We start from the raw sequence: 115,343 nt of genomic DNA on the forward strand, positions 1-115,343 counted from the left end.
TGAGAAGCAAGGTAACGTGGTTTCTATTGGTAAAATTGCTGATATTTACGCCTACTGCGGCATCACTCATAAAGTCAAAGCGACAGGCATCCCGGCTTTATTTGATGCAACACTAGAACAAATCAAACAAGCGAAAGATAACACCATCGTCTTCACTAACTTCGTTGATTTTGATTCCGCTTATGGTCATCGCCGTGATGTAGCGGGCTACGCTGCGGCACTGGAGTACTTTGACAAGCGTCTGCCACAAGTGCTTGAGTTAATGGAAGAGGACGATGTACTTATTCTTACAGCGGACCACGGTTGCGATCCAACTTGGCCGGGTACGGATCATACGCGCGAGCACATTCCAGTCTTGATTTATGGGCATAAAGTGGCCCCCGGTTCATTGGGCCGCCGTGAGACGTTTGCTGATATTGGTCAGTCACTGGCGCACTATTTCGGTACGTCTGCGATGGATTACGGCACCAATTTCTTACAGTAAGCGTAGCGATTCATTTTTTGAGGATGAATAGAGAGATCACTCTCTATTCTTTGGTCAATTTAGATAAAGGATACTTTTAATAGCAACTCCACATATTAATGCTGAAATGGGTGCATTTGCAGACGTCGTTTTAATGCCGGGTGACCCACTTCGCGCAAAATACATCGCAGAAACTTTCCTTGATGATGTGGTTCAAGTGTGTGATGTCCGTAACATGTTTGGTTATACAGGGACGTACAAAGGTCGTAAAATTTCGGTAATGGGCCATGGCATGGGGATCCCTTCATGCTCAATTTACGTGACGGAACTTATCAAAGATTTTGGCGTGAAAAAAGTGATCCGTGTCGGAAGCTGTGGTGCGGTCAGCGACGATATCAAAGTGCGTGATGTTGTGATTGGTATGGGGGCTTGTACCGATTCCAAAGTTAACCGCATCCGTTTTAAAGACCACGACTTTGCTGCGATTGCCGATTACAAAATGGTTAAAGCCGCAGAAGAAGCGGCTACGGCGCGTGGTATTAACGTGAAAGTGGGTAACTTGTTCTCCGCAGAGCTTTTCTACACGCCAGATCCAGAGATGTTCGATGTGATGGATAAATACGGCATTGTTGGTGTAGAAATGGAAGCGGCAGGAATCTACGGCGTAGCGGCGGAATATGGCGCAAAAGCACTGACGATTTGCACTGTGTCTGATCACATCAAAACTGGCGAGCAAACGACTTCAGAAGAGCGTCAAAACACTTTCAATGAAATGATTGAAATTGCGTTAGATTCAGTATTGATTGGCGACGCTCAATAATCTTCTTTTATAAAAAACCTCAGTGTCGCAACTGAGGTTTTTTTTATTTACAAAGCCTGCTAAGTCATATCATCCACATTCTGTAGCAGCAGGTTCTCACCACCACTCTTCGGTTTTCGACGCAGTAGTAGCAGTGTGAGCAATACACCGCTGACAAAGCTGGTTAGCAGCATGAGATACATGTAGCGATCACTTTTACGATAGTGGTGATCTGAAATCGCCGTGACGCGGCCAGTTTCAAAAGTAATGCGGATAAAACCAATGATACTGCTTTCATGATAGACAGGCTCAACCAGTTGCTGACGGCCAATGCTGGCCGTGCGCAGTGGTGTATCCAATCCTAATACTTCGCGTACGCTTAACGCGTTATCGCTGGCGGCTAATTTGACCCCTTCGGAATCATAAATGGTGGCATCAAACACCAGTTTGTCTTGAGCTAACTGGTTGGTGAGGGCTAGCAGGCGCTCTTGATCTTGCTCTGATATCATGCTGCCCGCAGATAATGATGCCTGTGAAATCAAAACCTTAGTTAATGTTTCTAGTTGGTTGGCCTGAATTCGTTCGTTACCTTTACTGATCACAACGCTGTTTTTTACGGTAAAGAAGAACATGCCTGCTAATAAAATGACGGTAAGCACACGAATTGCGACGCGAAATGAAAATAAAGAGCCGTCCATAACCCACCTGATTGGATAAATAAAAACTTTACTCATATTGAGACTTGCGTTTTTAAATTGCAATAGGGTAACGTCAGGGGCATACACCCATTTATTGATACTCGAGCATTGAATCGAGTTGGTCCCATTTTGCTTGTGGTGCGTTTAAGCAGGCTGAAGGAAAAGGATTGATTAAGGAATGATAAACATGGATGCCCTCAAAACATTGCCGATCAAAAGGCACACAACGCTGCTCAACCGCTTGCCTGAAACTCGTTTCTCTTCACAATTTGACAAAGCAAAAGCAAGTTGGATTGTTTTTGCACCTTATCTCTCCACTCAACATTTTGATGATATTGACTTTTTTACCGGTTACTACAACGCTGTCCTCGATATGTGGAAAGTGGGGCATTATGAAGTGGCGTTGATGTCAGGTGAGCTGACAACAGAGCACGAGAAAATTTTACAAGGGCTCGAAATTGATTATGCCCGTTTGTGTGAAGTACCAGACCTTTCTAAACCGGGTTTGATTGTGATGGATATGGACTCCACGGCGATTCAAATTGAATGTATTGATGAGATAGCTAAGTTAGCGGGTGTCGGAGAGGAGGTGGCCGAAGTCACTGAGCGAGCGATGCAAGGTGAATTGGATTTTGAGCAAAGCTTGCGTCAGCGGGTTGGAAAGCTTGCTGGTGCCGATGAGTCGATTCTTGAAGCGGTTCGCTCTACATTACCCATGATGTCCGATTTACGTGAACTGGTGGCGACACTGCATGCATTGGGGTGGAAAACGGCGATTGCATCCGGTGGCTTTACCTATTTTTCAGATTATTTAAAAAGCGAACTGCAACTTGATCATGCGCAATCCAATACGTTGGAAATTGTTGATGGCAAGCTTACTGGTCAAGTGCTAGGTGATGTCGTTTCGGCACAAACCAAAGCCGATATTTTGGTTGAGTTAGCACAACGTTATGAGATTGAATTGCACAATACTGTCGCGGTTGGCGATGGGGCGAATGATTTAGTTATGATGGCTGCCGCGGGGTTAGGCGTTGCTTATCATGCTAAACCTAAAGTTGAAGAAAAAGCACAAGCGGCGGTCCGTTTTGCAGGCCTTGGTGGCGTGCTCTGTATTCTCTCTGCCTCATTGGTGAAGCAGCAAAAACTCAGTTGGAAAGTGAAACCTTAAGTAAAGCTCAACCGCAAGAGATAAGAGAGTGATCGATGCCCACTCTCTCTTTTACAAAAGTCAGTCGCTTTTACAAGGTCAGCTCTAAGCGGATCAATACTTCTTCTGTAATATCGATCACCTCTCCATAACCAATGATTGAGGTGATCTCTTTTTCTAGCGTACGAGCGTGATGAAGACTAATTTGTGCCAACTCATTAAGATCACTGCGCAGCAGCGTAGTGATTGGGTCAAAGACGGGTGCACTGCAAATCCTCAAGATGTAAATTTCCCCCATGTGCTGCGCTTTTTGAATGAAATCAATACGCTCTTTAGTGTTTTCAAAATCACTTAATAATTTCGATTGGATTGATTGAATACGCGTGCCAAATTTGATTGCCGCAATATAAACGTCGTGATATTGCGGTATCGCTCCTTCAATGCGCCGCATCGGTTTAGCCAGTAGAGTATTGGTGTGACCTTTGAATATTGGCTCTAACGTGATGCGATTTTCTTGGCCTAATTTAGCCAGTAACACAAGATGAGGCGGCAAGGGATAATTCACGCCAATCACTTTAGGGCGTAAATTTGCACCGTGTTTATCAACGAAAATCGGCGAACTTATCATCTTATCAAGCAAAATGTTGTGCAACCCTTCCAGCAAGTTATGACTTGGTAGCACTTCTTCTTTCTGTAACAACTTATCTTGATTGTTTTCAATAATGCTATTGAAAAAAGCGATTGTTTTGATGGTATGTATATTTTCTTCTATCACCAATTGTAGACGCCGACCTTCGGGCCCAATACGAATGACATTATAGGGAAGGCTATGCAGTGGCAGCTTTTTGTCGTAAAGCTGTAATTCGTGGTAATTGATGGTGACGTTATCGCCTGCTTTCACGGGCAGTGGTGTATCCACAATAATACTTAAACCACGTTTGGATAAATCAATCGTGTGGCCAGTTGCATTTACCCCAGATCCTGAAGTGATAGTCAGCGGTGTCTTGAATTGGTAACGAGGCTCTTTTCTACGCGAGCGAGCATCAAAATAAATGCCTGTAGGTTGACCAATGATCTGCCTTGGATGACGAAATTTATTGAGTTCGCTATTGGGTAAATTGGGTTTGTCAGTCAATAGGTAATCTTTTGCCGAATCCTCATCGCCAATTTCTTGTAAAACGCCACAGTGCGTTAAGTGGCTTGAGCGATCTGACAATTCATGGGCATGAACCGCAAGTTCTTGACGCTCTTCATCCGAGAGTTCAAAGACAAATAAGCGAAACGCTTTCCAACTTTGTCGACGAGCGCCAACATGCCAAAACATTTTTCTTTGTTCACGGTTAGCCTCTGGCATCATCATTGAAAAAAAGAGCGTTTTTTCCTGATGTTCATGCTTGAAAGCATAAAGCACATTATTGCTACCCCGCATCCCCGGCTTGGTTAACTGTTCCATCCGCTCTTTATTGAATAACGAACCGAGTGCTTGTTGATTACGCTCGTCGTGCCAGTATTGCCAGATCGGTTGGTTATTTTCAGTCAGCAGTACTAACTTCAACTCACTGCCACTAAAAAACACTGGTAAGTTACAGGTGTGTTTTAAATAGGTGTGCTCGTAACCACGGGTTCGAGCTCGGATGAGTTTATCTTGGTTATCGTGGCGTGCTTTTTGAGTGTTATTTTGCAGCGATTCAGTAATCACTTTTTCGATGATGTTAGTGTCGGAAAGTTTTAGTGTACGCAGAAATTTCACGGCATCGTTATCGTAAGACTCATCAATACCTAAAATACGATATTCAATGGCGTGGTGCAGTCCAACCACTTCTGACGTTTTGTTGAGTTCGGAAAAATAGACTTTGATCACCTCACCGAGCTTGTAGTTAAAAGCGGCGGGAACTTTAAATTTTGCACCCGAAACGGATAGATCAACACTGAGGCCATTGACCAGCTGTTTACTAGGTAGGTGAATTTCAACTTGTGAGGTGACTTTTAAGCGATTTTCTTGACGCTTGAGATCATAACCAAGCTTAATTGGCTCAGCCTCAAAAAACGTACTGCCACCACCGTCTTTTTGTGGGTTTTGGGCACCACGTTGTTGCATCACACGGAAGTTGTTTGGCGTATTGTTTAATGCTTCCCATACACCTTCCGTGTACGCACCAAATTTTTTGACCCCTTTGTGATACGCGTTAAAGGCCACATCGTCGAACCAATGTTTGCGGCCATCTAATTCATATTCTCGGCATTCCCCTTGTACCCGACCTCGTAAGTCAATACTTTTAACACAAGGAGCCATGATGCGATTGAGCTCCATTTTGACCAGTAATTTTGCCGACGGTGATTCATCTTCTGTCATTTGTGAAAGAAGGTATTCAAAATCAGGTAAACGGTAAGCTGGGATCAAACGCTCTGCGATTGATAGAATTTCAGATTGCTGCATACTTTTCTGTTAGAGTGTCCGTCTCAAAGATTAATCGGCATCGTTATCATAATCTTTAGTTATCTGTTGCGAAGGTTCAACCTTTATTTAAACGTAAATCAACCTATATCACTTCATGATTACTTAACAGTTTAATCTTTAAGCTTGAAAAGTATAGGTTACCAACAAGAAACAGGAATTGTTGAGGAAGCATGGCAAAAGCAAAACGCGCCTATGTATGTAATGATTGCGGCGCAGATTTTCCGCGTTGGCAAGGTCAATGTAGTGCTTGTGGTGCATGGAATACTATCACCGAAGTACGCTTGGCAGCATCGCCGCAGGTTGCACGTAATGAGCGACTAGGTGGTTACGCTGGGGCGGTAACGGAATCACAAGTCCAAGTGCTGTCGGATATTAATCTGCAGGAAGTCCCACGGTTTTCTAGCGGCTTTAAAGAGTTGGACCGTGTATTGGGTGGTGGTGTCGTACCCGGCGCGGCGATTTTAATCGGTGGTAACCCTGGCGCTGGGAAATCGACTTTATTGCTGCAAACCATGTGTCAGCTCGCAGCGTCAATGCCTGCTTTGTATGTCACGGGTGAAGAATCGCTTCAGCAAGTCGCGATGCGAGCCTCTCGTCTTGGTTTACCTAAAGATAAGCTTAAAATGCTGTCGGAAACCAATGTAGATCGCATTTGCCAAATCGCTGAAAAAGAGCAGCCCCGCATCATGGTCATAGACTCAATTCAAGTGATGCATGTGGCTGACGTCCAATCCTCTCCCGGTACGGTGGCACAAGTGCGCGAGTCTGCGACAACGCTCACACGCTACGCTAAGCAAAACAACGTTGCCGTATTTTTAGTCGGACACGTTACTAAAGACGGTTCTTTGGCTGGTCCAAAAGTGCTAGAGCATATTATTGACTGCTCGGTATTGCTCGACGGAGGGACTGATAGTCGTTTTCGTACATTACGCAGTCACAAGAACCGATTTGGTGCGGTCAATGAACTCGGCGTTTTTGCCATGACGGGACAGGGCTTGCGTGAAGTGAGTAATCCTTCTGCCATTTTCCTTTCGCGAGGCGAAGAAGATACTTCGGGCAGTTCGGTGATGGTCGTATGGGAAGGAACGCGTCCACTGCTAGTGGAGATCCAAGCACTGGTTGACTATTCACAATTAGCAAACCCAAGGCGAGTCGCCGTTGGGCTTGAGCAAAATCGCTTATCTTTATTATTGGCTGTGCTTCACAAGCACGGTGGCTTACAAATGTCCGATCAAGATGTGTTTGTTAATGTGGTTGGTGGCGTTAAAGTGACGGAAACAAGCGCCGACTTAGCACTTCTCATGGCACTGCTTTCAAGCTTCAGAGATAAACCACTTGCTAAAGATGTTGTCGTGTTTGGCGAAGTCGGTTTGGCGGGAGAAATTCGCCCAGTACCTAGTGGTCAAGAGCGATTAAATGAAGCATTTAAACATGGTTTTAAGAAAGCAATTATTCCGATGGCGAATATGCCTAAAGGTGGAATACCTGGCATGCAATTGCACGGTGTGAAGAAATTATCTGAAGCAATTGAAGCATTTGATGAGTTATAAATCTTAATTAAACTCGCCTCTTTTACGGTTATGACCTATATTTCACCGACAGTTCGTAACCGTACTATATTTTTTTTCAAGCAAGCGTATGCAAGGGTATCAGTCTTGACAGATTGTGATATACTCTGCGCGCACTTTATACCTTATTAACAGAGTAAGACAATGGCAGATTTATCAAAATACAGAAACATTGGTATTTTCGCGCACGTTGATGCCGGTAAAACCACTACCACTGAGCGTATTCTTAAGCTTACTGGTAAAATCCACCGTACAGGTGAAGTACACGATGGCGCTTCTACCATGGATTTCATGGATCAAGAAGCTGAACGCGGTATCACAATTCAATCAGCAGCGACGACTTGTTTCTGGAAAGATCACCGTTTTAACGTTATCGATACTCCTGGGCACGTTGACTTCACAGTTGAAGTTTACCGTTCTCTGAAAGTTCTTGATGGCGGTGTTGGTGTATTCTGTGGTTCTGGCGGTGTTGAACCTCAGTCAGAAACTAACTGGCGTTACGCGAACGATTCAGAAGTAGCTCGTCTGATCTTCGTAAACAAACTAGACCGTATGGGTGCAGACTTCTTCCGCGTTGTAGGACAAGTGAAGAAAGTTCTTGGCGCAAACCCACTTGTTATGACTCTTCCAATTGGTCGTGAAGACGAATTCGTTGGCGTTGTTGACGTATTAAACCGTCAAGCTTACGTTTGGGATGATTCAGGTCAGCCAGAAAACTACGAAATCAAAGAAATTCCAGCAGACATGGTAGAGCAAGTTGAAGAATACCGTGAAATGCTAATCGAAACTGCAGTAGAGCAAGACGACGAGCTAATGATGGCTTATATGGAAGGCGAAGAGCCAACTATTGAGCAACTAAAAGCTTGTATCCGTAAGGGTACTCGTGAATTAGCGTTCTTCCCTACATTCTGTGGTTCAGCATTCAAAAACAAAGGCATGCAACTTCTACTAGATGCCGTTGTTGATTATCTTCCAGCTCCAGCTGAAGTTGTACCTCAAGATCTGACTGATCCTGAAACAGGTGAGCCTACTGGTAAAGTTGCAACAGTTTCTGTTGACGAACCATTCCGCGCACTTGCATTCAAGATCATGGATGACCGTTTTGGTGCCCTAACGTTTATCCGTATTTATTCTGGTAAACTGAAGAAAGGTGACACCATTCTTAACAGTGCTACTGGTAAGACTGAGCGTATTGGCCGTATGGTTGAGATGCACGCGAACGATCGTAACGAACTTGATTCCGCTCAAGCGGGTGATATCATCGCTATCGTTGGTATGAAAAACGTGAAAACTGGTCACACTCTATGTGATCCTAAACACGAATGTACTCTTGAGCCAATGATTTTCCCAACGCCTGTAATCTCTATCGCTGTTGCTCCTAAAGACAAAGGCGGTTCTGAGAAGTTAGGTATTGCGCTAGGTAAAATGGTTTCAGAAGATCCATCATTCCAAGTTGAGTCTGATGAAGAAACTGGCGAAACCATCCTAAAAGGTATGGGTGAACTTCACCTAGATATCAAAGTTGATATCCTTAAGCGTACACACGGCATTGATCTTATCGTTGGTGCTCCTCAAGTTGCTTACCGTGAAACTATCACCAAAGCAATTGAAGACAGCTATACGCATAAGAAACAGTCTGGTGGTTCTGGTCAGTTCGGTAAGATCGACTACCGTATCAAACCAGGTGAGCCAAATTCAGGTTTCACGTTCAAATCAGTAGTTGTTGGTGGTAACGTACCTAAAGAATTCTGGCCTGCTGTAGAGAAAGGCTTTAAGTCTATGATGGACCAAGGTGTTCTTGCTGGGTTCCCTGTACTAGACGTTGAAGTTGAACTGTTCGACGGTGGCTTCCACGCAGTTGACTCATCTGCAATCGCATTTGAAATCGCAGCGAAAGGTGCATTCCGTCAATCTATGCCTAAAGCTGGCGCTCAACTTCTAGAGCCAATTATGCACGTTGACGTGTTTACTCCAGAAGATCACGTTGGTGATGTTATCGGTGACCTTAACCGTCGTCGTGGCATGATTAAAGATCAAGAAGCTGGCGTAACAGGTGTACGTATTAAAGCGAACGTTCCTCTATCTGAAATGTTTGGTTATATCGGTCACCTACGTACAATGACATCTGGTCGTGGTCAGTTCTCTATGGAGTTCTCACACTACGCTGCATGTCCTGCAAACGTTGCAGAGCAAGTTATTGCTGACGTTAAAGCACGTAAAGAAGCAGATAAGAAGTAATTCTTAAAAGCTAAGCTGAACGTAAAAAGCCCCACCAGTGAAAGCTGGTGGGGCTTTTTTATGTAACAACGAAATAGAAAAGGGCATAAAAACCGATAAAAGCAGAACCGATAAAAGTGGAAACTGCCGGGTGAAGGTAGTTTATACCACTCAATTCATATCGTTTAGTTAGCCCTTAAGGTTGATATAGATTTCTTCAACTTTAATACGTGCCCATTCAGTTTTACGTAAAAACTTCAAGCTTGATTTAATACTCGGATCCTTTTTAAAGCAGTTAATATTGACCATATAGCTGAGCTCTTCCCAGCCATAGTATTCAACGAGCTCCGTGAGTAGTTTTTCTAAAGTGACCCCATGCAGCGGGTTATTATCTTGTGTCATGATCCAATTATTCAATGGCGTTATTTAAGCTAAGTATAGCAGGCACAGGAGTTAAATTAGGACAAAATATTAGGCAATATAGGAGGTTGTTAGTGTGAAAACTTGGTGTATTGGCAGGTTAGAGGTTAAGTCCAACCTGCTCCATTAGAATGGATTACTCTTCCCAAACAACCAGTTGTCCTTTTGGCCAATTGTGCCCCATTTCATGATATTTCTGTTCTAATACATGCCGCTTGATTTTTAAGGTAGGAGTGAGGACACCATTTTCAATTGACCATGGCTCCTTTATCATTAGCACGCCTTTGATTTGCTCATGCGATTCCAATTCCTCATTCATCCGCTTAATGACTTTTTGAGTAGTACGCTCATAACGAACGCGATCAAAATGAGGGAAATTATGTGGAACAACTAGCAAAATAGGGGCGGGAAGCCCTAAGCCAATCAGACACATCATCTCGACTCGAGTGTATTCGAACAGTTTATTTTCGATAGGTACGGGAGCCACAAACTTGCCTTTGGCTGTTTTAAAGGTATCCTTTTTGCGCCCTTGAATGGTGAGATAACCTTCAGCATCAATAAAACCGATATCGCCAGTATGTAGCCATCCTTCTTTATCAAATGACTCTTGAGTTGCAATGTCATTTTTATAATAGCCAGAAAATAGTCCTTGGCCACGCACCATAATCTCATGATCATTATTAGCGATTTTAAGTTCGATTCCTGGGCCTGCTCGTCCAACCGACCCCAATTTGTCGGCTCTAAACGGGTAGTTCAGGGTGCTATAAGCAAAAGATTCTGTCATGCCCCAAGCTTCGGTAATGTTCAGCCCAATTTGGTGATACCACTCTAATAACGCCGGTGATACGGGAGCCGAGCCACAACCAAGCACACGTGCTTGATCAAGCCCTAAGCCATCAGCAAGTTTCTTCTTAATCAGCGTGCTTACAAAAGGGATCTTTAGCAGAAAATTGAGCTTTTTCTGCGGTAATTTGTCTTGAATGCGTTGCTGAAATAGAGTCCATAACCTTGGTACTGAGATAAAGAGTGTCGGGCGCTGCATTTTGACATCTTCAATAAAGGTGTCTAATGATTCAGGGAAAGCCGTTTGTACCCCACCCATGATGGAAGAGCCAAAAATATAAACACGTTCAGTAATATGAGCCAAAGGGAGGTAGGAAAATAAACGGTCGTTTTCTTGAATGCCAATGTGGTTTATAAGCTGCTGAGCTGACCAGCTAAATGCACCGTAGGTCAGCATAGCCCCTTTCGGCAAGCCCGACGTACCCGATGTATACACTAAAGACATCAACTTATTGTCATGATGTACAGGGCGTTCTGTGCTTGGCGGATAGTGCTCAATCAATTTTGTAAACAGGTGATCGCAAGTGGGAGCAGAATCATAGGGTAGCGCAATACTGATGATATCTGGCAAATGGCTCAATACTTGTTGGGTGGCTTGGCCGTTATCGAGTTTACCCACAATGACTATTTTTGTTTCGCTATGGGTGAGGCAGTATTCGATGGTATCGGCGCCAGCTGTTGGAAAAATGGGAACACTGACAAAGTCGCCGAGCATCATTGCGAGATCACACACAAACCATTCAGCGCAGTTTTTGGAAATGAGTGCAATTTTATCTTGGGGTTTTGCCCCTAGCGCTTGTAGCGCCGAGGCGAGCCTGAGTGCTTTGTCGGCCACTTCAGCATAGGTGTATTCAACAAATTTTCGGTTAATAATTTGTCTTAAATAAACTTGGTTGGGGCGTTCCGCTGCCCATTTCAAGATCATTTCATTCGGTGGTGGGAGAGCACAAGTTGCTTTGCTTAACTCGTTAGGCTGAATCATTCTCTAACTCCATGTTATTGGCAAAAATATTATTATTCTTATGTTAATGTTTTGTTAACCTTAGCATGGTGGAATGGTTAGGTAAAAGAAGATTGTAGTTACTAAACGTTAAAGTTGAGCGCTGGATTCACTTTCTTATTTTGACACTATTAACTCAGAGTGACGTTTATTTCTGTTCAGTTGAATCTATCCTTCGGGTCGATTTCTGGGTGAATATCAATCACATGTTTTAAGTAATCTTGATGATAGCGAAGGGTATTGACACAGTGTTTATCAAGCTTGCCGCTCACGACCATTTTTTCCAGTTCGAGAAGGGCAAAAGGAACAGACCAAGCTTGTTTGTATGGACGATGGCTTGTTAAGGCATCAAAGACGTTGGCAACAGCAATAATGCGTGCCGATATCGGGATATTGTCTTGCATTAGGCCGTAAGGATAGCCACTGCCATCCAAAAACTCATGATGATAAGCGACGATCTCTTTTAATATGGATATGCAAGGGTGATCAGGTGTACCTATGTCATCAATAATTTGATTAATGATTTCAATCCCTTTTTCTATGTGGCTATACAGTTGAGCGCGCTCTGGTTTATCTAATGTATTTGGGTTAAGTAATAAGCTTGTCGGTAGGGCAAGTTTGCCTATGTCGTGATAGCGCGAAAACTGGATAATGTTATCAATGGTTTCATCATCCAGTTGATAAATGTCAGCAACCTCAGTAGCGATGACTTTGGCATAACAGCTAATACGTTCTTTATGCTCTTTCGATTCCAGTTGATGCTCTGGGGAGCGCGCTTGAGTCAAATTTACAGTCTCTAAAATAGTGTGGACTAAATCGTATTCAGAGCAAACTGCAAAGCGAATCATCTCAATAAAAGGTTCTACATTCTGCCTTACCTGTTCGGTAAACAAATGGCTTTGACACGAGTTGAGGAAAATAAAGCCAATAAATGCTTGCTGGTGGTAAGTCGGAATCGCCAGTGATGAACAATAACCTTGCTCAATTAGCCAGCGAGTATGAGGATAGTCTGGCTTCAATTGGATTGGGATATTTTCAACGCTACGACTCTGGCCGTTTTGTGCGCATTGCTTAAGGACTGGAAGCTCAGCAAGTGGAAACTCGTAATGTATAAGCTCGCCCCCGTGAAAGGTGCTGTCGGCGTAGGTTTTCAAATTGTCATGGTGATGGTCGTATAGCGCAAAAGAGATACGGTCAATCTCTGGGACTTTGACTTGCATTCGTTGGTGTATGTTAGCCAGTTGCTTATTGAGTGGACCAACATGTGGAAAATAGGCGTGCTCGCAACCTTTGCTATGCGTATCCATCGCGTGTTCCTCTGCGCTACAGGGTCTCCAAGGTTGAAATGGAGAAGCTCTTCTAATTGATAAGTTTAGAACAGATAAGCGATGCGTGCGTGAAATTTAACTAAAAAATGGGTTATATAACCAAGCAATATGAGGTGGTACTGGAAAGCCGTTGGATGACGCAGGGTCACTAGATAAATACGGCTATTTGACGCCATTTTTAGTCACAAGGCGTATGGCCAATTTCAGTTTAATCCAAGTGCAATACCACTGAGCATAAAGAATATAACCAGCCAGACAATAGGCAGTTTGAGCTGTTTTAGTAGGTAAAAACCGGTCAGAACGATCGCCATATCTAGATGATTGCTGACCGAGCTTGTAAATACAGGGTGATATAAGGCTGAGAGCAGCAAACCAACGACGGCGGCGTTAACACCGTTGATTGCTCCTGATACTGATCGATAGTTTGCTAAGGCTTGCCAATTTTTAAGCACGCCGAGCAGTAACAAAAAACCCGGCAAAAAGACGGCAATGGTCGCCAGCGTTGCGCCTAAGATTGGCGCTTGTGGTAGTAGAGCGTAGCCAATGTAAGTGGCGAAGGTAAACATTGGACCAGGAACCGCTTGTGCTGCGGCATATCCTGTTAAAAACAGATCCGGCTCAAGCGCGTCGCCAACCAAATTTTGCAGTAATGGAAGTACGACATGCCCACCGCCAAACACTAAGCTACCCGCTTGATAAAAGTGGTTAAATAGAGCGATTTCAGGCATTAAGTGGGCGGCAAAAGGTAAACCGACCAGTAAGCCAATAAAGAGAGTGAAAGGGACGAAAGCGGGGACAAATGAACGTTCAGTGGCTAAATCTTGACTAGGGAGCCATTTCACTCCGATCAGCGCTGCCCCAATGAGAACTCCAATTTGCGTTCCAATACTGGGTGCAACAATCAGCATCACAGCGGTGGCAACACACAACCCAACAGTTAAGCGATTCTTACAGAAGTTTTTATACATTCCCCATGTGGCATCCGCGACAACCACAACGGCTAGCAGTTTTAAGCCGTGAATCACGTTTTGAAATAAGGGGGTTTGTAGTAATTGGCTGCTGGCGATGGCAAGGGCAACCATGATCAAAACCGAAGGGAGTGTAAAACCAGCAAAAGCGGCGCATCCACCCAATAAGCCACCACGATGGTATCCTAGTGCAAACCCAACTTGGCTTGAACCTGGCCCTGGCAAAAACTGACTTAAGGCAACGATCTGTGCGTATTCTTTATCTTCAATCCATTTTAATTTTTCAACGAATGTATTGCGGAAATAACCAATGTGAGCGGCTGGCCCACCAAAGCTTATCCACCCAAGCAGAAAAAAAGTTTTGAAAATAGTAAACATGTGCATAAGCACTCTTAAATAGACGTTGTTTCGCTACTTTAAAAGGATGTTTGAGCAGATTCAAATTTAATCCTTAACCATTTGTAAACCGCTGAGAAATGATAAACAGACTGGTATGGGTTAACTGAGTTTAAACTTAGTCCAAACCTTAGATCGCCAACGCCTAAACATGATGATGCCTCTAAACCATTCATCCACCGAAATGGCCACCCATGCACCCATAACTCCCCATCCCCAATGTAAGCCAAATAAGTAAGTTAAACCTGCGCCAAAAGTCCACATGCTTAATATGCCCATCAGCACTGGAAAGCGAATGTCTCCTGCGCCTTTGAGTGCGGCAATAAAAATTAGGTTAAACGTGCGCCCGGCTTCCATTGCAATGGAGCCAGCAATTAACCCTGCGACCAAGGCCGTTATCTCAGGATCAGAAGTGAAGAGGGCGATGATGTCAGCGCGCAGTAGATAAATTGAGATCGTCAATGTGCTGGAGACGAGAAAGCCAACCACAAAATATTGTTGTACTTTAGTCAGAATCTCATCCACCCAACCTTTACCAATGTAGTAGCTAGTTTGAATTTACCCGGCTTGCCCAAGAGCCACTGAGAATGCAAAGGCGAGACGGGCAATATTTTGCGCATAAGTAAACGCGGCCAATGAAGCCGTGCCCATTTTTACAACGAAAAAAATCACCGTCAGTTGCATCATGTTATAGGAAAGAATCTCTCCCGCATTCATCATGCCGATCTTGATGATCTTCTGGTATAGCGGCTTCGGGATGATTTTCCACTCTTTCACCGGTAGTGATATGTGGTAGTACTTAACGGTGTAGTACAGCAAAATAGTGCTGACAATTTGGCTGAACACTGTTGATATCGCAACCCCTTGTACACCGTAGACGGGCAGTCCAAAGGGTTGAAAAATAGCAATATAGTTACCGATGATATTCAATAATCCGGCAAATAAATTAATGAACATCGGCGCTTTGGAGTAGCCGTTACTGCGCAAAATCGTCGCCAGTACAATGCCGATGGTAACGTTTACTGTAAAGCTGCCACTGATAACCAGATATTCATAGCCATATTGTGCAACCTGCGCTTCTAGGCCGTAGGCATTCATGACTGAATTAGCGCTCAAATAAGCTGCTAAACTGAGCGATGAGCCAATGATTAATCCAAGCAGTAAACTGGCCACCCCAACATGTGCCGATTCACTTTGGCGGCCAGAGCCATTGTATTGTCCAATCAGGATCCCTGTACCACTGCTGACCATCATTGAGACAATCAGCAAGAAAAAATTGATTTGAGTGATAACCCCAACCGCTGATACAGCCTTGTCTGAATAACTACTCAGCATAAATACATCACTGGTGTTAATCGCCGTCCGTAATAAAATCTCAATAAAGATCGGCCAAGTCAAAGTGACGATATTCATTCGGTTATTCAGTTCTACACGGCTTTGGGGCATGGGCTAAAACTCAGCAAGGTAAGTCGAACTAGAGAAGATGATGGTGCAAGGTGGTGGGCTGCAAAATATCTCACTAGAGCCTACCTGTGCGTATTGTATACGTAATTTAAATAAAATCAGTTAAGTGAAGGGAATTGTTTTAGAGTTTTTGTGGAAACGTTTACATTGTGGTGTTTTGATCACAGATTGAAAGCGAGTAAGGCTGTTAGACTTTTTCCAGAGTGATAATCAGCTTAATTTTTATCTGGCGTGATGTGCTGGACTATCAAATAGCATAATTGAGTAAGCAATATGTCGAATGTTGAATTTAACCCAGTGGATCATCCACATCGTCGCTACAACCCACTCACGGGGCAGTGGATTTTAGTCTCACCACATCGCGCTAAACGCCCTTGGAGCGGGGCTGATGAAAAGCCAGCGGTAGATGAACTGCCAAGTTATGATGAGAAGTGTTTTCTTTGTCCGACAAACGCGCGCATCTCAGGTGATGTCAATCCAGATTACCAAGGTACATACGTATTCAACAACGACTTCGCAGCACTGATAGTGGATTCGCCAGATGCACCGGAGTCCGATAGCCCTCTATTCAAAACTCAAGGTGTGCGTGGTTTGAGCCGAGTGATTTGTTTCTCTCCAGATCACAGCAAAACTCTGCCAGAGTTATCCGTGGGCAACATTCGCAGCGTGATTGATACGTGGAACGATCAACTCGAAGAGTTAGGTAAAGAGTACGTTTGGGTGCAAGTATTTGAGAACAAAGGTGAAACCATGGGGTGTTCCCAGCCTCACCCACATGGCCAAATCTGGGCTAATAGCTTCTTACCCAATGAAATTGAACGCAAGGAGCACAACCTAAAAGCGTATTACCAACAACAGGGTAGTAACCTGCTGATGGATTATGTGCAAGCTGAGCTGAAAGATGGCTCACGCATTGTGCTGGAAACAGAGCATTGGGTGGCTGTTGTGCCTTACTGGGCTGCATGGCCATTTGAAACAATGTTGCTGCCAAAAACGCATATCCGTCGCATGAGTGAGTTGAGTGATGCGCAACGTGACGATCTCGCCGTTGCGATCCAAAAACTGACCAGCCGTTACGACAACCTGTTCCAATGTTCTTTCCCTTATTCTATGGGCTGGCATTACGCGCCTTTCTTTGAAGAGGGTACGAACATTGACCATTGGCAACTGCATGCACTGTTCTACCCACCACTGCTGCGCAGTGCCTCGATTCGTAAGTTTATGGTGGGTTATGAAATGTTGGCTGAAAGCCAACGAGATTTAACCGCAGAACAAGCGGCGCAGCGTCTGCGCGAGCTAAGTGATATTCACTACAAAGAGCAGTAACGTCATCTGTGAAGTTGTAGCCTTGTTGCTGCGTAAACGCACCCAAAGAACATAGGTAATCTATGTTCTTTGGCTGAATTTACTTATCACCTCGCTGCGCCTCCAACGACTTTGGCTTAACAAAGTTTTTTCATAGCGCTAAGTGGTTAATGAGAAATGAAAACCAGTTTATGAGTTTAGGAATGCAAATGTTTGATTTAATCCAAAATGTGAAAGCGTCTTTTGAGCAAGTGTTGGGCTACGCGCCTAGTCATATCATCCAAGCACCAGGCCGTGTAAATTTGATTGGTGAGCACACCGACTATAACGACGGTTTTGTGCTCCCCTGCGCAATTAACTATCAAACCGTGGTAGCGGCTGCCAAGCGTGAAGATAATTTAGTCCGCATCGTATCTGTTGATTATGGCAATGCACTTGATGAGTTTGACCTCACCCAAGAGATTACTTTCCAACAAGACAAAATGTGGGCGAACTACATTCGCGGCGTGGTGAAATGTTTGCTTGCGCGTGGGTACTCGTTTACCGGGGCGGATATTACTGTCAGCGGTAATGTTCCACAGGGAGCGGGGCTTAGCTCTTCGGCTGCGCTTGAGGTCGTGATCGGTCAAACTTTTAAAGAACTTTATCAACTGGATATTTCTCAAGCGGAAATCGCACTAAATGGCCAACAGGCCGAGAACGAATTTGTCGGCTGTAATTGCGGTATTATGGATCAAATGATTTCGGCGCAAGGTCGTGAAAACCACGCGCTACTTTTAGATTGCCGTAGCCTAGAAACACAAGCGGTTTCAATGCCAGAAGAGATGGCCGTCGTGATCGTCAACTCCAATAAAAAACGCGGCTTGGTGGATAGCGAATACAACACCCGCCGCCAGCAGTGTGAAGAGGCTGCGCGTATTTTTGGCGTAAAAGCGCTGCGTGATGTAAGCATTGAACAGTTTAACCAAAAAGTCTCTGTGCTTGATGAGCTGGTGGCTAAACGTGCTCGTCACATCATTACTGAAAATGACCGTACTGTTGAAGCGGCCCAAGCGTTGCGCGCCCACGACATGAAGCGCATGGGCGAGCTGATGGCCCAATCACACGCATCGATGCGTGATGATTTCGAAATTACGGTCAAAGAGATTGATACCTTGGTTGATATCATCAAAGAAGTGATTGGTGACCAAGGCGGTGTGCGTATGACTGGGGGCGGCTTTGGTGGCTGTATTGTGGCACTTGTCCCACCGACATTGGTTGATGCAGTGAAAGCGGCTGTCGATGAGAAATATGAAGTGGCGACTGGCCTGAAAGCGTCGATTTACGTCTGCCAAGCAAAAAAGGGAGCTGGTCTAGTGGAGGCTTGCTGTACATCTTCACTTGTTCACACTATGACTCAGCAAGTGGCCTATGATGGCCGCCCTGCACAACTTGTTAGTTTGACTAACCGCATTGGTAGCCGCGTAGTATTAATGGATATTGGCGCGACATGGCTCAGTTGTGAGTTGGCGCTTAAGGATGGGGAACGCAGAGAAGTTCTGTTGGGTGTTTCCACCATGAGCGACTTCCAGCAGCAACAAAGCTATATGGGCGTCACTGTGGGCCGTTATGCCAACCGGATCGCTAAAGGCCAATTTGAATTAAATGATCAACGCTATCAAGTGACGACCAACCAAGCTGGAAATAGTTTGCATGGCGGTCTTGAAGGGTTAGATCAGCGTCGTTGGACTACTGCTCACAAAAGTGCTCAACAGGTGACGTTTTCAATCCATTCATCGGATGGTGACCAAGGTTTTCCCGGTAATGTTGACATTGCCGTGAGCTATGAACTGAACGATCAGAATCAATTGATCCTCCGCTATTTAGCGACCACAGATAAACCAACGCCGCTTAATTTAACCAACCACGCCTATTTTAATTTGCTAGGCGCAGAGAGTGATCATACGATTTTAGATCATTCACTCTTTATAAAAGCCGATCAATTTTTACCCACAGATCCACATGGAATCCCATTGTCAGGGCCAAAATCTGTCATCGACACGGGCTTTGATTTTCGCGTTGCAAAATCAATAGGTCGTGACTTACTCAAAGATGAGCAGCAACAAGCAAGCAAAGGGTATGACCACAGTTATTTATTGCCTGATAAAACTGATTTAACCGTGTGCGCCGCGCAACTGAAGTCACCAGATGCAAAGGTAACCATGAGCGTATTTACGACTAAGCCTGCCATACAACTTTATAGTGGAAACTGGCTATCGGGGACGCCCAATCGGCGCGGTGGGGTTTATCAAGGCTATGCGGGGGTCGCATTAGAAACTCAATACTTGCCGGATGCTCCCAATCATGCCGAATGGCAGCAACCCAGCTGTATTACTCTGCCAGAGCAAGAATATACTCATACCACCATTTACCAATTTGACGTTTAAGGTGGGTGCGTCGCTTAGATGTTGAGTATTGATGCCCAAAGTGGCGAGTGAAAGTGTAACCTGAGTGCGTCAGATTTTTTCTACCGAATCTCGACGCACCAAAGTTGGTGAGAAAATCATCGGTTCTTTTTCTATCGTTTCGCCACGGGCTAATTGGAGTGCCAGTTTAGCGGCTTTTTCAGCCATCATCTCGATTGGGTAGCGGATGGTGGTCAGCCTTGGGCGAATGTAGCGTGCGATCAACGCATCATCAAAGCCGATCACTGAAATTTGCTCAGGGCTTTTTACACCATTCTCCTCAAGCACATTTAACGCGCCCGCTGCCATATTATCGTTGTAGGCGACCACGGCAGTCATGTCGATCGAACGGATCAGCAAGTGAGTCATCGCTTGCTCGCCACCTTCGCTGTGTGGTTCGGCCAACTCGATGTAATTAGGAGCGATCTCAATACCGTGATCTTTCAACGCGGCTTGATAACCAGCTACGCGATCTGTAGCGTCTTCAATCGAATGAGAAGAGCCAATACAAGCGATTTTTTTATGACCGTGGCGGATCAAAAACTCAGTCGCCAAATAAGCACCTTTGTAGTTATCCAATGAGATGCAGCGGTTAGCCAGTTGCGGGATATGACGGTTGATCAATACCATCGATTTCACTTCGGCGGCGTAGTCGATCAATTCTTGATCCGATAAACCTTTCGAGTGAATCACCAAAGCGTCACAACGGCTGTTGATCAACAGTTCAATCGCTTGGCGCTCTTCTTCAGCACGGTGATAACCATTGCCAATCAACAGATGCTTGCCATTGTCATGAGCCACATTATCGACCGCTTTCACGAGCATGCCAAAAAAAGGATCGGAAACGTCACTGACTAGCACGCCTATGGTGTCGGTACTTTGGCTGACTAAAGCTCGTGCGGCGGCGTTAGGCCGATAGCCAAGCAAACTCATTGCGGCGGTGACCGCTTCAATCGATGTTTTACTCGCTTTAGGGGATTTATTGATGACTCGTGAAACCGTTGCCACTGACACACCGGCTTCGCGAGCTACATCTTTTATGGTAGCCATATTACACCTCTTGCTATTGCTCGCTGTATTTAACAATGGTGGTGTAAATAAGGCAAACGAACAATGCAATCAATGTGATAATTACGACTTTCTATATAGGTAAGTCAAGGCTTCTAATTAATGTAAACGTTTAAAATTGGAATAAAAGCTAATGCGCTAACGTACCGTAGCAATCAGCCCATCAATGATCGCATGATGACAGGGTTCTACCCCTGCTAAATTACCGTATTTCGGCGCGAGGCGATCGTTAATCAGCGGATGTTGCCAGCCTACCGTGTGCTCAACAAAATGGCGCGCAAAGGTTTCTGAAAACTCTAAACAACCAGCCAGCACGGTATCGACATAGGTTTGTACGATAGGGCTTCGCTCGCAGGGAGGTTCTGGTGCCTCTTTGACATAAACCCAAATCGGCCATTGGAGGTTAAAAGCGTCATTACTCTCGATTTGATTAGCGTTGAGGGGCACTCGCTCATAACCACGTTCTCGACGGTCAAATTCTGCCAAAGCGGTTTCATCGATCTCCAGTAGTACGCCGTTGACTTGCCCTTGTCCTTCATTCACCACCAAAGGTGACAATATGTAGCTCTCATCAATTTTTCCCCAGTAACGAACTAAACCATGCGCGACCACGGGAATAGCTCTTCCTGTTTGCCCTGTTAACTGGCGAGAAGCGGAGTTGATCAAGCTGCCATAACCAAAAATATACATCATCAGTGAATTACGACTCCTTATTGAAAAAACGTAACCGATGCAAAATCCAAAACTCTAAACCAAAAATACCAACCAGTGCGATGCAAAAGAGAGCAAAAGCAACGGGGGATTCAGTGCCGGGAATACCGCCGACATTAACCCCAAGTAAGCCAGTTAAAAAGCTTGTTGGTAGAAAGATCGCCGCAATCACCGAGAATAAATAGGTGTTTTGGTTCATCTTCTCTGCATGATATTGACGTAATTCCCCTTTGATCAGTTCGAGCTCACCAAGGTAAAAATCGAGGGTTTCATTAATGCGCGTGATGGTGTTAACGCTGTGGCGCAGACGCAAGTTTTTATCATTTGCCAGCGAGACTTTGGAATCACTGAAATCATCGATGGCGTATTGCTGAGGTTTGATAAAACGTTTGATTTTGAGCAGCGCTTTATGCGTCTGCATCAGCTCGTCACTGAGTTCAATCTCGTTATCGTATTGGGTGATTTTCGCTTCAATGCTGTTTAAGTAGTTATCGATGTTTTTGTTTAAACCATCAATGATCTGCACGAGTACATCTGAAAGGGTTTGCGGGCCTTGCCCGGCCTGCAGTAGGTCACGGATTACATTGACGGCTTTTGACGGGATTTTTCGGGTTGAAAACAGCGCGCCATTGAAATAGAGAATGCGCACGCTCAACATATCTTCTGGGTTGGCGTTGTCGTTCATGTTGACGCCACGCAAAATCAGTAAAAAGTTATCATCATCGTATTGCTCAAACAGTGGGCGAGTGTCCTCTGCTAAGAGGCTGTCGACAATTGAAATGGGGATCTGATACTGCAGCAACCACTCTTTTAAACCGGGAATATCGCGTTGGCAGTGATACCAATTCCCTGCTTCAATCAGTGAAGCGCTATTGAGTTTTTGCTGCGGAGCGGATGCAGAAAAATGCCACTGGTCGATCAAAAATTCCATGAATATCCTTATAACTTGCTCCTCAATGACTCAGCATTGAGGAGCAGTAGATTATACCAATTGAGATCAGAAGCCGCGCATTTGAATACGGCGCAGAAACTCAGTCATGATCCTATCGTAAAGAAGATCGCCTAAAAACGCATCCTCAACTTGGTGATCAATACTAGGGTTATCATTCACTTCAATTACATAAACTTGGCCATCAATCTCTTTCAAGTCAACGCCGTACAGGCCACTGCCGATAAGGTTTGACGCTTTTAAGGCAACATCAACCACGTTTTTAGGTACTTGTTTTAAATCCAAGGTTTCAAAGCCGCCAGAAGAGACTCGGCCACTGTTGTGGTGTTGATAAATTTGCCAGTGGCCGCGGCTCATCATGTATTTGCAGGCGAAGATGGCTTGGCGGTTCATTACACCGATGCGCCAGTCAAAGTCAGTTGGCATGAAGGCTTGTGCCAAAATCAGAGCACTTTTTTCAAACAGTGCGCCGGCTTCGCGTTCCAGCTCTTGCTCGTCGCGTACTTTGACCACGCCACGTGAAAATGCGCCATCTGGAATTTTTAATACCATGGGAAAGCTCAACTCCTGCATGACATTGCTTTTCCATTGCTCATCAAAACTTTGCAAAATCACGCCTTTTGGCGCAGGCACTTTGTTGCGTTGCAACAACTCAGTTAAGAACACTTTATTGGTGCATTTCATGATCGATTCAGAATCATCCATCACCACCAAGCCCATTTTCTCAGCCGTTTTTGCAAAGCGGTAAGTGTAATTACTGATGTTCGTGGTGGCGCGAATAAACAAGCCATCAAATTCACCCAAACGCGATAAGTCATCCGGTGAAATGGTTTCTAGGTTAACCCCTAAACGGTTTGCGGCGCGGCGAAAACGTTTTAATGCTGAGGGATCAGAAGGTGGCATTTTCTCTTCTTCGTCCACCAGCATGGCAATATCGTAACGGTATTTTTTCTCTTGCTTCGGTTTACGCCAAACTTTGGTTGAAAACAGCTCTAATGATTCGACGAAGAAATCTTGCTCTTGGTCGTTCAAATCTTGGAATGGGAAAGGGCCAATTTTGCTGATTTGCCACTGCCCTTGAACGCGGTTCATTTCCAACTCAATAACGGGCACCATAAACTGTTCAAACAGGCGGCGAGCCAGTTTATCCAAGCCTTTTTCTGCGGTGCGGCCAAAATAAATTTTGCACTGTATAAAATCGGTTTGGGCGCACAGTTTATTGAGTTTCAATAAGCCAGAAGAGAGTAAAAAGGGTTGATTGATGTCGTTGATTGCCATCACTCGAGGGATAACGCGGTGGCCGCGTTCCTCTGCCATCAGCGAGCAGTAATAGCCGCTGCTCATGTAGCCATAATCGCGACACAGATTGACCACTTGCAGGCTGCGATGAGTATGGGTGCCATTACTGTTGAGGTATTGGTCTACACTTACCACTTGCTCTGAGGGGAAATATTGTTGCCAGTCACTGGACTGGTCGGTCACGATCAAAAGGTTTGCCATTGCTATTCTTTTCCTTAATCAATAGGAATAATATTGAGCCGCAATCTTGCCAACCACTTAAGGACGTCGTATGGACTTTCGTCTTGCGAAAAGTGCTGATCTCACTGCTCTTAATGCGTTAGAACAACAGCTGTTTGACGGAGATAAAATCTCTCCACGTCAAATGAAGCGTTTTTTACATTCCAACCAAGCGGTGTTGTTTGTGGCCGATGCTGGCACAGAGCTGGCTGGATATGCATTGCTACTATTTCATCAAGGTACACAGCTATCAAGGTTGTATTCGATTGCCGTAAAACCTGATTTCAGAGGCCGGAGGATTGCTCAAAATTTGGTCGAGCAATGCGAGCGTGCTGCTCTTGATCAAGGTGCCACTACATTACGATTAGAAGTGCGTGAAGACAATACGGCAGCGATAAATTTATATGAAAAAATGGGCTATAAAACCCTGAAATTTCTTATCCATTATTACGATGATTTGTGTAATGGACGCCGGATGCAAAAACGCTTGTCGCCACAAGGGCCTAAGGTGCAATTACCGATGCCACTTTATGTTCAGACTACGCCATTTACTTGCGGTGCGGCATGCTTGCTGATGAGCTTTTCTTGCTTGTCTAAATCGTTTGAGCCGAGTCGCACCGCTGAGCTGCAACTGTGGCGAGAAGCAACAACGATTTTTATGGCGGCAGGGCACGGTGGGTGCAGCGGCCAAGGGTTGGCACTGGCTGCTAGTCGACGCGGTTATCATGTGGAGCTGTGGAGCCAATCCAAAAGCACGCCTTTTATTGATAGCGTGCGAGATGCCAATAAAAAACAAGTTATCGAATTGGTTCATCTTGATTTTTGTGAGCAGCTTAGTCATCAAGATGTGGCGATGATTGATGCACCACCGAGTCAAGAGCAACTAGAAGCGTGGGTGACGGAAGGGGCATGTGTGCTGCTACTCATCAGCACTTATCGTTTCGATGGTAAGAAAGAGCCGCATTGGATCGTACTCAGTGGTATAAGCGATAAATTCTTCTTCATTCACGATCCACATGCAGAAACAGAAGCGGATGCGATGGCTTCGGCCTTCATTCCGGTCGGCAAAAAAGCGCTGTCACAAATCATCGGTTTTGGTAAACAAAAACAGACGGCTTGTGTGGTGATTAGCTTGAACCGCAGTGCTATGCGTGTAACTACGGGTTAGGATAGGGTTTAAATGAATTCGTTGAGTCATAATGACTTTTTTTATTGAGTTGTTATGACTCTTTTTATGAGTGATATTTCTTATTTTATTGTTTTTATTGGGTATTTTTATTGGCTTGAATTGTGCTTGTGGTGTTGGTCGTCTGTCATGATATCCACCACCGCCGTAAGAGGTCACAGTGCTCAATATTACCGATATAAAAGTAGAACAACGCATACCCGCTTGGTTGCGCCTTGGTTTTCGTCCCTTTTTCCTACTTGGTAGCGTATATGCCGTTTTAGCGGTGACGTTATGGGTCTGGATGTTTCAAACCGGTCAGCCATCGACATTGCAAGTTCCTGCGCTGTGGTGGCATGTACATGAAATGCTGTTTGGTTTTGCTATGGCAATTGTGGTCGGTTTTCTATTGACTGCCGTACAGAACTGGACTGGCATTAATGGCACTAAACATTATCGCTTAGCCGTGTTAGTCGCCTTGTGGCTAGCGCCTCGAATCTTATTGTGGACGCCGACACCTTTGTGGGTCATCTCTTCCGTCGAAGCGCTTTTTTTGGCCGCTTCAGCCTATGAAATTGGCTGCCGAGTAGTGCAAGCGAAAGGCTGGAAAAATCTCTTTTTTGTACCGTTGTTTATTTTAGCGATCGGCGCGAACTTTGCGAGTTATGCCACCATTAAAGGAATGCCGCCCTTTAGCTCGGCGGCGGTATGGCAGGCGATGTTGTGGTGGTTCACATTGTTGCTATCGGTCATGGGAGCACGTGTGATCCCTTTCTTCAGCGCAAGGCGTTTTAACTTTGAAAAAGCACAGCCATGGGTATGGCTCGATTGGTTAGCCAATGCACCCATTGCGGCCTTGTTTATTTTGAGTTTCTTCCCGCTGACGATGGTGCAGATTGGTCAGCCTATCATGTTACTGGCTGGGTTAGCGCAGTGGGTACGTTGGATGCGCTGGAAACCATGGCTAACATTGAGTGAGCCTCTGGTTTGGTCGCTGCACGCCGCGTATGCCTGTATTCCTTTGAGCTTATTACTGCGCGGGTTAATTGATGATGTATATGTCACTCATAACCTGATCCATCTCTTTGCCATTGGAGCCATCTCAGGCTTGATTTTGTCGATGATTGCACGCGTGACCATGGGGCATACCGGCAGGGCGATTTATCAAGGGCCTAAAATGAGTATTGCGTTTGCGGCTTTGATGATGTCGGCATTGGTACGCAGCCTCGGTGTGGCGTTTTTTCCAGCGCAACTCTTTTTGATGGTGAATATCAGTGCCGCACTCTGGATATTGGCTTTTACTTTGTTTGTGTGGAAATTCGGCACGATGTTACTTACGCCGAGAGTCGATGGCCATCCGGGATAACGGTTTGGCTCGTAACGTGGAAGTAGCAAAATAAAAAAGTAGAAAGTAGCCTAGCAGTAGAAAGCGCGCAAAAGAAAAAGGCTTGGCACATCGCCAAGCCTTTTTATCAGAAAAACTAGATCAGTTATGGCTGTGCAGCATGCTGTTCAGTTCAACGGCTGATTTATTGGCTAAACACTCAATTTGACCTGTGATCGAGTTGCGACGGAAAAGTAGATCCGATACACCAGCTAAATCACGTGCTTTGACGATTTCCACTTCTTGGCCTTGGTTATCGAGCATACGCACTTTAGTGCCAGCAGTTACATACAAACCTGATTCTATCGTGCAGCGATCACCGAGTGGGAAACCTAAGCCTGCATTTGCGCCAAGCAGTGAATTTTCACCGATAGAAACCACGACCTTACCGCCGCCAGAAAGCGTACCCATGATAGAAGCGCCACCGCCGATGTCCGATCCATTACCAACAACCACACCAGCAGAAATACGCCCTTCAACCATGCTCACGCCTGTTGTTCCAGCGTTGAAGTTGATAAAACCTTCATGCATCACAGTGGTACCTTCGCCCACGTGCGCGCCAAGGCGAACGCGCGAGGTATCCGCAATACGGATGCCCGCAGGGACAATGTAATCAACCATTTTCGGGAATTTATCGACACAATCTACCGTTAAAGCACGGCCTGAAAGGCGAGCTTCAATTTGACGATCTGCTAGTTCAGGTAGGTCGATAGGACCTTCATTAGTCCATGCGATGTTGTGCAGCAGGCCAAAAATACCATCAAGCACAGTACCGTGTGGTTTCACTAAACGGTGTGAAATCAGTTGTAGCTTCAAAAAGCCTTCAGCGACTGATTGAGGCTGTTGGTCGGAAGCTAAAATAACCAGCACCAGTGGTTGTGAGGCGTTAGCGGCTTTATCGGCAAAACTGGCATTGTTAGCCTGATCATGTTGAGCAAATATCGCGGCGAGTTGGGCGCTTTGCTCGGTTGAGATGTCGATATACTGGTTGCCTTCGCCATAACCAGAGACTTGAGCAAGCTCGCTCACTAGTGCGTCACTTGGGTTGAGAATTGGCGCTGGAAAAAACGCTTCAATAATTTTTCCATCACGGTTTTTGGTTGCCGTGCCAAAGGCAAGTGCAAAGTAAGCCATCTTGATATCTCCATGTTGTCACTATTGATGCGCTCGCCAGCGTAGGTTGAGCATCATTGCGGCGCACTCGATTTATCAAGCATCATAAAGAGTGAGGCAGGGGTAGGAAAGGGCAAAAGGGGAGAAAGTCCGTAAAACGATACCTTTTGTCTTTTTAGCGATGTATTTCTTTAGACAGAAATATAAAACCGCTGACGAAGCAGCGGCCTTTTCACGTTCTATCATCTTAAGTTAAGCGTTTAATCGCCTTAAGCTGCATCTTCTTCTGGTGCTTCGTCTTTTACCGCTTTGGCTTTTTTAGGCTTAGCCGGTGCAGGCTTGCGCTTTGCGCCAAGTGCGTAAAGCACTTCTTCTTTGTTTTGCGCTAAGAACATCGCCAAAGCTTCTTGCTTGGCTTCATCTTCTAGCAACTCACTTTTCCCTAACAGTTCGAAAAGCTCATCTGCCATATCGAGCATTTTGTCATAAGCGTCAGCGTCTGCTTTAGAGGTAAAAGTCATCTTTTCTTCTCCGTTGCGTTCCACCACGTACTTGACGATTACAGCCATGGTTAATCCTCTAACTTAGTCATTAATTCTACTGGCTGTTTATACAGTTTTTAAACCATGAAGTCTAGGTGAGCAGGAAAAAGTGAGAGGTGGATGGCTACTCTTTGTTCCATTGATAACAAAATTCAATAAAGTGTTTGAGCAGTGGGCTTTGGTATTTTTCTTTATGCACCAATAGCCAAAAACGGCGTTTCATGTCCAGCGGAACATCGAGTCTTTTAACCCGGCCATCTTGCAGTGCTGAATGCGCAGCAAGGGTGGATAAACAGCCCAAACCTAACCCTGCCGAAACACTGTTGATTAAGGCTTCAGTGGTATTCAATTCAAAGGCTTCATGCCACTGCTCAAGTCGTGGTGCGATAGCCCGTAAGAAAAACTCTCGCGAGCCAGAACCCGCTTCGCGCAATACCCATTGGCTCTGTTCGAAATCATTGAGGGTGAGCTGATTTATCATTGTGAGTGGATGTTCGGGTGCGCAAATAATACACATTTCATCGTGTGAAAAAGGCGTTGAAATCAGCTCTGGGTGCAGTGTTTTTCCTTCAATCAACGCAAGATCCAGTTCGTAATCGACCAACTTTTGGCAAATCAGCGCCGAGTTGGAAATAAACAAACTTTGCGAGATGTGTTGGGTTTGCTGGCGAAATTGACTGAGTAGATAAGGCGCAACATGGTTGCCAATCGTATCACTGGTACCAATGCGCAATTGGCCTGCGAGGGTTTGCTCACTGTCAAACAGTTGGTTGATGTTGCTCGCACGGCTTAGCAGTTCATCGGCGAGCGGCAACAGTTTTTGTCCCTCTTGATTGAGGATTAAACGGTTATTGACCCTATCGAACAGCGCATGCCCAAGCTGTTTTTCCAGTTCAGACAGTGACATGCTCACGGCCGCTTTTGACAAAAACAGCGCCTCTGCAGCTTGGGTCAAGGTTTTGTGTTGCGTAATTGAAGTGAATACTTTCAATTGCTTAAGAGAAATATTGGCAGCCATAATTTTGTTTAATTAATCTGAACGTGTGTTCTATATATTTAGATATATCAGAACAAAAGGCAAGCGTATGATAGCGACATTGAACAACTACTTTGTTAGTTCTGATGAGAGGTCAATATGATTCGAGCAGCAAAAGCGAAAGTTATGGGTGCGCCAACCCCTATGGCGGGTTTAGCTCTAGGCATCGCAAGCTTGGGTTGGAGTTGGGAAAACTTTGCACCATTACAAGGTTATGGACAATTAAGTGGGGCCGTTATTGCCAGCGTGTTGCTGGTGGTTCTTGCGTTTAAATTTCTCTTTCATGGCCACTTATTACGCCAAGATCTTGCTCATCCGGTTGTGGGCAGTGTTGTGCCTACTTTTGCGATGGGCACAATGGTGGTTTCCAATTCATTAGGCCATTTTTACCCAATGGCTGGTGATGCGTTATGGCTATTTGCTGTGGGTTTGCACATCATCTTCTTGGTCAGTTTTTTGTACCATCGCGCGCAGTCTTTTGAACTTCACCACATGGTGCCAAGTTGGTTCGTTCCACCTGTGGGTATTATTGTGGCCGATGTGGCATTTTCTGGAAACCCAGCACTTGCACCAATCGCAAATGCAACCATGATGTTCGGTTTAGTCGCTTATGCGGTGATGCTGCCGATGATGATTTACCGTTTCATGTTCACACATGAAGTTCCAGATGCAGCAAAACCAACTATGGCTATTTTGGCGGCGCCAGCGAGCCTCTCATTGGCTGGTTACTTAACTGTCACGGCTAACCCATCGCCAGTGATCATCGGCATTTTATTTGGTATTGCCGTGTTAATGACAACGATTATCTACTTAGCTTTCTTTAAATTATTACGCTTGCCTTTTAGCCCAGGCTACGCAGCGTTTACCTTCCCAATGGTGATTGGTGCAACGGCGCTATTTAAACTCACACATTGGATGGAAACCGTTGGGGTGAGTGCTGAGTATGTACAGCAAGTGCATTGGTTAGCTGGGTTAGAGTTAATTGTGGCAACTATTGTGGTGGGTTATGTTGCTATTCGTTACTTAAATTTCTATCAACCTCATCGCGTACTACTCAGCAGCATGAATGAGCTAGAAGAGCAAGACGAACACGCATTGAACTGTGAAATGAAATAGCCTGCAGTTTAGGCAATTCAAAACATAAAATTCTCAAGTATAGAATGCACTTATGCTAATCTCAGTCCTTATTGTGACAAGAAAAGCGTGAGTGCATTTTGTTTACTGTCTACCATTCCAATAAAGTCGATACCTTAAAGATCCTGCTCGTGCATTTGATCAAAAGTGCACCGTTAGCCAACCCCTTTGAGAAAGAGCAGATCTTGGTGCAAAGCCCGGGGATGTCGCAATGGCTCAAAATGGCCTTAGCGAAAGAGCTCGGTGTGGCGGCGAACCTTGAGTTTCCTCTACCGGCGACCTTTATCTGGGACATGTTCACTAAAGTGTTACCTGATGTACCTAAGCGCAGCGCTTTTAACAAAGAAGCGATGACGTGGAAACTGATGCATCTGTTGCCAACTTTGCTCACGCTCGACCCCTTTGCCCCTTTGCAGCGTTATCTTGAACAGGATGATGACCATTCCAAGCTCTATCAGTTGGCCGAGAAGATTGCCGATATTTTTGATGGTTATTTAGTCTACCGCCCCGATTGGATTGCCAAGTGGGAGGCGGGCGATGATGTGAGCGAGATTGGTGATGAGCACCCATGGCAGCCGATATTATGGCAAGCCTTATATCAATACACGCTAGATCAAGGCCAGTCGCACTACCATCGTGCCAATCTCTATCAAAGTTTTATTGATCAGCTTGCACGTGGCTCGGTTGATTTAACCAAACTGCCCAAACGTTTGTTTATTTTCGGTATTTCGTCACTGCCGCCTCGTTATATGGATGCACTCAAAGCGTTGGGCGATCAGATTGATGTTCACTTGATGTTTACCAACCCTTGTCAGCATTATTGGGGCGATCTTCGAGATAGAAAAACGCTCGCCAGACTGCACAGCCAGCAACGTAAAACGTTCGCCTTACAAGGTGATAAGATTCAGTTTGAAGGGCAACGCTCGCCGCTTAAAGGCGACATTGAAGCTAACCTCGTGGATGAATTGCATACCGAAGCTGCGGTTGGCAATGAGTTATTGGCCTCGATGGGGAAACTTGGGCGCGATAATCTTTTTTTACTCTCCCAAACGGAAAATGAAGAGCACGAATTTTTTATTGATCTGCCACGCGATAACTTATTGCATCAGTTGCAGGCCGACATTTTACATTTGCAAGAACATCGAGATGATAGTCAACTGGACAGTAGCGACCACAAACAAGTGATTGCTTTGGATGATCCATCGCTCACTCTTCATGCTTGCCATAGCCCGATGCGAGAAGTGGAAGTGTTGCACGATCAATTGCTGGCAATGTTTGATGCTGACCCTGAACTGAAACCGCGCGATATTATTGTGATGGTGGCGGACATCAATGCCTACAGCCCAGCCATTGCGGCAGTATTTGGTAACGCGCCGGGTGAGCGCTTTATTCCTTACTCCATTTCAGACCGTACGGCAGATCAAGAGAGCCCGATCTTAGCGGCATTTATGCAATTAGTGCATTTACCCGATTCTCGCTGCCTAGCATCAGAGTTATTAGAGCTGCTTGAAACTCCGGCGATGATGGCAAAATTTGAGCTTAATGAGCAAGACTTTACGCAAGCCAAATTGTGGGTAGAAGAGTCAGGCATTCGCTGGGGGCTCAATGCGAGCACCGCGCAACAATTTGAGTTGCCACAGACCGAGCAAAATACTTGGCAATTCGGGATTGAGCGCATGTTACTTGGTTATGCCATGCCTGCCTCAGCAGGTTTATTTACGCAAGGCGAAGTGACGCTCGCGCCTTATAATGAAGTGCAAGGCATCAACGCTGAATTGGCGGGTAAATTAGCGCACTTTATTCAGCAAGTGAGCCATTACCGCGAGCAGTTAGCGCAAACCCAAAGCGTGGACGAGTGGCGCCGCTTGCTCGGTGAGATGCTTGGCGATTTTTTCAAGGTTGAGCTGGAAGGGGAGCTCGCACTCAAGTCGATTCGCGACACCTTGTCGCAGTTAAAAGATCAACTGGCCGAGGCCGGTTATGAGCAAGCACTTGCGCCAAGTATTATTACTCAATATTTGCAAAACAAATTGTCAGGTACGCGCATCAGCCAGCGTTTTCTGGCGGGACAAGTCAATTTCTGTACTTTAATGCCAATGCGTTCCATCCCTTTTAAAACCGTTTGTTTACTAGGAATGAACGATGGCGTTTACCCGCGCACTATGCCAGCCGAAGGGTTTGATTTGATGAACGGTCGCACCCGCGCTGGCGATCGCTCGCGGCGTGATGATGACCGCTATTTGTTCTTAGAAGCGATGCTCTCGGCGCAGCAAACCTTGTACATCAGCTACGTTGGACGCTCAATTCAAGATAATACCGAACGCGTTCCTTCAGTGTTGGTCTCTGAGCTTTTAGAGTATTGCCAACAAAATTACTGTTTGGTCGGGGATGAAGCGCTTGGCAGCGATCAATCGGCCAAAAATTTAGCCTGTGCTTTAACGACCACTCACGCCATGGTGCCTTTTAGCCCTAATGCTTTTTTGAGTAAAACCGGTAGCTATGCCAAAGAGTGGCTACCTGCCGCCAGTCGGCAAGGGCGAGCCAGTGGTGAGTTTAATCTCGCCCTGAGCGATTATTTACAAGGGGCGAGCTTTCCTGTCAGTTTAGATCTGGTTGAGCTGCAACGGTTTTGGCGTTTGCCTGTGCAATATTTCTTTAACCGTCGCCTTAAAGTGACGTTCGAGCCTCCGTTACCGGTAATGGAAGATGATGAACCCTTTGCCTTAAATGGCTTAGAGAGCTACCAGTTACGCGATGAACTGCTAGAGTTGCTGCTTGATCAACCTAATTCACCGCATGCCCTTGAGAGATTCATTGACCAGCAGCGCGCGCAAGGAAAGTTACCGATTGGTGCTTTTGGATCCTTGGAATTTGAAACTAATCGCGTGCAAGCACAAGAATTGGCGCAAAGAATCGCTTTCTTATGCCATTCGCCACTTGATGACCAAGAGATCGATCTGCGATTTGAATTGTTTGGTGAAGGCAAAAACGTACAACTGACGGGGTGGCTGACTAAGCGCTATCAATCCGGTTTAGTGCGCTACCGCAGTGGTTCGATTCGCGCGCAGGACTATTTAGCCGCGTGGATTGATCATCTCTCACTAGCGGCGATGGGCGAAAGTCAACCTACTCATTTGATGGGCTACGATCGTAAAGAAGGTGTGCAGCATTTTATTTATCCGCCCATGCCCGATACCAAACAAGCCAAAGCGTTGCTCGCAGAACTGGTGGGTTTGTTTTATCAAGGTATGACAGCGCCGCTCGCTTACTTTCCAAAAACCGCGTTAGCCTGTGTGGAAGCTGGCTTCAGCCGTGGTCAATGGGTTGATGATCGCGATAAATCGCTCAAGAAAATGGCCGATAGCTTTAATGAAAGTTACATGAGCCACGGTGAAGGAAGCAATGTTTACATCGCGCGGATTTGGCCGCAGTGGAATGAAGCCTTAGCTGAGCAGGTGCGTTTATTGGCCACGTTGGTGATGCAAGGACCACGATTGTGGGTTCAAGTGGCGCAGGATGTTTAGCGATGGATAACTGCTTGGAAAGTAAAGTGGCCGCCAGTCAATCATTATTGTGTAGGGCGTTTTCTGTACGGCCACAGGTCAGAGCGACCATGATTTGGTTGGTTCGCATCATCGTGAGATTGACGAAACACGTGGCGCGGATAGTAAAGGCTGCCCGTTTGGCGAACCGTGAGAAAGATCTCACAACGTCTTAATTTATAAACTTATTTTGATTATTCATACCATTATTCAAGCGCGATCACATTCGCTTGCGTATTCAAAGGCTAACTGTTTATGAGTATGACCCCGGCTACGGTCACAACACCATTAAATACCCTTACGTTCCCGCTGCACGGTGCAAGGCTTATCGAAGCGTCGGCGGGCACAGGTAAAACCTTCACCATTGCAGGTTTGTATTTGCGCCTGTTACTTGGGCATGGTGATGCAAAGTCACGTCATCAAGTGCCACTGACGGTCGATCAAATTCTAGTGGTTACTTTTACTGAAGCTGCCACTGCTGAGCTTCGCGACCGTATTCGGCGGCGCATTCATGAGGCGCGTATCGCTTTTTCGCGCGGTTTCAGTGATGACCCTGTTATCAAACCGCTACTTGAGCAAACCCGTCATCACAAGCAAGCGGCGCAAATATTACTGCAAGCGGAACGGCAGATGGATGAAGCGGCAGTCTATACCATTCACGGTTTTTGCCAGCGTATGCTCACCCAAAATGCGTTTGAATCGGGAAGCCGTTTTAATAACGAATTTGTGACCGATGAAAGTCATCTAAAAGCGCAAGTGGTCGCGGATTATTGGCGTCGTCAGTTCTATCCGTTGTCGATTCAGCTTGCTGCGGAAGTGCGCCGTTTATGGTCATCACCAGCGGCGCTGCTTGAAAAAATCAGTGGCTATTTAACTGGCTCGGCGCTAACGCTCTCTGTTGAAGCGATGAGTGGCGATTTAAGCGCGCTTTATCAATCGTGCCTGTCACGCATAGAGTCGTTAAAAAAGCAGTGGCTTGATTCATGCGATGATTTACCGCCGTGCATTGAAGCTTCAGATTTGCATGCAGCAACCAAGAAAGCGTTACTGAAACGGCTAGAAGGGTTAGCGTTGTGGGCAAGCAACCCACAGCATGAATTGAACCTACCGAGTGAATTACAAGAGTTTGCACAAAGCGCGTTGGAAGCTAAGTCGAAAAAAGGTCAACCCCCGCAACATGCGCTGTTCACGACCATTGAGCTCTTTTTGCAACAACCCATCAGCTTAGAAGCGCCGCTGCTGGCGCACGCTATTACTCATTGCCGAGCCATGCTTGCCAAAGCGAAAGCACAAAAGCAGTGGTTATCGTTTGATGATTTGCTCACTCAGCTTTCTGCCGCGATAGATAATGATGAGCTGGGCATACTGACTGAGCGGATTCGCAGCCTTTACCCCGTTGCGATGATCGATGAATTCCAAGATACCGATCCGCTGCAATACAGTATTTTTAGCCGCATTTATCTGCCTAAGGCTGAATGCGGTTTGTTTATGATTGGCGACCCAAAACAAGCGATTTACGCGTTTCGTGGTGCAGACATTTTTACCTACATCAAAGCGCGTAAACAGGTGAGCGCACACTACACCTTGGGGACCAACTGGCGTTCTAGCGCGAATATGGTCAATGCCGTCAATCAGATTTTTAGTACGCCTGATAGTGCTTTTATCTACGACCAAGACATTCCCTTTTTACCCGTTGAAGCCAGCCCAAATGCGCAGCAGCGTCAATGGTGGCTTAACGGAACCGTGCAACCTTCGCTCACCTATTGGCTGCAAGAAGCGCAAGACAGTCCGTTGCCAAAAGGCGAATACCTGCAATGCATGGCCAAAGCGTGCGCCAGCCAAATTCAGACAATTTTGAGCGCCGCGCAGCATCAACAAGCGTACTTTGATACTGCTAAAGGGCAAAAGAGCGTGCAAGCCGGTGACATCGCAGTCTTAGTACGGACGGGTAATGAAGGTCGTATGGTGAAAGAGGCGCTTGCCACGCAAGGCATTGCCAGTGTTTATCTCTCGAACCGCGATAGTGTTTTTAGCAGCGAGGTAGCACAAGATGTACAGCGTCTATTGCAAGCGGTACTGACTCCTGAACATGATCGCGCCTTGCGGGCTTGTTTGGCCTCACCACTTTTCGCGTTAGATGCTGCCAGCTTGGATGATTTAAACAACGACGAATCGGTATGGGAAAGCGCGGTTAACGAATTTAAACAGTATCGCCAATTGTGGCTTGAGCGCGGTGTGCTTCCTATGTTGCGCAGTGTGATGAGTAAACGTCACGTCGCTGAACGTTGGCTGGAAGAGCCGCAAGGTGAGCGCTCACTGACCGATTTTATGCACATCGGTGAGCTACTACAGCAAGCGCGACAAGAGATTGATAGCGATCACGGTTTGCTGCGTTGGCTGGCACAAGCTATCAGTGACGCCGAGCATGGCCTAGGGGGCCGTGATGATCAAATTCAACGTTTGGAATCCGAACGCAACTTGGTGCAGATCGTCACTATTCACAAATCGAAAGGTTTGGAATACGACTTAGTGTTTCTGCCGTTTGTGGTCAGCTACCGAGAGGCAAGTGAAGGCAAATATCATGATGCCGTGAATGAGGAAACGGTGCTGGATATTACCGCCAGTGAAGCTTCTCTCAAGCAAGCAGATAAAGAGCGGCTTGCGGAAGATCTGCGCTTGATTTATGTAGCGCTGACTCGTGCTGTGTATGGCTGTTTTATCGGCATTGCGCCGCTGCGTAATGGCCGCTCCACCAAAGAGCCAACCGGTGTGCATTTAAGTGCCACTGGCTATCTGCTGCAAAATGGTCAAGCCGCAGGCATTGCCGATCTTAACGCTGCGTTGCACGCTCAATCTAATCAATACATTCGTATCTCTGAGCCACCAGCCGAGCAACCAGAGCCCTTTAAAGCGTTGAGCGTCGAGACGCCGGTATTGAGTGCCAAAACACTGCAAGCGCAGATTGACCGTTTTTGGCGAATGACCAGCTATTCTGGGTTGGTAAAACAAGGTGTGAAACACGCTAGCCACGACGCGAGTTTAGAAGTCTCAGGCTTTGATATCGACTCTGTTGATGAGCAAGCGGAAGCTTTACTGGTTGAGCCCGAACGTTCCATTTTTACTTTTCCACGCGGTGCAACGCCCGGTACTTTTTTGCACACTCTCTTTGAGGAGGTCGAGTTTACTGAGCCTGCTAGCAGCGATGCTAACCAAAAAGTGATACTGGATTTACTGGTGCGAGAACAAATCGATATTGAATGGTTACCAGTATTACAAACGCTGGTCGATACCGTGTTACAGACACCTTTAGATGGCAAAACGTTGCGTTTGAACCAAAAAAACGCCACTCAGCGTTTGGTTGAAATGGAATTTCTATTACCGATAGAAGTACTGAGCGCTCCTGCATTGAACCGTGTCATTCAACGCCATGATCCACTGTCGGCCAAAGCCGGAGATCTTGGTTTTTACACTGTGCAGGGCATGCTGAAGGGCTTTATTGATTTGCTGTTTGAGCATCAAGGAAAGTATTACGTGCTGGACTGGAAATCGAATCATCTGGGGGATGATGTCAGCGCCTATCATGGCGAGCGTTTGAAAGCGGCGATGGCAGAGCATCGCTATGATTTACAATATCAACTCTACGCATTGGCGCTGCATCGATTCTTACGCAGCCGTTTAGCAAACTATGACTACCATCGCCATTTTGGCGGAGTCTATTATCTCTTTTTACGCGGCATGGATGGCGAGTCTGAGCATGGGATTTTCTCAACCAAACCGAGCTTTGAACTGCTTGATGAGATGGACAGATTGATTGATGGAGAAACCGTAGATACTCGCGCGACCGATGCAGGGCAAATGGAGTTAGATTTATGAGCAGTACGCTAATGACAACGCTTAAGCAGTTAGCGGAAAAAGGCGCTATGCGTCAGTTAGATTACCAATTCGCACGTTTTATCGAACAAAAAAGCCAGCAGCAACTTGGCGCTGAACATAGCCAAGCGCTCGGATTTATTGCCGCGGTGGTCAGTGCTGAATTGGCCAAGGGACATATCTGCTTACCTTTAGTGGATGCTTCAACGGCGCAGGGTGTCGACCTCGCAGCTAAGTTAGGCTTGTTTGGTGAGGTAGCATTGGCGGTCAATCAGCACCTATTGGCGATTGATTGGCCTTGGCTACTCAACCGTTCAGACTTAGTCGGACAACAAGGGGAAGCGGTGCCTTTAATGTTTGATGGGCAACGTTTATACCTACACCGTTATTGGCATTATGAAGTTACCTTAGCACAGCGTTTAATCAGCTTTGGGACACCCATGAGCCTAAAGCCTACTGATGTCCAAAAGCTAAAATTGCTGCTCGATACACTGTTTGCGCGTCAATACCACTTTCTGCTCCATGCGCTTCGCCAATTGCCAGAGACAGCCAATGCATCAGCACGCCAGCAACAAGTGTGTGATTTTCTGGATGTGGTCAACGCCGATGAACTTGATTGGAATGAGATTGATCAAGTCATTAGCCAAGCACGTACGGCGAAAGAACTCGAAGCATTAGAGACGCTGATCCCGCAAAGCGTTTGCATCAACTGGCAAAAAGTCGCAGCGGCAGTGGCACTGACACGCCGCTTTGCCGTGATTTCTGGCGGGCCGGGAACCGGTAAAACCACCACGGTTACCAAATTACTAGCCGCTTTGATTACCCAAGCCCAACAGCAAGGTGAGACGCCCACCATTAAATTGGTCGCACCAACGGGTAAAGCTGCGGCACGTTTAACGGAATCGATCGGTAAAGCGGTGGCTGAACTGGCGGTTGAGCCGGCGTTGAAAGCGGCGATTCCCACCGAGTCGAGCACTCTTCACCGTTTATTGGGCGTCATACCTAACAGTGTTGAGTTTCGTCACCATCAGCGTAACCCTCTGCATTTGGATATATTGGTGGTTGATGAAGCATCGATGGTCGATTTACCGATGATGGTCAAGTTAATCGAGGCATTACCCAAACACGCACGCTTGATTTTACTAGGTGATAAAGACCAACTCGCGTCAGTCGAAGCGGGCGCTGTGCTGGGGGACATTTGTTCATTTTTGACCTTAGGCTACAGCCGAGCGAACAGCGAGTACCTAGCTAAGTTAACAGGCTATCAAACACTGATTGCTCATTCACACCCTAACGCAACCCCGATTTCAGACAGCTTATGCATGCTGCAAAAAAGCTACCGCTTTGATGTCCGATCAGGCATTGGTCAATTAGCGAAAGCGATTAATGCTGGGCAAGTGGCTATGGTGGATGAGGTGTTAAAACGTAATTATGCTGATATTACGCACCACTCACTCAGCAGTGAAAGCTATAACCTAATGCTGAAAACCTTAGTCAAGGAGTATGGTCGTTATCTCACGCGCATCGAGAGTTCTGGTGCTTATGCTGCGGAAACTCAAGCCCAAAAAGCCAAAGCCGTATTGGATTGCTTTAATCAATGCCGTTTGCTTTGCGCTATTCGTGAAGGGGATTTTGGGGTAAGTGGTTTGAATCAACGCATTGAACGTGCGCTGGTCTCGCGTAAGTTGATTAAGACTCAAGATGAGATTTGGTATCACGGCCGGCCCGTGATGGTGACGCGTAATGATCATGGGTTGGGTTTGTATAATGGCGATATCGGCATATGCATGCTTGATACGAGCGAGCAGGAACCGCGTTTGAAAGTGTATTTTGAGCTGCCAGATGGGAGCGTGAAAGCCATTTTACCAAGCCGCGTACCAGAGCACGAAACGGCCTATGCGATGACCATCCATAAATCACAAGGCAGTGAGTTTGATCTAACGTTGATGATTTTACCGCCTGATTTTAGCCCGATACTGACCAGAGAGCTTATCTATACTGGCATTACGCGCGCCAAGAAGCAGCTGATGCTTTTTGCTGACATGGGAACGATGAAACGAGGGCTCAAGATAAAAACGCAGCGAGCCAGCGGCTTAGTTACGAGATTAGACAAGAGACTAGCGTAAATCAACAACTAGGATAAACGAGTTTGAGCTGTCCCCACACAGTTTGAAATTTACATGGTATGTTGAATTCATTCTGTTGTTTGGGGAAGCTCAATTACTGATTTGGTGTGCTGCTATGCGAAAGCATGAGTAAAAGAGATGTTTCTGATTTTATAACGATCTTGCGAGCTGAGTATAAAGACTCGTAGCTTGTCGTTAACGGGAAATACGCAATGCACATGTTGGCCTTCAAGGAATTGGTTATCAGCCATATCCCAAAAGCTTTGAAGTGAGTTACGAATAACAGTTTTCATAGAATTTTTGCTCTTAAGTACGTGTCGTAGTAAAAGCAATCCGTGCAAGCCGACCTACTGGTATCTGACCAATCGGTATAAAGCCAAGTTCCTGTGTTGTTCATTAAATGTACATCATTAATGATGTCGGCGGATTCTACACATAATATTAAGTTAAATAAAGCGCTTATTTTGTATACAAAACAATGAGAACGTTTGCACTTGATCAAAGATAAACTATTCACCATAACTTAACGAATAAATACAATATCCTGACGTTAGAGCGTCAGTACTAAAATTTTTGAACGGCGTTGATAGTTGTACAAACTCTGTTTAGTTATCGGTAACGATTCCACACCGACTTCATAAAAACCTTGTTCTCTAAACCAATGCAAACTGTGCGTTGTCAAAACAAAGAGGCGATCTAAACGCATCGATTTTGCTTGTTGCTTCATGTGATTGAGTAACAATAAACCGCGGTTGCCGTCCCGATACTCCTGGTGAATAGCGACACACGCCATTTCTGCCATGCCCTCTTCTGGGTAAGGGTAAAGTGCGGCGCAACCAATCAATAAGCCATCCTTATCAATAATCGTGAATTTGTGGATCTCTTGCTCTAACTGCTCACGTGAACGCCGTACTAATATTCCTTGTTCTTCTAACGGGCGGATTAAATCGAAAATTCCGCCGATATCATCGATCTGTGCCTGACGGACTTGTTCAGCACTTGCCATGACGATCTGAGTGCCGATCCCGTCAAAAGAAAACAGCTCCTGAATTAAAGCACCATCTTGTTTGTAACTGACTAAGTGGCTACGTGGCACACCTGCACGGCACGCTGAAACGGCGGCACGCAGGAAGCGTGAGGTACCTGAGCTATTATCCTGAACTTGGTCGGTATCTGCTTCAATACGCTGCATTATCCTTTCAACATCAGATGGGAACAGTTCAGCAATCGCGTTGCCTTGCTCATCGATAATGCCTTGCTCTGAGCAAAAGCCGATCAGCTTATCTGCTTTTAGGCGTATTGCGACTTGTGTGGCTACTTCTTCAGAGAGCAAATTAAAACATTCGCCAGTGACGGAACTCGCAATTGGCCCCAGTAGCACGATCGAACCTTGGTCAAGCATACGGTTGATGCCTTCAATATCAATACGGCGAATGCGACCACTGTGGCAATAATCGACACCATCATCTATACCTAATGGTTGAGAGATAACAAAATTGCCACTAACGATATTGAGCTGAGTTCCTGCCATTGGCGTGTTATTTAAGCTCATTGAAAGGCGTGCTGTGATAGCGAGTTGGAGCTGCCCCGCGGCTTGCATGACTAAGCTGAGCGCTTCCTCATCAGTGACTCGAATGCCTTTGTGATAAGGAGTGGAGCAATGATGTGTCGCCAGAATCTGATTGATTTGTGGGCGAGCACCGTGCACCAAAACAATTTTGACACCAAGGCTATGCAGCAGTGCGAGATCGCTAATGATATTAGCGAAATTTTTATCGGCAATCGCTTCACCGCCGAGCATGATCACCATGGTTTTACCACGGTGAGCGTTAACATAGGGAGCAGATTGTCTAAATCCTTTAACGAGAGCTGTACTGCGAATTTTCACTCTGAGAGCACCTTGGTGTTTAAATATGTTAAAATAATGACTTTTTATTCGCGTATCGGCAAGTGGTTTTTTGAGTTTGGTGCAATTATTCAATCGCCGATTTTATCTCTGATTTAGGACACGTTAGACTGCTTGCCAATAAAGGCGAAATATGGCCAAAACCAACGAGTTAAGTCGCATGAAAATGACAAAAAACGTAGGCCTTACGGCTACGCCTCAGTTCACAAACTTGCGAAGACGTAAGTACATTGAACGAGGCTTGATGCTGGTTGTGATGATTGGCTTGCTTTCCGTAGCGTCGCTATACGGTGATCTCTTTACTCGGTTGGAAAACTATTTTTCGCCAAAGGATGAGGTGTATGGGGTTTGGGTTGAGCAGTATGTTGCCCCTTATTCAGCCAAACGAATTGAATTGGGGAAAGCAGGCGTGATCAGTAGCGGCCGAGTACTCACCACTTCATTTGAGTTTGATGGTCATTTTTTAGAATACCAGATTGGTGATACGAGCTATCGTTACAAAATGCGTGATGATAACAATACCGAAATGACACAAATGTCGTCGTCGCACTACAATCCAACCTTCCGATTGTCAGGAAAATACCAAAAAAACCTCCGTTAACAATTCGCTGATTGCGGTTTAGGCGCGAGTTTGTCATGCTTTTAGCAACTCAAATAACGGATAACTTCTGTGATTAAGCAAATTTTTCCTCTTGCGGCAGTACTGCTGCTGTTTGGTTGTGCGCAACCGACCGACCGTGCTCAGCAATATTTGGATGGTGATTTCTCTAAAGCGCTCAACAAAGTAGACACGGTGCAGTCCAATACGCCACGTGACTTTACGCAATTTTCCAAACAGAGCGAACAAGTGGTGACTCGCTCGGCGTCGATGGCAGCGATTTATCAACCTTTGTATCAACAGATCAGTGAATGGATTTTGCAAAGTGGTGATCCACAAGATTTGGCGAATTTTGGAATACAAGCGGCGCAGCTTGGTGGTGGCGATAAAAAAGGTAATGTGCTTTTCACTGGCTATTTTTCTCCGGTGATGGAGCTTCGCCATCAACCGGATGAAATATTCAAATATCCCGTATTTGGTTTGCCTGAATGTTCGGCCGATTGCCCAACGCGTGCGCAAATTTATGATGGTGCGTTAGCTGAAAAAGGGCTTGAGTTAGGTTATGCGGCGAACCTGATTGACCCTTTCATTATGGAGGTGCAAGGCAGTGGTTTTGTGCATTTTGAAGATGACGATACGCTTGAGTACTTCGCTTACGCGGGTAAGAATAACAAAGCCTACATCAGTATTGGCAAAGTCTTGATTGAACGAGGTGAAGTGACACGAGAGAAAATGTCACTCAAAGCGATCAAGGAATGGGTGCTAGCCAATGATGAACCGACGGTGAGAGAGCTGCTAGAGCAAAATCCTTCCTATGTCTTTTTTGCGCCCAAAGCGGCAGCCCCTGTCACTGGCTCTGCCGGTATTCCACTACTGCCGATGGCATCGGTGGCCGGAGATCGTTCCATCTTTCCAATGGGCACACCTATTTTAGCAGAAGTGCCGCTGCTCAATGCAGATGGTACATGGAGTGGCGCTCATCAGTTGAGAATGTTGATTGTGCTAGATACGGGCGGCGCGGTAAAAGATAACCACCTCGATCTGTACCATGGCATGGGCGAGCGCGCCGGAACGGAAGCTGGGCATTACAAACATTTTGGTCGCGTTTGGAAACTGGGGTTAGAAAACTCAGCCACACAAGCGCCTTGGGCATTGCCGCCTGAAAAGCTACAATAGTGACACAGGTTTCGACCTAGACTTTTAAATAAAGAGTGCGTATAAATCGCACTCTTTATTTTTCTATCGCTTTCAATCGGACTTTTAATTATGCGTGAACTCGATACCCCCGCTTCAGATAGCTACAACCAACGCTTCGGAGGCACTCGTCGCCTTTATGGAAATCGTGAGGTTGAAATACTGCGTGCTGCGCATGTGTGTGTGATTGGTATCGGTGGCGTTGGCTCGTGGGCAGTCGAAGCATTGGCGCGCACCGGCATTGGCGAGTTAACGCTGATTGATATGGACGATGTGTGCGTCACCAACATCAACCGTCAAATCCATGCGATGAGCGGTACGGTTGGGCAAAGTAAGATTGAAGTGATGGCCGAGCGGGTCAAGCTCATCAACCCTGAGTGTGTGGTGCACTTAATTGATGACTTTATCACGCCAGATAACCAGCACCGCTATTTGAGTCAAACGTTCGATTACGTGCTTGATGCGATAGACAGTTTGAAAGCGAAAGCTTCACTACTGGCTTATTGCCGTAGCAATAAAATTAAAGTGATTACCGTCGGTGGTGCGGGTGGTCAAGTTGACCCAACTCAAATCAAGGTCGCGGATTTAACCAAAACGATTCAAGACCCATTGGCAAAAAAACTCAAAGATACGCTTCGTCATCGCCATAATTTCCCTGTAAACCCTGCGCGTAAGTTTGGTATTGATTGCGTGTTCTCGACAGAGCAGCTCAAATATCCGCAAGCCGATGGCAGTGTGTGCGCGGTGAAATCAACCGCAGAAGGGCCAAAGCGGATGGATTGCGCCAGCGGATTTGGCGCTGCGACGGTTGTTACCGCAACCTTTGGTTTTGTTGCCGTAGCGCGCATTGTTGAAAAGTTAATTCAGAAACATAAGGTGTAACGTTAATGACTCCTTTTCCTGCCTCCCCCTTTGGTCGTGAGATTAGCGCTGATGACATTGTGGCGACCATGCAAAATTTTACTGGCTGGGAAGATCGCTATCGACAAGTGATCCAGTGGGGGAAGTTATTGCCCACGATGCCTGATGCTTTGAAATCGCAGCAAGTCAGTGTTGCAGGCTGCGAGAGTCAAGTATGGTTAGTGGGGCAGGAGCACCAAGGAATATGGTCTTTCTGTGCCGATTCGGATGCGCGGATTGTGCGTGGTTTAATTGCTTTAGTCCTTGCTGCGTACAACGGCAAGACCTACGCACAAATTCAAGCGTTTGATGTGGATGCTTATTTTGAAAAAATAGGCTTGATTGCCCATTTAAGTCCTTCACGTGGTAATGGCCTTAAAGCCATTGTCGATAAGATAAAAAATATCGATCCAAGCTGAGCATCTCCCCCTTTTGATGAAAGGGGGAATTATTACAGCATATCAACCGCTTTAGTGATGGCGGCGATCAACTGTTCAACCTCTTGTTCGGTATTGTAAATACCAAACGAAATTCTCACTGTGCCAGTTAACCCGAGCGCATCCATTAATGGGTGAGCGCAGTGATGGCCAGAGCGAACCGCGATGCCTTGCTGATCGAGTAAGGTGGCTATGTCTTGATGATGAACGCCATCCATCACAAAACTGAGAATACTGGCATTCGGTTGATAGCCGATCACGCGAATATCATCGAGCTGTTGCAGGGCTTGATAAGTACGTGCTTGCAATCTATGCAGGTGAGTTTCTACGGTCGTCCGATTGCAGTTTTGTAACCATTCGATTGCTTTGGCAAGGGCTATCGCTCCTGCGACATTCGGTGTGCCTGCTTCAAATTTCCCCGGCAGTTCGGCAAATGTTGTGCCTTCAAACGACACTTTTTCTACCATCTTGCCGCCGCCATGCCATGGAGGCATTGTTTCAAGCAGCGCTAATTTTCCGTACAGAACGCCAATGCCAGCGGGAGCGTAAAGCTTGTGCCCAGAAAAGAGATAAAAGTCGGCGTCGAGTTCGCGCACGTTGACAGTTTCATGCACAATTCCTTGCGCGCCATCAATCACGACCACCGCGCCGACTTGGTGCGCTAGTTTAATCACAGTTTCAATCGGTTGGCGCGTACCCGTTACGTTGGTGGTATGGGCTAGGGCGACAATTTTGGTTTTACTCGATAATCGTGTTTGAAAAGCCTCAAGATCAAAGTGGCACTCTGGCGTGATGGGGACTTTGACGACGCTTGCTCCGGTTTGAGCCGCGACGATTTGCCAAGGCACTATATTGGCGTGGTGTTCCATTTCACTGACCAGAATCTCATCACCGGCTTGCAATGTATTACGTGCGTAAGTCTGCGCGATCAGGTTGATCGCTTCGGTCGCTCCGCGAGTCCAAATAATCTCTTTGCGAGATGATGCGCCAATAAATTGAGCCATAGTGTCACGCGCCGCTTCAAAATCGCTGGTCGCTTTTGCTGTTAAGCGATGGCTACCACGATGTACATTGGCATTTTGCGTACTGTAGTAATGGCTAATGGCATCTATCACCACTTGCGGCTTTTGCGTGGTAGCGGCGCTGTCTAGATAAATCAGAATTTCGCCATCCACGGCTTGATTGAGCGCGGGGAATTGGTCGCGAATGGTCTGCACGTCAAACATTATTGCTCACCTAACTTGTGATAATTCAATGCTGCCAGTGTCACCATTGGCTGTGCAACTGACCATGCGTGTGCTTTACCTGAGAGTGATATGATGATCTCCATCGCGAACTCAAGTGCTGTTCCCGGCCCTTGGCTGGTGATTAATTGATGGTTTGTATCGATGGTTACGCGTTGATCTCGCCATAAATCAGTGGGGATATGATCGCGAAAAGCCGGGTGCCCTGTCATGATCGCTTGCGGGAAAAGCTGATGATGTTGCAAAACTAAGGCTGGCGTGGCACAAATAGCCGCCAACCATCGACCATGGTTATGCTGTTGCTTGAGCATTTCGATTAGCACTGGATTGTCACGAAAGATCTCAGCGCCTCCAACGCCACCGGGCAGCGCAATCACGTCAAACTCTTCATCGATCACATCCTGCAGTTTACAGTCTGCGGTTAATGTCACTCCGCGTGAGGCTTTCATCATCAATTGCCCGTCGAGATTAGCACTGGCAACCACGACTTGATAGCCAGCTCTGACCATCATATCAATCACGGTGATCGCTTCCATCTCTTCGCAGCCCGTTGCTATCGGGACTAAAATTCGTTTACTCATTGGCTTTTCCAGCGGTGTTCTATCTGTTGAATGGCGTGATATAGCTTACTATTTTCTGGTGTTACGAGCTGATGTTGCTCTGCTTTCTTCAGTAAATAGCCCGTAATAAAGTCTATCTCAGTCTTACGTTGATAGAAAATATCTTGATGCATTGACGAATAATTCTCTGCTGTGGCTTGAATCACCTGCTTAACCTTAGCAAGCAGTGATGATTGAGTGATCGCAAAGCCTTCAGCGCTCATGACATCGGCGACTTCTGCAACAATATTTTCCAGCGGCCGTTGGAAGCGTTCATCGGCTAACTCACCATTGCGACATTGCTCTAATGCGGTGAGCGGGTTAATCGCGCAGTTAATTGCAAGCTTATGCCATAGTGCTTCTTCAATCGTGTTATTCCACATTACGTCTGGCAATGTATGCTGTAGTACATCCACTAGAAACTGACACTGCTTGCCTTGGGCGTTGTAAGCCCCTAATTGAGTTACGCCTTTGCCAGTATGCAATACTTGATTCATTGACGGCTTGAGTGCACCGTGCGTGGTGGTTGAAAGCACAATAGGAAAGTCATTCAGTGGATCCTGCATCGAATCAAGCGCGCCCATGCCGTTGTGCATAAATAGCAAAATGGTGTCACGATTGAGTGTATTCAGCAGCGGAGTGAGCGCTTGCTCGACTTGCCAAGCCTTAACAGTAATCAGTAAGAGATCGGCATGGCAGAGCGCGCTGTGATCATTGCAGGGCAGGGTAATAGACGCCTGTTTATCTAAAGCAATGGAAAGTGAAGATTGAGGTTGTCTGCCCCATAATGAAACGCGGTGTCCAGCAGCATGCAGCTTTGTCGCCCAAAGCAACCCAACCGCGCCCGGCCCAAGCACGACGATATTCATAACACCTCTCCATATTTGACTTTGCGCCAAGGATAATGAGGTAGAAATGGAAAGCAATAAAAATGGCGCTCGAGAGCGCCATTTGCCAAAACTTAGGTTCGATTAGAACTTGTAAGTCACAGCTAGGTAGTGACCAAAGCCAGTTGACTTGAAGCTATTAGTATCTTTGATACCGTAGATATCTTTGTAACCTTTTAGACCGTAACCCACAGCAAAGCGGTCTGAGTGCCAGTAGATACCGTTAAACATAGCGCCGCCATTGCTAGATGTTGCGTATCCTTTGTCTGTTTCCATACCAAATTGGTAATCGATGTAACCTTGGTAAGAGATAAATGAGCCGTTTTCAAAGAAGTAGAAAGGCTTGAACCAGTTGGTTGAGATTTGGAGACCATTCCAATCTTTCTTATTTGAATCGTAAGTACCGTACAGGTTTAAACCTACTTTACCTAGCCAAGGCACATTCACATCAGAGCCAAGGCCCACTTTTTGAGTGTTAACGCCAGAGTTACCACCCCATTCCATTAGCGTAGAGACATACAACTCTTGCACTGGCCCGAAAGACAAATCTTTACCTGTAAGTGCATCTAGTGACATACGAGGTGCAAACTTCATAAAGATTTTTTCGGCACCTTCTTTGTCACTGCTTGGGTTGCTTAGCAGGTTAAAGATATCAACGTAACCGTACAGATCAAAAATCCCTGAGCGGCCGCCAAATTCCATCTCTAGGTAATCATGCGATGACTCACCTGGTAATTCATCGATTGCAGCCATTAGGTTAAATTGCATCCATTTGTAATCGTTTTTATGGATGTCGCCATCTGAATAGTCAGCGGCCATAACTGGAGCAGAAGTTGCAGCCATTAGGCCTAGAGCTAGAAGTGATTTACGCATAAGGGGGACTCTCTATGTTTTGTCATAATTCAGCACACGTATATTTCTGATGTGCGTTCAATTGGCCCGAATAATAACGATAAAAATCTCAATTAAAAGTGATTGCGAATGCAAAAGTGAACAAACTTAGTGACTGCGGTCACGTTAATGAATATTTGCTCGGAACTAAATTAATATTTCGTTCGCTTGCATCTTTAATGTGATTTTAATCACTTAAACGTTTGCTTTGGTATTGTTTTATGCAAATCGATAAACCAACATTTTTAGTTAGTGATCGTTTTGTAATCTTCAACGTATTTATTGACGGGCATGATGAAGAGTGATGAATGATGAAGAAATTGATGCTGTTTCCTTTAGCTTCAATCGTTTTACCAGAAGGGAAAATGAAGCTACGGATCTTTGAATCAAGGTATAAGAGGATGGTCACTCAATCCAGCCAGTCTGACTCTACATTTGGGATTTGTTTGATTGATAACAAAAAAGGCAATAAAGCAAATCAGTTATCTAAATTTGGGATGTTGGTTAAGATTGTTGATTTTGAAGCGCTCGACAATGGGATGTTAGGATTAACCGTGATGGGAATGGAGCGCTTTAAAATAGAGTCAGTAGTGAGCGAATTTGATGGCCTGCGAGTTGCTCAGGTCACGTCATTGCCCAGTTGGCCAGTAAGAGATTTAGAACCTCACGAATGGTATTTAAGCCACCAGATACAAGCGGTTTATCAGCAATTCCCTCAGCTTGGCGAGCTCTATTCGCACTGTTTTTTTGATGATGCCAGTTGGGTGGCGCAGCGATGGCTAGAGCTGCTCCCTATCTCGATTCAACAATTTGATGATTTAATGAGGCAGGATGACGCGCACAGTGCGGTTGACTTTTTATTGCAGGTAATCGAAGTCTCACACTAACTTTGAAAGCGTGTAGTAAACTTAAACGAGAAGTCGCTCTGTAGTAGTGGCTCTGCATAAAAAAGAATACGACGAGTGATCGATGTATGCATTACTCACGTATAAAGGTTTATGGCTACTGTATGCCAATAACAACGGTTACTCCTAAAGGAAGAGCGCAGCATGAGCAGTGATTCTCAGCATAGTGTGTCGCTAAGCCCAAGCTACACCAAGCAAGACTGGGCTGAATGCATGGAACGTGTCAAGCAACGTGATAAGCAGGCGTTTGCCTTAGTGTTTCGTTATTTCTCTCCTCGCTTACAACAGTTTGCGTTTAAGCATGTAGGCAGTGAGCAAGTGGCGTTAGAAATGGTGCAAGAAACTATGACCACGGTGTGGCAGAAATCGCATCTATTCGATAACCGAAAAAGTTCGCTTTCGACGTGGGTTTACACGATTGCACGCAATTTGTGTTTTGATCTCCTGCGTAAGCAGCGCGGACGAGAGTTACATGTTTATGCCGATGATATTTGGCCAACTGACTACTGCCCACCTGATTTGGTTGAACATTATTGTCCTGAACATGACATGTTAAAAGAGCAAATATTAAAGTTTGTGGCGTTGTTGCCTGAAGCTCAGCAAGCCATCGTGAAGGCGGTGTATCTTGAAGAACTGCCCCAGCAGCAGGTTGCGGAGATGTTCAATATTCCTCTCGGTACTGTCAAATCGCGTTTACGACTAGCCGTTGAAAAACTTAGACATTCTATTCAAGCGGAGCAATTATGAGCCACCATCCAAGCAACGAAGTACTGCAGCAGTATGCCAATGGTTCAATTGATGCGGCGCATGGCATTATGATTGCCACTCACCTTGAACTTTGTACTCAGTGTCGTCAACAGGTTCAATACTTAGAAACTCGGGCCGCCGAAGCATTGCTGAGCCAATCGTTGCCGCAACAAAGAATAGCCGTTTCTAATGATGATCATTTAAACCAGATGTTTGAAACGATCACGGCGCTGGATACTCTACACCCATCGACCTTGCGTAAGCCTGAGCCGATAGAAATTAAAGTCAATGATCGCGTTGTGATGCTGCCTAGTACACTGAGCCAACTGATTCGTTTTAAAGGCGAGTGGCGCAGCTATGGTGGTAAAGTTTTTAGTGCCCATCTAGATATTGCTGAAGACTCTCGCATGAACCTGATGTACATCAATCACAACGTGCAGATCCCTCAGCATACACACAAAGGGGTTGAGTCGACCTTGGTGCTCCATGGTGGCTTCAGTGATGAAGATGGGCATTATAAAGTGGGTGATTTCATTCAAAGAGATGCGAGTATTAAACACAGCCCATTTACCAAAGTGGATGAAGATTGTTTATGCTTAACGGTGCTAACTGAGCCGATGCTGTTTACGCAAGGTGTTGCGAGAGTTTTTAACTTATTTGGTAAAGGTCTCTATCCGTAGTCCATAGCAGGCACATCAAATTAAAAAAGGTCGTATTGTACGACCTTTTTTTCATCTAACGCTTATCAATGCCTTGCTTGGCAATATCATCGATGTCTCTCTGCCGAGCTTTTTGCAGTAAATCAGCAAAATAATGGCGCAGTGAGTAGAGCATGATAAGGCTTGGTACTACCATCAGTGCGGTAATAATAAAGAATAGTGACCAATTATTGAGATAGTCGACCAACTCCCCGCTAAAGGAAGCCAGCGTGGTGCGGCCAAAGTTTCCTAGAGAGGCCAATAGCGCATATTGCGTTGCTGAAAATGCCTGCCCTGTTAACACAGTAAGAAACGAAACAAAGGCCACGGTGGAAAACGCAGTGGTAAAGTTATCGACAATTATGGTCGCCAAAAACAGATGCTCATTAGGGCCAACTTGAGCGATCCACGAAAACATCAAATTACTGGCAGACATCGCGATGCCACCAATCATCAAGCCGCGAACAATACCAAATCGCACGTTAAACATACTGCCAATCAAAGTGAAGAATAGGGTTGCTCCCCAACCAATTAACTTCGAGTAGTGGCCAATTTGTTCGTTGCTAAAGCCAATTTCTTTGTAAAATGGAATCGACATTCGGCCAAGAAAAGCTTCGCCAATCTTGAATAAAAAGACAAACAACAGCAGGGTTAGCGCTACTTGCGTGCCATTGCGTTTGAAGAAATCGAGAAATGGTTCGATTACGGTAACGGTGAACCACGCGACGACTTTCGAACCAACTACTTGATTGTGTCGCAGCTCCGCTTGATGCTGTAGTGCTTCGCGATGTGTTTTTGGTTCTCCCACCAAGAGCGTGAAAAGCATTAACAGCCCGACACAGAGTGCCATGCCATAATAAACGGCATTCCAACCGATACTATCGGCGTTTACAAAAGCGAGATAGCCCGGCAGAGAATATCCAGTCCACCACCCCATGATGGCCATGGCGGAGGCTTGTGGCAGCTTATTGGCTTGTGATTTGGGGAAAGTATCGATACGAAAAGCATCAATCGCGATATCTTGAGTGGCAGAAGCGATCGCAATGCCCAAGGCAAGCATTGAGGTAAACATCAAATTTTGGGCTGGATTGACACCCGCAATCAGCAACGTACAGATCAAAATGATCGATTGGCACAAAAATACCCAACTGCGGCGTTGACCTAATAATGGCGTCAGAATGGGTAATTTGACGCGATCCACCAATGGGGCCCATAGAAAATTAATCGCGTAAACTGCGAAGACACTGCCAAAATAACCAATAGCAGCGGTGGTTAAGCCTGCATCTTTTAGCCATCCTGACATATTTGAACCAATCAAAACCCACGGGAAACCGCTCGAACACCCCATCATAAATACCCACAATAGGCGTTTATCAAGATAGCTACGGATAGTTTCCATCCAAGTGAGAGAGGAGGAGGTTGATGGCATACAGCGAATCCTTGTCAGTAAAGCAGCTTAGGTCGAAAGGCGACCCAATAAAATCAAACGCCGATAAATCGGCGTTGGTATGGTTATTGTTCTAGTGTGACATTCGTAATAACGATTGGTTCGATGGGGACGTCTTGCATTCGCCCTTTCGTGCTGGTCGGCTGTTGAGCCATTTTTTGCACAACATCAAACCCTTGCGTGACTTTACCAAAGACTGCATAACCCGGTGGGCGAGCGTTGTAGTTGAGAAAATCATTATCGACCAAGTTAATAAAGAATTGGCGAGTAGCTGAGTTAGGATCATTGGTACGGGCCATTGCGATCGTCGCGGTGTCATTAGTCAACCCATTGCTCGCTTCATTTTTGATGGGAGCGTAAGTGGTGAGTTGTTTTAAATCCGCATCAAATCCGCCGCCTTGTGCCATAAAGCCTGGGATAACGCGGTGGAACTGGCTGCCAACATAACTGCCATCTTCAACATATTTTACGAAGTTTGCGACAGTCGTTGGCGCTTTCTCTGTATTAAGTTCAACAGTAAATGACCCTAAGTTCGTCTCAATTAGGACGTTGGGCGCCGAAAACGCAGTGCAACTGACGAGCGCTAATGTCGTAACGAGAGAGCGTAACATTAAAAGCGCTCCTGTAAATAACCATTAAGTTCGCTGTCATTGGCAATTTCTTTAAGTACCAAGTTCATGACATCGTTGAGTACCATTTCAATCTCATCATTTGAAGCGCTGAGTGTACCGGAACGTTTCGCCGTTCCGTTGAACGTTTTTACCAATTTGCCTTTTGGTGTTTCCGCGGTGATTTCAAGTGTGACACTGCCATCCATTTCATTCGACATGACGCTGTGTTTTACCGTCACTAGTGCTTCTGCAATTTCAACGGTGACATTGTTTTCGCTGTTCACTGTTAAGCGATAGCCTTGAGAGCTAAATTGTTCTGCCAACGCATTCTCAACCGCAATGCGAACATTTTGTTTGGCATGAATTGGCTCAATATTAGAGCGGCCACTATCCACTAAAGCCACATATTGCGCCGATCGAACATCTTTGCTAACCAGAGTAAAGGCTTTATTGTTGACGACCGTATTTTTGCTGGTCGTTGCAGTAGGCATAAAGTTGATTTGCTGTTGCTGAGGTGCGGCACAAGCGGTGAGTAATGCGATTGAGGCTGCGAGAACCAGTTTTTTCATGGTCATTTCCTTTCTTATCCTTGCCTATTTAGTTGCTTGTAAGATAACAAATTTATGGTTGGTCGCGACAGTTTTTACCTGCCCTTGGCCAAATAATCTTGCTAGTTTTACATCGTAGCCGAGGTGGCGATTGCCGATCACTAATAATCGTCCCCCTTTTTTAAGAACATGCTTTGCATCACAGAACATCTGCCAAGCAATGTGATCCGTGATAGCTTGTTGTTGATGGAATGGTGGGTTACACAATACTAAACAGCTACTCTCTTGTTGAAAACCATCTAAGCAGTTATTCGCAATGCATTGAATATTGCGATCTTCTCCTAAATTCTCCAGCAAATTTAGCTTTGCAGACTCGACGGCCATCAAGCTTTCATCAACGCAGGTCATTCGTACTTGAGGATTGAGTTGGCCCATCTTGATTGATAACACCCCGTTGCCGCATCCAAGATCGATGATGTGCTGTAACTTAGGATCTTGTGGAAGATGCTGTAGAAAAAAGCGTGCGCCGAGATCCAATCCTTCACCTGAGTAGACATTCGGCAGATTTTTTAGACGGATGGATTCGCTTTCTACGGCCCATTCAGTTATGGGTTCCACCGTTTCAATCGGTGATACGTTCGGTGCTGAAAAAACGAGGCGGTGTTTTTTCCATGCAAGAGAAGTGCTTGTTGAACCTAAATACTTTTCAAATAAGTTTAAGGTTGATGTGTGGATCTCTTTCGCTTTGTTGACCGCTATCACAGGGCAATCTTGGGCAAGGGACTGACGGAGTTGGCTTAATTGCCAAACCAAGTGACGATTGCTCTTGGGCAATTGAAAAAGCACCAGATCGACCGATTCAGGGATGGCATCCATTGTTGAGAGCAATTGCACGTTGCGGCACTGATTGCGCTGAAGATTGTTTAACGTACCTTGTTGCGAAATAAAAGAGTCGCTCATCATGGTGACGTGATGCTTATCTGCAAACCAACACGATAGAGCGCCAAAGTGATCGTTTAAAATAAGGATGCGTTTGCCTATTGCTAAATTCAACGCTTCAATATGATTAATCATATATTCATCGCCCGCATCCCAAGCTTGTAATGTTTCGTTTGAACGATGTGGGAAACGGTGCAAGCTCAACGTTCGATCATGCAGTGCCAACTCTGTTTTCATAATTTTTTATAGGTCGTAGTGAGAATTACGGATGCATTGTCTCAAATGGCGTAGAAACAAGGAACCAAAACCTTTCGCTATTCTATAAGGCTAGTTAAACTTAAATCTCTTTACACTCGTATATGTTCTCATGCTCTTATTTGAGGAAGAAAGGCAACGGTATGATCCAACCCATAATCGAACAAAAATTGCATCAAGCATTTCACCCTGATTATTTGAAAGTCGAAAATGAAAGCTATATGCACAATGTGCCTTCAGGATCGGAAAGCCATTTTAAAGTCATTGTGGTGAGTGACCGTTTTGAAGGAATGCGTTTGATTGGCCGTCACCGACAGGTTAACCAAGTGTTGGCAGAAGAGTTAGCGAACCACATTCATGCACTCTCGATTCATACCTACACACCACAAGAGTGGCAGGCGCAAATTAGTGGCGTACCTGATAGTCCTATGTGTATGGGCGGTGGAAAATAACTCGTTCAGAACCGTCTAAATATGCTGTTCTCTTGTTCTGTTTTTGAGCGGAATATTAACAGTATTTAAACAAATTGACGAGATGAACAAGTTGAGAGAAATTGTTTTAGGTAGTGAATAAAAATAAATACTCATAAAGGGTAAGGAATAGGTTATTTGTGCGATGCTTCAAAGTTATGACTATTCGCTAGCCTTTATGATTCAAATCCTTCCAAATAAAACGACTTATCAGAGGATTGGTCATGGCATCAGGTTCCGAAAAAATGCTAGACTATTGCACCTAATGGATCTCATACCATACTTGTGATGAGGTTATTAAAAGGATGTTGCGGTTCTGGCGTTTAAAACAAGCCAAAATCGGACACAGAAATGTCGTGTCTAAGGCTGGTTTAACTTTCATTTGGCCTCTTATCAAGAACGACCATGAAAGATAAACAAGCCTTGAACTTACGCAATTAAAAGAATCTTTTTCCCGATAAAATAGTGCAAGTGCGTATGATTACAATAAAAAGGGGTTTGGACCTTCCTATTGCAGGAACTCCTTCCCAGGTGATTAATGATGGTAAGACCATCACTAAAGTCGCCTTGCTTGGCGAAGAGTACGTTGGCATGCGTCCTACCATGCATGTTCGCGTAGGCGATGAAGTAAAGAAAGCTCAAATTCTTTTTGAAGATAAAAAGAATCCGGGTGTTAAATTTACTTCACCAGCAAGCGGTAAGGTTATCGAAGTCAATCGTGGCGCCAAACGTGTCCTACAATCCGTAGTGATTGAAGTGGCAGGTGATGAGCAAATCACGTTCGATAGCTTTGAAGCTAGCCAACTAGCAAGTATTGACCGTCAAACGGTTAAAACTCAGTTAGTTGAGTCTGGTCTTTGGACTGCGTTGCGTACTCGTCCGTTTAGCAAGGTTCCAGCAATTGAGTCTTCAACTCAGGCTATTTTTGTGACAGCAATGGATACCAATCCATTAGCGGCAAAACCTGAGACGATCATTAATGAGCAATCTGAAGCATTCGTCGCTGGTCTCGATATCCTTTCAACTCTGACTGAGGGCAAGGTTTACGTCTGTAAATCTGGTACTAGCTTACCACGCTCTTCACAGCCAAACGTTGAAGAACATGTGTTTGATGGCCCACACCCTGCTGGTCTTGTAGGGACTCACATGCATTTCCTCTATCCAGTAAATGCAGTCAATGTGGCGTGGAGCATCAATTACCAAGACGTGATTGCGTTTGGTCAATTGTTCTTAACCGGTGAGCTATACACACAACGAGTGGTGTCGCTTGCAGGACCCGTAGTCAACAAACCTCGTCTTGTCCGTACTCAGATTGGTGCTAGCCTCGAAGAGTTAACGGATAACGAATTGATGCCGGGCGAAGTTCGTGTCATCTCTGGTTCTGTACTTTCTGGTGTGAAAGCGGCGGGGCCTGTAGCTTATCTTGGTCGTTACCACCTCCAAGTATCGGTTCTGCGTGAAGGTCGTGACAAAGATTTTCTTGGTTGGGCAATGCCTGGCAAGAACAAATTTTCAGTCACTCGCTCTTTCCTTGGTCATCTATTCACAGGTCAGTTGTTCAACATGACAACCACAACCAATGGTAGTGATCGTGCGATGGTACCTATTGGTAACTATGAAAAAGTGTTGCCACTAGATATGGAACCAACGCTCCTACTTCGTGACCTATGTGCAGGTGACATCGATAGCGCTCAACGTCTCGGTGCCCTTGAACTGGACGAAGAAGATCTCGCATTGTGTACCTTTGTATGTCCTGGTAAATATGAATATGGTCAGCTACTTCGTGAGTGCCTAGACAAGATTGAGAAGGAAGGGTAATTTTCATGGGCCTTAAAAAGTTTCTTGAAGACATCGAGCATCATTTTGAACCTGGCGGCAAACATGAAAAATGGTTTGCCTTGTATGAAGCAGCCGCAACGCTTTTTTATACGCCTGGTTTAGTTACAAAACGAAGCTCACACGTTCGTGATAGCGTTGACCTCAAACGCATCATGATCATGGTTTGGCTAGCGGTATTCCCAGCGATGTTCTGGGGTATGTATAACGTTGGTCACCAATCGATTACTGCACTTAACCATCTGTATTCTGGCGCTGAATTGGCGACAGTCATCAGTGGTAACTGGCACTATTGGCTAACTGAAATGCTTGGCGGTACATTAAGTACGCAAGCCGGTTGGGCAAGTATGATGCTGCTCGGTGCGACTTACTTCCTACCTATCTACGCCACGGTATTCTTGGTCGGTGGTTTTTGGGAAGTGCTGTTTTGTATGGTGCGTAAGCATGAAGTTAACGAAGGTTTCTTTGTAACTTCAATTTTGTTTGCTCTGATTGTTCCACCCACACTGCCTTTATGGCAAGCCGCTTTAGGGATTACCTTTGGCGTGGTTGTTGCCAAAGAAATCTTTGGTGGTACCGGGCGTAACTTCCTAAACCCAGCATTAGCCGGTCGTGCTTTTCTATTCTTCGCCTACCCAGCACAGATCTCTGGTGACGTTGTTTGGACAGCTGCAGATGGTTTTTCAGGTGCAACGGCGCTAAGCCAATGGGCTCAAGGTGGTAACGGTGCTCTGATCAATAAGGTCACTGGCGAAGCCATTACTTGGATGGACGCATTTGTTGGTAACATTCCTGGCTCTATCGGTGAAGTATCGACGTTAGCACTGGCGATTGGCGCGGCATTTATTGTCTACATGGGCATTGCTTCATGGCGCATTATTGCGGGTGTTATGGTAGGTATGATTGCCATATCAACGCTGTTCAATGTTATTGGTTCAGACACAAATGCAATGTTTAATATGCCTTGGCATTGGCACCTAGTACTTGGTGGCTTTGCGTTTGGTATGTTCTTCATGGCAACCGACCCAGTATCGGCTTCATTTACTAACAAAGGTAAATGGGCATACGGTATTTTGATTGGTGCAATGTGTGTGATGATTCGTGTGGTTAACCCAGCTTACCCAGAAGGTATGATGCTGGCGATCTTATTTGCGAACCTATTTGCACCTTTGTTTGACCATATTGTGATTGAGAAGAACATCAAACGGAGACTAGCACGCTATGGCAAGTAATAACGATAGCATTAAAAAAACGCTGTTTGTTGTTATCGCATTGAGCTTAGTGTGCTCAATCATCGTATCGACAGCAGCGGTTGGCCTGCGTGACAAGCAAAAAGTTAACGCAGTACTTGATAAGCAAAGCAAGATTGTTGAAGTTGCAGGCATTAACGAGTCTGGTAGCGTGCCAGAGCTTTTTGCTAAATACATTGAACCTCGTTTGATTGATTTTAAAACCGGGAACTTTGTTGATGGCGATGCAACGGCCTATGATCAACGCAAAGCTTCTAAAGACCCAGCTCAATCTATCAAGCTAACAGCGGAACAAGATAAAGCGAAGATTATTCGTCGTGCCAATACTGGGGTTGTTTACCTAGTGAAAAGTGGCGACGAGATTTCTAAAGTGATTGTTCCCGTTCACGGTAATGGTTTGTGGTCAATGATGTACGCATTTGTGGCTGTAGAAACCGATGGTAATACCGTTTCCGGCATTACTTACTACGAACAAGGTGAAACTCCGGGATTGGGTGGTGAAGTTGAAAACCCATCATGGCGAGCTCAATTTGTTGGCAAGAAATTGTTTGATGACAACCACCAACCTGCAATTAAAGTTGTGAAAGGTGGCGCTCCTGCCGGATCTGAGCATGGCGTTGATGGACTTTCTGGCGCAACACTGACCAGTAACGGTGTTCAACACACTTTCGACTTCTGGTTAGGTGATATGGGCTTTGGTCCATTCCTAGCAAAAGTTCGTGACGGAGGTTTGAACTAATGTCTAGCGCAAAAGAGATTAAAAAGAGCATTCTAGCGCCAGTGTTGGATAACAACCCAATTGCACTTCAAGTGCTTGGTGTCTGTTCTGCCCTTGCGGTAACCACTAAATTGGAAACGGCGTTTGTTATGACGCTAGCCGTTATGTTTGTAACGGCTTTCTCTAACTTATTCGTTTCGTTAATTCGTCACCACATACCTAACAGTGTGCGTATCATCGTTCAGATGGCGATCATTGCTTCATTGGTTATTGTTGTTGACCAGATCCTACGTGCTTATTTATACGATATCTCGAAACAGCTATCGGTGTTCGTAGGGTTGATCATTACTAACTGTATCGTAATGGGCCGTGCTGAAGCATTTGCAATGAAGTCGGCACCGATTCCTTCCTTTATCGATGGTATCGGTAATGGTCTGGGTTATGGTTTTGTATTGATCACTGTTGGTTTCTTCCGCGAACTTCTTGGTTCAGGCAAGCTATTTGGAATGGAAGTTCTACCTCTTGTGAAAGATGGTGGCTGGTATCAACCTAACGGTTTGATGCTGCTAGCACCTTCGGCATTCTTCCTAATTGGCTTCATGATTTGGGCGATTCGCACGTTCAAACCTGAACAACTAGAAGCGAAGGAGTAAGGGCGTTATGGAACATTATATCAGTTTGCTTGTTCGATCGATTTTTATCGAAAACATGGCACTCTCTTTCTTCTTGGGTATGTGTACATTTCTTGCTGTATCTAAGAAAGTAAAGACATCGTTTGGTTTAGGGATTGCGGTTACTGTTGTTCTGACCATTTCAGTACCAGTGAATAACTTGGTTTATAACTTGTTACTTAAACCGGGTGCATTGGGTGAAAATATTGATCTTACATTTCTAAATTTCATTACCTTTATCGGTGTTATTGCCGCATTGGTACAGATCTTAGAGATGATATTGGATCGTTTTTTCCCACCTTTGTATAACGCGCTGGGCATTTTCTTACCTTTAATCACAGTGAACTGCGCCATTTTTGGTGGTGTATCTTTCATGGTTCAGCGTGATTATAACTTTGCTGAATCCGTCGTTTACGGTTTCGGTTCGGGTGTGGGTTGGATGTTAGCGATTGTCGCTCTTGCCGGTATCCGTGAGAAAATGAAATATTCAGATGTACCTCCGGGTTTACGTGGTTTAGGGATTACCTTCATCACGGCGGGTCTAATGGCGTTAGGCTTTATGTCTTTCTCTGGTGTTCAACTGTAAGTCGGGTAAACCGCAACAATTAAGGAATAGTCAATGGACATTATTCTTGGTGTAGTGATGTTTACCCTGATTGTTCTAGCACTCGTTTTGGTAATTCTATTTGCTAAATCTAAGCTAGTTCCAACAGGCGACATTACAATTTCAATTAACGGTGATGCAGATAAGTCTATTGTGACTAATCCAGGTGGTAAGCTACTGAGCGTACTTGCAGGCTCTGGTGTCTTTGTATCATCGGCGTGTGGTGGTGGCGGCTCTTGTGGTCAATGCCGTGTAAAAGTGAAATCTGGCGGTGGTGATATTCTTCCTACTGAACTTGATCACATTACTAAAGGTGAAGCTCGTGAGGGTGAACGTTTAGCGTGTCAAGTGGCTGTGAAAACAGACATGGATATTGAACTTCCTGAAGAAATTTTTGGTGTTAAAAAGTGGGAATGTACCGTTATCTCTAACGACAACAAAGCCACCTTCATTAAAGAGCTTAAACTTCAGATCCCTGATGGCGAGTCAGTACCTTTCCGTGCTGGTGGTTACATTCAGATCGAAGCGCCAGCACACCACATCAAATATTCAGATTTTGACGTGCCAGAAGAGTATCGTGGCGATTGGGACAAATTTAACCTGTTCCGCTACGAGTCAAAAGTTGATGAAGACATTATTCGTGCTTACTCAATGGCGAATTACCCTGAAGAGTTCGGTATTATTATGCTAAACGTGCGTATTGCTACGCCGCCGCCTAATAATCCCAATGTGCCACCGGGTCAGATGTCTTCTTACATTTGGTCACTGAAAGAAGGTGATAAATGTACTATTTCTGGTCCATTTGGTGAGTTCTTTGCCAAAGATACGGATGCAGAAATGGTCTTTATCGGTGGTGGTGCGGGCATGGCTCCAATGCGCTCACACATCTTCGATCAGCTTAAGCGTTTAAAATCTACCCGTAAGATGTCTTATTGGTATGGTGCGCGCTCTAAGCGTGAGATGTTCTACGTTGAAGATTTTGACGGCCTTGCAGCTGAAAACTCGAATTTCGTATGGCACTGTGCGCTTTCTGATCCAATGCCTGAAGATAACTGGGATGGATACACAGGTTTCATCCACAATGTATTGTATGAAAACTATCTGAAAGACCATGAAGCGCCTGAAGATTGTGAATACTACATGTGTGGTCCACCGATGATGAATGCGGCTGTGATTGGCATGCTGAAAAACCTTGGTGTAGAAGATGAGAACATCCTTCTTGATGACTTCGGTGGTTAATTCACTGAAGTAAGTAAAACCCATGGCTGGCTCTGATGAGTCAGCCATTGTTTTTTTCAAGTTTTAGTTTTGCCTTGTGGCTTTGAATTCCAACTCAGTTAACATAGAAAATAGGTGTAGGAATTTCTTTTCTATAACCACTTCTTTTCTATATTCACTTTCATTTTTAGGAGTAAACAAGTGAAAAAATGGCTTGTTGCGTTAGCTTCTCTATTCATCTTAGCGGGTTGTGAAAAATCGGTTGAGCAAGTTCATCTCAGTGGCCCTACTATGGGCACGACTTACAATATTAAGTACCTGAAAGCTGAAGGGATCCCTAGCTCGGAGGCTCTCCAAAAGGAAGTTGATCGGTTATTGGAAGAAGTGAACGATCAAATGTCGACCTATCGTAAAGATTCTGAGCTCAGCCGTTTTAATCAATATCAAGGAACGGAACCTTTTACGGTTTCTTCTCAAACCGCAACCGTGGTGAAAGAAGCGCTGCGTCTTAACGGTCTTACTTTAGGTGCATTGGATGTCACTGTTGGTCCTTTGGTTAACCTATGGGGTTTTGGCCCTGAAGCTCGTCCTGATGTGGTGCCAAGCGATGCTGAATTGGCTGAGCGTAAAAACAATATAGGCATTGAGCATCTTAGCGCAACCGACACTACGTTAAGTAAAGATCTTCCTAATCTCTATGTGGACCTTTCAACTATTGCGAAAGGATGGGGAGTCGACGTGGTCGCTGACTACATTCAATCACAAGGCATTGCCAATTACATGGTTGAAGTCGGTGGTGAGATGCGCTTAAAAGGCGTAAATCGAGAAGGCGTACCTTGGCGAATCGCTATAGAAAAACCGACAGTTGATGAACGTACCGCTCAAGAGATCATTGAACCTGGTGATCTGGCAATTGCCACTTCAGGTGATTACCGTAATTATTTTGAGCAAGATGGTGTGCGTTATTCTCACATTATCAATCCAATCACTGGCAAACCCATCCATAATAAAGTGGTATCAGTTACCGTTTTGGATGCATCTTCAATGACGGCAGATGGCCTAGCGACTGGATTAATGGTACTAGGAGAGACGAAAGGTATTGAGGTTGCAGAGCAATACAATATTCCTGTGTTCATGATTGTGAAAACAGAACAAGGTTTTGAAGAGATTGCCTCCAGCGCATTTAAGCCATTTCTAAATAAAAAGTGAGTTAAGTTATGAATACTTTTTTCATTACATTCAGTGTATTTCTGTGTGTCATTGCCGCGATGGCGGTTGGCTATGTCTTTCAAAAGAAAGTAGTCAAAGGCAGCTGTGGTGGATTAGGTGCTGTTGGCATTGAAAAAGTGTGCAATTGCCCAGAGCCTTGTGATGCACGTAAAAAACGCGAAGCTAAGGCCGCAGCAAGAGCTGAAAAGTTAGCGCATTGGGAAAAAGATCGTATCGCCTGAGCTACGATTGAAGAGCCTGTTTTGTGCAGGCTCTTTAATTTTTAAAAGCAATTCATTTCAATCCATAGAAACCAAGAATATACTGTTCATGTATACAGTCATTTGATGGTTTTGAATTGGAAAATAAAATCAAAAAAATTATCCATATTGATATGGATTGTTTCTACGCTGCGGTAGAAATGCGTGATAACCCCGAATATAGGCATCGCCCTCTAGCCGTTGGTGGTCATGAAAAGCAGCGTGGTGTGTTAAGTACTTGCAATTATGAAGCGAGGAAATTTGGCGTTCGTTCCGCAATGCCGACCGCTCAAGCTTTAAAATTATGCCCCAATCTGCTGGTCGTTCCGGGGCGAATGTCGGTATACAAAGCTATCTCCATTCAAATCCGACAGATATTCGAACGTTATACTTCCATTATTGAGCCGTTATCATTAGATGAAGCATTTCTTGATGTGAGTGATTCACCGCTATGTCAAGGAAGCGCAACATTGATAGCTCAAGCTATTCGCCATGATATTCACAACGAACTCCAACTGACCGCCTCTGCAGGTGTAGCACCTGTAAAATTTTTGGCTAAAGTGGCCTCTGATATGAATAAGCCTAACGGCCAATTTGTAATACCACCCGATAAAGTACAGCAGGTGGTCGATTCATTGCCGCTAGAGAAAATACCCGGTGTCGGTAAGGTTAGTCTGGAAAAGTTGCACCAAGCGGGTTTTTATAAGTGTGAAGATATCAAGCTAACGGACTATCGAGAGCTACTTCGTAACTTTGGCAGATTAGGCGCTTCACTATGGAAGAAAAGTCATGGAATTGATAATCGCGAAGTCGTGACAGAGAGAGAGCGCAAATCATTAGGTGTCGAAAGAACATTTAGTCAAAATATCTCAAGTTATGAAGAGTGCTGGCAGGTGATTGAACATCATCTCTATCCAGAGATAAAAGCGAGGTTAGACAGAGCGAGTGTTGATGGGTCGATTGTCAAACAAGGGATCAAAGTCAAGTTTGCCGATTTTCAACTTACGACGATTGAGCATCTTCATCCACAGTTAGAGCTCAATGATTTTCGAACCCTTTTGGAGAATATTTTGTTGCGGCAAAATGGGCGAGAAATTCGCTTACTTGGTTTACAGGTGATGTTAAAGCCAGAAATGCTCAATAAGCAGCTCAGTTTTTTTTAAATTAGTGAAACAAACTAACATTTATGTCATTAAATTGACGGTTTTAGGTTGAAATCATTTATATTGCTAGCGAGAAGCACTAACTCATCAAATATCCACACCTGATATGGTTAGTCATAAAACGATCGATGAGAGAAAACAATGAAAAAAGTAGTGTTAGTCACTTTAATGTTGCTGAGCTCCCCTTTGTGGGCAGCGCAGTGCCGAGTTGATGTGAACCATGAAGTTCACCTTGATGGTGATAAGGTTGAAATTCTTAAAACGAGCACCGACACTGTTTTGATAGATAAACAGAATAATCTCTATATCCGTGGTGAAAAGATGGAACTCGACAGTGAGCAGAAAACGGCCCTTGAGCAGTATAGAGAAAGCATGAATGCTTCATTGCCTAAAGTAAAACAGATGGCGAGTGATGGCTTAGCGTTGGCGAATGATATTTTGGATGATGTTGCGAAAAGTATTGAATCTCCCAACGCCTTCGATAGCGCCAAGCAATCCATGGCTGCTTTTTTTACTAATATTGAATCTCGTTATTATAAAGATGGCGAGCTGGTTCTCCCTGCGCAGACTTTTGAATCAATGACGCAAACTTGGGCCGATGATTTTGAAAAAGCGAAAGCTTTATTTAACAAAGAGTTTATATCCGGTGCCTTCGATGCTCTTTCACTGAAAATGAGAGAAGAGGGTGGATTAAATATCACAAAATTGACCGATACCATGGCGGACTTAAAAGTTAAGTTAGCCGAGCGAATTCAAGAAAACGCCGCCACAATTCAAAAAGAGAGTCGTGATTTTTGTGAGTCTCTTGATGATATGGTTGAGCAGGAGCAACAACTGCACCAAAAAATACCAGTATTAAAAGATTATCAAGTCTTTACCATCTAAACTTAAAGAGCACATTCGGTGCTCTTTATTTGTGTCTATGATGTTAGGTTAATTTACTGGTATGGATGTTGTTTAATAATTTTAGCTTGAGACGGTTAACAGCATTAGTTTCAATAGCCTTCGTTGTGCTGTTTATTTTGTGTTATCTGCTATTTAAGTTTATGTGGTCTTATGATCGCGCCGTTGAAGATGCTCTTTCCTTGCAACGAGGTGAGGTTAACCGAGTTCGAACTGTTCTTAATATGCAAAAAACGGACATGGGGGCATCGTTGGCTGATTATGCCGCATGGAATGAAATGGCCGATTTTATTGCTAAGCCTAATGATGATTTTATTCGCGACAGTATTGGTACTCACATCTTTGAATCCAAGTCATTAGACGGTATTTTTATTTTTAATCCAGATGTGCAATTAGTTTGGGGCCAGCGCTACGACTATGAGACTGGCCATGAAGCCAGTTATGATGCGATTCGATATAATTTTGGTGATATTTTAGCGGACGCGATGAAAGCACCAAAAGATTTCATCAAACCGAATCTCAGTTTTATCGTGATAGACGACAAACCTTTTATCGTTGCAACCTCTCGGGTTTGTAATAGTGACGCAAAGGAATGCGACAAAGGTTATTTACTTTTTTTAAAAAGGATCAGTGGACAGTTTATCAATGAGCTTGTGATTGCAACTGGGGTGAATGTGGAAGTGATGCTGATCAAAAGTCTTAATGATCAAACAGTTGCAGCGCCACATGAAGATAATATCTCTTACCTTGAAATGCTTGATTATCGCAATCGTCTTACTGTGTTGATTAAAGTAAGTCATACCGTTAAAGTCCCACCGTTTATTCAATGGCAGGAGCTGTCTGGGCTTGCTTCATTCTCTATCCTAATGTTTTTCTTGAACTTAGTTGTAGCGAATAAAGTAGTCAAGCCAATCAATGATGCCAATCAAGTACTGGATCAATTTAAAGCATCGGGTGGAAAGATGCCTAGTGAGCGATCCTTCATATCGAAGGAAATGAAAGAGTTTTCTCGTACGATGAACCAAATAGTATGGGAGCTGGAAACCAGTCGGCGTGAATTAAAATGGCAATCAGAGCACGATCCACTCACACGTATTGCGAACCGCCGTCGTTTAGAAAAGGTCTTTAAAAGCTATATTGTTGATTATCAATTTAGATATATCGTATTGTTTTTAATCGATATTGACTATTTTAAATTGTTCAATGATCACTACGGCCACTTAGAGGGTGATGAAGCATTGAAATCTGTTGCGACCAGCTTAAAAAAATTGGATTTTGGCGGTGAAAAACTGGTTGCTCGATTTGGTGGAGAAGAGTTTTGTGTAGTTTTGGCGAGCGACATCGAAATTGATGGTCAAGCTTATGCTAAACGACTGATCGAATCGGTTGAATCGCTGCGCATCACCCACCAATTTTCCCCGGCGAAGAAGACGCTTTCAATCAGCGTTGGAGGGGTTGAAATTGATACCCGACAGCTGAATCACTATCTAGATTTCTTTCATGTGGCTGATAGAGCACTTTATGCAGTCAAAGCACAAGGAAGAGGTCGTTATCTCGTGCAAAAATTCACCTCTAATCTCCCGTTAACATTGCCTGTTCAATAATCTTTACGCAGTAAATTCTGTTTATTTTTGCAATGCTTGTTTAATAAATAAGCAGTGGAATTGCTCTATTTGGTTGCCTGTATTACCGTACTAGCTAACTAGTCTATTGATATTTGTGTGAGTGGTATGACACAGTCTGATTCTCGTGAACATTTTGGTTCACGTCTTGGTTTTATTCTTGCGGCGGCGGGTGCGGCAGTTGGCCTAGGTAATATCTGGGGCTTTCCAACCCAAGCGGCAAGCAACGGCGGCGGCGCATTCTTATTGGTTTATTTGGTGATGATCATGGTCGTTGCCTTCCCTATGTTAGTGGTTGAAATGGCGATAGGCCGTTTTGGGCAAGCAAACCCTGTTGATAGCATGCGCTCATTAACGCCTCATCCACTAGGTAAAATGGTCGGTGGCTTTGTCGGTTGGATTGGTTTGAGTGTTCCGAGTGCGGTACTGGCGTTTTACAGCATCGTCGGTGGCTGGCTAATCTGCTTTTTACTCGGTGCGATGACAGAGTTATTGGGTTTTGTGGAAATCACAGCTTGGTTGAAAGGGTTTAGTGTTGAGCGTAACTTATTCGGAACCTTAGTGTTTTATATTTTGACGATTCTAATCGTGCAAGGTGGTGTTAAAGACGGGATTGAGAAATGGTCAACGCGTTTAATGCCTGCATTGTTTGTACTGTTTGGTGTGCTGTTTGTTTACATCATGATGCAAACTGGTGCGATGGAAGGTTTACAACACTATTTGGTCCCTGATTTTTCAAAGGTGTTTGACAGACATCTTTTACTGGCGGCAATGGGACAAGGCTTTTTTTCATTAACCATTGGTGGCTGCTCGATGCTGATTTACGGCTCTTATCTGAGTAAGCAAGAAAACCTGCCGAAGATGGCACTAAATGTGACTTTAGTTGATACTGCCGTGGCTTTCATTGCTGGCCTTGTTGTGTTGCCTGCGATGTTTGTTGCGATGCATAAAGGTGTGGAAATCTATGCCGCTGACGGTTCTTTACTAAATTCAGACACGCTCGTTTTTACCGTGTTGCCATTGATGTTTGATAGCCTTGGTTGGATGGGGCAGGTGTTTGCTATCGTATTTTTCACTTTACTGACGATCGCCGCGTTAACCTCTTCTATCTCTATGCTGGAATGCCCTGTAGCCTTAGTCAGCGAGCGTTTTAATACGAAACGCGCACCAACAAGCTGGGTATTAGGCGCGTTAATTGCGCTAGTCAGTGTCGTTATTGTTTATAATTTTGGTGCGCTATTTGGCTTAGTGGCAACGGTTGCGACGCAATATTTGCAGCCGACAGCTGCGCTGATGTTCTGCCTATTTGGCGGTTGGGTATGGCGTCGTCACGCGAAGGTCAAAGAGTTAGAACAAGGTTTCCCTGAGTTCCAATTGGGTTGGTTTGGTAAAATCTGGCCTTGGTACGTGAAATTTGTCTGCCCTGTATTAGTGGCTACGGTGATTTGGGCTTCGTTCGGTTAATGAATTACTTTTTTCCTCCCACCCACACTTAAACAGCATAAAGCCCTTTGAATAAGGGCTTTATTATTGAACTTATGTGTCTCTATTGTTTAGAGTTATCGACTATTTAGACCATCGACGGTGGCATCAAGTGTCCCGTGGTCAGAGGTTCTAAATCGCTGTCTGCGACCTCTTCAATAAAATCGCCCACGACTTGCTCAACCATCTCATCGCTTTGCGAGAAGTAGGCGAGATGGAATACGGCATCCCCTTCATTAACAAGAGGCAGAGTTTGTTGGCCAATCACAATACCACCCTTATTGGCTCTTAATTCGACTTCAACATGACCAAGCGGTGAGTTGATATAGGCAAGCACTTGTCCTTTTTCGACCTTGTCACCAAGCGTCACCACAGTGCGCAAGATGCCATCGCTCTCGGCTCTGAGCCAACTGGTTGATTTTGCGATGATCGATGTCGGTACGGCCTTGCGACTTTTGCGCATCATACCAATGGCTTGCATGGTGCGTTTCACACCGACAATACCCGCATTGATGGCAATAGGTTCAAATTTTAGCGCTTCACCTGCTTCATAAGTTAATACTGTGATGCCTGATTTCTCTGCTTCACTTCTGAGCGAGCCATTACGCAGTGGAGAGTCGATGATCACTGGGGTTGCAAATGCTTGGGCAATACGCAAGGTTTCAGGATTAGTGAGATCGGCGCGGATTTGTGGCAAATTCGTGCGATGAATAGCACCAGTATGCAGGTCGATGATGTAATCACAACGTAAAGCGACTTGGGAAAAGAAAATATGTGCAATGCGAGAGGCGAGGGAGCCAGTTTCACTTCCAGGGAAGCAGCGATTGAGATCGCGTCGATCAGGAAGGTAGCGAGATTTATGAATAAAGCCAAAGGCATTGACGATGGGGACAACAATCAGTGTCCCTTTTAGTTTTTGCGGGTCAATGGAGTTGATCAGTTGACGGACTATTTCAACGCCGTTCAGTTCATCACCATGGATGGCGGCATTGACCATTAAGGTTGGGCCAGTGGATATTCCATTAATGATTTCGATAGGGATAGAGAGTGGCGAGTGTGTATAAAGCTTAGCCGCTTCTAGCTCCATTGCCTTGCGCGTTCCTGGGGGAACTGAATCCCCCAGGAAATGAAATGCTGTGTTTTTCCTAACCTTTGCCACGTGTTTTTGTCCCTTTCGTTGCCGCATTTTTTTCAATAAATTCGACAATCAACCCGGCGATATCTTTACCAGTAGCGGCTTCAATACCTTCAAGACCTGGCGATGAATTGACTTCCATCACTAATGGGCCACGTTCCGATCGCAAAAGATCCACACCCGCAACATTGAGACCCATAATCTTCGCCGCATCGATAGCCGTCTTACGTTCTAGAGGGGTGATTTTTACCAAAGAGGCCGTTCCGCCGCGGTGTAGGTTAGAGCGAAACTCACCATCGGCACCTTGCCGTTTCATGGCTGCGATAACTTTGTCGCCAATAACGAAACAGCGAATATCGGCGCCACCAGCCTCTTTGATGTACTCTTGCACCATGATATTGGCTTTCAAGCCCATGAACGCTTCGATCACACTTTCTGCTGCTTTGCGTGTTTCCGCTAACACTACACCGATGCCTTGAGTTCCTTCAAGTAATTTAATTACTACCGGTGCTCCTCCGACCATGTCGAGTAAGTCTTTGACATCATCGGGTTTGCTGGCGAAACCAGTAATTGGCATACCAATGCCGCGACGAGACAATAGCTGCATTGAGCGAAGTTTATCTCTGGAACGGCTAATAGCCACAGATTCATTGACGGGATAAACCCCCATCATTTCAAATTGGCGTAATACCGCAGTACCGTAAAACGTAACGGATGCACCAATACGAGGAATGACTGCATCAAAACCCGCTAACTCTTCACCTTTAAAGTGAATTTCGGGTTTTTCAGAATTGATATTCATATAGCAACGCAGCCCATCAATCACTTTGACTTGGTGGCCACGGCTTTTACACGCTTCAATCAGACGCTTGGTTGAATACAACGAAGCATTACGTGACAGAATACCAATTTTCATTATTTGCTCTCCTCGAAAGCGATTAAAAACGATTTAGTTGGATTAACTAAAATTCGACGGTGCATTGCGGTGCGACCTAATAGCATACGAAAACCCATATTTTCGCGATTGGTTAACGTTATTTCAATGGGCCAAGTTTGGCCGCCCAAACTAACGTCTGATTGAATAACGTAACGTGACTCTTCATGGCCACCGGAATCACGGACGATTCGTTCATCAATGACTTTAGCTTCGCACACTGTGACCTTGTCATTATTGCGCTGCACAGGGTGGATCCAAAAGCGAACCCAAAGAGTCTCTTCCTTGATGAAGCTCTCTACCTTAAATGCGTGTAAGCACGACGTGCGGGCTCCGGTATCGACTTTGGCATTAATTTGCTCAATACCTAACCCTGGAAGGCTGAGAGTTTCTCGCCATCCGACAATCATTTCTTCTTTCATCGCAGTTTCAATATTTTTGGAGAATGTAAGACGCCGCTAAGGAGTAGCCGCATCCCCGATACAACTTTTAAATGGTGTTATCGCTTGAAGAGAGTGTGGTGAATAACTCTAGGAACTTCAAGGGGGCGAACTCTAGCAGTCACAAAAAATGTGCGCTAATGAAATTAATTTGCCTTATCGATAAAATTAATTGATAGAAAAAGAGGTAAGGATTGATGCCGAATTCCGCTGCCAAAGCAAGATATTCATCAACTTGCTATTACACGCTGGTTGAAGAATTCGACATCAGAGTGGGTTAAACTTTCGCTGGAATATGCTCTAGTAGGGCAACCATTTGCTCCCAGAAAAGGTCGACTGTGTCGATCTTCACTTTCTCATCCGGTGAGTGAGGGAATTTAATGGTTGGGCCAAACGAAACCATATCCATTTCTGGGTAAGGTTTTTTGAAAAGACCACATTCTAGGCCAGCATGGATCACCATGATATTCGGTTTATGACCGTAAATACCTTGGTACATGTCTCTGAAAATAACCATGATCTCTGAATCGGCATCTGGTTTCCAGCCCGGATAAGCACCAGTAAAGGCAATTTCCGCATTCGCTAGCTCAGCAACGGATTTGAGCATGCTTTCAACCTGTTGGCGACCTGAATCAATCAGAGAACGAATAAGGCATAACACAGTCACAGAGTTTTCTTGCGTGGTAATCACACCGACATTCAATGAGGTTTCAACTACGCCTTCAATTTCATCGCTCATCCGGATCACACCGTTTGGACACGCGTTTAATGCGGCAATAAAACGTTGTTGATCAACAAGAGCGAAGACATTTTCTGCATTTTCTTGCGGGTTGTTGAAAGTGACAATTCCTGTTTCGACGCGTCCAAGCTCTTCTTTCACTAGCTGGGTATAGGTGCTAAATAGCTCATCCAGTTTTACCCCATTTTCGGCAGGAATGGCCACGGTGACAAACGCTTCTCGAGGAATGGCGTTACGTAGGCTACCACCGCGAAACTCGATCAAACGTAAATCAAGTTCTTGTGCGTGACTAGCAAGAAAGCGAGCCAGCAGCTTGTTAGCATTCCCACGGCCAGTATGGACGTCACACCCAGAGTGACCTCCTTTTAACCCTTTCAAAATCAATTGATGTGTTACGTAACCAGCAGGCATGGCTTGTCGTTGGATATTAAAAGTCATTGCGCCATCAATACCACCAGCACAGCCCATATATACTTCGCCCTCTTGTTCTGAATCAGTATTGAGCAGGATCTCTCCTTCTAACCAACCCGCTTCAAGGCCGAAAGCACCTGTCATACCCGCTTCTTCATCAATCGTCAGTAACACCTCAATAGGGCCGTGCTTGAGCTCTTTTGACGCGAGAACAGCCAAACATGCTGCCATACCCATACCGTTATCGGCACCTAAAGTGGTTCCTTTGGCTGTTACCCATTCGCCATCGATATACGGTTGGATAGGGTCCTTAGCAAAGTCGTGCTGCGTGTCTTCGTTTTTTTGCGGCACCATATCAATATGAGCTTGTAGAACCACACCTTTCTTATGTTCCATGCCAGCTGTCGCTGGTTTTTTTATGAAAACGTTACCGGTTGGATCTCGGCGTACCGCTAAACCCTGCTCTGTCGCCCACTGGATGATGTGTTGGGCTAAGGCTTCTTCATGCTTAGACGGGTGAGGAATGGAACAGATTTTATCGAAAAATTGCCATACGGGTGCCGATGACAATTTACTGATTTCAGAATAGAACTCAGACACGGAATACTCCTTTTATTCGAGCTTGCCAGATCATGAACAGGCGAAATGTTTCTTTGGTAGCGATATCGACTAGATCTGAGCATGACTTGTAGTGGTGGACAGCATACCACTCTCGACAATCAGCGAGTAGCCTCACCGCTTGAGAATTGTTTTATTGGTGTCACATTAAATCGACTGTAGCGTATAGAAGAGATGACACAATCGGCGATGAGATTCTTCCCCTTACCGCCTAATAATCATTTTTTGCTGATATTTGTGTAATTTAATTACTTAAATCTGTTGATGTAGATCATTAAAATAAAATTATGTGATTTTTATCACGCTAAATATTGTAATTTAATTTCTTGGTGGTATATTTGTAACCAACTTCGAAAGCGAAGAAAAAATGCTCAAAGGATGAGTCCGTTTATCGCCTCCATGGAACCGAGAAATCAAATTTATGTTCAATTGATTTTATAAGGTGATAGTTATGAAAGGTTTACCATCTGCAATGTTCTGGACAAACAAGTCTGTTTACACTGGCAACTTTGCTTACCCAACAAGCTTTGGTTATTAAGACTTTAAGCATGTTATTTGAACTGTATGTTCACCCCCTAGATATTGGAATTTTTTTGTAGTCAGTTTGGCTAAAATGATTCGCCGCCACCTCAGATGAGGTGGCGTTTTTTTATCTCAATGTTCAGCACTTCCTTTACGGCTCAATGGCAATACGATATGGAAATCCGCTTTTTCTTTTTGAAGAAATGAAGCGCGACTAGGTTCATAAGCCATTAATAAAAGCATATTACAGCCTTAATTCTATCTGGAATTTGTGATCTGATCTCTCTATAATCCACAGCCAATCGATTACGCAACCGTTTACTTTTTACCCTTATAGGACTCGATCATGCTCGAAAGGCTATTTAAACTTAGTGAATATGGCACAAACGTGCGCACTGAGGTTATCGCAGGAATAACGACATTTCTCACGATGGCATACATTATCTTTGTTAACCCTGCGATCTTAGCGGATGCCGGCATGGACCGTGGTGCAGTATTTGTTGCTACGTGTCTTGCGGCGGCTATTGGCTGTTTCATCATGGGCTTTGTTGCCAACTACCCAATCGCACAGGCTCCGGGTATGGGGTTAAACGCATTTTTTACTTACGCCGTTGTGCTCGGCATGGGATATACATGGCAAGTTGCGCTGGCGGCGGTATTCGTTTCTGGTGTTCTGTTCATTTTTCTTAGTATCTTTAAAATCCGTGAGTGGATCATCGGTTCGATTCCGATGTCATTACGAACGGGGATCTCGGCCGGTATTGGACTTTTTCTTGCCTTTATTGCCCTGAAAAATGCAGGCATTGTGGTTGATAACCCTGCAACTTTGGTTTCTGTCGGCGCAATTACTTCTCTTCCTGCTGTACTCGGTGCGATAGGTTTCTTCCTGACGATTGCTTTGGTTCATCGTGGTTTAAAGGGGGCCGTAATGATCGCGATTCTTGCGGTTACTGGCCTTGGTTTAGTGTTTGGTGACGTTCAGTGGCATGGCATTATGTCGGCACCACCAAGTATTGCGCCAACTTTTTTGCAGCTTGATTTCTCCGCCATTTTTGAAGTGGGTATGATTTCAGTGGTATTTGCGTTTCTGTTTGTCGATCTATTTGACACGGCTGGCACCTTAGTTGGCGTGGCGCAAAAAGCAGATTTGATTGGTAAAGATGGTAAAATCCCACGTCTAAATAAAGCATTGCTTGCCGATTCTACCGCTACGTCAGTCGGTGCCCTGCTGGGTACATCAAACACAACCTCTTACATTGAAAGTGTGGCGGGTGTTGCTGCTGGCGGGCGCACAGGGCTGACTGCAGTCGTTGTTGGCATTTTGTTCTTACTTGCATTATTCTTCTCGCCATTAGCTGGAATGATCCCTGCGTACGCTACGTCTGGTGCATTATTTTACGTGGCAATTTTGATGCTTTCTGGTTTGGTCAGTATTGATTGGCGCGATTTAACAGAAGCGGCTCCTGTCGTCGTTACCTGTTTATTAATGCCGCTGACATTCTCTATCGCAGAAGGTATTTCTCTTGGTTTCATTGCTTATGCGGCTATCAAACTATTTAGTGGCAAAGGGCGCAGTGTATCGATGAGTGTGTGGGTGATGTCAGCCATCTTCATCTTTAAGTATATCGCCTCTGCAATGTAATGAACGACACAGATTATTTAAATAATTAGGTTTACAACAATGAGCAATAAATTCGTTATCACTTGGGACAACATGCAGACTTACTGTCGTCAATTGGCAGAAAAACAGATGCCTGCAGAGCAATGGAAAGGTATTTGGGCGGTGAGCCGTGGTGGTCTGGTTCCTGGTGCCATATTGGCGCGTGAATTAGGTATTCGCCATGTCGATACGATTTGCATTTCAAGTTACGATCATGATCACCAGCGTGACATGACAGTGATCAAAGCACCTGAAGGTGACGGCGAAGGTTTCTTAATTGTTGAAGATTTGGTCGATAGTGGTGATACCGCACGTAAGCTACGTGAAATGTATCCTAAAGCGAAATTGATTGCGGTGTGTGCGAAGCCTTCTGGCGTAAGCTTGTTAGATGATTATGTTGTGGATATTGCTCAAGATACGTGGATTGAGCAGCCATGGGATATGACGATTCAATACGCAGAACCGATTAACCGTAAACAAAAGTAATGTTTTTCTTTGCGTTTATTTGAAAATGGCCCTTTATCGGGCCATTTTTTTTATTACTATTAGAGCACCGCTCTCAATTGAATCGACTTATGTCTGAATCTAACAGCCAAAACCTTTCTGAAACCTTGTTCCAGAAATACAAGCAAGCCCAAGAAACCTCGGCATTGACCCGTTATATGCCAAGCAGCCAAGAAATTTTGGACCTAAAAAAACAGCAAGAAGGGTACGTTTGGTATCGAAATCTCAGGCGTTTACAGTGGATATGGCAAGGTGTTGATCCAGTAGAGCAAGAAGAAGTTCTCGCCCGTATTGCCTCTTCGAAACATTCGCGAACCGAAGCGGATTGGCTAGATACGGTTATGGGCTATCACAGTGGTAACTGGGCATACGAGTGGACTAAGCTGGGTATGCGTCACCAAAAGCGCGCTAATGGCAAGCAAGATGAAGAGGCGGCTAATGAACTTTTTTCCGCGTCGCTCTGCTTTAGCATTGCTGGTTATCCGCATCTAAAAAATGATAATTTATCCTTACAGGCACAGATACTGTCAAACAGCGCTTATAACGAAGCGGCCAAATTGACTCGTTATGTGATTAAGCAGATTGAAGTACCCTATAAGAACAAAAAAATAGTCGCTAATTTGCATTTGCCCAATACCGATAGGCCTCATCCGGTCGTTTTGGTTAGCGCCGGTTTAGACAGTTTGCAGACGGATATGTGGCGTTTGTTTAGAGATTATCTCGCGCCTAGAGATATTGCGATGTTAACTATTGATATGCCCTCCGTAGGTCATAGCTCCCATTGGCCTTTAACTGAAGATTCTTCATGTCTGCATCAAGCCGTACTCAATGAACTGGAAAGCTTGCCTTGGGTTGATCATCGAAAAGTGGGGCTTGTTGGATTTCGATTTGGTGGTAACTCTATGATCAGGCTCTCTTTTCTAGAGCAAGATAAAATCAAGGCTTGTGTTTCATTAGGGGCACCTATCCACGATATTTTAGCTTCGCCAGAAAAATTGAAAAAAATGCCCAAAATGTATATTGATGTGCTGGCGTCTCGTTTAGGTAAAGACGTGGTGGATATTAATAGCCTTGCTGGGTTGATGCGAGCGTGGTCACTGAAAGTGCAAGGTTTTTTAACCAGTAGGCGAACTAAAGTTCCGATTTTGGCTTTAGGATTAGAAGGTGATCCCATTTCACCCTATTCGGATAATCAATTAGTTGCAATTTTTAGTGAATATGGCAAAGCGAAACAGATAAAAAGCAAAACAATTACACAAGGATATGAGCAATCCCTCGATTTAGCGATAAAGTGGTTAGAAGATGAGCTATTTAGGTGACTTTTCTACTAAATTAGTTAAGCATGATATTGGTATGCGGTAACAAGCATATGATTAATAAAAATAATGATCGTTCTTAACATTGAAATGGAGAGTCAATATGTCAGAAATGACCCACACCCCGACTCATTATCGCTTATTGTCTGCTTTAAAAGCTATTGGACCTTATTTACGAGAAGGCCAATGTCGTGAGGATCACTACTTATTTGATTGCCTTGCGTCTTGCGTTAATGACAAAAAATCCCCAGAGAAACGAGAGTTTTGGGGCTGGTGGCTAGAACTTACTAAGAAAGAATCAGGGTTTGAGGCTAAGTATCATACAGGACGTTACAACTTAGCTGGCGCGTGGGATGCCGACGCGATTCCTAAATCCGTATTTTCTGAAGTCAAACGAACCCAAGAAGAGTTTCATGCCAAATTAGTAGCGAGTCTCTATGAGCGCTTTGAATTGAGTGTTGAGATTGCACAAGATTCCGCTGAATTCGTCTGATTTTCGTTATCCCCTTACCTTCGTGATGAAAAAGGTGCTTTTTAGCACCTTTTCTACTTGTGAATTATTGCTTTGATTGCTAAAACATCAGCTCTTATGTGTTTTCCATTTCAGAAGAAATCATGACAACGAATCAACAAAGCGGAAAAGCGGTGCAACTTCAAACAATCGTTGTGAAGCTAGGAACCAGTGTATTAACCGGTGGTACTTTGGCGTTAGATAGAGCTCATATGGTTGAGCTTGTCCGTCAATGTGCTGAACTGAAAAAGCAAGGCCACTCAGTGGTGATTGTATCGTCGGGCGCAATTGCCGCTGGTCGAGAACACTTAGGTTACCCCGCACTCCCCAACGCAATGGCTAGCAAACAGTTGCTTGCTGCGGTTGGGCAGAGTCAACTGATTCAAGCATGGGAATCTCTTTTTGCCATCTATGGGATTAAAATTGGTCAAATGCTACTGACTCGTGCCGATCTAGAAGATCGTGAGCGTTTTTTGAATGCGCGAGATACCATTAATGCTTTGGTCGAGCACGATATTATTCCTGTGGTCAACGAAAACGATGCCGTGGCAACCAGTGAAATCAAAGTGGGCGACAACGACAATTTGTCAGCTCTGGTCGGTATTTTATGCGGTGCCGATAAACTATTGCTGCTCACTGACCAAAAAGGGCTCTTCACCGCGGACCCGCGTAAAGATCCTAACGCTGAACTAATTAAAGAAGTCAAAACCATTGATGATACCTTGCGTAAAATCGCTGGGGGTAGTGGTACTACGCTTGGCACCGGAGGTATGGCAACTAAGCTTCAGGCCGCTGATATTGCTCGTCGTGCAGGGATTGAAGTCATTATCGCCGCAGGGCGTGCCAGCAACGTTATTTTTGATTCTTTAAGTGATGCGCCGCAAGGCACCCGTTTCTTGCCATGTACCGAAGCGTTAGAAAACCGCAAACGCTGGATTTTAGCGGGTCCTGCCGCTTCTGGTGACATTGTCATTGATGGCGGAGCCGTCAACGCTGTAGTCGCGAATGGTAGTAGCTTATTAGCGAAAGGGGTAGTGAATGTCTGTGGTACTTTTGCACGTGGTGAAGTGGCGCGAGTAACCGATAAACAAGGCGTATTAATTGCCCGTGGCATCGCCGCTTATTCCAGCCAAGACTTAGCCAAAATCGCGGGCAAACACAGCAAAGATATCGGAGGCATTTTAGGTTACGATTATGGCTCAGAAGTCATTCATCGCGATGATCTTGTTGTGATCCAAGAATAGTAAGGAAAAGAAAGTGGATTTAACCATAATGGGTAAAGCCGCCAAACAGGCCGCTTTCCAGCTCGCTACCGTTTCAACGACACAAAAAAACAATGCATTAGCGATCATTGCCGATGAACTGGAGGAGCAGAGCGCCGCGATTTTAAAAGCGAATGCTCAAGATATCGAACTGGCCCGCCAAGCCGGGTTGAACGATGCGATGCTTGATCGCCTATTGCTCAATGAATCGCGCCTGCAAGCCATTGCTAATGACGTGCGTAATGTGATTAATCTCAATGACCCTGTCGGTAGTGAAATCGATAGCCGAGTGCTTGAAAACGGATTGTCATTGTCTCGCCGCCGAGTACCGTTAGGTGTGGTGGGCGTTATTTATGAAGCGCGTCCTAATGTGACCATTGATATTGCGGCATTGTGTTTAAAAACGGGTAACGCCAGTATTTTACGGGGAGGGAAAGAGACCTTTTTCTCCAATATGGCGCTAGTCAACGTTATTCAATCGGCGCTAGAAAAAGCACAACTACCAGCGGCTGCAGTGCAGTATATTGAAAAACCGGAGCGCGAACTGGTTTCACAGCTGCTCAAGCTGGATGAATATGTTGATATGATCATTCCGCGCGGCGGCGCTAGCCTACATAAAATGTGCAAAGAAAACAGCACGATTCCGGTGATTATTGGTGGTTTTGGCATTAGCCATATTTTTGTTGACCAATCGGCGGATCTGGACAAATCAGTCGAGGTAATTGAAAACGCCAAAATTCAGCGCCCTTCTGCGTGCAACGCACTGGATACTTTGCTGGTTCATCAAGCGATTGCGAGTGAATTTTTGGCAAAACTGGTGCTACGACTTAATGATCAAGTGACCTTCGTTGTTGAGCCAAAAGCCCAAGCCTGCATGAGCCATGCGAAACAGTTGAGAGAGGCCGTTGAAGGCGATTTTGACACCGAATGGCTAAGTTACACTTTGGGCGTCAAAGTGGTCGATGACGTGCAGCAAGCGATTGAACATATGCGTGAACACAATGCAAGCCATTCGGATGCGATCATGACAAATGACCTATTTAATGCAGAGCTGTTTATTAATTCCGCGGGCTCTGCTGCAGTGTATGTCAATGCTTCGACGCGTTTTACCGATGGAGCTCAATTTGGTTTAGGCGCTGAAGTGGCCGTTTCGACCCAAAAATTGCACGCTCGCGGGCCGATGGGCTTAGAAGAGTTGACCAGTTATAAGTGGGTTGGCAAAGCCAATTACTTATCACGTTGTTAAGTTCTTTTCGTTATGGATAACGCAAAGTGTGGTTGTTAACAAAATAGAGATTGAAAAGGGGCTGATGCCCCTTTTGCGTTCAACTTGCGTACTAATTCCGGTACACTGATGCTCATTGCTATGGAGGTGATATGCATTGTCCTTTTTGTTCAGAGAACGACACCAAAGTGATTGATTCTCGTCTTGTCGCAGATGGCCATCAAGTGCGCCGTCGCCGTCAATGTTTGGCATGTAATGAACGTTTTACCACGTTTGAATCGGCCGAGCTCTTGATGCCAAGAGTCATCAAATCAAATGGAAATCGTGAACCGTTTAACGAAGATAAAATGGTCGGTGGTATACAGCGAGCATTAGAAAAACGCCCCGTCAGCGCCGATGCGATTGAGCTTGCAATCAGTATGATTAAATCTCAGTTGCGAGCTACTGGTGAGCGAGAAGTCCCAAGTAAAATGATTGGTAACTTGGTGATGGAGCAGCTCAAAGTACTCGATAAAGTCGCTTACATCCGCTTTGCCTCCGTGTATCGCAGTTTTGAAGATATTCGTGAGTTTGGTGAAGAAATCGCGAAGCTGGAAGATTAATCGCTTATGTTTACTCCTTTTGATTATCAAATGATGTCGCGAGCCATTGAGCTTGCCAAAGGTGGCGTTTTTACCACTCAACCTAACCCCAATGTCGGCTGCGTGATCACTCAAGGAGAGCAGATTGTTGGTGAAGGTTTTCATGTTCGTGCTGGTGAGCCGCATGCCGAAGTGCACGCCTTACGCATGGCAAACGAGCAAGCGCAAGGTGCTACTGCTTATGTCACTTTAGAGCCTTGCTCGCATCATGGCCGTACACCGCCTTGCGCTGAAGGCTTGATTAACGCCAAAGTGGCGAAAGTGATTTGCGCAATGCAAGATCCGAATCCTCAAGTCGCTGGGCGTGGTATTCAAATGTTGCGTGACGCTGGGATTGAAGTCGAAGTCGGTTTGTTAGAAGCGGATGCCATCGCGCTCAATCCGGGTTTTATTAAACGCATGACAAGTGGGATGCCCTTTGTCCAATTGAAAATGGCCGCAAGTCTTGATGGACAAACAGCACTCAATAATGGTCAGAGTCAATGGATCACTTCAGCGGCCGCGCGGCGAGATGTGCAAAAATTTCGCGCCAAAGCGGGTGGGATTTTATCGACCAGCAAAACAGTGATTGAAGATGATGCTTCATTGACTGTGCGTTGGGATGAACTGCCTCCATCAGTGCAAGTGAACTACCCACAACATCAGTTACGCCAACCAGTGCGAGTTATTCTTGACAGGCAAAACCAACTCCATGATGGTCTAAAGCTGTATCAACATTCCGGTGAAGTATTGGTGCTTGGCACTGAACATACGTCATTGCTCAATAGCAACCAGACACAATTTGAGTTAGCGGATACCTTAGCTTATTTAGCTGAGCAGTCACAAATGAATCATCTCTGGGTAGAAGCTGGTGCCACACTGGCTCGTTCACTGATCCAAGCCCAATTGGTCGATGAGATCATTTTGTACTTAGCGCCTAAAATCATGGGTAGTGATGGTCGGGGGCTATTTGGTGCTTTGGGGCTATCTTCCATGGCGGATACGCTAGAGTTAATCATCAAAGATGTACGACAAGTTGGGCCGGATATTCGGATCATTGCCGTACCTAAAATAAAAGATAAATAGCATGTTTACAGGAATTATCGAGGCGGTAGGTACACTTGCCGCGATTACGCCCAAAGGTGAAGACATCAGCGTGACCGTGAAAGTCGGTCATCTTGATATGAGCGATGTCAAACTTGGTGACAGTATTGCCACAAATGGTGTCTGTTTGACCGTGGTAGATTATAACAGCACTCAATATACAGCGGATCTCTCACTAGAAACGCTCAACAAAACCGGGTTTGCTCACTATCAAGTTGGTGACAAGGTCAACCTAGAAAAAGCCATGTTGCCCACCACTCGTTTTGGTGGACACATTGTTTCTGGGCACGTTGACGGTGTTGGTGAAATCATTGAACGTAATCCCGTTGGTCGTTCGATAGAGTTTTGGGTAGCGATCCCACCGGCATTGAATAAATACGTGGCTGAAAAAGGCTCAATTACAGTAGATGGTATCAGCCTCACTGTGAATGATTTAAGAAAGAATGCCTTTAAGCTGACCATAGTGCCTCACACTTCTGCCGAAACGACCATTGATGCATTTCATGTCGGGCGTAAAGTGAATTTGGAAGTGGATGTGCTCGCGCGTTATATGGAGCGTTTGCTGCAAAAGCAGCAAGATGAAGAGACACCAGAGTCGAAAATTAGCTTAGCATTTTTACAACAAAATGGTTTTGCGTAAACCGCGCATTGTCCCATGCCACCACGGTCGTGGATAAATCTAAGTCAGGGACTGTGCGGAAAATAGTTCAGCGATAGGAAAATAGAGTATGCCAATAAGTACCCCGCAAGAGATCATTGAAGATATTCGTCTTGGGAAAATGGTCATCTTAATGGATGACGAAGATCGTGAGAACGAAGGTGACTTGATCATGGCCGCCGAGCACGTTACTCCTGAAGCGATTAATTTTATGGCTAAATTTGGTCGTGGCCTGATCTGCTTAACCATGACTAAAGCTCGTTGTCAGCGTTTAGGCTTGGCTCCTATGGTGCAGGATAATAATGCTCAATACACCACCAATTTTACCGTCTCGATTGAAGCGGCCGAAGGCGTAACCACCGGCATTTCAGCGGCCGATCGCGCCGTGACGGTACAAGCTGCGGTGGCGAAAGAGGCGAAAGCTTCAGACTTAGTGCAACCTGGGCACATTTTCCCACTGGCTGCGCAAGAGGGGGGCGTTTTAACTCGCGCTGGGCATACGGAAGCCGGTTGTGATTTGGCACGCCTTGCGGGATTAGAACCCGCCTCTGTGATCGTCGAAATTTTAAATGATGATGGCACCATGGCGCGTCGCCCTGATCTTGAAGTGTTTGCTGAACAACATGGTTTAAAACTCGGTACGATTGCTGATCTGATTGAATATCGTAATAACACAGAAACGACCATTGAGCGTGTTGCACAGTGCAAGTTGCCGACAGAATACGGTGAATTTGAACTGATCACTTACCGCGACGTGATTGATAATCAGATCCACTACGCATTGCAAAAAGGCACATTGGATGGTCAAGCGCCATTGGTGCGAGTTCATCTGCACGATACCTTTACCGATTTACTGCGTAGCGATCGCAATGCTGAACGCAGTTGGACTTTAGATAAAGCGATGCAGCGTATCGGCCAAGAGGGCGGCGTATTGGTCATTTTAGGTAATGAAGAGTCGAGCGACTTATTGATCCATCGCGTTAAAATGTTTGAGCAACAAGACAAAGGCCAAGCGCCTACTTTAGCGAAAAAACAAGGTACTTCACGCCGTGTGGGGATTGGTTCACAAATTCTGGCGGATTTAGGTGTTCGTGATATGCGTTTACTCTCTTCAGCCAATAAAAAGTATCACGCTTTAGGCGGTTTCGGCTTGAATGTGACTGAGTATGTCTGCCAATAATGTCATCTCGTTTTAGCGCTTAAAACCTAAGGTCACATTTAAAAATACACCGTAATAAAACCAATAAAGGAAGCCCAACGCTTCCTTTATTATTTCGCTGATTAGCCGCTTGGTTTGCCGTCTAAGCCGAATTTCCATTAGATATTGCTCACAAAATTGTGCTAGAATCCGGCGATTCTCACTTGTGTATATAGTTAAAGGAAGGCTTATGAAAGTGATCGAGGGTGGTTTCCCCGCACCAAATGCAAAAATTGCTATCGTTATTTCTCGTTTCAACAGTTTTATTAACGAAAGCCTGCTTTCTGGTGCAATCGATACTTTAAAGCGTCACGGACAAGTTAGCGATGACAATATTACTGTTGTTCGCTGCCCTGGTGCTGTCGAATTACCTCTTACTGCTCAACGCGTAGCAAAAACGGGTAAATACGACGCTATCGTGTCTCTTGGCACTGTGATTCGTGGTGGTACGCCACACTTTGATTATGTGTGCAGTGAATGCAATAAAGGTTTGGCGCAAGTGTCTCTGGAATACAGCCTTCCAGTAGCATTTGGTGTTCTAACTGTTGATACCATCGATCAAGCCATTGAACGCGCGGGAACCAAGGCTGGTAACAAAGGTGCAGAAGCTGCACTAAGCGCGCTTGAGATGATTAACGTTCTTTCAGAAATCGATTCCTAATGGGGGCCAGTGTGAAACCAGCCGCACGTCGTAATGCACGTCAATTTGCGCTACAAGCAATTTATTCTTGGCAAATTACAAAAGAAAATGTTGCCACTATCGAAGAGCAATTCCTCTCGGGTGGTAAGTATGATGAAGAAGAGCATCATGCTGCTGAGCCAGCGTTAGCGGCTCCAGAAACCGACGTTGCATATTTCCGTGATCTACTCACGGGTGTAGTGCTAAGCCACACAGAGCTAGATAGCAAATTGCGTCCTTTCGTGTCTCGTCCAATGCAAGACTTAGACATGATGGAATTGGCGTTACTTCGTTTAGCCATGTACGAAATGACTCGTCGCGATGATGTGCCATATAAAGTGGTCATCAATGAGGCGATTGAGTTAGCAAAGGTATTTGCTGCTGAAGATAGCCATAAATTTGTGAATGGCGTGCTTGATAAAGCCGCCCCACATGTACGCAAAAAATAATAAGTCGTTTTAAAATAAAAGGTCAGCATTCGCTGACCTTTTTTATGACGGATCTTTCTCCGCGAAAGCCCTAAGCGATGAGAAATGATGTACATAATAAAAACTCAGGGCAGGGAATTTTTTATGTTCGGTGAATTCAATTTAATCGATACCTATTTCTCTAACCGTCAGTCACAACGTAAAGATGTCTCTCTTGCTCTAGGAGATGATTGTGCATTGGTCAAAGCACCAGAAAATGTTCGGATCGCCATCAGTACCGACACCTTAGTCGCAGGCACTCATTTTTTAACCGATGCGAATCCGGCTTGGGTGGCTCATAAAGCATTGTCATCTAACATCAGTGATCTGGCTGCGATGGGGGCAACGCCTGCTTGGGTATCGCTCGCACTCACTCTACCTAGTGTCGATGAAGCATGGCTAAAACCCTTTTGTGATGCTTTTTTCGAACTTGCGAATTACTACAATATTCAGCTAATTGGTGGGGATACAACCAAAGGACCACTGAGCATTACCTTGACAGTACAAGGTTTTGTGCCACAAGAATTGGCGCTGCTGCGCAGTGGAGCCAAAGTGGGAGATTGGGTTTACGTCACTGGCGAGCTTGGTGATAGCCAAGCAGGGCTCGATGTGATTCTTGACCCAAGCTTACGCCATAAACCTTTTGCCCAAGAGCTTGAAAAGCGTCACTATCTCTCAACGCCAAGAATTCTTGCTGGCCAAGCATTGCTTCATTTGGCTTCTTCTGCAATTGATATTTCCGATGGTTTGGTGTCTGATCTCAAGCATATTTTGCATCGTTCAAATGTTGGGGTGAGTTTGGATGTCGGTGCGTTGCCTATTTCGCAAGAGCTGTTGCAGTTTGTGGGCGAGAGACAAATAGCCCAGCAATATGCACTAACCAGCGGTGAAGAGTATGAGTTGTGTTTCACTGTTCCAGAGCATAACCGAGGTTCCATCGAAAGTGCGCTTGCTCATTGCGGTTGTAAGGTGAGTTGCATTGGCCAAATTCGCCCGCAGGGTATTTTTGAGCTCCAGCATCAAGGAAAAAAACTCAATTGGCAGTTAAGCGGCTATGATCATTTTAAGGTGAACGGATGACAAACCCTATCGCATTAATCTCATTAAAGAACCCTTGGCATCTTTTGGCCACGGGTTTTGGCAGTGGCCTATCGCCTATCGTGCCCGGCACAATGGGAACGCTTGCCTCAGTGCCTTTTTATTTGCTGTTAGTACAGCTACCTCTCACTGTATATTGTGCTGTGGTTGTGCTGGCTTGCTTGGTGGGCGTGAAAATTTGCCAAGTGACTTCTGACGACATGAAAGTGCATGACCACGGTTCGATTGTGTGGGATGAATTTGCCGGTTTTTGGATAACAATGCTAGTCGTGCCACTGTTTGAATTACCCAGTTTAGATTGGAAATGGCTGGTGGCTGGATTCGTGCTGTTTCGCTTTTTCGATATGCTCAAACCGTGGCCGATCAGTTGGTTAGATAAACGAGTGCATGGTGGTTTGGGGATTATGCTCGATGATATCGTGGCAGGTGTTGTATCCGCGATTGCGCTGTATTGGGTCGGCTTTTGGGCGGGTTGGTTATAACATTGTCAGCGTTCAATATTGATTGACGGCTTAGACTTAGCAACAAAAAAGGTTCCTTTGGGAACCTTTTTTGTCAGTGAAGAGTTATCTGAAACAGGGTTATTCGATGCTCTGGGTATCTAAAGTTACTTTACCGTCTTGAGACTATTTTAGCTTCTCTAAGTCAGCTTCAATTTCAGCGATTTTGCTCGTGACCACTTTTTCCAAATGGCGCAAGTCAGTCAATATTTTTTGCTTCAGATCGAGATCACTCATAGGAACCGGCTTAGTGATTTTATTTAGTTCATCAATCACCAAGGTTAAATTACGGTTGATCTCCGTCACCTCCTTGTATTGATGGCTGCCGCTATCGACCAATACATTTTTTACTTGTCGAGGGTATTTAAATTTCACGCTTTTAGCGAACAGCTCGCCTTTCTGCTTATGAAAGTAAATCTTCAACACATCTTTATGGGCTTCTTGACGAAGTGAATAGCGCTCAATCTGTTTAGGATCTTGAATGCCTAAACCGGTGAGGTAGGGATACATAGGCAACCTCTATTGTATTTTGTGACACATCAATTAACCATATCAATGTAGCAGTCCATGCTCGCCCGAGATAGTTCATCGTGATATCAATGGTTCAAGTTGTGGACCAGATCGCTTTCCTTTTCCGTTTAATTTGGCGCGAGTTCAGAAACATTTTTAATCAGCATTTCACGTAACGTGCGCTCTTCTTCTTCACTCAATTTTCCGCCTTGCGAACCGGTGAGAATAAATAAATCTTCTGCTCGTTCGCCAATGGTGGTGATTTTTGCACCATGCAGGTTAATGTTTAAGTCAGCAAATGTGGCTCCGACCGTTGCCAGCAGTCCCGGAGTATCAAGTGCGACTAATTCCATTAAGGTTCGTTTATTGCTTTTGGTGGGTAAAAAATCGACTTTAGTTTTGACTTTAAAATGTTGCAAGTTACGTGGCGTGCGGCGCAATTTCAGTTTGTTCTGCCAACCCGTTTCTAGCCCACTGAGTAGGTGTTTGATCAACGATGGGTGACACTCTTCGTCAATTGCATGGCCGTTTTGATCCAGTACCATGAAGGTATCAAGGACGTAGCCATCTTTACTCGACATGATCTGCGCATCATGAACATTGAGATTTCGGCGGTCCAGTTCAGCAACTACAGTCGCAAAGAGGGCAGGTTGATCTTTAGTGTAAACAAACAATTCAGTGCCGCCACGAGTGGCTTTTTTGCTCATCAGGATCAGCGGTTGGCTTGGGTCACTATGTTTGAGTAGGTGCTCACAATGCCAAGCGATCTGCTTGTGAGTGTGACGCAAAAAGTAATCCGCTTTAAAGCGTTGCCAAAGCACTTCAATTTCGCGTGCGCTGTAGCCTTCTTTACGAAGCAATGCGGATGCCATTTGTTGGTTGTGGCGAATGCGATCGCGCACATCTACCGGGTTTTCAAGCCCACGCCTAAGTGCCCGCTGTGTTGAGTGATATAGCTCTGCCAGTAAGGTGCGTTTCCAACTGTTCCAAAGCTCAGGGTTAGTAGCGCAGATGTCCGCGACAGTCAGGCAAACAAGATGTTCGAGATACTCTTCATCGCGCACTTTTTTGGCAAATTCGGTAATGACATCTGGGTCGTAAATGTCGCGTCTTTGCGCCGTTACCGACATCAAGAGGTGGTTTTGTACCAGCCAAGAGACTAATTTTGCTTCAGGTTTTGATAAACCGTGTTCAATACAAAAATCATAGGCTTCTACCGCACCGATTTCAGAGTGATCGCCGCCACGCCCTTTGGCAATGTCGTGAAAAATAGCGGCCAGAATCAGCATCTCCTTTTTCTGGAGGCGTGGGTAAACTTCGCAACAGATGGGGTGTTTATCGTGATTTTGTGCGTAGCTAAAGGTATTGATGTGTTTGAGAAGACGAATGCTGTGTTCATCGACCGTATAAACATGGAATAGGTCGAACTGCATTTGTCCAACAATTTGGCTCCATTGGGGAAGATAAGCGGCGAGCACGCCTAATTTATGCATCAGGCTGAACGCACGATGTAGTGCGTTAGGGTGACGTACCAATGCCATGAATTTCTCACGCGCTTCGGGAATGGTGTGCAGGAATTTATTGAGCCGCCTTCTGGCTGTACGCAACTGGCGCATGGTTGTGGGTGCGACGCTTTCGATGCTGGAATCATTGGCGATATGAATAAACATATCTAAGATCGTTTCAGGGCGAGCTTGGAAAAGCGCGGGTTTACGAGCTTCTATTAAGTTGCCACGACGTTGAAAATCATCATCTAAAATTTCTGCCACGGCTTCTTCGCCGTTATTGAGTATGGCTTGATCAAACAGACGCAGGAGCATTTTGTTGAGTTCTGCAACACGACGTAGCGTACGGTAGAACTCTTTCATCATCATCTCGACTGCGCGATTCCCTTCACCAGTAAAGCCCAGATGTTCTGCCACTTGAGCTTGATGAGCAAAAATAAGCCGATTGTCATAGCGTTTTAATTCAATGTGCAGCGCAAAGCGCACGCGCCATAAAAAGTCTTGGCACTCTACTAGCTCACGATATTCAGCATCAGTTAAAAAACCAAAACGACTCATTTCAAGCAGTGATGTTGCACCAAAGTGGCGTCTAGCCACCCAGCTTAAAGTATGAATGTCCCTTAAGCCTCCAGGAGTCGATTTGATATCGGGTTCAAGGTTATAAGTGGTGTCATGGTAACGAGCGTGTCGGTCGCGCTGCTCTTGAATTTTGGCACGGTAAAAGGTTTCGCTTGGCCAAAACGATTCGGAATGAATCAACATCTTGAGTTTATAAAATGTCTCTTCGCTGCCACATAATAACCGAGCTTCTTGTAAGTTTGTCGCGACGGTTAAATCTTCACGGCCAATTTCAGCGCACTGCTGCACGGTACGCACGGCATGGCCCACTTCTAAACGCAAATCCCACAACAAGGTAATGAATTCGCTAATTTTACTGCCGAGTTCAGCGGGTAAAGTATGATTGGAGACGACCAGAATATCGATATCCGAAAGAGGATGAAGTTCACCGCGGCCATAGCCTCCGACGGCCACTAAACTGATGTCTGGAACCTGCGAAAATGAATAATGTTCCCATAACCTGTAGAGCAGTTGGTCCATATATTCAGAGCGGCCTAATACCAGGTCGTTGACCGGATGGTGGTGCAAAAATTGATGTTTCTGATACTGAGTGAACTGTTCAAGTTGTTGTTTAAGCTCGCCGATAGTGAGTTGTGTGTCAGTAAGGGTGAGGGGAGACTGAAAAGGCATAACGGCAATCCATGCTGGTGATATGTCACAACGTAGACTGACTGTATCAAATCACTGCAGATAAAAAAATATCCCTGCAAGAGGGATATTGATTGATAAGGTTTTGGTTCGATGTAATTAGGCGTTATGCATCAGACGCGGAATGGTTTCTTCTTCACGCAGCGTCAGCACTTCACAGCCAGTGGCGGTAACCAAAATGGTGTGTTCCCACTGCGCTGAGTTTTTGCCATCGGCGGTGTAAACCGTCCAATTGTCTTCATCATCAAGGCGGCACCCAAATTTACCTGCATTAATCATTGGCTCGATAGTGAAAATCATCCCTTCACGCAGTACGGTTCTGTCGCCGTTTTTATAGTGAACCACTTGTGGTTCTTCATGAAATTGAGCGCCAATACCGTGGCCGCAATAATCTTTCACAATCGAAAATTTAAGGCGTGGGTTATTTTTATTATTGGTTTTAATGTGTTTTTCGATCGCAGTACCAATCTCACCCAATTGAACACCGGGCTTGACCTTCTTCATGCCGATATAAAGACACTCTTGCGCAACAAGACATAGGCGCTTATCTGCTGGCGACACTTCACCGACAAAGAACATCTTTGAGGTGTCACCGTGGTAGCCATCTTTAATAACCGTGATATCAATGTTCAGAATATCACCCTCTTTCAGTACCGCTGGACGCTGTAATTGCCCATACTGCGTATCTTGAGTTGCCGGAATGCCGTGACAAACAATGTGATTAATAGAGGTACAGATCGATTTAGGAAAACCGTGGTAATTCAATGGTGCTGGAATAGCTTGCTGTACTTCAGTGATGTACTTGTGGCAGATCTGGTCAAGTTCTTCAGTGGTGATGCCCACTTTTACATGCGGTTCAATCATCTCAAGGACATCGGCAGCCAGTTTACCCGCGACGCGCATTTTGGCTATTTCTTCAGCAGTTTTGATTTTTACAGACATCGGCTTTCTCTATGCATTAATTCTTAAGCACTTAACTGTGCGAATGGGCGTTATTCTAGCAGTGCATGGATGAATCGCAAGGGATCCCTGTCGGTAAGTAAGAATTGTTTGCATAACTACAGCTTACCTAAGCCATGATGTGTCGTATTTTTTTTCTAGCCAGAGAAGGGCTAAATATGGTATAAAGCGCGCCGGAATCGAAGTGCGTTTTCTTCTGAAATGACGAAGCCCACCTTCCTTTCTAAACACATTATCTTTAAATCACACACATTCCGACACGTGTTCCGGGGTGCTCCAACAATAAAACTATCGGCAACAACCGAATAGATGTTAGGGGTCGGATACATGGGGAATGTGGAGGCCTAACCCCATAGAGGATTTTTAAATGGCAACTGTATCAATGCGCGACATGCTAAAAGCTGGTGTTCACTTCGGTCACCAGACTCGTTACTGGAACCCAAAAATGAAGCCATTCATTTTTGGTGCTCGTAGCCGTGTTCACATCATCAACTTAGAAAAAACTGTTCCTATGTTCAACGAAGCTCTAGCTGAGCTACAAAAAGTTGGCGAGAAAAAAGGTAAAGTTCTTTTCGTTGGTACTAAACGCGCAGCATCTGAAGCTGTTAAAGAAGCGGCTATCGCAAGCAACCAATTCTACGTTAACAACCGCTGGTTGGGCGGCATGCTAACTAACTGGAAAACTGTTCGTCAGTCAATCAAGCGTCTAAAAGAGCTTGAAATTCAAGCAACAGATGGCACTTTTGATAAGCTAACTAAGAAAGAAGCTCTAATGCGTACTCGTGAAATGGAGAAGCTAGAGAAATCTCTTGGTGGTATCAAAGATATGGGCGGTCTACCTGACGCACTATTCGTTATCGATGCAGATCACGAGCACATTGCAGTTAAAGAAGCAAACAACCTAGCTATCCCAGTTTACGCTGTTGTTGATACTAACTCTAACCCAGATGGCGTTGACTACATTATCCCTGGTAACGACGACGCAATCCGTGCAATCCAGCTTTACCTAAATGCTGTTGCAGAAACGGTTAACGAAGGTCGTAACAAAGATGCAGCTGCGCTTGCTGCTGCAAAAGACGGTTTCGTAGAAGCAGAATAATAGCGGCTCTGAGTCACACTTGATTATATGTGTCACACGATTGATGCATTGAACAAGTTATAGTTAGCATCAGGGGCCAAACAATCGGCCCCTGATTTTTACCACCAGAATCAACTGAGGAATAGAGAATGGCAACTGTAACTGCTGCTCTAGTAAAAGAACTGCGCGAGCGTACTGGCGCAGGTATGATGGAATGTAAAAAAGCGCTTGTAGAAGCAAACGCTGACATCGAACTAGCAATTGAAAACATGCGCAAAAGCGGCGCAGCTAAAGCAGCGAAAAAAGCAGGTAACATCGCAGCTGAAGGTACTATCCTAATTAAAGAAGCTGATGGTTTTGCAGCACTTCTAGAAGTGAACTGCCAAACTGACTTCGTAGCCAAAGATTCAAGCTTCCTAGCGTTCGCTAACGAAGTTCTAGAGGTTGCACTTGCTGAGCGTCTAGATATCGCAGCACTTCAAGCTAAATTTGAAGAAGCACGTATTGCTCTTGTTGCTAAAATTGGTGAAAACATCACTATCCGTCGCGTTCATTACATCGAAGGCGCTAAAGTTGGTTCATACCGCCATGGCGACCGTATCGGTGTTGTGGTTGCTGGTGAAGCGGATGAAGAGACCATCAAACACGTAGCAATGCACGTTGCTGCTGCAAAACCTGAGTACGTGAACCCTGAAGATGTACCAGCAGAAGTTGTGGCTAAAGAGCGTGAAATCCAAATCGAAATCGCAATGCAATCTGGCAAGCCAGCAGCAATTGCTGAGAAAATGGTTGAAGGCCGCATGACTAAGTTCACAGGTGAGGTATCACTTACTGGTCAAGCGTTCATCATGGATCCTTCTCAAACTGTTGGCGCAATGCTGAAAGCTAAAGGCGCAACCGTTACTAACTTCGTACGTCTAGAAGTTGGTGAAGGTATTGAGAAAGCTCAAGAACTTAGCTTCGCTGAAGAAGTTGCAATGGTTCAAAAAGGTTAATCCTAGCGATTTTGCCTAAAAAGAGACCGTAGCCAAGGCTGCGGTCTTTTTACGAATGGCATATTGAGACTAATTGTGATGATTTAGAATTCAGTATTCAGTTTTAAATCATGACTGTTAATTAACAACTCTCTATTTGGAAGGTAAGCTCCATGACTACGAACCCTAAACCAGCCTATCAACGTATCCTGTTAAAACTTAGCGGTGAAGCGCTACAAGGCGAAGAAGGTTTTGGTATTGATCCTGCGGTGTTAGATCGCATGGCACAGGAAGTAAAAGAACTGGTTGAACTGGGTGTTCAAGTGGGTGTTGTCATCGGCGGCGGTAACTTATTCCGTGGCGCAGGTCTTGCTGAAGCGGGCATGAACCGTGTTGTGGGCGACCACATGGGAATGCTGGCAACCGTAATGAATGGTTTGGCAATGCGTGATGCTTTGCACCGTGCTTATGTGAATGCGCGCGTGATGTCTGCCATTCCTCTTAAAGGTGTGTGTGACGATTACAATTGGGCCGATGCTATCAGCCAACTACGTCAAGGACGTGTTGTGATCTTCTCAGCGGGTACTGGTAACCCATTCTTCACAACTGATTCTGCTGCCTGTTTGCGCGGTATTGAAATTGAAGCGGATGTGGTTCTAAAAGCGACAAAAGTAGATGGCGTATTTAGTGCAGACCCAGTGGCAAACCCAGACGCAGAACTGTATGATAAGCTGTCTTATACAACCGTGCTTGAAAAAGAGCTAAAAGTGATGGACTTGGCCGCGTTTACGCTAGCGCGTGACCATAAAATGCCAATCCGCGTATTTAATATGAACAAACCGGGCGCACTACGTCGCGTGGTAATGGGTGAAGCGGAAGGTACACTAATTAGCACCGCTGACTAATCACTCCAAAACAAAAAAACAAGTAGGTGATATTTGTGATTAACGAAATCAAGAAAGACGCTCAAGAGCGTATGGATAAGAGCGTAGATGCCCTGAAAAACAACCTTTCTAAGGTACGTACTGGTCGCGCTCACCCAAGTTTACTCTCCGGCATTTCTGTCGATTACTATGGTGCTTCGACACCGCTGAATCAAATCGCTAACGTTGTAGCTGAAGATGCACGTACTCTCGCGATCACTGTTTTTGATAAAGAGTTGACGCCAAAAGTTGAAAAAGCGATTTTGATGTCTGATTTGGGTCTAAACCCAATGTCTGCAGGTACGGTTATTCGTGTACCACTGCCACCACTGACCGAAGAACGTCGTCGTAATTTGGTGAAAATTGTTCGTGGTGAAGCTGAAGGTGGTCGCGTTGCAGTTCGCAACATTCGTCGTGATGCCAATGGCGACTTAAAAGCTCTACTGAAAGATAAAGAAATCTCTGAAGACGAAGATCATAAAGCGCAAGAAGAGATTCAAAAACTTACCGATGTAGCGATTAAGAGAATTGATGAAGTTCTTGCTGCAAAAGAAAAAGAGTTAATGGAAGTTTAATTCGCTCTTTTTAGCCTTTCTAAAACGCTGTGCTCACAGTGCAGCGTTTTTTTATGCTATTTTGCCCTATCAGTTTGGTAATCAATTAATTTCTTATGCAAAACTCATCCCTCTCATCTGATGTATTACCCCAACACATCGCAATCATTATGGACGGAAATGGCCGTTGGGCTAAAGCACAAGGTAAACCTCGTGTATTTGGTCATAAGAATGGTGTAGCAGCGGTCCGAAGAACGATTTCTACTGCAGCGAAATTGGGTATTAAAGCCGTTACTTTGTTTGCCTTTAGCAGTGAAAATTGGCGGCGTCCGGAAGCTGAAGTGGGCGTGTTGATGGAGTTATTTATTACTGTGCTATCCACAGAAGTAAAAAAGCTGCATAAGAACAATCTGCGTCTTAGAGTCATTGGTGATAAAACACGTTTTAGCTCACGCTTACAAACAAAAATAGCTCAGGCAGAAGAGTTAACCTCATCAAACAGTGGCATGGTCGTTAATATCGCCGCAAACTATGGCGGAAAATGGGATATCACAGAAGCAATGCGCTCTATCGCGGTCAAAGTGGCGAGCGGTGAGCTTTCTCCTGATCAGATTGACGAGACGCTGATTACACAGTCGCTAACGATGTCTGATATTCCTGAAGTGGATTTGCTCATTCGTACCAGCGGTGAATGTCGTATTAGTAATTTTATGTTGTGGCAATTGGCCTATGCAGAGATGTACTTTACGCCGATTTACTGGCCTGAGTTTGGTGAAGAAAGTTTAATTGAAGCAGTGACTTGGTTTGTTAACCGTGAACGCCGTTTTGGCTGCACAGGGGAACAGGTTAAGGCATTGATGGAACAGAAATAAAGGATCCATTAGTTTGAAGCAACGAATTATCACGGCGCTCATATTAGCTCCACTGGTGATGCTGGGCATTTTTGAACTGCCACTCCCCCTATTTATGGCCATTTTGGCCCTTGTGGCGCTCGTCGGTGTATGGGAATGGACGCAGTTTATCGATTCGACATCTAGGTATCTGGCGCTGTTGCCAGCCATTATTATTGGTGGAGCAAGTTACCTACTAATTTCCTCTGATGCCGTTAGCCTAGCCAGCATGAACTCGAATCACTATGTGATATTAAGTGTTGGGGTGGCTTGGTGGCTGTTTTCTAGCTTTTTAGCTATTACCTATCCTAAATCCCGTCCATGGTGGGAAAAATCCAATCTACTTAAGCACCTTTTTGGTGTGCTTACACTACTTCCTTTTTTCTGGAGCGTACTATTTTTACGCGCAGAAGCCTTTTTGAGTGAGCCATACCACGGTGCTAAGTTGGTGCTATTTGTCTGCTTAATTGTTTGGGCTGCAGACAGTGGCGCTTATTTTGCGGGCAAAAGTTTTGGTAAGCACAAAATGGCACCAGCAGTCAGTCCAAATAAAACCATTGAAGGGTTGATTGGTGGCATTATTACGGCATTGATTGTCGCGTGGTTTACTGCTGATTGGTTTGATATCCGGTTTACAAACACGCTGTCGATGGTCGGTATTACATTAGCGACTGTGATTATCTCTGTGCTCGGTGATCTGGTCGAAAGTATGTTTAAGCGCGTTTCAGGAATTAAAGACAGCAGTAATATTATTCCTGGGCATGGCGGCGTTTTGGATCGTATCGATAGCCTGACGGCTGCATTTCCTGTTTTTGCTCTACTGTATTTCATTTTCTAATGCTTGGGTTAAGCTGTCTTACCCCAATCTTAATTCACGGTTGTTGCTATGCGTAAGTTAACGATTCTCGGGGCCACAGGTTCAATTGGGGCAAGCACATTAAAAGTCGTGGCTCAAAATCCCGAACACTTTTCCGTTGTGGCTTTAGCCGCGGGAAATAATGTCAATAAAATGCGTGAGCTATGCCAGCGTTGGCAGCCAGTTTATGCGGTAATGGCAAACCAAAAGGCGGCGGATGAGCTTTTAGCTCAATTGCAGTCATTGAACTTAAAAACAACCGTATTATTTGGTGAAGACGCCATGTGCCACGTCGCCGCATTAGATGAGGTGGATACGGTGATGGCGGCGATTGTTGGTGCAGCAGGTTTGTTACCAACCATGGCCGCGGTAAAGGCGGGCAAGCGTGTTTTGTTGGCAAACAAAGAAGCCTTGGTGATGTCTGGCCAGTTGTTTATTGATGCGGTCGAAAAACACGGTGCGGAATTGCTCCCTGTCGATAGCGAACATAACGCGATTTTTCAATGCTTACCCCCTGAAATTCAAGGCTCTTTGGGTCGCTGTGATTTACAAGAACATGGTGTGCAACATATTCTGCTCACGGGCTCTGGCGGCCCTTTTCGCTACAGTGATTTATCCACGTTAGCAGATGTTTCACCACAGCAAGCGATTGCTCATCCTAACTGGTCGATGGGGCCGAAAATTTCGGTTGATTCCGCCACTATGATGAACAAAGGTTTGGAATATATTGAAGCTAAGTGGCTGTTTAATGCATCGAAACAGCAATTAAAAGTGTTAATCCACCCACAATCGGTGATCCACTCTATGGTGCAGTACCGCGATGGTTCGGTGCTTGCGCAAATGGGGGAACCCGATATGTCCACGCCAATTGCTTTAACTCTCTCTTATCCAGAACGCATTACTGCGGGGGTTCCGGCACTGGATTTTACCAAATTAAGTAATTTGAGTTTTATGGATGTGGACTACGAGCGTTATCCTTGTTTGGGATTGGCGATTGATGCTTGCTATCAAGGGCAACATGCCACCACCTCTTTAAATGCAGCCAACGAAATAGCCGTTGAAGCTTTTTTAAATAAGCAAATTCGTTTTACCGATATCGCACAAGTTAATGAACGTGTATTGTCAAAAGTGTGTGCAGCACATACTCAGTTACATTGCTATGACTTGGAAAGCTTGTTAGAGCTCGATAGAATGGCGCGCACTATTGCCCAGCAAATCATACAAGAGCATTTATTATGAGTGGTATTTTGTGGAATTTCGTCTCTTTCATCATTGCGTTAGGTATATTGGTTGCTGTGCATGAATTTGGTCATTTTTGGGTAGCACGTCGCTGCGGAATTAAAGTCGAAAAATTTTCCATTGGCTTTGGTAAATCACTTTGGAGCCGAGTAGCCAAAGATGGCACCGAGTACAACCTCTCAATTATTCCTCTCGGCGGCTACGTTAAAATGCTCGATAGCCGTGTTGATGATGTTCCAGCTGAATTAAAACCCTTAGCTTTTGACCAAAAACCATTGTGGAAACGTGTCGCTGTCGTGAGTGCTGGGCCTGCTTTTAACTTTTTCTTCGCCATTTTTGCCTATTGGCTCGTGTTCTTAATTGGCGTCCCAGCGGTAAAACCTGTGATTGGCGAAATTGCCCCGCAATCGATCGCCGCTCAAGCGGGTTTAGAGTCAGGAATGCAGATCAAAGCAGTCTCAGGAGTGAATACCTTAGATTGGGAATCGGTCAATATGGGGCTGATTAGCCATATTGGTGATGAACAATTAACGCTCACCGTCGGAACCAATAATGAAATTGGTGTGGATGAAATCAAAACATTAGATATCCGTTCTTGGAACTTTAACCCAGAAACAGAGTCTGCTATGGGAGCGTTAGGTTTTAAACCATTTGTCCCTGAAATATCGCTGACGCTAACCAATGTTTCTCAAGGCAGCGCCGGAGAGAAGGCCGGGTTAGAAGTTGGGGACACCTTGATCGAAGCCAACGGTGCGAAGATAAACCATTGGCAGCAAGTTGTGGCGTTGATACAAAGCCATCCCAATCAACCAGTTTCATTGGTTGTTGTGCGTGATGAACAACGCTTGACTATCGAGCTTACGCCTGACGTTCGTGAGTTACCGCAAGGCAAAACGATAGGTTTTGCGGGAATCGCTCCTAAAGTCGCAGAATGGCCGGAAAGTTATCGATTTGAGCTGCAATATGGTGTATTTGAATCAGTCGGAAAAGCGGTTGAAAAAACACAGCAAGTGATCAACCTAACCGTCAGTATGTTGAAAAAACTGGTGGTCGGTGATGTGGGGTTGAATAATCTGAGTGGGCCAATTTCGATTGCCAAAGGAGCAGGAACTACCGCTGACTATGGTTTGGTCTATTTCTTGGGTTTTCTGGCTCTGATTAGTGTCAACTTAGGCATTATCAATCTAGTACCACTGCCAATGTTAGATGGCGGACACTTACTGTTTTTTGCAATTGAAGCCGTTATTCGTCGTCCTGTCCCAGAGAAGATTCAAGAAATGGGATACCGAATTGGTGGGGCGATCATCTTTTCTTTGATGGCTGTGGCAATATTTAATGATTTTAGTCGCCTGTGATTTGTAACCATTAGGCAGAAGTTGTAGCAAGGAATAACAAGAATAAATATGGCAATGAAACAGATCCTTTTCGCGACACTATTGGCAACCAGCCTCTCAGCACATAGTGCCGAGAATTTCGTAGTGCAGGATATTCAAATTGAAGGGCTTCAACGCGTTGCGCTCGGCGCCGCATTGCTTAAAATGCCCGTTCGAATTGGCGATACCGTTGATGCACAAGATGTCGCGGATATTATCAAAGCACTTTACACTTCGGGCAACTTTGAAGACATCAAAGTATTACGAGACAACAACGTTCTGATCGTTCAGGTTAAAGAACGTCCAACCATTGCAAGTGTTTCCTTCTCTGGAAATAAAGCGATCAAAGAAGAGCAGTTGCAGCAGAATCTTGATGCATCCAATATCCGCATCGGTGAGGCGCTTGATCGTACGACCTTGAGCAACATTGAAAAGGGGTTGGAAGATTTTTACTACAGCGTGGGTAAGTACAACGCGACCGTAAAAGCGGTGGTGACACCTTTACCTCGCAACCGTGCTGACCTTAAATTTGTGTTCAGTGAAGGGGTTTCTGCGAAAATCCAGCAAATCAACTTTATTGGCAATGAAGTGTTTAGTGACCAAGATTTACTGTCACGCTTCAATTTGAATGTCGATGTGGCGTGGTGGAATTTCCTCTCTGATGATAAATACCAAAAGCAGGTCTTAGCCGCTGATATTGAAGCTTTGCGCTCTTTCTACCTCGACCGTGGCTACTTAAAGTTTCAAGTCGATTCCACGCAAGTTGCTATTTCTCCTGATAAAAAAGGCGTTTATATCACTTTAGGCATTAGCGAAGGTCAGCCTTATAAAATCAAAGACGTTAAATTCCGCGGAGAGCTGATTGGCAAAGAGGCTGAATTTACCGCTTTGATCCCGTTTGAAGCCGAGGAAACCTATAACGGCTCACTGGTGACCAAGCTTGAAGAAGATGTAAAACGAGTATTGGGTGAAGCTGGCTATGCTTATCCTCAAGTTCGAACTATCCCAGAATTTAATGATGAAACGCAAGAAGTTTCCTTGGTTATTCATGTGGAAGCGGGTAAGCGTATCTATGTCCGTGATATTCGCTTTGTCGGTAATAACTCAACCAAAGATGAAGTTTTGCGCCGCGAAATGCGTCAAATGGAAGGCAGTTGGCTGAGCTCTAAAGCGATTGATACGGGTAAGAGCCGCTTAAACCGTCTTGGCTTCTTTGAAACGGTGGATGTGCAAACTGTACGTGTACCTGGCAGTGAAGACCAAGTCGATCTGGTGTACAACGTGAAAGAGGCCAACTCAGGTAGTGTTAACTTTGGTGTCGGTTATGGTACAGAATCAGGCGTGAGTTTTCAGGTTGGTTTACAGCAAGATAACTTCATTGGTTCAGGTAATCGAGTTGGCATCAATGCCATGATGAACGACTATCAAAAGAACATCAGTTTAGATTACCGTGATCCCTACTGGAACCTTGATGGTGTCAGTTTGGGTGGTAAGATTTTCTATAAGCAGTTTGAGGCTTCTGAAGCAGGTATTGTTGATTATACCAATGAAAGTTACGGCACAAGTTTAACGTGGGGTTTCCCATTTGACGAATTAAACCGTTTTGACCTCGGTATCGGTTACACGCACAACAAGATCGGTAATATCGATGAGTATGTGCAAGTTAGTCAGTTCTTACAGTCTCAAGCGAGTAATCGTAGCGATGATGGCAGTTTGATCACCAATGACTTTGACGTCAACATCTCATGGACGCGCAATAATTTAAACCGAACCATTTTCCCAACGGCGGGGAATCACCAACGCGCTTTCTACAAGATGACAGTGCCGGGCTCAGACGTAAAGTATTTCAAAGCGCAGTACGATGTCCGCCAGTATTTCCCATTAACCAAAAAACATGAGTTTTCACTCTTGCTAAGAGGACGCTTAGGGTATGGTAATGGTTACGGGAAAACGGATGGTAACGATAACTTGTTCCCATTCTATGAAAACTATTATGCAGGTGGCTTTACCACTTTGCGTGGTTTTGGATCTAACTCGGCTGGACCGAAAGCGATTTATAACGATGCGACAGGCTGTAATGGCAATAATGGTGGCAACAACCGCTGCTATAGCGCAACAGATGACTCTGTCGGTGGTAACGCGGTCGCGCTGGCCAGCGTAGAGCTGATTGTACCGACGCCATTTGCCTCTGATGAAACTCGTAGCCAAATTCGCACCAGCATCTTCTTCGATATGGCCAGCGTTTGGGATACAGAGTTCGATTACAAAGATGGGAAACTCGGTTATGGTGATCAGTATTATTACGATTACTCAGATCCAATGAATTACCGTTCCTCCTATGGTGCGGCACTACAGTGGATGTCACCTATGGGGCCATTGGTATTTTCAATTGCCAAACCTATTAAAATTTATGAAGGTGATAATGAAGAGTTCTTCACTTTCACGATCGGCAGAACATTCTAATTAGAGGAAAGTATTTTGAAAAAAGCGATTCAAGCGGCAGGATTGGGCCTAGTTGTACTGAGTTCATCATTTTTTGCGCAAGCCGCTGAGGCGGCGCAGAAAGTAGGTTACATTAATACCGCGCAAGTATTCCAAGCATTACCTCAACGAGAAGTTGTGCTGCAAAAATTACAAGAAGAGTTTAAAGATAAAGGGGCAGAGCTACAGTCAATTCAAGCTGAAGCAAAAACCAAAATTGAAAAACTTAAACGTGATGGCGAACTGCTAGGTCAAGATGAGATCGAGAAGCTGCGTATTGAAATTGGTCAATTAGACAGCAAGTACAAAATCAAAGCGCAAGCGTTAGAGCAAGCCTCAGCGCGTCGTGAGAGTGAAGAGAAGCAAAAACTCTTCATGGTGATTCAAGACGCTGTGAAGAAAGTTGCGGAAAAAGAAGGTTATGACATCGTTGTTGACGTGCAAGCTATGCAATATGGTAAGCCGGACTACAACCTATCAGAGAAAGTAATTAAACAACTAAAATAATATTATTATGGCAAAACTGACTTTAGCCGAATTGGCAACCATCACCGGGGGAGAGCTGTTTGGTGATGGCTCTGCGACAGTTTCCGCTGTCGCACCTATGGATAAGGCGCAGGAAGGTTACGTAACTTTCCTCTCTAATCCCAAATATAACAAACACCTTGGTCAATGCCGCGCAACGGTGATTATGGTCAAGGCTAGTGAACGTGAATTGTGTACAACCAATGTATTGGTCGTCGCTGACCCATACGTTGCTTTTGCAAAGGTGGCGCAAGCGCTGGACACGACACCGCGACCTGCGAGTGATATCAGCTCTTCTGCGGTTGTTGCACCGGATGCCCAGCTAGGGCAGAACGTTTCTATTGGTGCAAACGCGGTCATTGAGACGGGCGTGCAACTGGGCGATAACGTCTCCATTGGTGCCGGCTGTTTCATCGGTAAAAACGCCAAAATTGGCGCTAACACCCAGTTGTGGGCAAATGTCAGCGTTTACCACGAAGTGGAAATTGGCTCGGCGTGCCTTATTCAGTCAGGTGCCGTGATTGGTTCTGATGGTTTTGGCTATGCCAATGAGAAAGGTGAGTGGATTAAAATTCCGCAAATTGGCACAGTCCGGATCGGTAATCGAGTTGAAATCGGTGCCTGCACGACAATTGATCGTGGCGCATTAGATGACACGATTATTGAAGATAACGTCATTCTCGATAACCAATTACAGATAGCACATAACGTCTGTATTGGCTATGGCACTGCAATTGCTGGCGGTACCATCATTGCTGGCAGCACCCACATAGGTAAATATTGCATTATTGGTGGTGGTACTGTCATCAATGGCCATATCGAGATTGTCGATGGGGTCACCATTACTGGCATGGGAATGGTGATGCGCAGCATCACCGAGAAAGGCATGTTCTCTTCTGGTATTCCGTTGCAACCGAACAAAGAATGGCGTAAAACTGCCGCTCGCGTTCACCGTATCGAAGATATGCACAAGCGACTTAAAGCACTTGAAAAGTACTTAGAGCAGGAAGCGGAATCCTAATTCTACTTTTTCCCGATTAGGCTCGCCAACTGCGAGTCTTTTTCGTCTATAATGCCAAATAATTTTTGAAAGTTTTACTGTATAGGAATATGACTTTGACGACTGAAACGAAAACGATGCACATCACTGAAATTCAGAGGCTGCTTCCTCACCGTTACCCATTTCTGTTGATTGACCGTGTAATTGACTTTGAAGAAGGCAAATACCTTGTTGGCTTGAAAAATGTGTCAGTTAATGAACCTCAGTTCACTGGTCATTTTCCGCAGTTACCTATTTTTCCAGGTGTACTGATTTTAGAAGCAATGGCACAAGCAACGGGCCTACTTGCATTCAAAACCTTTGGTGCACCGAAAGATAACGAATTGTATTACTTTGCTAGTATTGATAATGCGAAGTTTCGTAAGCCTGTAGGTCCTGGCGACCAACTGATCATCGAAGTGCAGTTCATTAAAGAGCGTCGTGGTATTGCGTTGTTTAATGGCGTAGCGAAAGTTGATGGTGAGGTTGTGTGTTCAGCTGAAATGAAATGTGCTCGTAGAGAGTTTTAATATGATTCATGAAACTGCACAAATCCACCCAAGTGCGGTGGTTGAAGATGGCGCTACCATCGGAGCTAACGTCACGGTTGGTCCATTTACTTACATCACCTCTGGGGTAAGCATTGGCCAAGGTACGGAAGTGATGTCGCATGTGGTCATCAAAGGAAACACCGTCATTGGTGAAGAGAACCGTATTTTCCCTCACGCCGTCATTGGCGAAGAGAACCAAGATAAGAAGTATGGTGGTGAAGATACACGAGTCGTCATTGGTGATCGCAATGTTATTCGTGAAGCGGTGCAAATTCACCGTGGTACGATGCAAGATAAAACACAAACAGTTGTTGGCAACGACAACCTATTGTGTGTGAATGCCCATATTGCGCACGATGTGATTGTTGGTAATCATACGCACATTGGTAACAACGCAATTCTTGGCGGCCATGTGACGGTCGGTGACTATGCCGGTGTTATGGCGTTGTCGGCGATTCATCCTTTCTGTAGCGTTGGTGCTTATGCCTATATCGGTGGTTGTTCTGCTGTTGTGCAAGATGTCCCTGCTTACGTGTTAGCACAAGGTAACCATGCTTCACCATTTGGCCTTAACCTTGTTGGTTTGAAGCGAAATGGTTTTGAAAAAGCCGAAATTCGCGCGCTACAAAAAGCGTATAAAGAGATTTACCGATCAGGTAAAACGCAAGCAGAGGTCTTACCTATATTGGTTGAGATGGCGAAAGAGTACCCATCGATTCAGCGTTTTACTGATTTACTAGAAAAAACTGAGCGTGGCATTATTCGTTAGTTCGCCACTGAGTTTTGATTAATATCCGAAGATCGCTACTTGTTTAGCGATCTTTTGTCTTTTTGATGCCGCATAACGGCTGAGCGGATTCTGTTAGGAAACGATATGCACTCACATGAAAATCCCCTAAGAATCGGTATTGTTGCCGGAGAGCTTTCTGGCGATACATTAGGAGAAGGCTTCATTCAAGCCATCAAGCAGCAATACCCCAATGCACAATTTGTCGGTATTGGTGGCCCTAAGATGATTGCTCAAGGTTGTGAATCTTTATTTGATATGGAAGAGCTAGCCGTGATGGGTCTGGTTGAGGTGCTTGGCCGCTTACCGCGTTTACTGAAAGTTAAAGCGCAGTTGGTGAAGTATTTTAAAGCCAATCCGCCGGATGTGTTTGTTGGTATTGATGCACCAGATTTTAATTTACGACTAGAGCTTGATCTCAAAAAAGCGGGCATCAAAACCGTCCACTACGTGAGCCCATCTGTATGGGCATGGCGTCCCAAACGTATTTTTAAAATCGATGCGGCGACCGATTTAGTGCTGGCATTTCTTCCGTTTGAAAAAGCGTTTTACGACAAGTATCAGGTTGCGTGCGAATTTGTCGGCCACACACTGGCCGATGCCATTCCACTGCAACCCGATAAAATCGCCGCTCGTGAACTGTTGAAATTAGAGACAGATAAACAGTGGCTGGCTGTGCTACCCGGTAGCCGAGGGGGAGAAGTCGGTTTAATTGCCAAGCCATTTATTGAAACATGTCGACAAATCAAACAGAAATACCCTGATATTGGTTTTGTGGTAGCTGCCGTCAATCCCAAACGTAAACAGCAGTTTGAAACCATTTGGCAGGAGATCGCCCCAGAGCTCGATTTTGTTATTATTGAAGACACCGCGCGCAATGTCATCACGGCCGCAGATGCTGTGCTGCTTGCCTCTGGCACAGTCGCACTGGAATGCATGTTGCTCAAACGGCCGATGGTGGTGGGATACAAAGTGAACAGGCTCACCGGATGGTTGGTTCAGAAGCTTGCGATAACCGAATTTGTTTCACTGCCCAATATTTTAGCCGGAGAAGAACTGGTTCCTGAGTTCATTCTTGATGAATGCGACCCGCAATATCTGTTTCCTGCGGTCGATAGCATGCTCAGCCGTGATAATTCCTCTTTAATTGAACGTTTTACTGAAATGCATCACTGGATCCGCAAAGGTGCGGATCAACAAGCCGCCAAAGCGGTTTTAAGCTTGATTAACCATTAACCATTAACCAAACCATTAACCAAACCATTAACGATTAAAAAGAGCGATTGAAAAATAACGAGAGGAAAATAGACAAGATGGCAGAACAAACACTGACTCCTTTTGAATACCCTAAGGGCTATGTTTTGATTGCAGGAGTGGATGAAGTTGGTCGAGGTCCATTAGTGGGCGACGTAGTGACTGCCGCAGTAATCTTGGATCCGAATAATCTGATTGAAGGTTTAGCCGACTCGAAAAAGTTATCAGAAAAAAAACGCCGAGCGCTTTTTCCTGAAATTCAACAAAAGGCGCTCGCTTGGTCTGTTGGCCGCTGTTCACCAGCTGAAATTGATGAGCTTAATATTCTTCAAGCGACTATGGTGGCGATGCAACGCGCGATTGCAGGTCTAGCGATTCAACCTGATTTGGCTTTAATTGATGGCAACCGTGTCCCACAATTACCGATGCATGGTATCGCAGTCGTCAAGGGTGATATGCGTGTGGCGCAAATCAGCGCCGCCTCAATCATTGCCAAAGTGGTACGCGATAAAGAGATGGAAGCGCTCGATAAATTGTACCCACAATTTGGCTTTGCTCAACATAAGGGCTATCCAACTAAAGCGCATTTTGCCGCGATCGAACAACATGGCGTCATCGCAGAGCACCGTAAAAGCTTTAAGCCAGTGAAACGCGTGCTGGGAATTGACTAATTGCGGGTGTCAGCCACGAGCAGATTCGCGTAGAATAACCGCCAAATCTTGTACCAAACCTAGCATCTAGGATTTTATTGCATGCCAGAACCAAAGTTTGTCCACCTTCGTGTCCACAGCGACTTTTCTATGATCGATGGCTTGTCCAAAGTGCCACCGCTTGTGAAAAAAGTGGCCGAGATGGGGATGCCTGCCGTAGCGTTGACCGACTTCACGAACTTATGTGGTTTGGTCAAATTTTATGGTACCGCTCATAACTGTGGGGTAAAGCCGATTATCGGTGCAGATTTTGTCATGCAATCCGAGGAGTTTGGTGATGAGCTCACCAAGCTGACGGTTCTAGCGAGTGATAATGTTGGTTACAAAAATCTGACCTTACTGATCTCCGATGCTTATCTACGCGGTCATGTGCAACACCTACCTGTGATTGATAAAACGTGGCTAGTGAAATATGCCGAAGGCTTGATTGTGCTTTCGGGGGGAAAAAGTGGTGAAATAGGCAAAGCACTGCTTAAAGGTAATCAGGCGTTAGTCGATAAATGTGTCGAGTTTTATCAAACTCATTTTGTCGATCGTTTTTACCTTGAATTGACTCGCACAGGGCGAGCCGACGAAGAGAGCTATCTGCACTTTGCTCTAGAATTGGCTGAAAATAACGATCTGCCCGTCGTTGCAACCAATGAAGTGGTGTTTCTCAGCGAAGAGTTTTTTGAAGCGCATGAAATTCGAGTAGCGATTCATGATGGCTACACCATGGAAGATCCTCGTCGGCCAAAAAATTACAGCCCACAGCAATATTTGCGCACCGAAGCGGAAATGTGTGAGCTGTTTGCCGACATTCCTGAAGCGCTGCAAAACAGTGTTGAGATTGCCAAACGGTGTAATGTTACCGTCCGTTTGGGGGAATATTTCTTGCCCGCTTTCCCAACGGAAGGAATGAAAGAAACCGAATACTTGGTGATGAAATCACAAGAAGGCCTTGAAGAGCGTCTTGAATTTCTGTTCCCCGATCCTGAGGTTCGCGCACAACGTCGCCCTGAATATGATGAACGGCTGCAAATTGAGCTCGAAGTGATTAATAACATGGGATTCCCCGGTTATTTCTTGATTGTGATGGAGTTCATCCAGTGGTCAAAAGATAACGATATTCCGGTGGGACCGGGGCGCGGATCGGGTGCGGGTTCATTGGTGGCTTACGCGCTCAAAATTACCGATTTAGATCCACTACAATATGATTTACTTTTCGAACGTTTTTTGAACCCAGAACGGGTCTCAATGCCCGATTTTGACGTCGATTTCTGTATGGATAAACGTGACCAAGTTATTGATCACGTTGCTGAAATGTATGGTCGTGATGCGGTATCACAGATCATCACCTTTGGTACTATGGCTGCCAAAGCGGTCATTCGTGACGTGGGACGCGTGCTTGGTCATCCGTTTGGATTTGTCGACCGCATTTCAAAGCTTATTCCACTAGATCCAGGAATGACACTCGAAAAGGCGTTTAAGGCTGAACCCGCGTTACCTGATCTGTACAACAATGACGAAGACGTCAAAGAGCTGATTGATAAGTGCCGAATTCTAGAAGGTTGCACGCGTAACGCTGGTAAGCATGCGGGTGGGGTAGTGATCTCCCCAACCACAATTACCGACTTTTCGCCGATTTATGCGGATGCTGAAGGGCATTTCCCCGTCACTCAATTTGATAAGAACGATGTTGAAACCGCAGGCTTAGTCAAGTTTGACTTCTTAGGTCTACGTACCTTAACCATTATCGATTGGGCACTAGGGCTGATTAACCCGCGCTTACAACGAGAAGGCAAAGAGCCCGTTCGTATTGAAGCTATCCCGTTAGAAGACCCAGTTTCATTTCGTGTATTGCAAAATTCTGAAACCACGGCGGTATTCCAGTTAGAATCGCGCGGCATGAAAGATCTGATCAAACGCCTCCAGCCAGACTGCTTCGAAGATATCATTGCACTAGTGGCCCTGTTTCGCCCTGGGCCTTTGCAATCGGGGATGGTGGATAACTTTATCGACCGTAAACATGGCCGAGAGGCGATCTCCTACCCAGATGAAAAATGGCAACATGAGTCATTAAAAGAAATTTTAGACCCAACCTACGGCATCATCTTGTACCAAGAGCAAGTGATGCAGATCGCCCAAGTCCTAGCCGGGTACACACTAGGCGGCGCGGATATGCTGCGCCGTGCGATGGGTAAGAAAAAGCCAGAAGAGATGGCCAAGCAGCGGGCGATTTTTGAAGAAGGTTCGATAAAAAACGGCGTGGATGGCGAATTGTCGATGAAAATCTTCGACTTAGTAGAAAAATTCGCCGGCTACGGGTTTAACAAATCGCACTCTGCGGCTTATGCTCTGGTTTCTTATCAAACCTTATGGTTAAAAACCCACTACCCAGCCGAATTTATGGCGGCAGTAATGACGGCCGACATGGACAACACCGAAAAGGTGGTTGGCTTAGTGGATGAATGTTTACGCATGAATCTTAAAGTGTTACCACCGGATATTAACGCCGGCTTGTACCGCTTTAACGTCGATGAAAATGGCGCGATTGTCTATGGTATTGGCGCGATCAAAGGTGTGGGTGAAGGGCCGATTGAAGCGATTTTAGAAGCGCGCACAGCCGGCGGCTATTTTAAAGATTTGTTTGATTTTTGCGCCAGAATTGATTTGAAAAAAGTCAATAAGCGTGTGATTGAAAAGCTTATTTATGCGGGTGCTTTGGACCGTTTAGGCCCACACCGTGCTGCCATGATGGCCTCATTAAATGATGCTGTGAAAGCGGCCAGCCAATTCCACCAAGCTGAAGCCTTTGGTCAGGTTGATATGTTTGGTGTATTGACTGATGCGCCAGAAGAAGTAGAACATAAATATACGCAAGTCCCCGAGTGGCCAGAGAAAGTTTGGCTTGAAGGTGAGCGCGATACATTGGGCCTTTATTTGACCGGGCATCCAATAAACGCACATATTAAGGAACTTGCGAAGTACACCAGTTGTCGACTAAAAGATGCCACGCCAACGCGACGCGATCAATCCGTCACTTTAGCGGGGTTAGTGATTGCAGCTAAAGTGATGACCACCAAGCGTGGCACGCGGATTGGCATCATGACGTTAGATGATCGTTCAGGACGTATGGAAGTGATGTTATTCTCTGATGCGTTAGAGCGGTATGCAGAGCTGTTAGAAAAAGATAGAATTTTAGTGATTTCTGGACAGGTCAGCTTTGATGACTTCAATGGTGGCCTTAAAATGTCGGCGCGCGAAGTCATGGACTTGGGCAGTGCGCGTGAAAAATATGCCCGTGGTTTGTCGATATCGATTGAACAATCACAGATAGACAGCCAGTTTTTTGAGCGCTTTAGTCAGATCTTAGAGCCTCACCGAGCAGGGACTATACCTGTCAATGTATACTACCAACGCGCAGAGGCGAGAGTGCGACTCACTCTTGGTACGCAGTGGTGTGTAACCCCAAGTGATACATTGTTAGACGAATTGAAACAGCTACTTGGCAAAGATCAGGTAGAACTCGAATTTAACTAAAATTTGGCGTCAAATATGTTGAACGCTGAGTATAAAAGGATCGGTAGATGAGCCTAAATTTTCTAGAATTTGAAAAACCAATTGCTGAACTTGAGGCTAAAATTCAGGCGCTACGCGACGTGTCTCGCCATGGTGGTGATAAGTCCGTTGATCTCGACAAAGAGATCGAACAGCTAGAAAAGAAAAGCTTAGAGCTTAAGAAGAAAATCTTTGGTGATTTAGGGGCATGGCAAGTAGCTCAATTGGCACGCCATCCACAACGCCCTTACACGCTTGATTACATCAACCATGTCTTCACTGAGTTTGACGAGTTGACTGGTGATCGCGCTTTTGCTGATGACAAAGCGATTGTCGGCGGCATTGCTCGTTTAGAGGGACGTCCGGTGATGGTGATTGGTCACCAAAAAGGACGTGAAACGAGAGAGAAAGTAAGACGTAACTTCGGAATGCCAAAACCAGAAGGTTATCGTAAAGCACTGCGTTTAATGAAAATGGCTGAACGTTTTGGCATGCCTATTATTACCTTCATTGATACCGCAGGTGCTTATCCTGGTGTTGGCGCTGAAGAACGTGGCCAATCTGAAGCGATTGCTACAAACCTAAAAGTGATGTCAGGCTTGAAAGTGCCTGTAATTTGTAATGTTGTTGGTGAAGGTGGCTCTGGTGGTGCTTTGGCGATTGGCGTGGGTGACTACGTGAACATGCTGCAATATTCCACTTACGCGGTAATTTCGCCAGAAGGGTGTGCTTCAATCTTGTGGCGAGATTCAGATAAAGCGCCGCAAGCGGCTGAAGCGATGGGCTTAGTCGCTCCTCGCTTAAAAGAGCTTGAGCTGATTGATGAAATTATCGAAGAACCATTAGGTGGCGCGCATCGCGATCCAATACAAATGGCCGCCAACATGAAAGCAACACTGCTAAAACAGCTTGCTGATTTAGAGCCGCTGAATGAAGAAGCATTATTGGCTCGTCGTTATCAACGTTTGATGAACTACGGCTACTGCTAAATAGCAGAGCGGACAATAAATAAAAAGGGTTGGATTCTGTCCAGCCCTTTTTTATCAGCCCGATTTCAGGACTGGTTTGCTTGGCGCGTTTCAAGGTAAACTGGCACCAATTCCTCTTAGCACTGAAAACCCATGTCTGAACTTTATTCGCTATTTTCACACGTTATCAATCGTCATCGCTTAGCAAGCAGCCAATTGGTCTTGGGTTTTAGTGGTGGCATGGACTCGCGGGTGATGCTTGAACTATTGGCGCAATATCGTGACGAAACCTCCTGTGAGTGCTGCGCTGTTTATGTTCATCATGGATTAAGTCAACATGCCGATGAGTGGGCCAAACAGTGCCAGCGCTGGGCCCAACACGCCGCGATCCCTTTTTTTATTGAACGGGTGCAACTCGATACCGCTAGCGGTGAAAGTGTGGAGTCATTGGCGCGTACGGCGCGTTACCAAGTTTTAGCGAAATACATTAACACTGACGATTTGTTGCTAACTGGACAGCATAGCGATGATCAGATCGAGACATTTTTGCTCGCGTTAAAGCGTGGTAGTGGACCCAAAGGACTCTCTTCGATGGCACAAGCGATGCCATTTGGCGCGGGGAAAATCGTCCGTCCTTTGCTTGCGGCGACTCGCGTACAGATCGAAAGCTTTGCCGTAACCCAGAATTTGGATTGGGTCGAGGACGAAAGTAACCAAGATACCCGTTTTGATCGTAATTTTATCCGCCATCACATCACGCCAGTTCTTACGCAGCGCTGGCCGCATATTCACCAAGCGGTTGCTCGTAGTGCGACATTGTGTGCTCAGCAGCAGGTGTTGCTTGAAGAGCTGCTACAAGAGGCAATGCAAGAGGTAAAAATGCCTGATGGTAGTTTATCAATTACCGCGCTTTCTCATCGCAGCGAATTAGCACGCTATCAATTGCTAAGAATGTGGCTTGCTCAATTGGGGGAGCCAATGCCGACTCAAGAACATTTAGCGATGATTTGGCAACAAGTGGCGTCTGCGCGTATTGATGCGAATCCTCGGCTTAAACTAGGGCAAAGTCAGATCCGCCGCTTTGACCAAAAGCTATATTGCATCCAAACTTATCAAGACATTTCAGATTGGCAGGCGATGATTGTGCCCGATCAATCATTAACCTTGCCTGATGGACTAGGAAATCTGAGGTTATCGTCTCATGGTGGTAGCAAGGGAATAGCCTTGCCTGATGATTGCCATCAATTAAGCGTTACGTTTAATCCTGAAGGGCTGGCAGCATGCCCCGTCGGACGAGTGGGAAGTCGAAAGCTAAAAAAATTGTTCCAAGAGTATGGCGTGCCCAGTTGGCTACGACGAAGAACGCCAATATTGATGCATCGGAATCAAGTGGTTGCGATTGCAAATTTATTTGTTGATCGTGACTTCAGTGGGCAAGATTGTGAACTCATCTGGGACAAATGAACGCTTTTCATGCAAAATTCGTATAAAACATACAATGAATATGGACATAAAGGTGGAGCAATGAAAAAAGTCGCGATTGGAATAGTTATGGGTTTTACGTTGTTAGCGGGGAGCGCGTTTGCTGGAGACCCAGCCGCAGGGCAAGCCAAAGCAGCTATCTGCGCGGCGTGTCACGGCGCAGACGGGATTGCCCTTATTCCGGGATATCCAAATCTAAAAGGGCAAAATGAGCAATACCTTATCTCATCAGTTAAAGCCTACAAGAATAAAGAGCGTAATGGTGGTTTAGCCGTCGTAATGCAAGCGCAAGCGGCAATGCTCAGTGATGCCGATATTGAAAACTTAGCGGCCTATTTCGCAAGTCTTAAGTAAATGACAGTGAACGGGTTTCAATCAGCCCAAGCGTTGCTTGGGCTTTTTATTGATTGTTTTTTTTTGCTAGCAGATAATGCCACCAATTGACGAAAGTGTAAGGGATGAACATGAAAAAAATCGAAGCCATTATTAAGCCATTTAAACTTGATGACGTCCGCGAAGCGTTAGCTGAAGTCGGGATCACGGGTATGACAGTTTCTGAAGTAAAAGGATTTGGTCGTCAGAAAGGGCATACTGAATTGTACCGTGGCGCTGAGTACATGGTGGATTTCTTACCTAAAGTGAAGCTTGAAATTGTGGTGACTGACGATGTCGCTGATCGCTGCGTTGACACCATTATTGAGACGGCGCAAACGGGAAAAATTGGTGATGGTAAAATTTTCATTACCAATATTGAACGAGTGGTACGAATTCGTACCGGTGAAGAAGACGAAGACGCTATTTAGCCGTACACCGAGAAGAAGGGAGCCAATGGCTCCTTTTTTGTCTCTTTATTAATACATCCCTACCAATTTTGTTGAACGTTATGAAAAGAAAATATCTGCTTATTTTGCCGCTGTTGCTGATTACCGCGGCTGTGGTTAGTTTTTTCTCTATTTTTACTATTCCTTCAACGCCGCAATTGTTGACTATTGATGGGAAAAACGCTTCATCTCCACTGATTTGTTACGATAATCCAAACGCTCGCGCAATTGATGTGCGTGGTCAGCTTAATGTACTGGTTTGGAATATCTATAAACAAAATAGAGCAACATGGCAAAGTGAGCTGGATAAATTCAGCCAAGATGCCCAATTGGTGTTGCTACAAGAAGCGAGCATGACCTTGTCATTGAAAGAGTGGATCAGTCAAAAGCAGTGGGGGGGGACGCAAGCGGATGCTTTTCGTATTTTTGGTGAATCAGCCGGAGTGTTAAATCTTGGCAAGCAGATGCCAGTATTAGCGTGTGCTTACACCGAATTAGAGCCTTGGTTGCGCTTACCCAAATCGGCGATTTACGCCCTATATCGTTTAAGTGATGGTCAGACTCTGGCGGTTGTAAACCTGCATGCAGTGAACTTTACCTATGGAACGCAAGAGTATACCAATCAGCTGGAAGCGTTACTCGTTCAATTAAAAACACATCAAGGGCCGGTGATTGTCGGTGGCGATTTTAATAGCTGGAGTCAAGCAAGAATGGACACATTAACCACTGCATTAAATCGTGTGGGTTTGAAGGACGTGTCGTTCGAACCCGATCACCGTGTTCAGTTTGTGACGGGCTTGGTGCTTGATCATCTTTTTTATCGTGGTTTAACACAGCTCAATGCAAAAGCGCCCGTAACGGACGCTTCTGATCATAACCCACTATTGGCGAGTTTTAGTTTATAACCACTTTCTAACTGATGGCGATGTACAGCGCCCAAATCAGGTAATAGCCAATCCAAGGCAGCGCCGAAATCACCAGAGCTTGGCCGCGTTCCAGCTCTGTCCATGCGCCCACCGCCGCGTAGCCAAGTACGATGTACCAAGGCAAAAGCAGTGGGAAGGAGCTGGCAAATTGAGACCAATCATTAGTCAGTGGCAACTTAATTAGGCCATTTAAACTATTAAGGTCAGCAGCGTAAGTCATCACGTGGCCATGTTTGAGTAATAAGCTCGCGTAACTGGCGAGATCGCCCAACACTGCTGGGAAAGTGATGACAGCACTTGCGGCAAACCAACGCCAGAAACCGTGCTGATGTTGGCTCTGCTTGGTCGCCAAATTGAACCACAATGCCAACATGAAAATCGTTAGCGTGCGGCCTACCACATCACTGATAATTTCGCTTGCCATCAAGGTGTTGGCATCTAACATTTCAAGCTGAGCGGGGTTGATCATAGCCAACTGCGCCGAGAGCCCAGCTTTTAACCATTCAAGGTTAACCACGTCAAAATAAGCCCCCCAAAATAGAAAGGGACTCAGGATTAAAAAGAGATAAGGTTGCCAACCCCACATGCCGCGTTGATAAAGGGCTAAAAAACAAGACGTGGGGGAACGGAAAATATCCACCAACATGATTAACGGGTTACTGGAAGGATTCATACACTGACCTTAGTGACATCGACGTAGAGCTTGAGTTTTTGACCCGGCTTTAAGTACTTTTGGTTTGCAAGCTCGTTCCATTTTACAATGTCGAGGCTTTTGACTTTAAACTTATTAGCGATGGCGCTGAGTGTATCGCCGCTACGCACTTGATAAAAGACGGTGCGAATGATGGCACCCTCACTGCTATTTTTCCAAATGACCAGTGTTTGGCCAATCTTCAATGTGTCTCTTGGCCCCATACCGTTCCATTTTGCTAAGGACTGATGGGAAACATTGTGCTGTTTGGCAATGCTCCATAAGCTATCACCTTTGGCTACCGTATGAGACAGCTTATACTGACCACGGGCCATCGCTTGCGTTTTTGCCAAGCGGTTACTGGCACTGAGTGCGTATGCTTTTTCGTCTTTTACGGATGTTGGGATCATTAAATACTGCCCAACGCGAATGACGTTGCCATTGAGATTGTTGGCCGTCTGAATCACTTTGCTGGTGGTATTGTGCTGTTGAGCAATCACACTCAAGCTATCGCCGGATTTTACCTTGTAGCGTACTAACTTCATCCCTTTACCGCGATTCTCTTCAACTTTCTGAGCAAAGCGTTCCACTTTATCTACTGGGATAAGCAGTTGATGAGGTCCCGTCGGCGAGGTCGCCCATTGATTGTAAGCTGGGTTGTAACTTTGCAACTCTTTCACGCTCATTCCGGCGTAATTGGCGGCAATGGCAAGATCAAGCTGTTCTTGAGGGTCGACTAACGTTAACACTGGTTTGTTAGCAATCGCTGGGATTTCAATTCCATATTTTTCTTGATTGGCAACAATATCGGCCAGTGCGAGTAATTTAGGGACGTAGCCTGTGGTTTCATCGGGTAAGTCGAGTGAGAAAAAGTCGGTTGGTTTACCAGCCTTGTGATTTTTACGAATCGCGCTAGAGATCCGCCCACCACCGCTATTATAGGCGGCAATCGCATGGCTCCAATCACCATCAAAACGCTTATTTAATGCAGTGAGATAATCCAAAGCAGCATCGGTGGCGGCGTCTACATCTCGTCTTCCGTCATACCAAAAATTTTGCTCTAGGCCATACATCTCTCCCGTGCTCGGCACAAATTGCCACAGCCCCGCAGCGCTACCGTGTGAGTAGGCAAAGGCATCAAACGAGCTTTCAACAATAGGTAAGAGTGCTAACTCAAGTGGTAAGCCGCGCTGCTCAATTTTCTCAGTGATAAGGTAAAGAAATGGCTTTGCTCGCTCGGCAACAGTTTGTAGGTGATTTGGGTGTTTAAGATACCAAGTTCGATAATAATTCACTGATTTATGATCTGGGATATCCATCGACAACTGCATTGCGATGCGCTGCCATACGTCCGCTTGCTCTTGTGGCGTGATCACTTTCGGCGTTGTCTTTTTTGCAGATGACGACTTTTGTTTAGCCATCTCTTTTTGTGTCTGAATCTGAGGGCTATTTGCCTCTTTGGCATTTGGCGCTGTTGTTTGGTCTGTTGGCTGAGTGATTTGGCACCCCGCTAACAAGAGCACCATCACCCAGCTAAATTGAAATCGCATCTATCTCAGCCCTTTGACTTAATGGCTGCTGATAATACTTGGCACTTTATTGCTATGACAAGCAGCAAATCGTCAAAATTCGTTCTTCCACTCACGTAACGCGGTAAAAATTGATAGAGGATCGGTTTGTTGAGTACGATTCGCGACGGATTTCATCACACTCTCTTGCTGGGTCCGCAAAAATGGATTGATCCATTTTTCTTGGCGGATCGTGGTCGGTAATGTCGATTTCTGCTGGGCTCGGAGCCGGTTGACGGTATCTCGATACTGTTGAAGTTGGTCATTATCGGGCTCAACGGCTAAAGCAAATGCGACGTTACTTGCGGTATATTCGTGCGCGCAATAGACCTCAGTCTCTTCTGGCAATGCGGCAAGTTTACACAGTGACGTAAACATTTGCT

The 115,343-nt window shown here is 45.3% G+C and carries 101 protein-coding genes and 2 pseudogenes (2 of these 103 only partly in view); 69 read left to right on the plus strand and 34 right to left on the minus strand.

What is annotated here, in order from left to right:
- A protein-coding gene (locus tag N5E84_RS01445) for a phosphopentomutase (RefSeq protein ID WP_029388246.1) crosses the window boundary here: on the plus strand, positions 1–484 show its end. The gene continues 740 nt to the left of window position 1, outside the view; the window shows 484 of its 1,224 coding nt (coding positions 741–1,224); the start codon falls outside the window, past its left edge; it ends in the stop codon at positions 482–484.
- 79 nt (positions 485–563) lie between these two features.
- Positions 564–1,283, plus strand: coding sequence for a purine-nucleoside phosphorylase (deoD, locus tag N5E84_RS01450; RefSeq protein WP_013856127.1), 720 nt, complete (start codon positions 564–566; stop codon positions 1,281–1,283).
- A gap of 59 nt (positions 1,284–1,342) precedes the next feature.
- On the opposite strand, the gene N5E84_RS01455 is transcribed toward deoD, so the two are convergent.
- Entirely contained in the window at positions 1,343–1,960 is a 618-nt protein-coding gene (locus tag N5E84_RS01455) for a YtjB family periplasmic protein (protein ID WP_026027378.1), read from the minus strand.
- Between the two features lie 187 nt (positions 1,961–2,147).
- On the opposite strand from N5E84_RS01455, the gene serB reads away from it, so the two are divergent.
- On the plus strand, positions 2,148–3,128 hold the full coding sequence (gene serB, locus N5E84_RS01460; protein ID WP_029388245.1) for a phosphoserine phosphatase: 981 nt from the start codon (positions 2,148–2,150) through the stop codon (positions 3,126–3,128).
- 70 nt (positions 3,129–3,198) lie between these two features.
- On the opposite strand, the gene N5E84_RS01465 is transcribed toward serB, so the two are convergent.
- Positions 3,199–5,544, minus strand: coding sequence for a PilZ domain-containing protein (locus N5E84_RS01465; protein WP_019282345.1), 2,346 nt, complete (start codon positions 5,542–5,544; stop codon positions 3,199–3,201).
- A 191-nt stretch (positions 5,545–5,735) separates the two neighbouring features.
- Between N5E84_RS01465 and radA the strand changes: the two genes are divergently transcribed.
- Both radA and fusA read left to right on the plus strand, forming a co-directional pair.
- Entirely contained in the window at positions 5,736–7,115 is a 1,380-nt protein-coding gene (radA, locus tag N5E84_RS01470) for a DNA repair protein RadA (RefSeq protein WP_013856131.1), read from the plus strand.
- A gap of 162 nt (positions 7,116–7,277) precedes the next feature.
- The gene (gene fusA, locus N5E84_RS01475) at positions 7,278–9,371 is read left to right on the plus strand and encodes an elongation factor G (protein WP_017043055.1); all 2,094 of its coding nucleotides are present in this window, start codon (positions 7,278–7,280) and stop codon (positions 9,369–9,371) included.
- Positions 9,372–9,539: 168 nt separating this feature from the next.
- Here the strand turns inward: fusA and N5E84_RS01480 are convergent, their stop codons facing one another.
- The 5 genes and pseudogenes from N5E84_RS01480 to N5E84_RS01500 form a co-directional block, all read right to left on the minus strand.
- Positions 9,540–9,752, minus strand: coding sequence for a VF530 family DNA-binding protein (locus N5E84_RS01480; RefSeq protein WP_017046551.1), 213 nt, complete (start codon positions 9,750–9,752; stop codon positions 9,540–9,542).
- A gap of 154 nt (positions 9,753–9,906) precedes the next feature.
- On the minus strand, positions 9,907–11,595 hold the full coding sequence (locus N5E84_RS01485) for an AMP-binding protein (protein WP_013856134.1): 1,689 nt from the start codon (positions 11,593–11,595) through the stop codon (positions 9,907–9,909).
- Positions 11,596–11,771: 176 nt separating this feature from the next.
- Positions 11,772–12,920, minus strand: coding sequence for an HD-GYP domain-containing protein (locus tag N5E84_RS01490; protein ID WP_019282344.1), 1,149 nt, complete (start codon positions 12,918–12,920; stop codon positions 11,772–11,774).
- 224 nt (positions 12,921–13,144) lie between these two features.
- On the minus strand, positions 13,145–14,293 hold the full coding sequence (gene chrA, locus N5E84_RS01495) for a chromate efflux transporter (RefSeq protein WP_019282343.1): 1,149 nt from the start codon (positions 14,291–14,293) through the stop codon (positions 13,145–13,147).
- A 114-nt stretch (positions 14,294–14,407) separates the two neighbouring features.
- Positions 14,408–15,751, minus strand: a pseudogene (locus N5E84_RS01500) (MATE family efflux transporter).
- A 291-nt stretch (positions 15,752–16,042) separates the two neighbouring features.
- Between N5E84_RS01500 and N5E84_RS01505 the strand changes: the two are divergent.
- From N5E84_RS01505 to galM, 3 genes and pseudogenes are all read left to right on the plus strand, one after another.
- Positions 16,043–17,095, plus strand: coding sequence for a UDP-glucose--hexose-1-phosphate uridylyltransferase (locus tag N5E84_RS01505; RefSeq protein ID WP_019282340.1), 1,053 nt, complete (start codon positions 16,043–16,045; stop codon positions 17,093–17,095).
- A 188-nt stretch (positions 17,096–17,283) separates the two neighbouring features.
- Positions 17,284–18,435, plus strand: a pseudogene (gene galK, locus N5E84_RS01510) (galactokinase); the annotation flags it as partial.
- A gap of 30 nt (positions 18,436–18,465) precedes the next feature.
- Positions 18,466–19,500 (plus strand): galactose-1-epimerase, encoded by a 1,035-nt coding sequence (galM, locus tag N5E84_RS01515; RefSeq protein ID WP_232513688.1) that lies wholly within the window; start codon positions 18,466–18,468, stop codon positions 19,498–19,500.
- 69 nt (positions 19,501–19,569) lie between these two features.
- Here the strand turns inward: galM and N5E84_RS01520 are convergent, their stop codons facing one another.
- The 4 genes from N5E84_RS01520 to N5E84_RS01535 all read right to left on the minus strand — a co-directional run bounded on the left by N5E84_RS01520 (position 19,570) and on the right by N5E84_RS01535 (position 23,746).
- The gene (locus N5E84_RS01520; RefSeq protein WP_026027964.1) at positions 19,570–20,568 is read right to left on the minus strand and encodes a substrate-binding domain-containing protein; all 999 of its coding nucleotides are present in this window, start codon (positions 20,566–20,568) and stop codon (positions 19,570–19,572) included.
- Between the two features lie 156 nt (positions 20,569–20,724).
- Complete coding sequence (locus N5E84_RS01525) at positions 20,725–21,276, minus strand: gamma-glutamylcyclotransferase family protein (RefSeq protein ID WP_029388244.1); 552 nt, start codon at positions 21,274–21,276, stop codon at positions 20,725–20,727.
- Positions 21,277–21,286: 10 nt separating this feature from the next.
- Positions 21,287–22,228 (minus strand): zinc transporter ZntB, encoded by a 942-nt coding sequence (locus N5E84_RS01530; protein WP_019282337.1) that lies wholly within the window; start codon positions 22,226–22,228, stop codon positions 21,287–21,289.
- 66 nt (positions 22,229–22,294) lie between these two features.
- Positions 22,295–23,746, minus strand: a complete 1,452-nt coding sequence (locus N5E84_RS01535; RefSeq protein WP_019282336.1) for a RimK family protein — start codon at positions 23,744–23,746, stop codon at positions 22,295–22,297.
- Between the two features lie 70 nt (positions 23,747–23,816).
- On the opposite strand from N5E84_RS01535, the gene N5E84_RS01540 reads away from it, so the two are divergent.
- Together N5E84_RS01540 and N5E84_RS01545 are read left to right on the plus strand one after the other, a co-directional pair.
- Positions 23,817–24,932, plus strand: a complete 1,116-nt coding sequence (locus tag N5E84_RS01540; RefSeq protein ID WP_069211882.1) for a GNAT family N-acetyltransferase/peptidase C39 family protein — start codon at positions 23,817–23,819, stop codon at positions 24,930–24,932.
- A 178-nt stretch (positions 24,933–25,110) separates the two neighbouring features.
- Positions 25,111–26,295, plus strand: coding sequence for an NnrS family protein (locus N5E84_RS01545; protein ID WP_019282335.1), 1,185 nt, complete (start codon positions 25,111–25,113; stop codon positions 26,293–26,295).
- Positions 26,296–26,415: 120 nt separating this feature from the next.
- Here the strand turns inward: N5E84_RS01545 and dapD are convergent, their stop codons facing one another.
- From dapD to N5E84_RS01560, 3 genes are all read right to left on the minus strand, one after another.
- Positions 26,416–27,447, minus strand: coding sequence for a 2,3,4,5-tetrahydropyridine-2,6-dicarboxylate N-succinyltransferase (dapD, locus tag N5E84_RS01550; protein WP_019282334.1), 1,032 nt, complete (start codon positions 27,445–27,447; stop codon positions 26,416–26,418).
- Between the two features lie 248 nt (positions 27,448–27,695).
- Positions 27,696–27,995, minus strand: a complete 300-nt coding sequence (locus N5E84_RS01555) for a YebG family protein (RefSeq protein WP_010318120.1) — start codon at positions 27,993–27,995, stop codon at positions 27,696–27,698.
- Between the two features lie 97 nt (positions 27,996–28,092).
- Positions 28,093–28,986 carry a LysR family transcriptional regulator gene (locus N5E84_RS01560; RefSeq protein WP_013856148.1) on the minus strand — a complete coding sequence of 298 codons (894 nt, stop codon included), beginning with the start codon at positions 28,984–28,986 and terminating at the stop codon, positions 28,093–28,095.
- Between the two features lie 117 nt (positions 28,987–29,103).
- On the opposite strand from N5E84_RS01560, the gene N5E84_RS01565 reads away from it, so the two are divergent.
- The 4 genes from N5E84_RS01565 to recD all read left to right on the plus strand — a co-directional run bounded on the left by N5E84_RS01565 (position 29,104) and on the right by recD (position 39,676).
- On the plus strand, positions 29,104–30,120 hold the full coding sequence (locus N5E84_RS01565) for a TDT family transporter (RefSeq protein ID WP_013856149.1): 1,017 nt from the start codon (positions 29,104–29,106) through the stop codon (positions 30,118–30,120).
- A 98-nt stretch (positions 30,121–30,218) separates the two neighbouring features.
- Positions 30,219–33,662 (plus strand): exodeoxyribonuclease V subunit gamma, encoded by a 3,444-nt coding sequence (recC, locus tag N5E84_RS01570; RefSeq protein WP_019282333.1) that lies wholly within the window; start codon positions 30,219–30,221, stop codon positions 33,660–33,662.
- 273 nt (positions 33,663–33,935) lie between these two features.
- Positions 33,936–37,553, plus strand: coding sequence for an exodeoxyribonuclease V subunit beta (recB, locus tag N5E84_RS01575; protein ID WP_095661317.1), 3,618 nt, complete (start codon positions 33,936–33,938; stop codon positions 37,551–37,553).
- Positions 37,550–39,676: an exodeoxyribonuclease V subunit alpha gene (gene recD, locus N5E84_RS01580; RefSeq protein WP_019282332.1), complete on the plus strand. Its 2,127-nt coding sequence runs from the start codon at positions 37,550–37,552 to the stop codon at positions 39,674–39,676. Before recB ends, recD begins: the two co-directional genes overlap by 4 nt.
- A gap of 113 nt (positions 39,677–39,789) precedes the next feature.
- Here the strand turns inward: recD and N5E84_RS01585 are convergent, their stop codons facing one another.
- Positions 39,790–39,969: a hypothetical protein gene (locus tag N5E84_RS01585; RefSeq protein WP_019282331.1), complete on the minus strand. Its 180-nt coding sequence runs from the start codon at positions 39,967–39,969 to the stop codon at positions 39,790–39,792.
- A 257-nt stretch (positions 39,970–40,226) separates the two neighbouring features.
- Entirely contained in the window at positions 40,227–41,564 is a 1,338-nt protein-coding gene (argA, locus tag N5E84_RS01590) for an amino-acid N-acetyltransferase (RefSeq protein WP_026027647.1), read from the minus strand.
- Positions 41,565–41,715: 151 nt separating this feature from the next.
- Here argA and N5E84_RS01595 point away from each other — a divergent pair, with 151 nt between their 5' ends.
- The 4 genes from N5E84_RS01595 to csdE all read left to right on the plus strand — a co-directional run bounded on the left by N5E84_RS01595 (position 41,716) and on the right by csdE (position 44,693).
- Positions 41,716–42,183: a DUF2850 domain-containing protein gene (locus N5E84_RS01595; RefSeq protein WP_013856155.1), complete on the plus strand. Its 468-nt coding sequence runs from the start codon at positions 41,716–41,718 to the stop codon at positions 42,181–42,183.
- A gap of 69 nt (positions 42,184–42,252) precedes the next feature.
- Positions 42,253–43,356, plus strand: a complete 1,104-nt coding sequence (gene mltA, locus N5E84_RS01600) for a murein transglycosylase A (protein ID WP_013856156.1) — start codon at positions 42,253–42,255, stop codon at positions 43,354–43,356.
- A 90-nt stretch (positions 43,357–43,446) separates the two neighbouring features.
- The gene (gene tcdA, locus N5E84_RS01605; RefSeq protein WP_017049732.1) at positions 43,447–44,256 is read left to right on the plus strand and encodes a tRNA cyclic N6-threonylcarbamoyladenosine(37) synthase TcdA; all 810 of its coding nucleotides are present in this window, start codon (positions 43,447–43,449) and stop codon (positions 44,254–44,256) included.
- A gap of 5 nt (positions 44,257–44,261) precedes the next feature.
- Complete coding sequence (csdE, locus tag N5E84_RS01610; RefSeq protein ID WP_017046572.1) at positions 44,262–44,693, plus strand: cysteine desulfurase sulfur acceptor subunit CsdE; 432 nt, start codon at positions 44,262–44,264, stop codon at positions 44,691–44,693.
- Positions 44,694–44,725: 32 nt separating this feature from the next.
- Here csdE and csdA read toward each other — a convergent pair whose 3' ends face one another.
- The 4 genes from csdA to N5E84_RS01630 form a co-directional block, all read right to left on the minus strand.
- Entirely contained in the window at positions 44,726–45,937 is a 1,212-nt protein-coding gene (gene csdA, locus N5E84_RS01615; protein WP_019282329.1) for a cysteine desulfurase CsdA, read from the minus strand.
- Complete coding sequence (locus N5E84_RS01620) at positions 45,937–46,536, minus strand: DJ-1 family glyoxalase III (RefSeq protein WP_019282328.1); 600 nt, start codon at positions 46,534–46,536, stop codon at positions 45,937–45,939. The genes csdA and N5E84_RS01620 overlap by 1 nt, the downstream gene beginning before the upstream one ends.
- Positions 46,533–47,423 carry a 2-dehydropantoate 2-reductase gene (gene panE / locus N5E84_RS01625; RefSeq protein ID WP_019282327.1) on the minus strand — a complete coding sequence of 297 codons (891 nt, stop codon included), beginning with the start codon at positions 47,421–47,423 and terminating at the stop codon, positions 46,533–46,535. The genes N5E84_RS01620 and panE overlap by 4 nt, the downstream gene beginning before the upstream one ends.
- 102 nt (positions 47,424–47,525) lie before the next feature.
- Positions 47,526–48,314, minus strand: coding sequence for an outer membrane protein OmpK (locus N5E84_RS01630; protein ID WP_019282326.1), 789 nt, complete (start codon positions 48,312–48,314; stop codon positions 47,526–47,528).
- 329 nt (positions 48,315–48,643) lie between these two features.
- On the opposite strand from N5E84_RS01630, the gene N5E84_RS01635 reads away from it, so the two are divergent.
- The 3 genes from N5E84_RS01635 (at position 48,644) to N5E84_RS01645 (ending at position 50,664) form a co-directional block, all read left to right on the plus strand.
- Complete coding sequence (locus N5E84_RS01635; protein WP_175418679.1) at positions 48,644–49,219, plus strand: LON peptidase substrate-binding domain-containing protein; 576 nt, start codon at positions 48,644–48,646, stop codon at positions 49,217–49,219.
- Positions 49,220–49,381: 162 nt separating this feature from the next.
- Complete coding sequence (locus N5E84_RS01640) at positions 49,382–49,984, plus strand: RNA polymerase sigma factor (RefSeq protein WP_013856164.1); 603 nt, start codon at positions 49,382–49,384, stop codon at positions 49,982–49,984.
- Positions 49,981–50,664, plus strand: coding sequence for a ChrR family anti-sigma-E factor (locus N5E84_RS01645; protein ID WP_019282325.1), 684 nt, complete (start codon positions 49,981–49,983; stop codon positions 50,662–50,664). The genes N5E84_RS01640 and N5E84_RS01645 overlap by 4 nt, the downstream gene beginning before the upstream one ends.
- Before the next feature lie 55 nt (positions 50,665–50,719).
- On the opposite strand, the gene N5E84_RS01650 is transcribed toward N5E84_RS01645, so the two are convergent.
- From N5E84_RS01650 to N5E84_RS01665, 4 genes are all read right to left on the minus strand, one after another.
- Positions 50,720–52,111, minus strand: coding sequence for an AmpG family muropeptide MFS transporter (locus N5E84_RS01650; RefSeq protein WP_029388243.1), 1,392 nt, complete (start codon positions 52,109–52,111; stop codon positions 50,720–50,722).
- 83 nt (positions 52,112–52,194) lie between these two features.
- Positions 52,195–52,740 (minus strand): peptidylprolyl isomerase, encoded by a 546-nt coding sequence (locus N5E84_RS01655; protein WP_013856167.1) that lies wholly within the window; start codon positions 52,738–52,740, stop codon positions 52,195–52,197.
- Positions 52,740–53,309 carry a YajG family lipoprotein gene (locus N5E84_RS01660; protein WP_026027920.1) on the minus strand — a complete coding sequence of 190 codons (570 nt, stop codon included), beginning with the start codon at positions 53,307–53,309 and terminating at the stop codon, positions 52,740–52,742. The genes N5E84_RS01655 and N5E84_RS01660 overlap by 1 nt, the downstream gene beginning before the upstream one ends.
- Before the next feature lie 24 nt (positions 53,310–53,333).
- Positions 53,334–54,464 carry a methyltransferase gene (locus N5E84_RS01665; RefSeq protein WP_019282324.1) on the minus strand — a complete coding sequence of 377 codons (1,131 nt, stop codon included), beginning with the start codon at positions 54,462–54,464 and terminating at the stop codon, positions 53,334–53,336.
- A gap of 161 nt (positions 54,465–54,625) precedes the next feature.
- Between N5E84_RS01665 and bolA the strand changes: the two genes are divergently transcribed.
- The 13 genes from bolA to N5E84_RS01730 all read left to right on the plus strand — a co-directional run bounded on the left by bolA (position 54,626) and on the right by N5E84_RS01730 (position 67,870).
- Positions 54,626–54,934: a transcriptional regulator BolA gene (gene bolA / locus N5E84_RS01670; protein ID WP_026028533.1), complete on the plus strand. Its 309-nt coding sequence runs from the start codon at positions 54,626–54,628 to the stop codon at positions 54,932–54,934.
- Between the two features lie 495 nt (positions 54,935–55,429).
- The gene (locus N5E84_RS01675) at positions 55,430–56,770 is read left to right on the plus strand and encodes a Na(+)-translocating NADH-quinone reductase subunit A (RefSeq protein ID WP_026027642.1); all 1,341 of its coding nucleotides are present in this window, start codon (positions 55,430–55,432) and stop codon (positions 56,768–56,770) included.
- Positions 56,771–56,775: 5 nt separating this feature from the next.
- Complete coding sequence (locus N5E84_RS01680) at positions 56,776–58,020, plus strand: NADH:ubiquinone reductase (Na(+)-transporting) subunit B (RefSeq protein WP_013856172.1); 1,245 nt, start codon at positions 56,776–56,778, stop codon at positions 58,018–58,020.
- The gene (locus N5E84_RS01685) at positions 58,010–58,777 is read left to right on the plus strand and encodes a Na(+)-translocating NADH-quinone reductase subunit C (RefSeq protein WP_013856173.1); all 768 of its coding nucleotides are present in this window, start codon (positions 58,010–58,012) and stop codon (positions 58,775–58,777) included. The genes N5E84_RS01680 and N5E84_RS01685 overlap by 11 nt, the downstream gene beginning before the upstream one ends.
- Complete coding sequence (locus N5E84_RS01690; RefSeq protein ID WP_013856174.1) at positions 58,777–59,409, plus strand: NADH:ubiquinone reductase (Na(+)-transporting) subunit D; 633 nt, start codon at positions 58,777–58,779, stop codon at positions 59,407–59,409. The genes N5E84_RS01685 and N5E84_RS01690 overlap by 1 nt, the downstream gene beginning before the upstream one ends.
- Positions 59,410–59,416: 7 nt before the next feature.
- The gene (gene nqrE, locus N5E84_RS01695) at positions 59,417–60,013 is read left to right on the plus strand and encodes an NADH:ubiquinone reductase (Na(+)-transporting) subunit E (protein ID WP_013856175.1); all 597 of its coding nucleotides are present in this window, start codon (positions 59,417–59,419) and stop codon (positions 60,011–60,013) included.
- Positions 60,014–60,046: 33 nt separating this feature from the next.
- On the plus strand, positions 60,047–61,270 hold the full coding sequence (gene nqrF, locus N5E84_RS01700; protein ID WP_013856176.1) for an NADH:ubiquinone reductase (Na(+)-transporting) subunit F: 1,224 nt from the start codon (positions 60,047–60,049) through the stop codon (positions 61,268–61,270).
- Between the two features lie 180 nt (positions 61,271–61,450).
- Positions 61,451–62,458: an FAD:protein FMN transferase gene (locus tag N5E84_RS01705; protein ID WP_019282323.1), complete on the plus strand. Its 1,008-nt coding sequence runs from the start codon at positions 61,451–61,453 to the stop codon at positions 62,456–62,458.
- Positions 62,459–62,466: 8 nt separating this feature from the next.
- Complete coding sequence (gene nqrM / locus N5E84_RS01710; protein ID WP_013856179.1) at positions 62,467–62,700, plus strand: (Na+)-NQR maturation NqrM; 234 nt, start codon at positions 62,467–62,469, stop codon at positions 62,698–62,700.
- 116 nt (positions 62,701–62,816) lie between these two features.
- Positions 62,817–63,881, plus strand: coding sequence for a DNA polymerase IV (gene dinB / locus N5E84_RS01715; protein ID WP_017046582.1), 1,065 nt, complete (start codon positions 62,817–62,819; stop codon positions 63,879–63,881).
- 141 nt (positions 63,882–64,022) lie between these two features.
- Positions 64,023–64,766 (plus strand): YggN family protein, encoded by a 744-nt coding sequence (locus N5E84_RS01720; RefSeq protein WP_019282322.1) that lies wholly within the window; start codon positions 64,023–64,025, stop codon positions 64,764–64,766.
- Between the two features lie 65 nt (positions 64,767–64,831).
- Complete coding sequence (locus N5E84_RS01725; RefSeq protein ID WP_050934234.1) at positions 64,832–66,388, plus strand: diguanylate cyclase; 1,557 nt, start codon at positions 64,832–64,834, stop codon at positions 66,386–66,388.
- A 126-nt stretch (positions 66,389–66,514) separates the two neighbouring features.
- Positions 66,515–67,870 carry a sodium-dependent transporter gene (locus tag N5E84_RS01730; protein ID WP_026027641.1) on the plus strand — a complete coding sequence of 452 codons (1,356 nt, stop codon included), beginning with the start codon at positions 66,515–66,517 and terminating at the stop codon, positions 67,868–67,870.
- 106 nt (positions 67,871–67,976) lie between these two features.
- Here N5E84_RS01730 and N5E84_RS01735 read toward each other — a convergent pair whose 3' ends face one another.
- The 4 genes from N5E84_RS01735 to N5E84_RS01750 form a co-directional block, all read right to left on the minus strand.
- Positions 67,977–69,074 (minus strand): succinylglutamate desuccinylase/aspartoacylase family protein, encoded by a 1,098-nt coding sequence (locus N5E84_RS01735; protein WP_095661316.1) that lies wholly within the window; start codon positions 69,072–69,074, stop codon positions 67,977–67,979.
- Positions 69,034–69,939, minus strand: coding sequence for a 30S ribosomal protein S6--L-glutamate ligase (rimK, locus tag N5E84_RS01740; RefSeq protein ID WP_010320145.1), 906 nt, complete (start codon positions 69,937–69,939; stop codon positions 69,034–69,036). Before rimK ends, N5E84_RS01735 begins: the two co-directional genes overlap by 41 nt.
- A complete protein-coding gene (locus tag N5E84_RS01745; protein WP_019282319.1) occupies positions 69,939–70,379 on the minus strand; it encodes an ATP-dependent zinc protease in 441 nt (146 codons plus the stop codon). The genes rimK and N5E84_RS01745 overlap by 1 nt, the downstream gene beginning before the upstream one ends.
- 295 nt (positions 70,380–70,674) lie before the next feature.
- Entirely contained in the window at positions 70,675–72,147 is a 1,473-nt protein-coding gene (locus N5E84_RS01750; protein WP_019282318.1) for an aminoacyl-histidine dipeptidase, read from the minus strand.
- An 886-nt stretch (positions 72,148–73,033) separates the two neighbouring features.
- On the opposite strand from N5E84_RS01750, the gene N5E84_RS01755 reads away from it, so the two are divergent.
- From N5E84_RS01755 to pgpA, 14 genes are all read left to right on the plus strand, one after another.
- On the plus strand, positions 73,034–74,329 hold the full coding sequence (locus tag N5E84_RS01755) for an NCS2 family permease (RefSeq protein WP_019282317.1): 1,296 nt from the start codon (positions 73,034–73,036) through the stop codon (positions 74,327–74,329).
- A gap of 39 nt (positions 74,330–74,368) precedes the next feature.
- Positions 74,369–74,833 carry an oxytetracycline resistance phosphoribosyltransferase domain-containing protein Tet(34) gene (gene tet(34) / locus N5E84_RS01760; RefSeq protein WP_010320141.1) on the plus strand — a complete coding sequence of 155 codons (465 nt, stop codon included), beginning with the start codon at positions 74,369–74,371 and terminating at the stop codon, positions 74,831–74,833.
- Positions 74,834–74,922: 89 nt separating this feature from the next.
- A complete protein-coding gene (gene frsA / locus N5E84_RS01765; protein ID WP_069211884.1) occupies positions 74,923–76,170 on the plus strand; it encodes an esterase FrsA in 1,248 nt (415 codons plus the stop codon).
- A 100-nt stretch (positions 76,171–76,270) separates the two neighbouring features.
- The gene (crl, locus tag N5E84_RS01770) at positions 76,271–76,660 is read left to right on the plus strand and encodes a sigma factor-binding protein Crl (RefSeq protein WP_026027640.1); all 390 of its coding nucleotides are present in this window, start codon (positions 76,271–76,273) and stop codon (positions 76,658–76,660) included.
- A gap of 122 nt (positions 76,661–76,782) precedes the next feature.
- A complete protein-coding gene (gene proB, locus N5E84_RS01775) occupies positions 76,783–77,922 on the plus strand; it encodes a glutamate 5-kinase (protein ID WP_069211885.1) in 1,140 nt (379 codons plus the stop codon).
- Between the two features lie 13 nt (positions 77,923–77,935).
- On the plus strand, positions 77,936–79,186 hold the full coding sequence (locus N5E84_RS01780) for a glutamate-5-semialdehyde dehydrogenase (RefSeq protein WP_019282316.1): 1,251 nt from the start codon (positions 77,936–77,938) through the stop codon (positions 79,184–79,186).
- Positions 79,187–79,317: 131 nt separating this feature from the next.
- Entirely contained in the window at positions 79,318–79,767 is a 450-nt protein-coding gene (gene nrdR / locus N5E84_RS01785) for a transcriptional regulator NrdR (RefSeq protein WP_010320136.1), read from the plus strand.
- 6 nt (positions 79,768–79,773) lie between these two features.
- The gene (ribD, locus tag N5E84_RS01790) at positions 79,774–80,871 is read left to right on the plus strand and encodes a bifunctional diaminohydroxyphosphoribosylaminopyrimidine deaminase/5-amino-6-(5-phosphoribosylamino)uracil reductase RibD (protein ID WP_017047324.1); all 1,098 of its coding nucleotides are present in this window, start codon (positions 79,774–79,776) and stop codon (positions 80,869–80,871) included.
- Between the two features lies 1 nt (position 80,872).
- The gene (locus N5E84_RS01795; RefSeq protein WP_013856194.1) at positions 80,873–81,529 is read left to right on the plus strand and encodes a riboflavin synthase; all 657 of its coding nucleotides are present in this window, start codon (positions 80,873–80,875) and stop codon (positions 81,527–81,529) included.
- A gap of 88 nt (positions 81,530–81,617) precedes the next feature.
- Positions 81,618–82,727 (plus strand): bifunctional 3,4-dihydroxy-2-butanone-4-phosphate synthase/GTP cyclohydrolase II, encoded by a 1,110-nt coding sequence (gene ribBA, locus N5E84_RS01800; RefSeq protein ID WP_013856195.1) that lies wholly within the window; start codon positions 81,618–81,620, stop codon positions 82,725–82,727.
- A gap of 208 nt (positions 82,728–82,935) precedes the next feature.
- Positions 82,936–83,406, plus strand: coding sequence for a 6,7-dimethyl-8-ribityllumazine synthase (gene ribE / locus N5E84_RS01805; protein ID WP_026027639.1), 471 nt, complete (start codon positions 82,936–82,938; stop codon positions 83,404–83,406).
- The gene (nusB, locus tag N5E84_RS01810) at positions 83,406–83,873 is read left to right on the plus strand and encodes a transcription antitermination factor NusB (protein ID WP_013856197.1); all 468 of its coding nucleotides are present in this window, start codon (positions 83,406–83,408) and stop codon (positions 83,871–83,873) included. The genes ribE and nusB overlap by 1 nt, the downstream gene beginning before the upstream one ends.
- Before the next feature lie 123 nt (positions 83,874–83,996).
- Positions 83,997–84,971, plus strand: a complete 975-nt coding sequence (gene thiL / locus N5E84_RS01815) for a thiamine-phosphate kinase (protein WP_026027917.1) — start codon at positions 83,997–83,999, stop codon at positions 84,969–84,971.
- Positions 84,968–85,471, plus strand: a complete 504-nt coding sequence (pgpA, locus tag N5E84_RS01820; protein WP_013856199.1) for a phosphatidylglycerophosphatase A — start codon at positions 84,968–84,970, stop codon at positions 85,469–85,471. The genes thiL and pgpA overlap by 4 nt, the downstream gene beginning before the upstream one ends.
- A 144-nt stretch (positions 85,472–85,615) precedes the next feature.
- Here the strand turns inward: pgpA and N5E84_RS01825 are convergent, their stop codons facing one another.
- From N5E84_RS01825 to map, 3 genes are all read right to left on the minus strand, one after another.
- Positions 85,616–85,999, minus strand: coding sequence for a DUF3461 family protein (locus tag N5E84_RS01825; RefSeq protein WP_026027637.1), 384 nt, complete (start codon positions 85,997–85,999; stop codon positions 85,616–85,618).
- 128 nt (positions 86,000–86,127) lie between these two features.
- Positions 86,128–88,752, minus strand: a complete 2,625-nt coding sequence (gene glnD / locus N5E84_RS01830; RefSeq protein WP_069211886.1) for a bifunctional uridylyltransferase/uridylyl-removing protein GlnD — start codon at positions 88,750–88,752, stop codon at positions 86,128–86,130.
- Positions 88,753–88,869: 117 nt separating this feature from the next.
- Positions 88,870–89,712, minus strand: coding sequence for a type I methionyl aminopeptidase (gene map, locus N5E84_RS01835; protein WP_017044011.1), 843 nt, complete (start codon positions 89,710–89,712; stop codon positions 88,870–88,872).
- Positions 89,713–90,097: 385 nt separating this feature from the next.
- Here map and rpsB point away from each other — a divergent pair, with 385 nt between their 5' ends.
- The 21 genes from rpsB (at position 90,098) to N5E84_RS01940 (ending at position 112,680) form a co-directional block, all read left to right on the plus strand.
- The gene (gene rpsB, locus N5E84_RS01840; RefSeq protein WP_019282314.1) at positions 90,098–90,829 is read left to right on the plus strand and encodes a 30S ribosomal protein S2; all 732 of its coding nucleotides are present in this window, start codon (positions 90,098–90,100) and stop codon (positions 90,827–90,829) included.
- A 128-nt stretch (positions 90,830–90,957) separates the two neighbouring features.
- Entirely contained in the window at positions 90,958–91,803 is an 846-nt protein-coding gene (gene tsf, locus N5E84_RS01845; protein ID WP_017044010.1) for a translation elongation factor Ts, read from the plus strand.
- A gap of 152 nt (positions 91,804–91,955) precedes the next feature.
- Positions 91,956–92,687, plus strand: coding sequence for a UMP kinase (gene pyrH / locus N5E84_RS01850; protein ID WP_010320123.1), 732 nt, complete (start codon positions 91,956–91,958; stop codon positions 92,685–92,687).
- A 35-nt stretch (positions 92,688–92,722) separates the two neighbouring features.
- A complete protein-coding gene (gene frr, locus N5E84_RS01855) occupies positions 92,723–93,280 on the plus strand; it encodes a ribosome recycling factor (protein WP_010320122.1) in 558 nt (185 codons plus the stop codon).
- Positions 93,281–93,375: 95 nt separating this feature from the next.
- Positions 93,376–94,131, plus strand: a complete 756-nt coding sequence (locus tag N5E84_RS01860) for an isoprenyl transferase (protein ID WP_013856207.1) — start codon at positions 93,376–93,378, stop codon at positions 94,129–94,131.
- 13 nt (positions 94,132–94,144) lie between these two features.
- Positions 94,145–94,987 carry a phosphatidate cytidylyltransferase gene (locus tag N5E84_RS01865; RefSeq protein WP_019282313.1) on the plus strand — a complete coding sequence of 281 codons (843 nt, stop codon included), beginning with the start codon at positions 94,145–94,147 and terminating at the stop codon, positions 94,985–94,987.
- A 48-nt stretch (positions 94,988–95,035) separates the two neighbouring features.
- Positions 95,036–96,244 (plus strand): 1-deoxy-D-xylulose-5-phosphate reductoisomerase, encoded by a 1,209-nt coding sequence (gene ispC / locus N5E84_RS01870; RefSeq protein ID WP_019282312.1) that lies wholly within the window; start codon positions 95,036–95,038, stop codon positions 96,242–96,244.
- Positions 96,241–97,599, plus strand: a complete 1,359-nt coding sequence (rseP, locus tag N5E84_RS01875; RefSeq protein WP_019282311.1) for a sigma E protease regulator RseP — start codon at positions 96,241–96,243, stop codon at positions 97,597–97,599. The genes ispC and rseP overlap by 4 nt, the downstream gene beginning before the upstream one ends.
- Positions 97,600–97,647: 48 nt before the next feature.
- Positions 97,648–100,080: an outer membrane protein assembly factor BamA gene (bamA, locus tag N5E84_RS01880; RefSeq protein WP_019282310.1), complete on the plus strand. Its 2,433-nt coding sequence runs from the start codon at positions 97,648–97,650 to the stop codon at positions 100,078–100,080.
- A 15-nt stretch (positions 100,081–100,095) separates the two neighbouring features.
- On the plus strand, positions 100,096–100,605 hold the full coding sequence (locus N5E84_RS01885) for an OmpH family outer membrane protein (protein ID WP_013856212.1): 510 nt from the start codon (positions 100,096–100,098) through the stop codon (positions 100,603–100,605).
- Between the two features lie 7 nt (positions 100,606–100,612).
- Entirely contained in the window at positions 100,613–101,644 is a 1,032-nt protein-coding gene (gene lpxD / locus N5E84_RS01890) for a UDP-3-O-(3-hydroxymyristoyl)glucosamine N-acyltransferase (protein ID WP_013856213.1), read from the plus strand.
- Between the two features lie 116 nt (positions 101,645–101,760).
- Positions 101,761–102,192, plus strand: coding sequence for a 3-hydroxyacyl-ACP dehydratase FabZ (gene fabZ / locus N5E84_RS01895; protein ID WP_026027636.1), 432 nt, complete (start codon positions 101,761–101,763; stop codon positions 102,190–102,192).
- Between the two features lies 1 nt (position 102,193).
- Positions 102,194–102,982, plus strand: a complete 789-nt coding sequence (gene lpxA / locus N5E84_RS01900) for an acyl-ACP--UDP-N-acetylglucosamine O-acyltransferase (RefSeq protein WP_026027915.1) — start codon at positions 102,194–102,196, stop codon at positions 102,980–102,982.
- A 105-nt stretch (positions 102,983–103,087) separates the two neighbouring features.
- A complete protein-coding gene (lpxB, locus tag N5E84_RS01905) occupies positions 103,088–104,236 on the plus strand; it encodes a lipid-A-disaccharide synthase (RefSeq protein WP_019282309.1) in 1,149 nt (382 codons plus the stop codon).
- Positions 104,237–104,313: 77 nt separating this feature from the next.
- On the plus strand, positions 104,314–104,925 hold the full coding sequence (rnhB, locus tag N5E84_RS01910; RefSeq protein WP_069211887.1) for a ribonuclease HII: 612 nt from the start codon (positions 104,314–104,316) through the stop codon (positions 104,923–104,925).
- An 81-nt stretch (positions 104,926–105,006) separates the two neighbouring features.
- Entirely contained in the window at positions 105,007–108,486 is a 3,480-nt protein-coding gene (gene dnaE / locus N5E84_RS01915; protein WP_019282308.1) for a DNA polymerase III subunit alpha, read from the plus strand.
- A gap of 47 nt (positions 108,487–108,533) precedes the next feature.
- Positions 108,534–109,493, plus strand: a complete 960-nt coding sequence (gene accA, locus N5E84_RS01920; RefSeq protein ID WP_069211888.1) for an acetyl-CoA carboxylase carboxyl transferase subunit alpha — start codon at positions 108,534–108,536, stop codon at positions 109,491–109,493.
- A 132-nt stretch (positions 109,494–109,625) separates the two neighbouring features.
- Complete coding sequence (gene tilS, locus N5E84_RS01925) at positions 109,626–110,936, plus strand: tRNA lysidine(34) synthetase TilS (RefSeq protein ID WP_019282307.1); 1,311 nt, start codon at positions 109,626–109,628, stop codon at positions 110,934–110,936.
- A 60-nt stretch (positions 110,937–110,996) separates the two neighbouring features.
- Complete coding sequence (locus N5E84_RS01930; RefSeq protein ID WP_026027913.1) at positions 110,997–111,308, plus strand: c-type cytochrome; 312 nt, start codon at positions 110,997–110,999, stop codon at positions 111,306–111,308.
- A 110-nt stretch (positions 111,309–111,418) separates the two neighbouring features.
- Positions 111,419–111,757 (plus strand): nitrogen regulatory protein P-II, encoded by a 339-nt coding sequence (gene glnB / locus N5E84_RS01935; protein WP_010320105.1) that lies wholly within the window; start codon positions 111,419–111,421, stop codon positions 111,755–111,757.
- A gap of 80 nt (positions 111,758–111,837) precedes the next feature.
- Positions 111,838–112,680 (plus strand): endonuclease/exonuclease/phosphatase family protein, encoded by an 843-nt coding sequence (locus tag N5E84_RS01940; RefSeq protein ID WP_069211889.1) that lies wholly within the window; start codon positions 111,838–111,840, stop codon positions 112,678–112,680.
- A 7-nt stretch (positions 112,681–112,687) separates the two neighbouring features.
- On the opposite strand, the gene N5E84_RS01945 is transcribed toward N5E84_RS01940, so the two are convergent.
- The 3 genes from N5E84_RS01945 to gloB form a co-directional block, all read right to left on the minus strand.
- The gene (locus N5E84_RS01945; protein ID WP_013856224.1) at positions 112,688–113,374 is read right to left on the minus strand and encodes a YIP1 family protein; all 687 of its coding nucleotides are present in this window, start codon (positions 113,372–113,374) and stop codon (positions 112,688–112,690) included.
- A complete protein-coding gene (locus N5E84_RS01950; protein ID WP_017043992.1) occupies positions 113,371–114,942 on the minus strand; it encodes a LysM peptidoglycan-binding domain-containing protein in 1,572 nt (523 codons plus the stop codon). The genes N5E84_RS01945 and N5E84_RS01950 overlap by 4 nt, the downstream gene beginning before the upstream one ends.
- A gap of 72 nt (positions 114,943–115,014) precedes the next feature.
- Positions 115,015–115,343, minus strand: partial view of a hydroxyacylglutathione hydrolase gene (gloB, locus tag N5E84_RS01955; protein WP_026027910.1) — the 3' end only. It continues 430 nt past the right edge of the window; 329 of the gene's 759 nt are visible here — the last part of the coding sequence; its start codon lies off the right edge, out of view; it ends in the stop codon at positions 115,015–115,017.

It is taken from the genome of Vibrio sp. J502 (assembly GCF_025397955.1).
GTDB lineage: Bacteria > Pseudomonadota > Gammaproteobacteria > Enterobacterales > Vibrionaceae > Vibrio > Vibrio anguillarum.

What these genes read in the sequence shown, in the direction of transcription:
- N5E84_RS01455 (WP_026027378.1), bottom strand. Translation starts at nt 1,960, where the DNA reads ATGGACGGCTCTTTATTTTCATTTCGCGTCGCAATTCGTGTGCTTACC.
- serB (WP_029388245.1), top strand. Translation starts at nt 2,148, where the DNA reads ATGGATGCCCTCAAAACATTGCCGATCAAAAGGCACACAACGCTGCTC.
- N5E84_RS01465 (WP_019282345.1), bottom strand. Translation starts at nt 5,544, where the DNA reads ATGCAGCAATCTGAAATTCTATCAATCGCAGAGCGTTTGATCCCAGCT.
- radA (WP_013856131.1), top strand. Translation starts at nt 5,736, where the DNA reads ATGGCAAAAGCAAAACGCGCCTATGTATGTAATGATTGCGGCGCAGAT.
- fusA (WP_017043055.1), top strand. Translation starts at nt 7,278, where the DNA reads ATGGCAGATTTATCAAAATACAGAAACATTGGTATTTTCGCGCACGTT.
- N5E84_RS01480 (WP_017046551.1), bottom strand. Translation starts at nt 9,752, where the DNA reads ATGACACAAGATAATAACCCGCTGCATGGGGTCACTTTAGAAAAACTA.
- N5E84_RS01485 (WP_013856134.1), bottom strand. Translation starts at nt 11,595, where the DNA reads ATGATTCAGCCTAACGAGTTAAGCAAAGCAACTTGTGCTCTCCCACCA.
- N5E84_RS01490 (WP_019282344.1), bottom strand. Translation starts at nt 12,920, where the DNA reads ATGGATACGCATAGCAAAGGTTGCGAGCACGCCTATTTTCCACATGTT.
- chrA (WP_019282343.1), bottom strand. Translation starts at nt 14,293, where the DNA reads ATGCACATGTTTACTATTTTCAAAACTTTTTTTCTGCTTGGGTGGATA.
- N5E84_RS01505 (WP_019282340.1), top strand. Translation starts at nt 16,043, where the DNA reads ATGTCGAATGTTGAATTTAACCCAGTGGATCATCCACATCGTCGCTAC.
- galM (WP_232513688.1), top strand. Translation starts at nt 18,466, where the DNA reads ATGACTCAGCAAGTGGCCTATGATGGCCGCCCTGCACAACTTGTTAGT.
- N5E84_RS01520 (WP_026027964.1), bottom strand. Translation starts at nt 20,568, where the DNA reads ATGGCTACCATAAAAGATGTAGCTCGCGAAGCCGGTGTGTCAGTGGCA.
- N5E84_RS01525 (WP_029388244.1), bottom strand. Translation starts at nt 21,276, where the DNA reads ATGTATATTTTTGGTTATGGCAGCTTGATCAACTCCGCTTCTCGCCAG.
- N5E84_RS01530 (WP_019282337.1), bottom strand. Translation starts at nt 22,228, where the DNA reads ATGGAATTTTTGATCGACCAGTGGCATTTTTCTGCATCCGCTCCGCAG.
- N5E84_RS01535 (WP_019282336.1), bottom strand. Translation starts at nt 23,746, where the DNA reads ATGGCAAACCTTTTGATCGTGACCGACCAGTCCAGTGACTGGCAACAA.
- N5E84_RS01540 (WP_069211882.1), top strand. Translation starts at nt 23,817, where the DNA reads ATGGACTTTCGTCTTGCGAAAAGTGCTGATCTCACTGCTCTTAATGCG.
- dapD (WP_019282334.1), bottom strand. Translation starts at nt 27,447, where the DNA reads ATGGCTTACTTTGCACTTGCCTTTGGCACGGCAACCAAAAACCGTGAT.
- N5E84_RS01555 (WP_010318120.1), bottom strand. Translation starts at nt 27,995, where the DNA reads ATGGCTGTAATCGTCAAGTACGTGGTGGAACGCAACGGAGAAGAAAAG.
- N5E84_RS01560 (WP_013856148.1), bottom strand. Translation starts at nt 28,986, where the DNA reads ATGGCTGCCAATATTTCTCTTAAGCAATTGAAAGTATTCACTTCAATT.
- N5E84_RS01565 (WP_013856149.1), top strand. Translation starts at nt 29,104, where the DNA reads ATGATTCGAGCAGCAAAAGCGAAAGTTATGGGTGCGCCAACCCCTATG.
- recB (WP_095661317.1), top strand. Translation starts at nt 33,936, where the DNA reads ATGAGTATGACCCCGGCTACGGTCACAACACCATTAAATACCCTTACG.
- recD (WP_019282332.1), top strand. Translation starts at nt 37,550, where the DNA reads ATGAGCAGTACGCTAATGACAACGCTTAAGCAGTTAGCGGAAAAAGGC.
- N5E84_RS01585 (WP_019282331.1), bottom strand. Translation starts at nt 39,969, where the DNA reads ATGAAAACTGTTATTCGTAACTCACTTCAAAGCTTTTGGGATATGGCT.
- N5E84_RS01595 (WP_013856155.1), top strand. Translation starts at nt 41,716, where the DNA reads ATGGCCAAAACCAACGAGTTAAGTCGCATGAAAATGACAAAAAACGTA.
- tcdA (WP_017049732.1), top strand. Translation starts at nt 43,447, where the DNA reads ATGCGTGAACTCGATACCCCCGCTTCAGATAGCTACAACCAACGCTTC.
- csdE (WP_017046572.1), top strand. Translation starts at nt 44,262, where the DNA reads ATGACTCCTTTTCCTGCCTCCCCCTTTGGTCGTGAGATTAGCGCTGAT.
- csdA (WP_019282329.1), bottom strand. Translation starts at nt 45,937, where the DNA reads ATGTTTGACGTGCAGACCATTCGCGACCAATTCCCCGCGCTCAATCAA.
- N5E84_RS01620 (WP_019282328.1), bottom strand. Translation starts at nt 46,536, where the DNA reads ATGAGTAAACGAATTTTAGTCCCGATAGCAACGGGCTGCGAAGAGATG.
- panE (WP_019282327.1), bottom strand. Translation starts at nt 47,423, where the DNA reads ATGAATATCGTCGTGCTTGGGCCGGGCGCGGTTGGGTTGCTTTGGGCG.
- N5E84_RS01630 (WP_019282326.1), bottom strand. Translation starts at nt 48,314, where the DNA reads ATGCGTAAATCACTTCTAGCTCTAGGCCTAATGGCTGCAACTTCTGCT.
- N5E84_RS01635 (WP_175418679.1), top strand. Translation starts at nt 48,644, where the DNA reads ATGAAGAAATTGATGCTGTTTCCTTTAGCTTCAATCGTTTTACCAGAA.
- N5E84_RS01640 (WP_013856164.1), top strand. Translation starts at nt 49,382, where the DNA reads ATGAGCAGTGATTCTCAGCATAGTGTGTCGCTAAGCCCAAGCTACACC.
- N5E84_RS01645 (WP_019282325.1), top strand. Translation starts at nt 49,981, where the DNA reads ATGAGCCACCATCCAAGCAACGAAGTACTGCAGCAGTATGCCAATGGT.
- N5E84_RS01650 (WP_029388243.1), bottom strand. Translation starts at nt 52,111, where the DNA reads ATGCCATCAACCTCCTCCTCTCTCACTTGGATGGAAACTATCCGTAGC.
- N5E84_RS01655 (WP_013856167.1), bottom strand. Translation starts at nt 52,740, where the DNA reads ATGTTACGCTCTCTCGTTACGACATTAGCGCTCGTCAGTTGCACTGCG.
- N5E84_RS01660 (WP_026027920.1), bottom strand. Translation starts at nt 53,309, where the DNA reads ATGAAAAAACTGGTTCTCGCAGCCTCAATCGCATTACTCACCGCTTGT.
- N5E84_RS01665 (WP_019282324.1), bottom strand. Translation starts at nt 54,464, where the DNA reads ATGAAAACAGAGTTGGCACTGCATGATCGAACGTTGAGCTTGCACCGT.
- bolA (WP_026028533.1), top strand. Translation starts at nt 54,626, where the DNA reads ATGATCCAACCCATAATCGAACAAAAATTGCATCAAGCATTTCACCCT.
- N5E84_RS01675 (WP_026027642.1), top strand. Translation starts at nt 55,430, where the DNA reads ATGATTACAATAAAAAGGGGTTTGGACCTTCCTATTGCAGGAACTCCT.
- N5E84_RS01680 (WP_013856172.1), top strand. Translation starts at nt 56,776, where the DNA reads ATGGGCCTTAAAAAGTTTCTTGAAGACATCGAGCATCATTTTGAACCT.
- N5E84_RS01685 (WP_013856173.1), top strand. Translation starts at nt 58,010, where the DNA reads ATGGCAAGTAATAACGATAGCATTAAAAAAACGCTGTTTGTTGTTATC.
- N5E84_RS01690 (WP_013856174.1), top strand. Translation starts at nt 58,777, where the DNA reads ATGTCTAGCGCAAAAGAGATTAAAAAGAGCATTCTAGCGCCAGTGTTG.
- nqrE (WP_013856175.1), top strand. Translation starts at nt 59,417, where the DNA reads ATGGAACATTATATCAGTTTGCTTGTTCGATCGATTTTTATCGAAAAC.
- nqrF (WP_013856176.1), top strand. Translation starts at nt 60,047, where the DNA reads ATGGACATTATTCTTGGTGTAGTGATGTTTACCCTGATTGTTCTAGCA.
- nqrM (WP_013856179.1), top strand. Translation starts at nt 62,467, where the DNA reads ATGAATACTTTTTTCATTACATTCAGTGTATTTCTGTGTGTCATTGCC.
- N5E84_RS01720 (WP_019282322.1), top strand. Translation starts at nt 64,023, where the DNA reads ATGAAAAAAGTAGTGTTAGTCACTTTAATGTTGCTGAGCTCCCCTTTG.
- N5E84_RS01725 (WP_050934234.1), top strand. Translation starts at nt 64,832, where the DNA reads ATGTTGTTTAATAATTTTAGCTTGAGACGGTTAACAGCATTAGTTTCA.
- N5E84_RS01730 (WP_026027641.1), top strand. Translation starts at nt 66,515, where the DNA reads ATGACACAGTCTGATTCTCGTGAACATTTTGGTTCACGTCTTGGTTTT.
- N5E84_RS01735 (WP_095661316.1), bottom strand. Translation starts at nt 69,074, where the DNA reads ATGCGGCAACGAAAGGGACAAAAACACGTGGCAAAGGTTAGGAAAAAC.
- rimK (WP_010320145.1), bottom strand. Translation starts at nt 69,939, where the DNA reads ATGAAAATTGGTATTCTGTCACGTAATGCTTCGTTGTATTCAACCAAG.
- N5E84_RS01745 (WP_019282319.1), bottom strand. Translation starts at nt 70,379, where the DNA reads ATGAAAGAAGAAATGATTGTCGGATGGCGAGAAACTCTCAGCCTTCCA.
- N5E84_RS01755 (WP_019282317.1), top strand. Translation starts at nt 73,034, where the DNA reads ATGCTCGAAAGGCTATTTAAACTTAGTGAATATGGCACAAACGTGCGC.
- frsA (WP_069211884.1), top strand. Translation starts at nt 74,923, where the DNA reads ATGTCTGAATCTAACAGCCAAAACCTTTCTGAAACCTTGTTCCAGAAA.
- crl (WP_026027640.1), top strand. Translation starts at nt 76,271, where the DNA reads ATGTCAGAAATGACCCACACCCCGACTCATTATCGCTTATTGTCTGCT.
- proB (WP_069211885.1), top strand. Translation starts at nt 76,783, where the DNA reads ATGACAACGAATCAACAAAGCGGAAAAGCGGTGCAACTTCAAACAATC.
- nrdR (WP_010320136.1), top strand. Translation starts at nt 79,318, where the DNA reads ATGCATTGTCCTTTTTGTTCAGAGAACGACACCAAAGTGATTGATTCT.
- ribD (WP_017047324.1), top strand. Translation starts at nt 79,774, where the DNA reads ATGTTTACTCCTTTTGATTATCAAATGATGTCGCGAGCCATTGAGCTT.
- N5E84_RS01795 (WP_013856194.1), top strand. Translation starts at nt 80,873, where the DNA reads ATGTTTACAGGAATTATCGAGGCGGTAGGTACACTTGCCGCGATTACG.
- ribBA (WP_013856195.1), top strand. Translation starts at nt 81,618, where the DNA reads ATGCCAATAAGTACCCCGCAAGAGATCATTGAAGATATTCGTCTTGGG.
- ribE (WP_026027639.1), top strand. Translation starts at nt 82,936, where the DNA reads ATGAAAGTGATCGAGGGTGGTTTCCCCGCACCAAATGCAAAAATTGCT.
- nusB (WP_013856197.1), top strand. Translation starts at nt 83,406, where the DNA reads ATGGGGGCCAGTGTGAAACCAGCCGCACGTCGTAATGCACGTCAATTT.
- thiL (WP_026027917.1), top strand. Translation starts at nt 83,997, where the DNA reads ATGTTCGGTGAATTCAATTTAATCGATACCTATTTCTCTAACCGTCAG.
- pgpA (WP_013856199.1), top strand. Translation starts at nt 84,968, where the DNA reads ATGACAAACCCTATCGCATTAATCTCATTAAAGAACCCTTGGCATCTT.
- N5E84_RS01825 (WP_026027637.1), bottom strand. Translation starts at nt 85,999, where the DNA reads ATGTATCCCTACCTCACCGGTTTAGGCATTCAAGATCCTAAACAGATT.
- glnD (WP_069211886.1), bottom strand. Translation starts at nt 88,752, where the DNA reads ATGCCTTTTCAGTCTCCCCTCACCCTTACTGACACACAACTCACTATC.
- map (WP_017044011.1), bottom strand. Translation starts at nt 89,712, where the DNA reads ATGTCTGTAAAAATCAAAACTGCTGAAGAAATAGCCAAAATGCGCGTC.
- rpsB (WP_019282314.1), top strand. Translation starts at nt 90,098, where the DNA reads ATGGCAACTGTATCAATGCGCGACATGCTAAAAGCTGGTGTTCACTTC.
- tsf (WP_017044010.1), top strand. Translation starts at nt 90,958, where the DNA reads ATGGCAACTGTAACTGCTGCTCTAGTAAAAGAACTGCGCGAGCGTACT.
- pyrH (WP_010320123.1), top strand. Translation starts at nt 91,956, where the DNA reads ATGACTACGAACCCTAAACCAGCCTATCAACGTATCCTGTTAAAACTT.
- N5E84_RS01860 (WP_013856207.1), top strand. Translation starts at nt 93,376, where the DNA reads ATGCAAAACTCATCCCTCTCATCTGATGTATTACCCCAACACATCGCA.
- ispC (WP_019282312.1), top strand. Translation starts at nt 95,036, where the DNA reads ATGCGTAAGTTAACGATTCTCGGGGCCACAGGTTCAATTGGGGCAAGC.
- rseP (WP_019282311.1), top strand. Translation starts at nt 96,241, where the DNA reads ATGAGTGGTATTTTGTGGAATTTCGTCTCTTTCATCATTGCGTTAGGT.
- bamA (WP_019282310.1), top strand. Translation starts at nt 97,648, where the DNA reads ATGGCAATGAAACAGATCCTTTTCGCGACACTATTGGCAACCAGCCTC.
- lpxD (WP_013856213.1), top strand. Translation starts at nt 100,613, where the DNA reads ATGGCAAAACTGACTTTAGCCGAATTGGCAACCATCACCGGGGGAGAG.
- fabZ (WP_026027636.1), top strand. Translation starts at nt 101,761, where the DNA reads ATGCACATCACTGAAATTCAGAGGCTGCTTCCTCACCGTTACCCATTT.
- lpxA (WP_026027915.1), top strand. Translation starts at nt 102,194, where the DNA reads ATGATTCATGAAACTGCACAAATCCACCCAAGTGCGGTGGTTGAAGAT.
- lpxB (WP_019282309.1), top strand. Translation starts at nt 103,088, where the DNA reads ATGCACTCACATGAAAATCCCCTAAGAATCGGTATTGTTGCCGGAGAG.
- rnhB (WP_069211887.1), top strand. Translation starts at nt 104,314, where the DNA reads ATGGCAGAACAAACACTGACTCCTTTTGAATACCCTAAGGGCTATGTT.
- dnaE (WP_019282308.1), top strand. Translation starts at nt 105,007, where the DNA reads ATGCCAGAACCAAAGTTTGTCCACCTTCGTGTCCACAGCGACTTTTCT.
- accA (WP_069211888.1), top strand. Translation starts at nt 108,534, where the DNA reads ATGAGCCTAAATTTTCTAGAATTTGAAAAACCAATTGCTGAACTTGAG.
- tilS (WP_019282307.1), top strand. Translation starts at nt 109,626, where the DNA reads ATGTCTGAACTTTATTCGCTATTTTCACACGTTATCAATCGTCATCGC.
- N5E84_RS01930 (WP_026027913.1), top strand. Translation starts at nt 110,997, where the DNA reads ATGAAAAAAGTCGCGATTGGAATAGTTATGGGTTTTACGTTGTTAGCG.
- glnB (WP_010320105.1), top strand. Translation starts at nt 111,419, where the DNA reads ATGAAAAAAATCGAAGCCATTATTAAGCCATTTAAACTTGATGACGTC.
- N5E84_RS01940 (WP_069211889.1), top strand. Translation starts at nt 111,838, where the DNA reads ATGAAAAGAAAATATCTGCTTATTTTGCCGCTGTTGCTGATTACCGCG.
- N5E84_RS01945 (WP_013856224.1), bottom strand. Translation starts at nt 113,374, where the DNA reads ATGAATCCTTCCAGTAACCCGTTAATCATGTTGGTGGATATTTTCCGT.
- N5E84_RS01950 (WP_017043992.1), bottom strand. Translation starts at nt 114,942, where the DNA reads ATGCGATTTCAATTTAGCTGGGTGATGGTGCTCTTGTTAGCGGGGTGC.